Origin of the sequence: Superficieibacter sp. HKU1 (genome assembly GCF_029319185.1) — a bacterium.
In the GTDB taxonomy this organism is placed as follows: Bacteria; Pseudomonadota; Gammaproteobacteria; order Enterobacterales; family Enterobacteriaceae; genus Superficieibacter.
Map to the genome: position 1 here is coordinate 4,373,854 of NZ_CP119754.1, position 115,343 is coordinate 4,489,196.

At 53.2% G+C, this 115,343-nt stretch carries 103 protein-coding genes and 2 pseudogenes (2 of these 105 only partly in view); 45 read left to right on the top strand and 60 right to left on the bottom strand.

All coding sequences use genetic code 11. The annotated features are described in order from the left end of the window. Window positions 1–241, top strand: partial view of a tryptophan synthase subunit beta gene (locus tag P0H77_RS20860; protein WP_276159081.1) — the 3' portion only. 101 nt of this gene lie to the left of the window's left edge; the window shows 241 of its 342 coding nt (coding positions 102–342); its start codon lies beyond the left edge, outside the window; it ends in the stop codon at window positions 239–241. Between the two features lie 369 nt (window positions 242–610). Here the strand turns inward: P0H77_RS20860 and P0H77_RS20865 are convergent, their stop codons facing one another. Continuing rightward, complete coding sequence (locus tag P0H77_RS20865; protein ID WP_276159082.1) at window positions 611–910, bottom strand: hypothetical protein; 300 nt, start codon at window positions 908–910, stop codon at window positions 611–613. Window positions 911–1,022: 112 nt separating this feature from the next. Here P0H77_RS20865 and P0H77_RS20870 point away from each other — a divergent pair, with 112 nt between their 5' ends. The 5 genes from P0H77_RS20870 to P0H77_RS20890 all read left to right on the top strand — a co-directional run bounded on the left by P0H77_RS20870 (window position 1,023) and on the right by P0H77_RS20890 (window position 10,913). Then, window positions 1,023–4,301: a hypothetical protein gene (locus tag P0H77_RS20870; protein ID WP_276159083.1), complete on the top strand. Its 3,279-nt coding sequence runs from the start codon at window positions 1,023–1,025 to the stop codon at window positions 4,299–4,301. 38 nt (window positions 4,302–4,339) lie between these two features. Next, window positions 4,340–5,746, top strand: a complete 1,407-nt coding sequence (locus P0H77_RS20875; protein ID WP_276159084.1) for a hypothetical protein — start codon at window positions 4,340–4,342, stop codon at window positions 5,744–5,746. Window positions 5,747–5,923: 177 nt separating this feature from the next. Beyond that, a complete protein-coding gene (locus tag P0H77_RS20880) occupies window positions 5,924–7,276 on the top strand; it encodes a TolC family outer membrane protein (protein WP_276159085.1) in 1,353 nt (450 codons plus the stop codon). 108 nt (window positions 7,277–7,384) lie between these two features. Next, window positions 7,385–9,571, top strand: coding sequence for a type I secretion system permease/ATPase (locus P0H77_RS20885; RefSeq protein WP_276159086.1), 2,187 nt, complete (start codon window positions 7,385–7,387; stop codon window positions 9,569–9,571). Then, the gene (locus tag P0H77_RS20890) at window positions 9,558–10,913 is read left to right on the top strand and encodes an HlyD family type I secretion periplasmic adaptor subunit (RefSeq protein WP_276159087.1); all 1,356 of its coding nucleotides are present in this window, start codon (window positions 9,558–9,560) and stop codon (window positions 10,911–10,913) included. Before P0H77_RS20885 ends, P0H77_RS20890 begins: the two co-directional genes overlap by 14 nt. A 296-nt stretch (window positions 10,914–11,209) precedes the next feature. Here the strand turns inward: P0H77_RS20890 and P0H77_RS20895 are convergent, their stop codons facing one another. The 9 genes and pseudogenes from P0H77_RS20895 to crfC form a co-directional block, all read right to left on the bottom strand. Further along, entirely contained in the window at window positions 11,210–11,500 is a 291-nt protein-coding gene (locus tag P0H77_RS20895; RefSeq protein ID WP_276159088.1) for a bacteriocin immunity protein, read from the bottom strand. Between the two features lie 4 nt (window positions 11,501–11,504). Then, window positions 11,505–11,888 (bottom strand): annotated as a pseudogene (locus tag P0H77_RS20900) (HNH endonuclease); the annotation flags it as partial. 140 nt (window positions 11,889–12,028) lie between these two features. After that, window positions 12,029–12,319 carry a bacteriocin immunity protein gene (locus tag P0H77_RS20905; protein ID WP_276159089.1) on the bottom strand — a complete coding sequence of 97 codons (291 nt, stop codon included), beginning with the start codon at window positions 12,317–12,319 and terminating at the stop codon, window positions 12,029–12,031. Window positions 12,320–12,321: 2 nt separating this feature from the next. Next, window positions 12,322–12,666, bottom strand: coding sequence for an HNH endonuclease signature motif containing protein (locus P0H77_RS20910; protein ID WP_276159090.1), 345 nt, complete (start codon window positions 12,664–12,666; stop codon window positions 12,322–12,324). A 178-nt stretch (window positions 12,667–12,844) separates the two neighbouring features. Further along, window positions 12,845–13,135, bottom strand: coding sequence for a bacteriocin immunity protein (locus tag P0H77_RS20915; RefSeq protein ID WP_276159091.1), 291 nt, complete (start codon window positions 13,133–13,135; stop codon window positions 12,845–12,847). Between the two features lie 4 nt (window positions 13,136–13,139). Beyond that, window positions 13,140–14,906: a type VI secretion system tube protein TssD gene (gene tssD / locus P0H77_RS20920; protein WP_276159092.1), complete on the bottom strand. Its 1,767-nt coding sequence runs from the start codon at window positions 14,904–14,906 to the stop codon at window positions 13,140–13,142. 334 nt (window positions 14,907–15,240) lie between these two features. Beyond that, on the bottom strand, window positions 15,241–16,743 hold the full coding sequence (gene proP, locus P0H77_RS20925) for a glycine betaine/L-proline transporter ProP (RefSeq protein WP_276159093.1): 1,503 nt from the start codon (window positions 16,741–16,743) through the stop codon (window positions 15,241–15,243). A gap of 278 nt (window positions 16,744–17,021) precedes the next feature. Next, the gene (locus tag P0H77_RS20930; protein WP_276159094.1) at window positions 17,022–17,909 is read right to left on the bottom strand and encodes a diguanylate cyclase regulator RdcB family protein; all 888 of its coding nucleotides are present in this window, start codon (window positions 17,907–17,909) and stop codon (window positions 17,022–17,024) included. Further along, a complete protein-coding gene (gene crfC / locus P0H77_RS20935; protein WP_276159095.1) occupies window positions 17,906–20,248 on the bottom strand; it encodes a clamp-binding protein CrfC in 2,343 nt (780 codons plus the stop codon). The genes P0H77_RS20930 and crfC overlap by 4 nt, the downstream gene beginning before the upstream one ends. 539 nt (window positions 20,249–20,787) lie before the next feature. Between crfC and P0H77_RS20940 the strand changes: the two genes are divergently transcribed. Together P0H77_RS20940 and P0H77_RS20945 are read left to right on the top strand one after the other, a co-directional pair. Next, window positions 20,788–21,123, top strand: a complete 336-nt coding sequence (locus P0H77_RS20940; RefSeq protein WP_176918794.1) for a zinc ribbon domain-containing protein YjdM — start codon at window positions 20,788–20,790, stop codon at window positions 21,121–21,123. 198 nt (window positions 21,124–21,321) lie between these two features. Further along, complete coding sequence (locus P0H77_RS20945) at window positions 21,322–21,783, top strand: phosphonate C-P lyase system protein PhnH (protein ID WP_276159096.1); 462 nt, start codon at window positions 21,322–21,324, stop codon at window positions 21,781–21,783. A gap of 8 nt (window positions 21,784–21,791) precedes the next feature. Here the strand turns inward: P0H77_RS20945 and rpiB are convergent, their stop codons facing one another. Further along, window positions 21,792–22,241, bottom strand: a complete 450-nt coding sequence (gene rpiB, locus P0H77_RS20950; RefSeq protein ID WP_276159097.1) for a bifunctional allose-6-phosphate isomerase/ribose-5-phosphate isomerase RpiB — start codon at window positions 22,239–22,241, stop codon at window positions 21,792–21,794. A 362-nt stretch (window positions 22,242–22,603) separates the two neighbouring features. On the opposite strand from rpiB, the gene alsR reads away from it, so the two are divergent. The 9 genes from alsR to P0H77_RS20995 all read left to right on the top strand — a co-directional run bounded on the left by alsR (window position 22,604) and on the right by P0H77_RS20995 (window position 32,076). After that, on the top strand, window positions 22,604–23,494 hold the full coding sequence (alsR, locus tag P0H77_RS20955) for a D-allose utilization transcriptional regulator AlsR (RefSeq protein WP_276159098.1): 891 nt from the start codon (window positions 22,604–22,606) through the stop codon (window positions 23,492–23,494). Window positions 23,495–23,550: 56 nt separating this feature from the next. After that, window positions 23,551–24,486: a D-allose transporter substrate-binding protein gene (alsB, locus tag P0H77_RS20960; protein ID WP_276159099.1), complete on the top strand. Its 936-nt coding sequence runs from the start codon at window positions 23,551–23,553 to the stop codon at window positions 24,484–24,486. A gap of 72 nt (window positions 24,487–24,558) precedes the next feature. Then, window positions 24,559–26,091, top strand: coding sequence for a D-allose ABC transporter ATP-binding protein AlsA (gene alsA, locus P0H77_RS20965; RefSeq protein WP_276159100.1), 1,533 nt, complete (start codon window positions 24,559–24,561; stop codon window positions 26,089–26,091). Continuing rightward, on the top strand, window positions 26,070–27,050 hold the full coding sequence (alsC, locus tag P0H77_RS20970) for a D-allose ABC transporter permease (protein WP_276159101.1): 981 nt from the start codon (window positions 26,070–26,072) through the stop codon (window positions 27,048–27,050). The genes alsA and alsC overlap by 22 nt, the downstream gene beginning before the upstream one ends. Window positions 27,051–27,074: 24 nt before the next feature. Then, complete coding sequence (gene alsE / locus P0H77_RS20975; RefSeq protein ID WP_276165190.1) at window positions 27,075–27,770, top strand: D-allulose 6-phosphate 3-epimerase; 696 nt, start codon at window positions 27,075–27,077, stop codon at window positions 27,768–27,770. Then, a complete protein-coding gene (gene alsK, locus P0H77_RS20980) occupies window positions 27,754–28,683 on the top strand; it encodes an allose kinase (protein WP_276159102.1) in 930 nt (309 codons plus the stop codon). The genes alsE and alsK overlap by 17 nt, the downstream gene beginning before the upstream one ends. A gap of 256 nt (window positions 28,684–28,939) precedes the next feature. Further along, complete coding sequence (gene fdhF / locus P0H77_RS20985; RefSeq protein ID WP_276159103.1) at window positions 28,940–31,087, top strand: formate dehydrogenase subunit alpha; 2,148 nt, start codon at window positions 28,940–28,942, stop codon at window positions 31,085–31,087. 324 nt (window positions 31,088–31,411) lie between these two features. Next, window positions 31,412–31,564, top strand: coding sequence for a Hok/Gef family protein (locus P0H77_RS20990; RefSeq protein WP_276159104.1), 153 nt, complete (start codon window positions 31,412–31,414; stop codon window positions 31,562–31,564). A gap of 359 nt (window positions 31,565–31,923) precedes the next feature. Then, entirely contained in the window at window positions 31,924–32,076 is a 153-nt protein-coding gene (locus P0H77_RS20995) for a Hok/Gef family protein (protein ID WP_276159105.1), read from the top strand. A 63-nt stretch (window positions 32,077–32,139) separates the two neighbouring features. On the opposite strand, the gene gltP is transcribed toward P0H77_RS20995, so the two are convergent. After that, window positions 32,140–33,453, bottom strand: coding sequence for a glutamate/aspartate:proton symporter GltP (gltP, locus tag P0H77_RS21000; protein ID WP_276159106.1), 1,314 nt, complete (start codon window positions 33,451–33,453; stop codon window positions 32,140–32,142). Between the two features lie 415 nt (window positions 33,454–33,868). On the opposite strand from gltP, the gene acs reads away from it, so the two are divergent. The 3 genes from acs (at window position 33,869) to actP (ending at window position 37,862) form a co-directional block, all read left to right on the top strand. Continuing rightward, the gene (gene acs / locus P0H77_RS21005) at window positions 33,869–35,827 is read left to right on the top strand and encodes an acetate--CoA ligase (protein ID WP_276159107.1); all 1,959 of its coding nucleotides are present in this window, start codon (window positions 33,869–33,871) and stop codon (window positions 35,825–35,827) included. A gap of 74 nt (window positions 35,828–35,901) precedes the next feature. Next, window positions 35,902–36,216, top strand: a complete 315-nt coding sequence (locus tag P0H77_RS21010) for a DUF485 domain-containing protein (RefSeq protein ID WP_276159108.1) — start codon at window positions 35,902–35,904, stop codon at window positions 36,214–36,216. After that, window positions 36,213–37,862 carry a cation/acetate symporter ActP gene (actP, locus tag P0H77_RS21015; RefSeq protein ID WP_276159109.1) on the top strand — a complete coding sequence of 550 codons (1,650 nt, stop codon included), beginning with the start codon at window positions 36,213–36,215 and terminating at the stop codon, window positions 37,860–37,862. The genes P0H77_RS21010 and actP overlap by 4 nt, the downstream gene beginning before the upstream one ends. A 152-nt stretch (window positions 37,863–38,014) precedes the next feature. On the opposite strand, the gene P0H77_RS21020 is transcribed toward actP, so the two are convergent. Then, the gene (locus P0H77_RS21020; protein ID WP_276165191.1) at window positions 38,015–38,704 is read right to left on the bottom strand and encodes an LrgB family protein; all 690 of its coding nucleotides are present in this window, start codon (window positions 38,702–38,704) and stop codon (window positions 38,015–38,017) included. Continuing rightward, window positions 38,697–39,107 (bottom strand): CidA/LrgA family protein, encoded by a 411-nt coding sequence (locus P0H77_RS21025; RefSeq protein WP_176920874.1) that lies wholly within the window; start codon window positions 39,105–39,107, stop codon window positions 38,697–38,699. The genes P0H77_RS21020 and P0H77_RS21025 overlap by 8 nt, the downstream gene beginning before the upstream one ends. 104 nt (window positions 39,108–39,211) lie before the next feature. Here P0H77_RS21025 and P0H77_RS21030 point away from each other — a divergent pair, with 104 nt between their 5' ends. Further along, window positions 39,212–40,099 carry a LysR family transcriptional regulator gene (locus tag P0H77_RS21030; protein ID WP_276159110.1) on the top strand — a complete coding sequence of 296 codons (888 nt, stop codon included), beginning with the start codon at window positions 39,212–39,214 and terminating at the stop codon, window positions 40,097–40,099. A 160-nt stretch (window positions 40,100–40,259) separates the two neighbouring features. Here P0H77_RS21030 and P0H77_RS21035 read toward each other — a convergent pair whose 3' ends face one another. From P0H77_RS21035 to soxR, 4 genes are all read right to left on the bottom strand, one after another. Further along, complete coding sequence (locus P0H77_RS21035; RefSeq protein WP_276159111.1) at window positions 40,260–41,906, bottom strand: Na+/H+ antiporter; 1,647 nt, start codon at window positions 41,904–41,906, stop codon at window positions 40,260–40,262. A 150-nt stretch (window positions 41,907–42,056) separates the two neighbouring features. Beyond that, window positions 42,057–43,406 (bottom strand): NCS2 family permease, encoded by a 1,350-nt coding sequence (locus P0H77_RS21040; RefSeq protein WP_276159112.1) that lies wholly within the window; start codon window positions 43,404–43,406, stop codon window positions 42,057–42,059. Window positions 43,407–43,797: 391 nt separating this feature from the next. Next, the gene (locus tag P0H77_RS21045; RefSeq protein WP_276159113.1) at window positions 43,798–44,466 is read right to left on the bottom strand and encodes a glutathione S-transferase; all 669 of its coding nucleotides are present in this window, start codon (window positions 44,464–44,466) and stop codon (window positions 43,798–43,800) included. Between the two features lie 47 nt (window positions 44,467–44,513). Then, window positions 44,514–44,972, bottom strand: coding sequence for a redox-sensitive transcriptional activator SoxR (gene soxR, locus P0H77_RS21050; RefSeq protein ID WP_276159114.1), 459 nt, complete (start codon window positions 44,970–44,972; stop codon window positions 44,514–44,516). A gap of 85 nt (window positions 44,973–45,057) precedes the next feature. Here soxR and soxS point away from each other — a divergent pair, with 85 nt between their 5' ends. Next, window positions 45,058–45,387: a superoxide response transcriptional regulator SoxS gene (soxS, locus tag P0H77_RS21055; protein ID WP_276159115.1), complete on the top strand. Its 330-nt coding sequence runs from the start codon at window positions 45,058–45,060 to the stop codon at window positions 45,385–45,387. Here soxS and P0H77_RS21060 read toward each other — a convergent pair. After that, a complete protein-coding gene (locus P0H77_RS21060; RefSeq protein ID WP_276159116.1) occupies window positions 45,372–46,961 on the bottom strand; it encodes an EAL domain-containing protein in 1,590 nt (529 codons plus the stop codon). The two genes, soxS and P0H77_RS21060, sit on opposite strands and share 16 nt — an antisense overlap. Window positions 46,962–47,776: 815 nt before the next feature. Between P0H77_RS21060 and P0H77_RS21065 the strand changes: the two genes are divergently transcribed. Next, window positions 47,777–48,058, top strand: coding sequence for a YjcB family protein (locus P0H77_RS21065; RefSeq protein WP_276159117.1), 282 nt, complete (start codon window positions 47,777–47,779; stop codon window positions 48,056–48,058). 66 nt (window positions 48,059–48,124) lie between these two features. Here the strand turns inward: P0H77_RS21065 and ssb1 are convergent, their stop codons facing one another. Beyond that, the gene (gene ssb1 / locus P0H77_RS21070; RefSeq protein ID WP_276159118.1) at window positions 48,125–48,667 is read right to left on the bottom strand and encodes a single-stranded DNA-binding protein SSB1; all 543 of its coding nucleotides are present in this window, start codon (window positions 48,665–48,667) and stop codon (window positions 48,125–48,127) included. A gap of 246 nt (window positions 48,668–48,913) precedes the next feature. On the opposite strand from ssb1, the gene uvrA reads away from it, so the two are divergent. The 3 genes from uvrA (at window position 48,914) to P0H77_RS21085 (ending at window position 52,653) form a co-directional block, all read left to right on the top strand. Continuing rightward, window positions 48,914–51,736 (top strand): excinuclease ABC subunit UvrA, encoded by a 2,823-nt coding sequence (gene uvrA / locus P0H77_RS21075; protein ID WP_276159119.1) that lies wholly within the window; start codon window positions 48,914–48,916, stop codon window positions 51,734–51,736. 143 nt (window positions 51,737–51,879) lie between these two features. Then, the gene (locus P0H77_RS21080) at window positions 51,880–52,320 is read left to right on the top strand and encodes a hypothetical protein (protein ID WP_276159120.1); all 441 of its coding nucleotides are present in this window, start codon (window positions 51,880–51,882) and stop codon (window positions 52,318–52,320) included. A 3-nt stretch (window positions 52,321–52,323) separates the two neighbouring features. Continuing rightward, window positions 52,324–52,653 carry a hypothetical protein gene (locus P0H77_RS21085; RefSeq protein ID WP_276165192.1) on the top strand — a complete coding sequence of 110 codons (330 nt, stop codon included), beginning with the start codon at window positions 52,324–52,326 and terminating at the stop codon, window positions 52,651–52,653. Between the two features lies 1 nt (window position 52,654). Here P0H77_RS21085 and P0H77_RS21090 read toward each other — a convergent pair whose 3' ends face one another. The 8 genes from P0H77_RS21090 to dnaB all read right to left on the bottom strand — a co-directional run bounded on the left by P0H77_RS21090 (window position 52,655) and on the right by dnaB (window position 59,821). Then, window positions 52,655–53,008 (bottom strand): MmcQ/YjbR family DNA-binding protein, encoded by a 354-nt coding sequence (locus P0H77_RS21090; protein ID WP_276159121.1) that lies wholly within the window; start codon window positions 53,006–53,008, stop codon window positions 52,655–52,657. 2 nt (window positions 53,009–53,010) lie between these two features. After that, on the bottom strand, window positions 53,011–53,427 hold the full coding sequence (locus P0H77_RS21095) for a secondary thiamine-phosphate synthase enzyme YjbQ (protein WP_276159122.1): 417 nt from the start codon (window positions 53,425–53,427) through the stop codon (window positions 53,011–53,013). 109 nt (window positions 53,428–53,536) lie between these two features. Continuing rightward, window positions 53,537–54,250 (bottom strand): acid phosphatase AphA, encoded by a 714-nt coding sequence (aphA, locus tag P0H77_RS21100; RefSeq protein WP_276159123.1) that lies wholly within the window; start codon window positions 54,248–54,250, stop codon window positions 53,537–53,539. Window positions 54,251–54,445: 195 nt separating this feature from the next. Further along, on the bottom strand, window positions 54,446–55,639 hold the full coding sequence (gene tyrB, locus P0H77_RS21105; RefSeq protein ID WP_276159124.1) for an aromatic amino acid transaminase: 1,194 nt from the start codon (window positions 55,637–55,639) through the stop codon (window positions 54,446–54,448). A gap of 69 nt (window positions 55,640–55,708) precedes the next feature. Next, a complete protein-coding gene (locus tag P0H77_RS21110; protein WP_276165193.1) occupies window positions 55,709–56,719 on the bottom strand; it encodes an AAA family ATPase in 1,011 nt (336 codons plus the stop codon). Continuing rightward, entirely contained in the window at window positions 56,716–57,273 is a 558-nt protein-coding gene (gene pnuC, locus P0H77_RS21115) for a nicotinamide riboside transporter PnuC (RefSeq protein ID WP_276159125.1), read from the bottom strand. Before pnuC ends, P0H77_RS21110 begins: the two co-directional genes overlap by 4 nt. Before the next feature lie 23 nt (window positions 57,274–57,296). Then, window positions 57,297–58,376 carry an alanine racemase gene (alr, locus tag P0H77_RS21120; protein WP_276159126.1) on the bottom strand — a complete coding sequence of 360 codons (1,080 nt, stop codon included), beginning with the start codon at window positions 58,374–58,376 and terminating at the stop codon, window positions 57,297–57,299. 38 nt (window positions 58,377–58,414) lie between these two features. Then, a complete protein-coding gene (gene dnaB / locus P0H77_RS21125) occupies window positions 58,415–59,821 on the bottom strand; it encodes a replicative DNA helicase (protein ID WP_176920893.1) in 1,407 nt (468 codons plus the stop codon). A gap of 63 nt (window positions 59,822–59,884) precedes the next feature. On the opposite strand from dnaB, the gene P0H77_RS21130 reads away from it, so the two are divergent. Beyond that, the gene (locus P0H77_RS21130) at window positions 59,885–60,868 is read left to right on the top strand and encodes a quinone oxidoreductase (RefSeq protein WP_276159127.1); all 984 of its coding nucleotides are present in this window, start codon (window positions 59,885–59,887) and stop codon (window positions 60,866–60,868) included. A gap of 164 nt (window positions 60,869–61,032) precedes the next feature. Here the strand turns inward: P0H77_RS21130 and pspG are convergent, their stop codons facing one another. From pspG to P0H77_RS21150, 4 genes are all read right to left on the bottom strand, one after another. Then, window positions 61,033–61,275 (bottom strand): envelope stress response protein PspG, encoded by a 243-nt coding sequence (gene pspG, locus P0H77_RS21135; protein WP_276159128.1) that lies wholly within the window; start codon window positions 61,273–61,275, stop codon window positions 61,033–61,035. Between the two features lie 135 nt (window positions 61,276–61,410). After that, complete coding sequence (dusA, locus tag P0H77_RS21140) at window positions 61,411–62,421, bottom strand: tRNA dihydrouridine(20/20a) synthase DusA (protein ID WP_276159129.1); 1,011 nt, start codon at window positions 62,419–62,421, stop codon at window positions 61,411–61,413. A gap of 135 nt (window positions 62,422–62,556) precedes the next feature. Further along, on the bottom strand, window positions 62,557–62,853 hold the full coding sequence (gene nadS, locus P0H77_RS21145; protein ID WP_276159130.1) for a NadS family protein: 297 nt from the start codon (window positions 62,851–62,853) through the stop codon (window positions 62,557–62,559). Between the two features lie 69 nt (window positions 62,854–62,922). Next, window positions 62,923–63,240, bottom strand: coding sequence for a type II toxin-antitoxin system RelE/ParE family toxin (locus tag P0H77_RS21150; RefSeq protein WP_276159131.1), 318 nt, complete (start codon window positions 63,238–63,240; stop codon window positions 62,923–62,925). 231 nt (window positions 63,241–63,471) lie between these two features. On the opposite strand from P0H77_RS21150, the gene zur reads away from it, so the two are divergent. After that, entirely contained in the window at window positions 63,472–63,984 is a 513-nt protein-coding gene (gene zur / locus P0H77_RS21155) for a zinc uptake transcriptional repressor Zur (RefSeq protein WP_276159132.1), read from the top strand. 79 nt (window positions 63,985–64,063) lie between these two features. Here zur and P0H77_RS21160 read toward each other — a convergent pair whose 3' ends face one another. From P0H77_RS21160 to P0H77_RS21170, 3 genes are all read right to left on the bottom strand, one after another. Further along, the gene (locus tag P0H77_RS21160) at window positions 64,064–64,273 is read right to left on the bottom strand and encodes a CsbD family protein (protein WP_176920900.1); all 210 of its coding nucleotides are present in this window, start codon (window positions 64,271–64,273) and stop codon (window positions 64,064–64,066) included. A gap of 215 nt (window positions 64,274–64,488) precedes the next feature. Beyond that, window positions 64,489–65,097 carry a transcriptional repressor LexA gene (gene lexA / locus P0H77_RS21165; RefSeq protein WP_276159133.1) on the bottom strand — a complete coding sequence of 203 codons (609 nt, stop codon included), beginning with the start codon at window positions 65,095–65,097 and terminating at the stop codon, window positions 64,489–64,491. A 109-nt stretch (window positions 65,098–65,206) separates the two neighbouring features. Then, window positions 65,207–65,575, bottom strand: coding sequence for a diacylglycerol kinase (locus P0H77_RS21170; protein WP_276159134.1), 369 nt, complete (start codon window positions 65,573–65,575; stop codon window positions 65,207–65,209). 129 nt (window positions 65,576–65,704) lie between these two features. On the opposite strand from P0H77_RS21170, the gene plsB reads away from it, so the two are divergent. Beyond that, window positions 65,705–68,125, top strand: a complete 2,421-nt coding sequence (gene plsB, locus P0H77_RS21175; RefSeq protein ID WP_276159135.1) for a glycerol-3-phosphate 1-O-acyltransferase PlsB — start codon at window positions 65,705–65,707, stop codon at window positions 68,123–68,125. 115 nt (window positions 68,126–68,240) lie between these two features. Here the strand turns inward: plsB and ubiA are convergent, their stop codons facing one another. From ubiA to malK, 5 genes are all read right to left on the bottom strand, one after another. After that, window positions 68,241–69,116 carry a 4-hydroxybenzoate octaprenyltransferase gene (ubiA, locus tag P0H77_RS21180; protein WP_276159136.1) on the bottom strand — a complete coding sequence of 292 codons (876 nt, stop codon included), beginning with the start codon at window positions 69,114–69,116 and terminating at the stop codon, window positions 68,241–68,243. Beyond that, the gene (ubiC, locus tag P0H77_RS21185; protein ID WP_276159137.1) at window positions 69,091–69,627 is read right to left on the bottom strand and encodes a chorismate lyase; all 537 of its coding nucleotides are present in this window, start codon (window positions 69,625–69,627) and stop codon (window positions 69,091–69,093) included. The genes ubiA and ubiC overlap by 26 nt, the downstream gene beginning before the upstream one ends. 173 nt (window positions 69,628–69,800) lie before the next feature. Next, the gene (gene malM / locus P0H77_RS21190; RefSeq protein WP_276159138.1) at window positions 69,801–70,733 is read right to left on the bottom strand and encodes a maltose operon protein MalM; all 933 of its coding nucleotides are present in this window, start codon (window positions 70,731–70,733) and stop codon (window positions 69,801–69,803) included. A gap of 107 nt (window positions 70,734–70,840) precedes the next feature. Continuing rightward, a complete protein-coding gene (locus P0H77_RS21195; protein ID WP_276165194.1) occupies window positions 70,841–72,178 on the bottom strand; it encodes a maltoporin in 1,338 nt (445 codons plus the stop codon). 75 nt (window positions 72,179–72,253) lie between these two features. Next, window positions 72,254–73,363 (bottom strand): maltose/maltodextrin ABC transporter ATP-binding protein MalK, encoded by a 1,110-nt coding sequence (malK, locus tag P0H77_RS21200; protein ID WP_176920907.1) that lies wholly within the window; start codon window positions 73,361–73,363, stop codon window positions 72,254–72,256. Between the two features lie 369 nt (window positions 73,364–73,732). Here malK and malE point away from each other — a divergent pair, with 369 nt between their 5' ends. From malE to malG, 3 genes are all read left to right on the top strand, one after another. Further along, window positions 73,733–74,923 (top strand): maltose/maltodextrin ABC transporter substrate-binding protein MalE, encoded by a 1,191-nt coding sequence (gene malE / locus P0H77_RS21205; protein ID WP_276159139.1) that lies wholly within the window; start codon window positions 73,733–73,735, stop codon window positions 74,921–74,923. Between the two features lie 90 nt (window positions 74,924–75,013). Beyond that, on the top strand, window positions 75,014–76,558 hold the full coding sequence (malF, locus tag P0H77_RS21210; RefSeq protein ID WP_276159140.1) for a maltose ABC transporter permease MalF: 1,545 nt from the start codon (window positions 75,014–75,016) through the stop codon (window positions 76,556–76,558). Between the two features lie 14 nt (window positions 76,559–76,572). Continuing rightward, the gene (malG, locus tag P0H77_RS21215; RefSeq protein WP_176920910.1) at window positions 76,573–77,463 is read left to right on the top strand and encodes a maltose ABC transporter permease MalG; all 891 of its coding nucleotides are present in this window, start codon (window positions 76,573–76,575) and stop codon (window positions 77,461–77,463) included. A 129-nt stretch (window positions 77,464–77,592) separates the two neighbouring features. On the opposite strand, the gene P0H77_RS21220 is transcribed toward malG, so the two are convergent. The 3 genes from P0H77_RS21220 to P0H77_RS21230 all read right to left on the bottom strand — a co-directional run bounded on the left by P0H77_RS21220 (window position 77,593) and on the right by P0H77_RS21230 (window position 78,430). Continuing rightward, a complete protein-coding gene (locus P0H77_RS21220) occupies window positions 77,593–77,775 on the bottom strand; it encodes a hypothetical protein (protein ID WP_276159141.1) in 183 nt (60 codons plus the stop codon). A gap of 110 nt (window positions 77,776–77,885) precedes the next feature. Further along, window positions 77,886–78,263 carry a hypothetical protein gene (locus P0H77_RS21225; protein WP_276159142.1) on the bottom strand — a complete coding sequence of 126 codons (378 nt, stop codon included), beginning with the start codon at window positions 78,261–78,263 and terminating at the stop codon, window positions 77,886–77,888. Next, the gene (locus tag P0H77_RS21230) at window positions 78,260–78,430 is read right to left on the bottom strand and encodes a hypothetical protein (protein WP_276159143.1); all 171 of its coding nucleotides are present in this window, start codon (window positions 78,428–78,430) and stop codon (window positions 78,260–78,262) included. Before P0H77_RS21230 ends, P0H77_RS21225 begins: the two co-directional genes overlap by 4 nt. 410 nt (window positions 78,431–78,840) lie before the next feature. Between P0H77_RS21230 and P0H77_RS21235 the strand changes: the two genes are divergently transcribed. Then, on the top strand, window positions 78,841–79,110 hold the full coding sequence (locus tag P0H77_RS21235) for a SymE family type I addiction module toxin (RefSeq protein WP_276165195.1): 270 nt from the start codon (window positions 78,841–78,843) through the stop codon (window positions 79,108–79,110). Window positions 79,111–79,173: 63 nt separating this feature from the next. On the opposite strand, the gene P0H77_RS21240 is transcribed toward P0H77_RS21235, so the two are convergent. From P0H77_RS21240 to pgi, 9 genes are all read right to left on the bottom strand, one after another. Continuing rightward, complete coding sequence (locus P0H77_RS21240) at window positions 79,174–79,455, bottom strand: hypothetical protein (protein WP_276159144.1); 282 nt, start codon at window positions 79,453–79,455, stop codon at window positions 79,174–79,176. Between the two features lie 571 nt (window positions 79,456–80,026). Continuing rightward, complete coding sequence (locus tag P0H77_RS21245) at window positions 80,027–84,394, bottom strand: PAAR-like domain-containing protein (protein ID WP_276159145.1); 4,368 nt, start codon at window positions 84,392–84,394, stop codon at window positions 80,027–80,029. Further along, entirely contained in the window at window positions 84,394–85,572 is a 1,179-nt protein-coding gene (locus P0H77_RS21250) for a DUF2169 domain-containing protein (protein ID WP_276159146.1), read from the bottom strand. Before P0H77_RS21250 ends, P0H77_RS21245 begins: the two co-directional genes overlap by 1 nt. A 594-nt stretch (window positions 85,573–86,166) precedes the next feature. Continuing rightward, window positions 86,167–86,577, bottom strand: a complete 411-nt coding sequence (psiE, locus tag P0H77_RS21255; RefSeq protein WP_103677341.1) for a phosphate-starvation-inducible protein PsiE — start codon at window positions 86,575–86,577, stop codon at window positions 86,167–86,169. 323 nt (window positions 86,578–86,900) lie between these two features. Beyond that, on the bottom strand, window positions 86,901–88,997 hold the full coding sequence (locus P0H77_RS21260; protein ID WP_276159147.1) for a YjbH domain-containing protein: 2,097 nt from the start codon (window positions 88,995–88,997) through the stop codon (window positions 86,901–86,903). Further along, window positions 88,997–89,734: a capsule biosynthesis GfcC D2 domain-containing protein gene (locus P0H77_RS21265; protein ID WP_276159148.1), complete on the bottom strand. Its 738-nt coding sequence runs from the start codon at window positions 89,732–89,734 to the stop codon at window positions 88,997–88,999. Before P0H77_RS21265 ends, P0H77_RS21260 begins: the two co-directional genes overlap by 1 nt. Beyond that, window positions 89,731–90,369, bottom strand: a complete 639-nt coding sequence (locus P0H77_RS21270) for a YjbF family lipoprotein (protein WP_276159149.1) — start codon at window positions 90,367–90,369, stop codon at window positions 89,731–89,733. The genes P0H77_RS21265 and P0H77_RS21270 overlap by 4 nt, the downstream gene beginning before the upstream one ends. A 65-nt stretch (window positions 90,370–90,434) precedes the next feature. Further along, complete coding sequence (yjbE, locus tag P0H77_RS21275; RefSeq protein ID WP_103677337.1) at window positions 90,435–90,677, bottom strand: exopolysaccharide production protein YjbE; 243 nt, start codon at window positions 90,675–90,677, stop codon at window positions 90,435–90,437. Window positions 90,678–91,012: 335 nt separating this feature from the next. Continuing rightward, window positions 91,013–92,662: a glucose-6-phosphate isomerase gene (gene pgi, locus P0H77_RS21280; protein ID WP_276159150.1), complete on the bottom strand. Its 1,650-nt coding sequence runs from the start codon at window positions 92,660–92,662 to the stop codon at window positions 91,013–91,015. Between the two features lie 304 nt (window positions 92,663–92,966). Here pgi and lysC point away from each other — a divergent pair, with 304 nt between their 5' ends. After that, a complete protein-coding gene (gene lysC / locus P0H77_RS21285) occupies window positions 92,967–94,328 on the top strand; it encodes a lysine-sensitive aspartokinase 3 (RefSeq protein WP_276159151.1) in 1,362 nt (453 codons plus the stop codon). A gap of 50 nt (window positions 94,329–94,378) precedes the next feature. On the opposite strand, the gene P0H77_RS21290 is transcribed toward lysC, so the two are convergent. Then, on the bottom strand, window positions 94,379–95,161 hold the full coding sequence (locus tag P0H77_RS21290; RefSeq protein ID WP_276159152.1) for a nucleotidyltransferase domain-containing protein: 783 nt from the start codon (window positions 95,159–95,161) through the stop codon (window positions 94,379–94,381). Beyond that, complete coding sequence (locus P0H77_RS21295) at window positions 95,161–96,297, bottom strand: slipin family protein (protein WP_276159153.1); 1,137 nt, start codon at window positions 96,295–96,297, stop codon at window positions 95,161–95,163. Before P0H77_RS21295 ends, P0H77_RS21290 begins: the two co-directional genes overlap by 1 nt. A 484-nt stretch (window positions 96,298–96,781) precedes the next feature. Between P0H77_RS21295 and rtcR the strand changes: the two genes are divergently transcribed. Beyond that, window positions 96,782–98,362, top strand: a complete 1,581-nt coding sequence (gene rtcR, locus P0H77_RS21300; RefSeq protein ID WP_276159154.1) for an RNA repair transcriptional activator RtcR — start codon at window positions 96,782–96,784, stop codon at window positions 98,360–98,362. A gap of 60 nt (window positions 98,363–98,422) precedes the next feature. On the opposite strand, the gene P0H77_RS21305 is transcribed toward rtcR, so the two are convergent. Further along, on the bottom strand, window positions 98,423–98,983 hold the full coding sequence (locus P0H77_RS21305; protein ID WP_276159155.1) for a serine acetyltransferase: 561 nt from the start codon (window positions 98,981–98,983) through the stop codon (window positions 98,423–98,425). Window positions 98,984–99,212: 229 nt separating this feature from the next. Here P0H77_RS21305 and panS point away from each other — a divergent pair, with 229 nt between their 5' ends. The 6 genes from panS to P0H77_RS21335 all read left to right on the top strand — a co-directional run bounded on the left by panS (window position 99,213) and on the right by P0H77_RS21335 (window position 104,821). Then, window positions 99,213–100,151: a ketopantoate/pantoate/pantothenate transporter PanS gene (panS, locus tag P0H77_RS21310; RefSeq protein WP_276159156.1), complete on the top strand. Its 939-nt coding sequence runs from the start codon at window positions 99,213–99,215 to the stop codon at window positions 100,149–100,151. A gap of 248 nt (window positions 100,152–100,399) precedes the next feature. Next, on the top strand, window positions 100,400–101,986 hold the full coding sequence (locus tag P0H77_RS21315; RefSeq protein WP_276159157.1) for a PTS sugar transporter: 1,587 nt from the start codon (window positions 100,400–100,402) through the stop codon (window positions 101,984–101,986). 28 nt (window positions 101,987–102,014) lie between these two features. After that, window positions 102,015–102,854: a histidine biosynthesis protein gene (locus P0H77_RS21320; RefSeq protein ID WP_276159158.1), complete on the top strand. Its 840-nt coding sequence runs from the start codon at window positions 102,015–102,017 to the stop codon at window positions 102,852–102,854. A 23-nt stretch (window positions 102,855–102,877) separates the two neighbouring features. Beyond that, a complete protein-coding gene (locus P0H77_RS21325; RefSeq protein ID WP_276159159.1) occupies window positions 102,878–103,678 on the top strand; it encodes a Cof-type HAD-IIB family hydrolase in 801 nt (266 codons plus the stop codon). 49 nt (window positions 103,679–103,727) lie between these two features. Next, window positions 103,728–104,486: a DeoR/GlpR family DNA-binding transcription regulator gene (locus P0H77_RS21330; RefSeq protein ID WP_276159160.1), complete on the top strand. Its 759-nt coding sequence runs from the start codon at window positions 103,728–103,730 to the stop codon at window positions 104,484–104,486. A gap of 62 nt (window positions 104,487–104,548) precedes the next feature. After that, window positions 104,549–104,821, top strand: a complete 273-nt coding sequence (locus tag P0H77_RS21335; RefSeq protein WP_276159161.1) for a DUF3811 domain-containing protein — start codon at window positions 104,549–104,551, stop codon at window positions 104,819–104,821. Here P0H77_RS21335 and rluF read toward each other — a convergent pair. Further along, on the bottom strand, window positions 104,818–105,693 hold the full coding sequence (gene rluF, locus P0H77_RS21340; protein WP_276159162.1) for a 23S rRNA pseudouridine(2604) synthase RluF: 876 nt from the start codon (window positions 105,691–105,693) through the stop codon (window positions 104,818–104,820). The genes P0H77_RS21335 and rluF overlap by 4 nt on opposite strands. A 394-nt stretch (window positions 105,694–106,087) precedes the next feature. Here rluF and P0H77_RS21345 point away from each other — a divergent pair, with 394 nt between their 5' ends. Beyond that, a complete protein-coding gene (locus tag P0H77_RS21345) occupies window positions 106,088–107,056 on the top strand; it encodes a hypothetical protein (RefSeq protein ID WP_346429453.1) in 969 nt (322 codons plus the stop codon). Between the two features lie 247 nt (window positions 107,057–107,303). Here P0H77_RS21345 and P0H77_RS21350 read toward each other — a convergent pair whose 3' ends face one another. After that, a complete protein-coding gene (locus P0H77_RS21350) occupies window positions 107,304–108,236 on the bottom strand; it encodes a LysR family transcriptional regulator (RefSeq protein ID WP_276159164.1) in 933 nt (310 codons plus the stop codon). Between the two features lie 92 nt (window positions 108,237–108,328). Between P0H77_RS21350 and P0H77_RS21355 the strand changes: the two genes are divergently transcribed. Beyond that, window positions 108,329–108,814 (top strand): GNAT family N-acetyltransferase, encoded by a 486-nt coding sequence (locus P0H77_RS21355; RefSeq protein WP_276159165.1) that lies wholly within the window; start codon window positions 108,329–108,331, stop codon window positions 108,812–108,814. Window positions 108,815–108,879: 65 nt separating this feature from the next. Beyond that, window positions 108,880–108,969: pseudogene (locus P0H77_RS21360) on the top strand (dipeptidase PepE); the annotation flags it as partial. 181 nt (window positions 108,970–109,150) lie between these two features. On the opposite strand, the gene P0H77_RS21365 reads toward P0H77_RS21360, so the two are convergent. The 3 genes from P0H77_RS21365 to metH form a co-directional block, all read right to left on the bottom strand. After that, on the bottom strand, window positions 109,151–110,782 hold the full coding sequence (locus P0H77_RS21365) for a Na/Pi cotransporter family protein (protein ID WP_276159166.1): 1,632 nt from the start codon (window positions 110,780–110,782) through the stop codon (window positions 109,151–109,153). 153 nt (window positions 110,783–110,935) lie between these two features. Continuing rightward, window positions 110,936–111,391, bottom strand: coding sequence for a hypothetical protein (locus P0H77_RS21370; RefSeq protein WP_276159167.1), 456 nt, complete (start codon window positions 111,389–111,391; stop codon window positions 110,936–110,938). A 36-nt stretch (window positions 111,392–111,427) separates the two neighbouring features. After that, window positions 111,428–115,111: a methionine synthase gene (gene metH / locus P0H77_RS21375; RefSeq protein WP_276159168.1), complete on the bottom strand. Its 3,684-nt coding sequence runs from the start codon at window positions 115,109–115,111 to the stop codon at window positions 111,428–111,430. A gap of 182 nt (window positions 115,112–115,293) precedes the next feature. On the opposite strand from metH, the gene iclR reads away from it, so the two are divergent. Then, window positions 115,294–115,343, top strand: partial view of a glyoxylate bypass operon transcriptional repressor IclR gene (gene iclR, locus P0H77_RS21380; protein ID WP_276159169.1) — the 5' portion only. The gene runs 778 nt beyond the window's last position; the window shows 50 of its 828 coding nt (coding positions 1–50); its start codon is at window positions 115,294–115,296; the stop codon falls past the right edge of the window.

A 115,343-nucleotide genomic window follows, 5' to 3' on the forward strand; every position in this document is an offset into this window, starting at 1 on the left:
CGGTCAGTGGTACAAAAAGCAGGAAGCCAGAGCGGCAACGTTATTACAGTTGCAGCAAAGCGATCTTGAGATGGTCCGTGTACTGGAAGACCTGATCGAAGTGCTGATGAGTAAAGGCATCATCAGCATTACCGACCTGCCGCCAGCCGCACAAGTAAAACTCGTTAACCGGGCGCAGGCGCGTCGAACATTAAGCGGTCTGGAAGGCTTGATCGCCGATGAAGATGAAGGGTTAATTTAGCACTACTACATTCTCATTATCGTAAACAGGTTAAAAAAGCTTATGCTGCATAAGCTTTTCCTTAGCCTGCTAACAGAAATTTACAATACCTTCAATCAATCCCTCTTATTTTTCCCCACCCGGTTAACAACTTAAGCAAAACTTTACTTGAATCAAAAAAAATCAGTTATAGAAGTGTTACTTTTTTTGAATAACGTAAGATATTAGCCATGCTTAATTAGTGACCTTTTGGTATTGTATGCTCAAAAACCAAACGGAATGATTGGTGAACGGCAAGTTATAGGGGAAAGTGAGATGAGTAGCGTGGCGGGGATCATCAAATCCGTAATCGGACAAGTATTCGCGATCGCTCCTGACGGGAGCAAACGTTTACTGGTCGAAGGCGATCGCCTTGTTGAGGGTGAACAGGTACAGACAGGCGTATCTGGAGCCGTCAGCATTACTCTGGACGGAGGTAAAACCCTCGATCTCGGCCGCGACACCACCTGGAATGGTCAAGCCGTTTCCACCCACTCTGTCACCGATCAGCAAACAGACATTGCGGCTCTCCAGCAAGCCATTGCCGACGGTCAGGACCCGACACAAACGCTCGAAGCCCCTGCCGCAGGTCCACAAACAGATAACAATACCCCCATCACCGGCGGAAGCGGCGGCGGTTCCCATACGCATGTTGTCCTCGATCTCACTGCTGAGATCGTCGATCCCACTGCCGGTTACCCCACCGTCGGCCTTGATTTTCCTGATGGTACGCCGCCAGAAGAGCTAACGCTGCTGGATACGGATGATGGAGATGCGGATGCGGATGCTGATGCCGATGCCGATGCAGACTCTGATTCTGACGCAGATGCAGATGCCGACTCTGATGCTGATGCCGACTCTGATGCAGATGCCGACTCTGATGCCGATGCCGATGCCGACTCTGATGCAGACGCCGACGCCGATGCCGATGCAGACTCAGATGCGGACGCTGATGCTGATGCCGACGCTGATGCCGATGCAGACTCAGATGCGGATGCGGACGCGGATGCCGACTCAGACGCCGACTCTGATGCAGACGCCGACTCTGATGCTGATGCCGACGCAGATGCAGATGCAGATGCAGATGCAGATGCAGACTCTGATTCTGACGCAGATGCGGATGCGGACGCCGATGCCGACTCTGATGCAGACGCCGACGCCGATGCCGATGCCGACTCTGATGCAGACGCCGATGCCGATGCCGACTCAGATGCGGACGCTGATGCCGACGCAGACGCCGATGCGGACGCTGATGCGGATGCTGATGCCGATGCCGATGCCGACGCAGACGCTGATGCCGATGCTGATGCGGACGCGGATGCGGATGCCGACGCAGACGCCGATGCGGACGCTGATGCGGATGCGGATGCCGACGCTGATGCCGATGCAGACTCAGATGCGGACGCTGATGCCGACGCAGATGCAGACTCTGATGCCGATTCAGATGCAGACGCAGACGCAGACGCTGATGCCGATGCGGACGCGGATGCGGACGCTGATGCGGATGCCGACGCAGACGCCGATGCAGACTCAGATGCGGATGCGGATGCGGATGCGGATGCAGACTCTGATTCTGACGCAGATGCCGATGCTGATGCGGACGCGGATGCCGATGCTGACGCTGATGCCGATTCAGATGCAGACGCAGACGCAGATGCCGATTCAGACGCTGATGCCGATGCCGATGCCGACGCAGACGCTGATGCCGATGCGGATGCTGATGCCGACGCAGACTCTGACGCTGATTCCGATGCGGATGCGGATGCGGATGCCGACTCTGATGCCGACGCCGATGCAGACGCAGACGCCGACGCTGATGCGGATGCAGATGCAGATGCAGATGCAGATGCAGATGCAGACTCCGATTCTGACGCAGATGCAGATGCAGATGCGGACGCCGATGCTGACGCTGATGCCGATGCAGACTCAGATGCGGATGCGGATGCTGATGCCGATGCAGACTCAGATGCGGATGCGGATGCTGATGCCGATGCAGATGCAGACTCTGATGCGGACGCTGATGCCGACGCAGACGCTGATGCGGATGCCGACGCTGATGCCGATGCAGACTCAGATGCGGATGCGGATGCGGACGCTGATGCTGATGCCGATGCGGACGCCGACGCCGACGCCGACGCCGATGCTGACGCTGATGCCGATGCTGACTCAGATGCGGACGCGGATGCCGATGCAGACGCTGATGCGGATGCAGATGCAGACTCCGATTCTGACGCAGATGCAGACGCCGACTCTGATGCTGATGCCGATGCAGACGCTGATACGGATGCAGATGCGGATGCGGATGCGGACTCAGATGCAGACGCTGATGCAGATGCAGACTCAGATGCTGATGCCGACGCAGACGCCGACTCAGATGCCGATGCAGACTCAGATGCGGATGCGGACGCGGATGCAGACGCCGACTCTGATGCTGATGCCGACGCAGACGCCGATGCGGACGCTGATGCTGATGCCGACGCCGACTCTGATGCTGATGCGGACGCAGATGCAGACTCTGATTCTGACGCAGATGCAGATGCAGACTCTGATTCTGACGCAGATGCGGACGCTGATGCTGATGCCGATGCAGACTCAGATGCGGATGCGGACGCGGATGCCGACTCTGATGCAGACGCCGACTCTGATGCTGATGCCGACGCAGATGCGGACGCGGATGCCGATGCCGATGCTGACGCCGATTCAGATGCAGACGCCGACGCAGACGCCGATGCGGACGCAGATGCGGACGCGGATGCCGATGCCGATGCTGACGCCGATGCTGATGCTGATGCTGATGCAGACTCGGATGCGGATGCCGATGCCGACGCCGACTCAGATGCCGACGCCGACTCAGATGCAGACGCCGACGCAGACGCGGATGCAGACGCCGACTCTGATGCAGACGCCGACTCTGATGCAGATGCTGACGCTGATGCAGATGCAGATGCAGACTCTGATTCTGACGCAGATGCAGACGCTGATGCGGATGCGGATGCCGACGCCGACGCCGACTCAGATGCAGACGCCGACGCAGACGCAGACGCAGACGCTGATGCCGACGCAGACGCTGATGCCGACGCAGACGCTGATGCCGACGCAGACGCCGACGCAGACGCCGATGCTGACGCTGATGCAGATGCAGATGCAGACTCTGATTCTGACGCAGATGCAGACGCTGATGCCGACGCAGACGCGGATGCTGATGCCGACGCAGACGCTGATGCGGATGCCGACGCCGACTCAGATGCAGACGCCGACGCAGACGCAGACGCTGACGCTGATGCCGACGCAGACGCTGATGCCGACGCAGACGCCGACGCAGACGCCGACGCCGACGCAGACGCCGATGCTGACGCTGATGCAGATGCAGACTCAGATGCTGATGCCGACGCAGACGCCGATGCAGACTCAGACGCTGATGCCGACGCCGACTCTGACGCTGATTCCGATGCTGATGCTGATGCGGATGCCGACGCAGACGCTGATGCCGACGCAGACGCTGATGCCGACGCAGATGCAGATGCTGATTCCGATGCGGATGCAGACGCTGATGCGGATGCCGACGCAGACGCAGACGCAGACGCTGATGCAGACGCCGACTCTGATGCAGATGCAGATGCAGACTCTGACGCTGATGCCGACGCAGACGCTGATGCCGACGCAGACGCGGATGCCGATGCCGATGCCGATGCCGATGCCGATGCCGACGCAGATGCAGACGCCGACGCTGATGCCGACGCAGACGCAGACGCTGATGCCGACGCAGACGCCGACTCTGACGCTGATTCCGATACGGATGCCGACGCAGACGCCGATGCCGACGCAGACGCTGATGCCGATGCCGATGCCGACGCAGACGCAGACGCCGACGCAGACGCCGACTCCCACACCGATCTCGACGTCAAAGTCGACGTTGCCCAAAATACGGTACAAACGGGTAGTGAAGTCATCCATATCAATGGTGGCAGCAAGGATCCCAACGGGTTCGATATTCAGGATGGCAAGATTGTTGCCATCGGCTCAAACGTTCGGGTATGGCTAACTCCGACCAGTCCGGATGGCAAAATCGCGGGCGATAGCGTGCCAGCGCACGATAATGCTTCGCAGATTAAATATTACGATCAGTCCAGTAATGCGAACACGGATGACGCTGCCAAAGGCTATAGCGATATTTTCGTCGTCAGCGGTCATACTGGCGGCTATTACCAGCAGGGTGACTGGCAGCCGGGCCAGGCGCAGTTCCGGGATCTGAAGGGCATTACCGGTAATGGCGGCGTTGCGCAGGGCGATGCCGGAAAAGACTATATTTTTGTGTCGGGAAATAGCGAGAATTACAACGTTAGCTATAGCTCGAATAATAATGCCAGTTCGCAGAATAATACTTATGACGGCCTGAAAATTACCGATAAAACGACCGGTAAAGGGCTGTATGAAAACGCCAACCATATTGAAGGCGTGATTTTTGGCAACGGTACAACCTCGTCGTCGGGGACCACGACGACGACGGTGACCACCACCACGGTTCAGCATATTACCGTGGATATTCATCTGGCGTTGGCCAGCGATATTACGGATGCCCATCTCACCCAGATTACCCTCACAGGTATTCCGGAAGGCGCAACATTTACCGGTAATCATAGTGCGGTGAGCTGGGATCAGGGCGTCTATACCCTGACGCTGAACGGTTCGACGTTTGATGGTCAGTTGACGGTGGATTTGCCGGAGGGCCAGAGCAAGCTGGGCGATATCACGCTGGGCGTTGACTCTACCGTAGCCGATCATCATCAAACTGAATTCACCATAAATGGTGAAAACGGCACCCATTATGATAACAGCGATTCGGCAGTGACCGCCGATGAGCATCATAGTGATGCGACCGCCCATACGTTGATAATGTCGCATGAAGACAGTGCTGATACGTCACACGATCATACTGATGCCCACGAGCAAACGGACGATCACAGCCGCCAGGCGGACACGCAAAGTGACAGTCACGAAGTCACGCAACACGAGACAGTAACGCCTGATGAAGATCACCAGACCGCCGGACTTATTGATGATAGCGAACTGCATCTGAGTCAGGAGCCGGGCAGCGCCACGGTCACTGAAGCGGATACTCGTCCTGCGACGCCAGAGGATACCTCGCTCAGCAATCTACTGGATGACAGTCAGGACGATCGCGCCACTACACCAGAGCATGCTCAGACGGCGACAGTCGATCACGCTGAAGCCGATCACGGTGTCGCCTCGATCCTGACAACGGACGGTCCGATCCAGCTCAGCGATGTCGTCAGCGATGCGGATGACGGCAAAGATCTCACCAGCCTGATCCCGACGATCGAGCCGGGGCCAGCGACAGATCACAGTGCGGGTGTGGAAGCCAATACGCCAGCGGTGCCTGATGCTACCCCCGCCGAAAGCTATCATGCTGTCGACGAGTCGCTGGTCGAAAACCTGATCGCGAAACCGGAAGAACTGCACGGTTAAACGTATCCGTCGTTATCCCACCGGCCCGGAGAGGATAACGGCATTCATGCAGGAGCCTGGGCATAAATCCTCCCTGTTTTATCAGAACGGGGAATGAAAAGTTAATTATCTGAAGACATCATCTCTGACGGACAAAAGCCTCTGCTCAGGGAAATGATCGTTAGCAAAGGACGACCTATGAAATATCGCAGCCAATTATTATCAGGGCTATCCCTTTCGCTGCTGACGCTGAGCGCGGCACATGCCACGACGCTCGAAAAAGCAATTAAAGATACGCTGGCCTGGCACCCGGAAGTCAGTTCATCGTCCAATAGCCGTTACTCAGCGGATCAGGATCTGCGTTCGGCGAAGGGTGGTTATCTGCCGTCGCTGGATGTACAGGCTGGCACCGGCTGGGAGCAGACGGATAACGCCACCACGCGCGCGTCAGGCGATCATCAGCGCGATCTGAACCGCAGTGAATCCAGCATTACGCTGACCCAGAACCTGTTTAACGGTTTTGCCACCACCAGCGAGGTTGCCCGCCAGAAAGCGACGGTAAACTCACGTGCCTGGACGGTGCTGAATACCAGCGAAACTACCGCGCTGACCGCCGTGCAAACGTATATTGGCGTGCTGATGCGGCAGAAAATGGTCGCTCTGGCAGAAGAGAACCTGAAAAATCATGAACGCGTGTTCGATCAGATCCGGCTGCGTACCGAGCAGGGCGTTGGCCGTCAGGCCGATTATGAGCAGGCAGAGGCCCGTCTGGCGCAGGCGCGAAACAACCTGTTGACCGAGCAGACCAATCTGGAAGATGCAAAGGCCAATTATCAAAGCGTTACCGGAAATGAACCCGACAATCTGACCATGCCGATGAAGTTCCCGGTGCCCGCGTCGCTGGAAGAAGCAAAACGCGACATGCTGGAAAACAGCCCGCTGTTAAAACAGGCAGCAGCAGACGTCGAGGCGACCCATCAGCAGTATGAAGCCCAGAAATCACGCTTTTATCCTGATGTGAACATGGAAGTCGGCAGGACAATGAATGACAACATCGACGGCACGCGCGGCCATGACCAGGAGTGGCAGGCGATGGTGCGGATGCGCTACAACCTGTATAACGGCGGCAGCGATAAGGCCACCCTCACCTCCTACGCCTATAAAATGAAAGAGGCAGAGGATGTCCGCAATAACGCCCTGCGCCAGTTGAATGAAGAGCTGCGTCTGTCGTGGAACGCCCTGCAAAACGCCGAGAAACAGGTGCCGATCGCCAAAGAGTATGCGGATCGCAGTATGACCGTGCGTACGGCTTATCAGGAACAGTTTAGCCTCGGCGATCGTACCCTGCTGGATATGCTGGACAGTGAAAACGAAGTTTTTACCGCCCAGCGGCGCTACGTTGAGCTACAGTTTACCGAGATGTTTAATACCTACCGTATTAGCGCCCGGACGGGTTTATTGTTGAAAACGCTGAATATCCAGCCGCCGTCCGCCGCACAGCCGCTCGATGATATGCAGACGTCAAAAAACGAGTTACCGGAACTTAAATAAATCTTATATTAAAAAGATCTGATGGGTTATTTCACGTACTGGCTGCGGAAATAACCCGTTTTTACTTATGCCTGCGTTGGATCCACCAACGGTAATAAAGGTCAGGTTATGGCTGCTTACCCCGATATCCAGGATCTCTCAGAATCTCCTGTCGATAACGCGTTTAAAAATGACCCGCGACAGCATCATGATGATCCGCTGTTAGATTGTTTAATGGTGATGTGTAAACTGCACGGTATTATCGCAACACGCACCATGCTCAGCGCCGGGCTGCCGCTGTCGGCGCACTCGCTGACGCTCAGCACCTTTCCCCGCGCGGCGCAGCGCGCCGGGCTGAAAGCCAGAGCGATCCAGCGTTCGCTCGATAAGATAACCGCGCTTTCGCTACCGGCCATTGTGCTGTTAACTCACGAGCGCGCCGCCGTACTGCTCGGGTGGGATGAGGAGGGACAGGCGCGTCTGCTGCCGAGTGAAACCGAAGGCGGCGAAATCCGCGTGCCGCGCGAAACGCTTGAGGAGTACTATGCAGGCAAGGTGATTTTCATTCAGCCGGAGCATGAATATGATACCCAGCCGACCGCGACGATCCCGCGCACCAGGAACTGGTTCCGGGATACGTTATCGCTCTCCCGCTTTCTGTATGTGGATGCGGTCGTCGCCAGCTTTATTATTAATATTATCGCCCTGTCGACGCCGCTGTTCGTAATGAATGTCTACGATCGCGTGGTGCCCAATCAGGCCACGGCTACGCTGTGGGTGCTGGCAATCGGTATCACGATTGCGTTTGTGTTTGATTTTATTCTCAAGATCTTACGCAGTATCTGCCTCGATCTGGCAGGCAAAAAGACCGATTTGATTGTTTCCGCCGCGCTGTTTGAACGTCTTCTGGGAATGAAAATAAAGACGCGCCCCAAACGCGTCGGCAGCTTCGCGCAGAATTTTCAGGAATTCCAGTCGCTGCGTGATTTTCTCTCATCGCTGACGCTGACCGCGCTGATTGACCTGCCTTTTACCCTGCTGATCCTGCTGGTAATTGGTCTCATTGGCGGCCCGCTGGTATTTATTCCGCTGCTGGCGTATCCCGTCGCGCTGCTGGTGAACTGGGCTATTCAGCGTCCGCTGCTTTCCACTATCGAAAAAACCTATAAGCTCGCCAATGAGCGCCAGGCGATGCTGATTGAAACGCTGGGCGGTCTGGATGCCATTAAGATCAATAACGCCCAGAGTGACCGCCAGTACCAGTGGGAGCAGATTATCGGCCAGCTCAGCAAGCTGGAGATGCGGGTGAAGTCCCTCTCTTATGTGGCGGTGAATTTTACCACCTGGCTGCAGCAGATCTGCGGCGTGTCAATCGTGGTGGCCGGGGTCTATATCATTATCAGTGGCAATCTGAGCATGGGCGGGCTGATTGCCTGCTATTTGTTGACCCGCCGCGCGATGATCCCGGTCAGCCACCTTTGCAGCCTGGTGACACGCTACCAGCGCGCCAGTATGACTAAAACAACCATTGACCGCATGATGTCCCTGGAACAGGAAAGCGAGCAGGTTGAGGTGCCGTTAAAACGTGAAACGCTCTCCGGCGCGATTGAACTGCGCGACGTCACGTTCAGCTATCCCGATAACCAGAATGCCGCGCTGGTCAATGTGTCACTGAGTATCGCGCCCGGTGAAAAAGTGGGGATTATCGGGCGCAGCGGATCGGGAAAAAGCTCGCTGGCAAAGCTGCTGCTCGGTTTTTACCAGCCGGAGGCGGGCAGCGTGCTGATTGACGGCATTGATGCCCGGCAAATTGACGTGCACGATCTGCGAAACAACATCGGCTATGCGCCGCAGGATGTACATCTGTTCAGCGGCACGTTGCGCGATAATCTGTTATTCGGTGCGAGCTATGTCGATGAAGAAACCATGCTGCGCGCGGCGCAAATCAGCGGCGTCCACGAGTTCGCCCGCCGTCACCCGTCTGGTTACAGTATGCAGGTGGGCGAGCGCGGGATGACTCTTTCCGGCGGTCAGCGCCAGGCGGTAACCCTTGCGCGCTCGCTGCTGCTCGATCCCCCCGTGCTGTTGATGGATGAACCGACCAGTTCAATGGACAACACCAGCGAAGATCTGATTAAGAAAGCGCTTACGACGGCAATCGGCCAAAAAACGCTGCTGCTGGTCACGCATCGCGCCTCCCTGCTGTCGCTGGTCGATCGGCTGATTATTCTCGATAACGGTAAAATTATTGCCGACGGACCGAAAGAGAGCGTAATGAGCGCGCTGAAAAAAGGACAGATCCATGCGAACCGCTAACCGTCTGCTGAACTGGCTCTCCGGCGCTAAAAAAGCGAATCAGTTCTCCACCAGCGAGGTGAATAAGGCGCTGCTGGATGACTCGCCTCGCGTGGTGCGTATTACGCTATGGGCAATTTTTGCCTTTTTTCTGGCGCTGATTATCTGGGCCTCGCTTGCCAGTATTGATGAAGTCACGCGCGGCGAAGGACGCGCGATCCCCTCCTCCCGGCTGCAAAAGGTGCAAAACCTGGAAGGTGGAATTGTGGCGCAGGTGTTTGTCCACGAAGGGGAGGTGGTGCAGGCAGGCGCGCCGCTGCTGCGCCTGGACGATACCCGATTCAAATCCAACGCCGGAGAAACGGAAGCTGACCGGCTGTCGTTGCAGGCACGTATTCAGCGTCTTAACGCACAGTTAAACGGCCAGCAAACGCTGACGCTTAATCCGGAGATCGTCAAACAAGCACCGGACATCGCTCAGGGGGAAATCGACCTCTTTAACAGCGTTAATAAACGCATTCAGGACGAAATTGCCGGGCTAAACGAGCAACTGGTACAGAAAAAGCAGGATTTGCTCGACTATCAGGCGAAACAGGCGCAGTTCCGCAGCAGCCTGCGCCTGCTCCAGCAGGAAATCTCCATGTCCGTACCGCTGGTGGCGAAAGGTGCGATTTCCAAAGTAGAAGTGTTGAGGCTCCAGCGCTCTGAAGTGGACACGCGCGGCCAGCTGGATTCCGTCACCCTCTCCATCCCCGGCGCAGAAGCGGCGATTAAGGAAATACAGAGCAAAATTGCCGAAACCCAGGGGCGCTATCGCAGCGATGCCCTTTCACAACTGAATGAAGCGCGTACCGATCTGAGTAAGACAGAAGCATCGGGCAAAGCGATTGAAGATCGGGTTAACCGTACGCTGGTCACCTCGCCTGTAAGAGGTATCGTGCAGCAGCTGTTAGTGAATACTATCGGCGGCGTCATCCAGCCGGGCAACGACCTGGTGGAGATTGTGCCGCTGGATGACACGCTGCTGATTGAAACCAAAATCCGCCCGCAGGATATTGCCTTTCTGCATCCGGGTCAGCGGGCGATCGTCAAATTTACCGCTTACGACTACACCATTTATGGCGGTCTGGAAGGCAAACTTGAGCAGATCAGCCCGGATACGGTGACCGACAAAGACGGTAAAAGTTACTATGTGATCCGGCTGCGCACCGATAAAAACCATCTCGGCAGCGACAGCAAACCGCTGTTAATTATCCCCGGCATGGTCGCCTCGGTGGATATCATCACCGGCAAGAAAACCATCCTTGCTTACCTGATGAAACCAATCCTGCGCGCCAGAGCAGAAGCGTTTCGCGAGCGTTAAGGAGATGCCCGGCGCGCCGGGCATCAGCGGTTAATGACAGACATGGTGTAGCTATTGTGCACTGTTTTGCCAGGCGGGGGCTTCGCCTTACCCGGACTGGGAAACGGATCAATATCAACATATCATTCGCCATCCGCGATCAAAACGTTATTACTCATCCGTAGGCCTGTGCAAGCGAAGCGCCGCCAGGCATTGTTCTGCGGTATAACGTTTGCCAGCGACCTTGAGCCTAAGCATGATAAAAAAACAATCCGTTAATATTACCTATTTTTACTGGCAACAAGGCGCTTTGGAGATCACTTTGAATCTTTAAATAAAGGTAATCCCTGAGAGCGTCGCCATTCTTTGACGATTTTCAGGATATTTTCAGGTTCATCATCACCCCGTTTTTCTGGATAAAAAATTAGATCTCCCTTTGCTGGATGCTCGGTTATTTTGATAAAATAATCCACCATATCATCAACATACCTTTCTAATTCTTTTCCTTTTAACGTTTTATCTTTACTCGTTACATTTATTATTTGCTCGAGAAGCTCAAAAAATTCCTCCTCTGTAATATCCTCAATATTTTTTTTAAAGCTAATCATATAGTTATCTCCTGTAGTGGATTTCATCGTGTAGTCGTGGTGTAACAACCCTCAAATTATCAATATCATACACTTCCCCTCCTTGCCCTATCTTGACCAAATGATGTATCTGGAATTTTTTTACTATCTCATTAGGACCGTGATAATAACCTTCTTCGGGAACATATGGGGTGTACCCTTTACTGATAATATTTTGATTACTTTTTATAAACTGCTCCCTAAGCTCAGGATCCTGACTCACCTCCAGCCACAGCGCCTCCCGGAATTTATCAAAATTTTTAAACTCCCGTCCGCGTAATTTATCAGCAATATGCGCCGGGATGGGCGCGCCGTCGCCGTTATTGGTCACCGACATATCCAGCCAGCCAGTGTGCGGTGAAAGCGGGACATTGACAAAATGATGTAATTAGATTTCAGTATTTTTTGACCTTTTTCTTTAAGACCCACCGCAGTATTATTTCATGTTGTTAACATCATCGCGTTAGCCAGCCACACACGATGATGTTAACAAATTATTTATTGCCTTTTTTATTTAGAATCCTTAAACAAGGGGAGGCCCTGTGAGCGTCGCCACTCTTTAACGATTTTCAGGATGTTTTCAGGCTCACGCGCTTCTGGTGATTCAGGATAGAAGATAAGATCGCTACCAGCAGGGTGTGCAGTGATCGCCATAAAATGATCGGTCAGACGGTCAATATAATCTTCTACTTCATCATCATTTAATGATTTATCTTGTCTCGTAGAATTTCTAAACTCGCCCAGTAACTCAAGAAAATCCTCCTCTGTATAATCCTCAATTTTCTCTCTAAAGCTAATCATAGTTATCTCCTGTAGTGAATTTCATCATGTAGCAGAGGTGTTACAATCCTCAAGTTATCAATAACATAAACACTACCACCATGCTCAATTGCAGTAGCATGGTGTATCTGAAATCTTTTAACTATTTCTTTGGGTCCAATATAGTGCCCACTTTTAAAAGAAAAAGGAGCACGGCCCCGACTTAGTTTGTCCTGATTATCCTCATTAAACTGCGCCATCAACTCCGGATCCTTGCTTATCTCCAGCCACAGCGCTTCCCGGAAATCATCAAAGGTCTTAAACTCCCGTCCGCGTAATTTATCAGCAATATGCGCCGGGATAGGTGCGCCGTCGCCGTTATTGGTCACTGACATATCCAGCCAGCGAGTGTGCGGTGAAAGCGGGACATTGATAAAATGATGTAATTAGATTTCAGTATTTTTTGAACCTTTTTCTTTAAGACCCACCGCAGTATTATTTCATGTTGTTAACATCATCGCGTTAGCCAGACACGATGATGTTCCATATATGATTTTATTACCTGCTTCACTTAGAGCCTTTAAACAAAGGCAGCCCCTGCGAACGCCGCCATTCCTTGACGATTCTTACAACATTTTCAGATGAGTCATCGCCCGGTTTTTCTGGATAAAATAGCAGGTCTCCTTCTGCCGGATGCTCTGTGATTTTAATAAAATGTTCTACAATAGCATCAACATAGTCCTCTAGTTGCTTTCCTTTTAAGGATTTATTTTTTCTTGTTGAACTCATCAACTCTCCAAGAAGCTCCATAAATTCTTCTTCAGTATAATCTTCAAATTTTTCTTTGAAAGAAAACATGCTTTTATCTCCTGTAGTGAATCTCGTCATGTAGTCGAGGCGTAACGATTCTCAAATTATCAATATTGTAAACTTCTCCGCCATTCTCAATCGCAATCCGGTGGTGTATCTGAAATTTATTAATTATTCTTTTTGGACCATAATAATAGCCTTCCTTAGAAGTATAAGGTGCATGAGTTTGATTGAGAGCATCTTTATTTCTTTCTTTAAACTGCGCCATCAACTCCGGATCCTTGCTTATCTCCAGCCACAGCGCCTCCCGGAATTTATCAAAATTTTTAAACTCCCGCCCGCGTAATTTATCAGCGATATGCGCCGGGATGGGTGCGCCGTCGCCGTTATTGGTCACTGACATATCCAGCCAGTATTTCCCTGGTGAAAGCGGGACGCCATTTCCTGTCACAACGCCGGGCAGCTTTCGCGGATCTTCTTTCAGGTAAACATAGATCGGCTTAATGCCGGAGCCCGCCGGAAAGACCAGAATATAATCGTTAAAATCTTTTACGTCGGGAACCGGGAATGGCGGCGTGGTCCAGGTATCTGTGCCGTCCGGGATCGGCGTCACCAGAATGGTGGGCTGATCCAGCGGGGGTGTGTCGTTACCGGTATGGCCGGGAACATTGCCATGTTCCGGGTTTTCCGGCGTCCAGGTGATTAGGGGTCCGTCGACATCATGGGCGGGGGTGAATTCGTAACGCTGCGTGTCCTCGTTCCACAGCATGTTCGCCACGCGGACGTTTTCATACGGCGTACCTTCCCCCGTGTGCACGCCATACACCTGCGGCCTGCCGTGAATATCGGTTCCCCAGAAAAAACGCACCCGGGTGGTGGCAGTACTGCCTGCCAGCGCTTTCTGGCGCAGCTCTTCCTCATACCAGAACTCATCACGTCCGGGGACGCGGGCGCTGCCCTCGCCTGCAGAGGGAATATACAGGGCAGATGCCAGCGCGCCGATATACGGTACGTATCTTGCCACCCCTAATACGCCACTAAGCGACCATTCGCCCCAGCCCCGGGTAGCAAGAGGCCCGCCTGATACCAGAGGAAAAGACGCGTTTTCTGCGTCATGTGGATGACGATATCCGCAGCAATCATCAACCACCGGCTGGGCAAAAATGGCCACCTGCCCGAAGTTTTCAGCGGGTTCTTCTGCCGTTCCGGCGTCCGTGCACCCTTTCTCCTTCAGACAGGATTTGGCGTAGACCGGGGTAACCTGTGGCGCAGGGGGTGGCAGGTTAACAACCGGTAGCGGTTCAGGTTTACGATTGCTGGCGGGTGGGCTTTGAGGGGGAATGAACAGGCTATTGTAGCCAGCAGGAAAAGCCAGCCAGTCAAATTCCGTACTGGCTATCAGATGTTTACATAATATGTAGTCATAGTCGACGGTGATATATTCGGTATCAAGGTTATTATGAGAAATGCTTACATGAACAGCGGTTAATGAAGCATTCCTGAGCTGAATATAATAATAGCGTTCCCGGTGTCCGGTTTTATTTATCCGATAAAAATAAATTTCAATGAATAACCGCTCATTCTGGTTTATGGCGTTGCAGAGCAGCGGAGAGCTTTTATCGATGAGCTTGCAAAACGTAAGCCCCTGGAGATTAACACCTTTACCGGTACTGGTAAGTCTATTGCTTAATGCAAAAACAAAAATTTCATCTTCATGGCCGACCTGCCAGCGGTTGCCAACCGATTCATATGTCCCACACCCTGAAGAAATATCACCCTGCTTCTCGCCGACTATTCTCAGATAAACAAGAACGCTCATTCCCTGTCATTTCTGCTGTTCCATGATGATTTTATTAAACGCCCGACATAGCCACAATTCAATCAGAAGTGCTTTACAATGAAGATTATTTTATTAGATTAACATCATCTTTCAGGACGCAAAGATTTATTTAAACAGCTGCATTACAAATTAGATAGATCACCAACATTTATTTAATTAGCGGCCACATTTTTTTCTGCGCAAGGAGCGAAATAAATTGCCAACCTTCTTAATTTCGCCCATTCCGGCTGGTGATTTGCGCTGTCTGAAGACAGTTCAAATCACTCAACCGGAATGGGTTTCCTTCTGGCAAACAACGACTGTACGAATCAGCTTAGTCGTTAATCACCGGATGCTGCTGCACCAGACGCGAACGTTTTTCCTGAAGATCGGCAATCTCTTTGTCAATATCTTCGATTTTCTGCTCGATATTGTCGTGATGCTCCTGAAGAATTTCCTTCGCTTCCTGGAGGTCAGATGCCGCAGGGGTGGCGCCTTTCAGCGGCAGATTCGCGGTTTCCTTCATCGTCAGGCCGGTAATCAAACCAATCGCCGCAACGACCATCAGATAATACGCCGGCATCATCAGGTTCTGCGTGCTTTCCACCAGCCAGGCGGCCAGCGTCGGCGTCAGACCGGCAATCAGGATCGAGATGTTAAACGAGCTGGCAAGCGCACTGTAACGCAGGTGCGTCGGGAACATCGCCGGCAGCGTGGAGGCCATCACCCCGGTGAAGCAGTTCAGCACTACCGCCAGGATCAGCAGACCGGCAAAGATCAAGCCGAGGACATCACTGTTGATCAGGATGAACGCCGGGATTGCCAGGGCAAACAGCGCGATACTCCCCAACAGCACGAAAGGACGACGGCCAAAACGGTCACTCAGCAGTCCCATAATGGGCTGAACAAACAGCATGCCGATCATGATAGCGATGATAATCAGCACCCCATGATCTTCCGAATAGTGCAGGTTATGCGACAGGTAGCTCGGCATGTAGGTAAGCAGCATGTAATAGGTCACGTTGGTCGCGATGACCAGACCAATACAGGTCAGCAGGCTGCGCCAGTGTTTGGTAGCGATTTCCTTAAAGGATACTTTCGGACCTTCCTGGAGTCCCTGACGATCGCCCTGCTCAAGCTTATCGACATGTTGCTGGAATGCCGGTGTCTCTTCCAGCGCATGACGCAGATAGAGACCAATCAGGCCCAGCGGCAGTGCCAGGAAGAACGGAATACGCCAGCCCCAGTCAAGGAAGTTGACTTCACCGACAATTGCCGACAGCAGGACAACGACCCCTGCCCCGAGCACAAATCCGGCAATGGAACCGAAGTCCAGCCAGCTTCCCATAAACCCACGTTTACGGTCGGGAGAGTATTCGGCCACAAAGATGGATGCACCGGTGTATTCACCACCGACCGAGAATCCCTGCGCCATCTTACACAGCAACAGTAAGATCGGAGCCCAGATGCCAATCGATTCATAGGAAGGGATCAGGCCGATACAGAAGGTACTGACCGACATGATAATAATGGTGATAGACAGTATCTTCTGCCGACCGTATTTATCGCCAAGCATCCCGAAGAACAGGCCGCCTAACGGGCGAATCAGGAACGGAACGGAGAAGGTCCCGAGCGCAGCGATCATCTGCACGCTGGGGTTGGCATCAGGGAAAAAGACTTTACCCAACGCATAAGCGACAAAACCATAAACACCAAAATCAAACCACTCCATCGCGTTACCGAGCGATGCCGCGGTAATCGCTTTACGCAGTTTGGCATCATCAATGATGGTGACATCGCGCAGGGTGATTGGCTTTACTTTTTTCCTTTTAAGCATAGTTATCCTCGTTAACTTTCGCCCTGAATGACCAACGCAAACGCATCGTCAACCTTTGACGACGGCGGTTGTTCGCGAGCGGAACTTCATGATCGTCAATCCACACTTCAAGCGTAGCAGGTTTACTTATGCTGGCTGGCTAAAGCCTGCACAACTAAAACATTCATGCCATGAATAATGCATTACCCTACCAGCGTTTAAAAACGTGATCAACTTCACGAAATTCAGCCAGGTACGTTAACGGGGTTTATCGTGCTGCAAAAAAAGAAGAAGCGGCCTTACGCCAGGGTGAACGTATTCTCCTCCTGAAAAATTTCATCGACCATCGCTTCGGCCAGGCGCATGGCTGAACATAACCGTGGCATGCCCAGCGCGATGGTCTGCCAGGTCTGCGTCACCGACCAGCTCACCGGTTGGCGCTCGCTGTCGCACGCGCTGCCAAGCCAGCACAACATCTCTTTATGATCCATCGGTGCGGGAGCCATCGGCGTGCTCAGCCATTGATGATAAAAATGACGGGTGGCTGGCGCAGCGTTAATGCTTTGCGCCAGATACTCAGTGGCCGTCGCGCGTAAGTTATCCATCAGCAGCGCCTTTGCTTCCCCGGTTGCCAGGCGACAGGCATCGCCGAACGCTCCCCAGCGCAGTTCTTCCAGCGCGATGAAACAGCGGCCCGCCAGCGACCAGCCGCTGTAGCTTCCGGCATGCCAGCGGGTAAAAACCTGCTCGCTATGTTCGCCAGCCTGCACCATCAGACCGCGCCGGGATAAGGCACGTTGTTTATGTTCGGCACGGCGGAGAAATCGCTCTCCCGTAGTGGCATAGAGTTGCAGCACGCCGGGCGTCTCATTGCCCTTCTGTTGCAGGATATGCAGATGGTGGCCCATTTTGGTTAACGCCAGATAGCCAGGATCCAGCGTGCTGGCCAGTTTATCCGCCAGCCCCACCCGCATCGCCGGATGTTCACTGAGCGCATCTACCATTGACCAGGATCGGAGCTGTGCCTGCGCCATGATGTCATTCATCAAACGTTCGCGAAAACGTAGCTGCTGAGGGGTAATTGCCGTCTGCCGGGGGTTATTGATCCCCAACACCAGTTCGACGATAAACTTTGCGTGAACAGATTCAAGCGGGCGCGCAGGCCCATCCAGCAAGGGCGTATTCATGAGTTTTCAGCCGCAAAAAGAGTTTGAATATCATCGCGCAGTAAACGCGCGTCCTCCTGGATCCAGCGCACGGTGGTCAAACTGTGTTGCAGTTGCTGCCGCAATGCTTTGACCGTCGATTCACGCTGCTGACGTAAAGCTAGGCTGTCCTGCAAACTTTTTTGTAATCCACTCAGCGTTTGTGAAAACTCATTGAAAAAAGCATTCATTCCCGACGAGACTGAAAACTCAACCTGCGCGGCAACGGTGGTGATGAGCTGCGTATAAAAATCATCAACGTGGCAAATAATTTTTTCCTCCAGCGCGGTCAGGTCAATGACATAGCGCGTGGTGGAGATCACATAATCATCCCAGCCCCAGTTGGGATTATTTAACCAGCGTGATACCGCTTCGCGCATGCCAGACGTCCGCGTCGGCGCATCAGCGTCGTCCTTTTCGGCCACAATGATGTCATTAAATAATTGTGGCGCATGAAAACTCACACTATTCGTCTGAAATGCAGGCAGACCGATTCGCACGCCAAAACCGGACTGGCTGAGCTCTTGTTTTACCCGTTGTTCGATGGGCCGCAGCGTATCATTGAGCGTGCGCGTCAGGGTGGATTCTAACTGGCTAAAACGTGAGGTTAACTCGCGTGACGCCGTTTCCTGGGCCGCCGTCAGCGTGGTTTCACAGGCCATCCGAACTTTACTCAGCATAATCTGCGCCTGCCCTTCGTTACTCAGCACCAGTTGCTTGTGTCCGGTCTCATTATCCTGACGGAAATCGCCATGACTGGGCCCCATCAGGCTAAGCAAACGCATAGGCCGGAAACCGTCTTCTATTTCACGCCGGGTCTCACGCTGCTGCCTGCCAGCAAAATCGGCCACCATGGCGAGCAACTGCTCAACTTCATGATCGATTTCATCCCGCACGCTTTCCTGCTGGATCCGCAGTTGCGCCATGTCTTCTTCAAGCAGGGCAATGCTCCGCTGCAACTCTTCAAAGGTGACGGTCAGTCCCTGATGACGGAATTCAAGATATTCTCGCGCGCTTTGTGCGTAGTTCAGTAACTTGTGCGAGGCTGAGCGTAGGGCATAGAGAGAGGCGTTGGCGTGCGCGGCATGCAGCAGTTTGACGATCGGCAGCTCGAAAAGCGAGTCTTCCCAGAGTAGATCGGCGGCATGGCGGATGTGCTCAATATCATCCAGATCGGCAGTACGCCAGCGGCGCCCGAGCGCCGCCTCGGCAAAATCCTGTACCCAGGGTTGCTCTTCTGGATTAGGCAGTTGACCAAATGTCGCCAGTTGATAACGCGCGCGGTTGGCCAGGTAGCCCCACATGGAAGACACCGGGAAAATCTGCTCCGGTGAAATAAGACCTTTCATCAGCGTACCGGAGATTAACGCGCGCACCTGCTCAGCGTCATCGCTATTACGGTCTTTCTGATCGAACTTATTCACCAGCGCGTAGAGCGGCACCGTCTTGCCAACGGCGGAGATAGCCTGACGCACTTCATGATCGGAGATGGATTTGAGTTGCGTATAATCCATGACCGCCAGCACTGCCGAAGCGCGCGCCAGCTGTTCGTTAAGCATGTTTTGCAGATGCGGCTGCCCCGCTTCATTTGGCCCCGGCGTATCCAGTAAGGTCAGCTGACCCGGATGGGTATCCATACCAGATAAGTGAATAAATTCGACTTCGATGACCGGAATGTGTTCAATTACCGCATAATCCGGGAAGGGAAAATCGACATTCAGCGCCCGTGACAACCGGACCAGATCGTTGAGGCTTTTCAGGCAGCGAAAAATAGGTTCGGCACCCAGATAATGCTTTTCAAAAGCCACCCCATTCACAATGCTTTCCAGCAATAGCTCCATATCTTTATCGATTTCAAGATGTTGCGCCAGCGTCTCTCGATCGACCATCATGAGGCTGTTTTGCAGGACATGCATGAGTTTTTCAATAGGCGCAACATGGGAAAAATGCAGAATAGGCTCTTTCTGACCCGATGTATGGCGAATAAGCGTGGGTAACGCCGTCATGGGACGATTACGATTGGGTAAAACCTCTGTACCGACAATGGCATTGATCGTAGTGGATTTACCTGCTTTCATTGTACCAACAATAGCCAATACCATTTCCAGACGGGTAATTTTACGTAATTCATTATTTAATGTGGCTTGCTGAGTTTCGACCCCTCGCGCACTAAAATGGTGCTGATGTTGACTACCATTAATAGTAGGCGCGCCATCCAGATTCTCGGGAAGCGGTATTTTTATGGCCTGTAAATGATGCTGCGCAAGCTGCAACAGGCGTTCAGCTTCCTGACTTAATTCATAGATTGTCTGTGTGTACATGGTTAAAGTCTTCCCTTAACGCAAATTTTATTGGTTTTATTTTCCAGACTTTTTATTACCAATTTTTGTTATCTTTAATTTCTTATGGCAAATAGTTTTAAAGCCATATTACTCGCTGGCCTGAATTAATATATTTTTTTGATACTAAACGAGCAATACATAGCATACTCCCAGGAAAGCAGGAAAATGTTCAGCGTAGCTCATTTTTAATAATCACCCAGACATATCTTCGTATATCTGACCACAATGTGGAGGGCTGCCCACATGCAAATGCAGTGGTGGTTGGCAAGAAATCGCACTCTTATTAAGGGGAAATGCGTAGCTTCACCATATCCGAAATAGTGGAGGGTAGCAATTTCCCGCTATAAAAATTCTTTGCAGCGCCAGAGACGCGTACTCCCGGAAGTGCTTCGGACAAAGATCCAACAATAGCAGCAACAAAAGTATGGAATTTAGGGTATAATCGCCGCCTTTTCCAGCGAAATGCCGGGTTTTTCTGGCTAACTGCCAGTTTTGCAAGCACTTATGAGGATCACAACATGCAACTTCCCCATTGCCCACAATGTAATTCCGAATACACCTATGAAGATAACGGTATGTTCATCTGCCCGGAATGCGCCCATGAATGGAACGACGCCGAGCCTGCACAGGATCACGACCAGCTGATCGTCAAAGACGCCAATGGCAATCTGCTGGCGGACGGTGATAGCGTGACGGTGGTAAAAGATCTGAAAGTGAAAGGCAGCTCTTCCATGCTGAAAATCGGCACCAAAGTTAAAAATATCCGCCTGGTTGAAGGCGATCACAACATTGATTGTAAAATCGACGGTTTTGGCCCGATGAAGCTGAAATCCGAGTTTGTGAAAAAGAACTGATCTTCAGGGCGGGCATCACCTGTCCGCCGGTCCCCCCACGCTTCACCTCCTGTTCATGCCGCCGTAACGAAACTGTCATCTTAAACCGTCACGATGAATGCGCCTCTTCACAGGCGACATTTAATTGCTTTCGTCACCGTGCCGTAAAATCGCCAGCCAGCCGGAATGACTTTTGACTCTGGCTGGCGGAGATAATGTATGACCCTACAGACCGCGTTTACCCTACCCGCGCAGTTCACCCCGCCGGGCTCCCGTCGCTTAATGAAAGCCCTGAGCGAGCCGGGCGTGATTATTTCTCTGGACCATCCGCTCGATCTGGCCACGGTAAATCGACTGATGGCGCTTGCCGGTAGCGATACTCCCGTCTGGCTACCCGCCACTGCCAGCCATCACGCCATACAGCAGAATTTGCGCTTTGGCGGCAATGCTATGCTGATTTTAGATGTTGCCAGCCTCAGCGGTGGACATATGCTGCGTCTGACCGGAAGTGGAATTGCGGAGGAGCGAATGGTCGCGCCAAAACTGCCGACGTGCTTACTGCATGAGTTGATGGATCGCCCTTCGTCAGTGCCGCTGGGCATCGATCTGATCCTCACGAGCGGCGGCCGACTGATGGCGCTCCCTCGTACCACCTGTATTGAAACGGGTGGCACGAAGTAGTGGCGGTGCTATTCGCGTCGCTGTTCGATCTCTGAAATCGCCTGCACCCGCGCCTGATGTCGGCCCCCTTCAAATTCCGCCGCCAGCCAGGCATCAACAATCATCTTCGCCAGTTCCAGCCCCACCACCCGTGAGCCAAACGCCAGCACGTTAGTATCATTATGCTGGCGGGAAAGCTGCGCGGAATACGGTTCGCTACACACCACCGCCCGAATACCGGGATACTTATTCGCGGTAATCGATATCCCCACGCCCGTACCGCAAATGAGCACCCCACCGTCTGCCTCGCCCTGTATAACCGCTTCCGCCACGGCGCTGGCATAGCGCGGATAATCGGTGCGCTCCGCAGACCATGTGCCTTTGTCAATAACCTCAATGCCTTTGCTGTGAAGATGCGCCAGCAAATCCTGTTTAAGGATAAACCCGACATGATCGCAACCTAACGCCACTTTTTTCATCTTTGCCTCGCTTTACGCCAAACTTTACTGGCCCGGTGTAGTTTGTGATTTAAGACCGGTACATTGTTGAAAAAATCCCCAAAAACACCGGGACCAGCGCCTGTTCTACACGGCATAATTTCACAAATCAAGCGCTGACTATGAGATACACAGGGAATGAAGGCGCATCCAGTTAAATCTTGATTATAAATAAATATATGAATTATAAACAATTAAAATAAAAATAAAGCTTACAGCCCTCACCGAAAACTTCACAATTAATAAAACTTTATGAATTTACTATTTTTGTGAAGTCACCGACATATTTATTGTTTCTGCTGTGGTGATATAGTGATGTCTTCATTTCAAGGACACACAGAGCAATGAGTCAGACAGAATTTGATCAAGGGTTTCCCAATGGCATCGGCCTCGCCCCTTATCTGCGAATGAAGCAGGAAGGCATGACCGGAAATGAAAGCCGGATTGTGGACTGGTTGCTGTCGCCGGGTAACCTGAGCGATGCGCCAGCGATAAAAGACGTGGCAGAAGCGCTGATGGTCTCGGAAGCGATGATCGTAAAAGTCTCAAAACTGCTGGGTTTTAGCGGCTTTCGTAATCTGCGCAGCGCGCTGGTGGACTATTTCTCTCAGTCTGAGCAGGTCCTGCCCGCTGAACTTGCCTTTGATGAAGCCCCGCTGGATGTGGTCAATAAAGTCTTTAACATTACCCTGCGCACGATTATGGAAGGGCAGTCGATCGTCAATGTGGACGAGATCCACCGGGCGGCGCGTTTTTTCTATCAGGCAAAACAGCGCGATCTGTATGGCGTGGGTGGCTCGAACGCCATCTGCGCCGATATTCAGCATAAATTCTTACGCATCGGCGTGCGCTGCCAGTCTTATCAGGATGCCCACATTATGATGATGTCGGCCTCGCTGCTGAAGGAAGGTGACGTGGTACTGGTGGTGTCCCACTCCGGGCGGACCAGCGATTTAAAATCGGCCACTGAGCTGGCGAAGAAGAATGGCGCGAAAATCATTTGTATCACCCACAGCTATCACTCGCCGATTGCAAAACTGGCAGATTTTATTATTTGCTCGCCTGCGCCAGAGACGCCGTTATTAGGGCGTAACGCTTCGGCGAGGATATTACAGTTAACCTTATTAGATGCATTCTTTGTTTCTGTAGCGCAACAAAACATTGAACAGGCAACGTTAAATATGAAAAAAACCGGCGCAATTGTTGATTACTTTTCACCAGGCGCGCTGAAATAAAATAGAGTCCATCTGCAGGATGGACTCCTGTTTACCCTACCATTGAGATCATTGTTATGAATAAATATCTGAAATTATTCAGCGGTGCTGCTGTGGGCCTGATGTTATCCACCAGTGCGTTTGCGGCTGCCGAATACGCTGTGGTATTAAAAACATTATCTAATCCATTCTGGGTAGATATGAAAAAGGGAATTGAAGATGAAGCTAAAACGCTTGGGGTTAGCGTTGATATTTTTGCCTCACCATCGGAAGGTGATTTCCAGTCTCAATTACAGTTATTTGAAGATCTGAGCAACAAGAATTATAAGGGCATTGCGTTTGCTCCTCTCTCTTCTGTTAACCTGGTGATGCCGGTAGCCCGCGCGTGGAAAAAAGGGATCTACCTGGTGAATCTCGACGAAAAAATCGATATGGATAACCTGAAAAAAGCAGGTGGGAATGTCGAAGGATTTGTTACCACCGATAACGTTGCGGTAGGTGCAAAGGGCGCAGAATTTATTATCAGTAAACTGGGCGCTGAAGGCGGTGAAGTAGCGATTATTGAAGGCAAAGCCGGAAACGCCTCCGGAGAAGCCCGCCGTAACGGCGCAACAGACACGTTTAAAAAAGCCAGCCAGATCAAACTGGTCGCCAGCCAGCCTGCTGACTGGGACCGCATCAAAGCACTTGACGTCGCTACCAACGTTTTGCAGCGGAATCCAAATCTGAAAGCGTTTTACTGCGCAAATGACACGATGGCAATGGGCGTGGCGCAGGCCGTTGCCAACGCAGGCAAGGCCGGTAAGGTACTGGTGGTTGGCACCGATGGTATCCCGGAAGCCCGTAAGATGGTCGATGGTGGCCAGATGACCGCGACAGTCGCACAGAATCCGGCGGACATCGGTGCTACCGGCCTGAAGCTGATGGTTGATGCGGCCAAAACCGGCAAAGTGATCCCGCTGGATAAATCACCGGAAATGAAGACTGTCGATTCTATTCTGGTCACAAAGTAGGTCCGTAGCCGGGCCGGAAGGTGATATTTCTCTGGCCCGGGGATTTTTGCAAATATTGTGTAGAGGCGACTTATGGTCACGCCATATATTTCCATGGCGGGGATCGGCAAATCTTTTGGTCCGGTTCACGCCTTAAAATCGGTTGATTTAACGATCTATACGCATGAGATCCATGCCCTGTTAGGTGAAAATGGCGCGGGTAAATCGACGTTAATGAAAGTTCTGTCGGGAATACACGACCCGACCAAAGGTGTCATTACGGTTAATAACGTTAATTACGACAAACTCGATCATAAACTGGCGGCCCAGCTTGGCATCGGTATCATTTATCAGGAACTCAGCGTTATTGATGAATTAACGGTGCTGGAGAATCTTTATATTGGTCGCCATCTGACGAAGAAAATCTGCGGCATTAATGTTATTGACTGGAAAGAGATGCGTTTGCGCGCGGCAATGATGTTACTGCGCATTGGTCTGAAAGTGGATCTTGATGAAAAAGTGGCAAATTTATCTATCAGCCATAAGCAAATGCTGGAAATTGCCAAGACGTTAATGCTGGACGCAAAAGTCATCATTATGGACGAACCCACGTCATCGCTGACTAATAAGGAAGTGGATTACCTCTTTTTAATCATGAATCAGCTGCGTAAAGAAGGCACGGCGATTGTTTATATCTCACATAAGTTGGCGGAAATCCGCCGTATCTGCGATCGCTACACGGTAATGAAGGACGGCAGCAGCGTATGCAGCGGCAGAGTCAGCGACGTTACCAATGACGATATCGTGCGTCTGATGGTCGGTCGCGAACTGCAAAACCGTTTTAACGTGATGAAAGAAAATACCGGCAACGTCAAGCGCGATACCGTTTTTGAAGTAAAAAACGTTACCAGCCGGGATAAGAAAAAGGTGCGCGATATCTCCTTTAGCGTCAACCGCGGCGAGATCCTCGGTTTTGCCGGGCTGGTCGGCTCCGGACGCACTGAACTGATGGACTGCTTATTCGGCGTGGATAAACGCAGCAGCGGTGAAATTCGCCTGAACGGGCAAACCATTTCCCCCCGCTCCCCGCTCGACGCGTTGAAAAAGGGGATGGGCTATATCACCGAAAGCCGTCGTGATAACGGCTTTTTCCCCAACTTCTCTATTGCGCAGAACATGGCGATAAGTCGCAGCCTGAAGAACGGCGGTTATAAAGGCGCGATGGGCCTGTTTCGCGAGGCGGATGAGTATAAAACCGCCGAGACGCAGCGCAATCTGCTGGCGCTGAAATGCCATTCCGTCGATCAGAACATCACCGAACTTTCCGGCGGCAATCAGCAAAAAGTGCTGATTTCTAAATGGTTAAGCTGCAATCCGGAAGTCCTTATTTTTGATGAGCCGACGCGCGGTATCGACGTCGGTGCCAAAGCGGAAATTTATAAAGTGATGCGCCAGCTGGCTGACGAGGGAAAAGTCATCCTGATGGTGTCATCTGAACTTCCGGAAATCATCGCCGTTTGCGACCGCATCGCGGTGTTCTGCGAAGGGCGACTGACGCAAATCCTGACCAATCGCGATGATATGAGCGAAGAGGAGATTATGGCATGGGCATTACCACACGAGTAAAAGGCGACGTGGACGGCAAAAAGCCGTTTAACTTCGCGCTGTTCTGGGACAAGTACGGCACCTTTTTCATCCTCGCGATTATCGTGGCGATTTTCGGCACGCTGTCGTCGGAATACTTCCTGACCGCAAATAACATTACGCAAATTTTCGTGCAAAGCTCGGTGACGGTGCTGATTGGCATGGGCGAGTTTTTCGCCATTCTGGTCGCCGGTATCGACCTCTCGGTTGGCGCGATTCTGGCGCTTTCCGGCATGGTGACGGCCAAACTGATGCTCGCTGGCGTTGATCCCTTCCTCGCGGCGCTGATTGGCGGCGTGCTGGTCGGTGGCGCGCTGGGGGCGATTAACGGTTGTCTGGTGAACTGGACCGGCCTGCACCCGTTTATTATCACCCTCGGCACGAACGCCATTTTCCGCGGCGTGACGCTGGTGATCTCCGATGCCAACTCGGTTTATGGCTTCTCGTTTGATTTCGTTAACTTCTTTGCCGCAAGCGTAGTGGGGATACCGGTGCCGGTGATTTTCTCGCTGATTATCGCGCTCATTTTATGGTTCCTCACCACGCGTATGCGGCTGGGACGCAATATTTACGCTCTCGGCGGCAATAAAAACTCAGCGTTCTACTCCGGTATTGATGTGAAGTTTCACATTCTGGTGGTGTTTATTATCTCCGGTATCTGCGCGGGTCTCGCGGGCGTGGTCTCCACCGCGCGACTGGGCGCCGCAGAGCCGCTGGCCGGGATGGGTTTTGAAACTTACGCCATCGCCAGCGCCATTATTGGCGGCACCAGCTTCTTTGGCGGTAAGGGCCGTATCTTCTCGGTGGTCATTGGTGGGCTGATCATTGGCACCATCAATAACGGGCTGAATATTCTACAAGTACAAACGTATTACCAGTTGGTCGTGATGGGCGGGCTGATCATTGCCGCCGTGGCGCTTGACAGACTGATTAGCAAATAAACGCGTCGTATCCAGGAGTTAATGATGAAAATTTCCCCCTCTTTAATGTGTATGGATCTGCTGAAGTTTCAGGAGCAGATTGAATTTATCGACCAGCACGCAGACTACTTCCATATCGATATTATGGATGGTCACTTCGTCCCCAACCTGACGCTGTCGCCGTTTTTCGTCAGCCAGGTGAAAAAGCTCGCCAGCAAACCGCTGGATTGTCACCTGATGGTGACCCGTCCGCAGGATTATATCGGCCAGCTGGCGCGTGCCGGCGCGGATTTTATTACCCTGCATCCGGAGACCATCAATGGTCAGGCTTTCCGTTTGATCGAGGAGATCCGCCGCCACAATATGAAAGTTGGCCTGATCCTCAACCCGGAAACGCCGGTAGAAGCCATGAAGTATTACATCCATAAGGCCGACAAGATCACCGTGATGACGGTCGATCCCGGTTTTGCCGGTCAGCCGTTTATCCCGGAAATGCTGGCGAAAATCAGCGAGCTGAAAGCCTGGCGCGAGCGTGAAGGTCTGCATTATGAGATTGAAGTCGACGGCTCCTGTAACCAGGGCACATATCAGCAGCTAATGGCGGCAGGTGCCGATGTCTTTATTGTCGGTACGTCAGGGCTGTTTAATCACGCTGAGCAAATTAATGATGCCTGGGCAGTAATGGCCGAACATATTCTGGCGGCGAAAAACGAGGTTCTCCCTCATGCGAGAAGAGCATAACGTTGTCGCAGGCGTCGACATGGGAGCAACCCATATCCGGTTTTGCCTGCAAAATGAGGATGGTACGGTACTGCACTGCGAGAAACGCCGCACGGCGGAAGTGATTGCCGCTGGCGTTCAGGCAGGGATCGTCTCGCTGATTCAGGCGCAGCTACAGACCTTTTCTGCTCGCTGTCATGGCCTGGTGATGGGGTTTCCTGCGCTGGTCGGTAAAGACGAGCGCACGATTATCTCCACGCCCAATCTGCCGCTGAAGATGGACGAGCTGCATCTTCTTGCCGATCGGCTGGAGCAGGATCTGGGCAATCCGGTGACGTTTGCCCGCGATGTGAATCTTCAGTTGTCATTCGACGTGCAGGAGAATGACCTCCGGGATCGGCAGGTACTGGCCGCTTATTTAGGGACCGGGATGGGATTTGCCATCTGGCTGAATGGCGCGCCCTGGACCGGGGCGCACGGCGTTGCGGGGGAACTGGGACATATTCCACAGGGTGATATGTCCCTGCGCTGCGGCTGTGGTAATCCGGGCTGTCTGGAAACGGTCTGCTCCGGGGTAGCGCTTCAGCGCTGGTATGCGCAGCAACCGCGTGGCTACGAACTCGGCGAGTTGTTTTTCCACGCCGCTGAAGAGCCGTTTGTTCAGCACTTCCTTCAGCATGCCGCCCGCGCTATTGCCACCAGCATCAACCTGTTCGATCCGGATGCGGTGATCCTCGGCGGCGGCGTCATGGATATGTCTGCTTTTCCGCGTGAAACGCTGATCGCGCTAATTAGCACCCATCTTCGTCGACCGCTACCCTACCAGGCGGTACGCTTCATTACGGCTTCATCTTCCTCCTTCAATGGCGCGCAGGGAGCCGCAACGCTGGCCCGTAGTCGCTATTTAGCACAACCCGCCGCTGCGTTCGGGTAACGGGCTGACACCTTCTCCGGCGCATATTTATAGCAGGCTGGCGTAGTGTCAGTCTGCGCAGCGATTTTGGTATATCTCCCGTCACACAGTCAGCTTTTCGACACGTCAAATATGACGACATCCTGTTTTTCGTCAGCATTTTGAACAAATTCCAGGCGTAATATCGGTGAATACCCCCAGTAAAAATATGGCATAAAAGATGCATAATGGGGGTGACAAGCGCGTTAGCGCGATTTGATTAACTGGAGCAAGACCGATGAAAAAAGTCGTCACGGTTTGCCCGTATTGTGCATCAGGTTGCAAAATCAATCTGGTGGTCGATAACGGCAAAATCGTCCGGGCAGAGGCGGCACAGGGGAAAACCAACCAAGGAACTCTGTGTCTGAAAGGCTACTATGGATGGGATTTTATTAACGATACCCAGATCCTGACCCCGCGCCTGAAAACCCCTATGATCCGTCGCCAGCGTGGCGGCAAGCTGGAATCCGTCTCCTGGGATGAAGCGCTGAATTACGTGGCTGACCGTCTGAGCGCCATCAAGGCGAAATACGGCCCGGATGCCATTCAGACCACCGGCTCCTCACGCGGAACAGGTAATGAAACCAACTATGTAATGCAAAAATTTGCGCGCGCGGCGATTGGTACTAACAACGTCGACTGCTGCGCTCGCGTCTGACACGGCCCATCGGTTGCAGGTCTGCACCAGTCGGTCGGTAACGGCGCAATGAGTAATGCCATCAATGAAATTGATAATACGGACTTAGTGTTCGTCTTTGGGTACAACCCGGCAGACTCCCACCCCATCGTGGCGAATCATGTGATTAACGCCAAACGCAATGGGGCAAAAATTATCGTCTGCGATCCGCGCAAAATTGAAACCGCGCGCATTGCTGACATGCATCTCGCATTGAAAAACGGCTCCAATATCGCTCTGTTGAATGCGATTGGTCATGTCATTATTGAAGAGAACCTGTACGACCAGGCGTTTGTCACCCATCGTACCGAAGGTTTTGCAGAGTACCGCAAGATTGTTGAAGGCTATACGCCGGAGTCCGTTGAGGACATCACCGGCATCAGCGCTGATGACATTCGCAAATGCGCTCGTCTGTACGCCGGCGCGAAATCCGCCGCTATCCTTTGGGGTATGGGCGTGACCCAGTTCTATCAGGGCGTGGAAACCGTGCGTTCGCTGACCAGTCTCGCGATGCTGACCGGTAACCTCGGCAAGCCAAGCGCGGGGGTCAACCCGGTTCGCGGCCAGAACAACGTGCAGGGCGCATGTGATATGGGCGCGCTGCCGGATACCTATCCGGGCTATCAGTACGTGAAGTTCCCGGAAAACCGCGAGAAATTCGCCAAAGCCTGGGGCGTGGAAAGCCTGCCGGCACATACCGGCTATCGCATCAGCGAACTGCCTCACCGTGCAGCGCATGGTGAAGTGCGCGCCGCGTACATCATGGGTGAAGATCCGCTCCAGACCGATGCGGAACTCTCCGCCGTGCGTAAGGGCTTTGAAGATCTGGAACTGGTCATTGTGCAGGATATCTTCATGACCAAAACCGCCGCTGCCGCAGACGTTATTTTACCGTCTACGTCATGGGGCGAGCATGAAGGCGTCTTCTCTGCCGCTGACCGTGGCTTCCAGCGTTTCTTTAAAGCCGTTGAGCCGAAGTGGGATCTGAAAACCGACTGGCAGATTATCAGTGAAATCGCCACCCGGATGGGCTATCCGATGCACTACAACAACACCCAGGAAATCTGGGATGAGTTGCGCAGCTTGTGTCCGGATTTTTACGGAGCGACGTACGAGAAGATGGGTGAACTGGGTTATATCCAGTGGCCGTGCCGTGACACGTCGGATGCCGACCAGGGAACGTCTTACCTCTTCAAAGAGAAGTTCGACACCCCGAATGGCCTGGCACAATTCTTCACCTGCGACTGGGTCGCGCCGATCGACAAACTCACCGACGAGTATCCGATGGTGCTTTCCACCGTGCGTGAAGTGGGCCACTACTCCTGTCGTTCAATGACTGGCAACTGTGCGGCACTGGCCGCGCTGGCTGACGAGCCGGGCTATGCACAAATCAACACTGCCGACGCAGCGCGCCTGGGCATTGAGGATGAAGCGCTGGTATGGGTTAACTCACGTAAGGGCCGAATTATCACCCGCGCTCAGGTTAGCGATCGTCCTAATAAAGGTGCGATTTATATGACCTACCAGTGGTGGATTGGCGCCTGTAACGAGCTGGTGACCGAGAATCTCAGTCCGATTACCAAAACGCCGGAGTATAAGTACTGCGCGGTTAACGTGGAGCGCATTGCCGATCAGCGCGCCGCCGAGCAGTATGTGATTGATGAGTACAATAAACTGAAAGCCAGTTTGCGCGAGAGTGCAATGGGCTAATGCTTTAGCTAACAGGTATTAATAAAAAAGCGGCGATAATATTCGCCGCTTTTTTATTTGTGATATTTATTAGTAAATAGATTATGCGAAGCTTATTCCAGATAAATGCAATCATTCAAAAGAAATTACATTGCACTTTTTCTTTAATTCCTGATTAAAAAGAATATGATATTTCGCGGGTGCTTAAGGCTTTCTGTCTTAAGCATGATTGAGGAACAGAAAGCAGAAAGCCCCGGGCAATGTTTCCATTAACCCGAGGCTATCCCTCAACCACGACAAGTTGAGATTAGCCTCTTACCCTTAGGTTTGCAAGGAGTAAAAGGCATGACGCCATTGAAATATGTGTTAGCCATTTTAGTTGTGGTGTGTCTGACCATAGTGATCTTTACCTTTATTAATCGCGGCAGGCTTTGCGAGTTTACAATAAAGAGCGAGCATCAGGAGGTGGCGGCGAAACTGGCCTGTACGGCTGGTTAAACTCAACAGGCGGGGAAACCCGCCTGTTCTTGTCTGGAGCAGAGGTCTTAATGCACCCCTTCTATTTGTATTTTTACTAAATTCCGCCAAAGCCATTCATCACATAAATAATATATATGTGAACCTGCTTCAGAAATTAATGTAATTTCCTGCGTAAAATTACATTACGCTTTTTCTTTAATTCCTGATTAAAAAGAATATGATACTCCACGGGTGCTTAAGGCTTTCTGTCTTAAGCATGATTGAGGGACAGAAAGCAGAAAGCCCCGGGCAATGTTTCCATTAACCCGAGGCTATCCCTCAACTCCAAGCAAGTTGAGATTAGCCTCTTACCCTTAGGTTTGCAAGGAGTAAAAGGCATGACGCCATTTAAATATGTGTTAGCCATTTTAGTTGTGGTGTGTCTGACCATAGTGATCTTTACCTTTATTAATCGCGGCAGGCTTTGCGAGTTAACAATAAAGAATGAGCATCGGGAGGTGGCGGCGAAACTGGCCTGTACGGCTGGTTAAACTCAACAGGCGGGGAAACCCGCCTGTTCTTGTCTGGAGCAGAGGTCTTAATGCACCCCTATCTTATTGATCGGCAGTCTTATCAAATTTGCCCAGCATGTCGCGCTCGTAGGCCAACGCTTTTTTACGGTCAAATTGATGTTCCCACTTGGCGATAACCAGCACCGCCAGCGCGTTACCTACCACGTTAAGCGCGGTACGGGCCATATCAAGAATACGGTCAACGCCTGCAATAAAGGCAAGACCTTCCAGCGGAATACCGACGCTGCCAAGCGTGGCTAACAGCACCACAAAAGAAACGCCCGGCACGCCAGCAATACCTTTCGACGTGACCATCAGCGTCAGCACAAGGATAATTTCCTGGCCGAGGGAGAGATCGATACCGTAAAGCTGCGCAATAAAGATGGCAGCGATACTCTGATAGAGGGTTGAACCGTCGAGGTTAAAGGAATAGCCGGTCGGCACTACGAAACTGGTAATAGACGCTGGCGCACCGTACGCTTCCATCTTCTCAATAATGCGCGGCAGAACGCTCTCAGAACTGGCGGTTGAATACGCCAGAATCAGTTCATCTTTCAGGATACGGATCAGCGTCCAGATACTGAGTTTACACACCCGGGCGACTGCGCCGAGAACCACCAGCGCAAAAAAGATGATGGCAAAATGCACCAGAATCACCAGCTTCGCCAGCGGCCACAGCGAGGCGAAACCAAAGTTAGCCACCGTCACCGAAATGAGCGCGAATACCCCGACCGGCGCATAACGCATCACCATATGGGTTACTTTAAACATGGTTTCTGAAATCGAACGAAATACGGTAACCAGCGGTTCACGGTGTGTGGCAGGCAGTGAAGAAAGCCCCAGGCCAAACAGCACAGAGAAGAAGATAATCGCCAGCATGTCGCCCTTCGCCATTGAGGCGATAATGTTGGTCGGCACCAGCGACAGGATCGTCCCCATCAAACCATGCGCATGACTTTGTACTTCCGCCGTCGTGCTCTGATATTTTGAAATATCTACCGTGGCCAGTTGCGCCATATCAATACCCGCGCCCGGCTGAAACACGTTCGCCAGCGTAATACCAATAACAATGGCGATAGTGGTGATTACTTCGAAATAGAGAATCGTCTTTGCGCCGATACGGCCAAGCTGTTTTGCATCACCCACACCTGCAATTCCCACAATTAAAGTGGAAATAACAATAGGGACGACTATCATTTTGATGAGGTGAATAAAGATATCACCCGCTGGAGAAAGAAGGTTGGCGATGAGCCATTCGCGGCTGTCGCTATGGTAATGCAGATAACTTCCCAGCAGGATGCCCAGCACAAGGGCCAGCAAAATCTGCCATGCCAGGCTGAGTTTAAAAATTTTCATAATAACGAACTTCCTTAACGAGCCGTCCCATTCAAAATGTGAATGAAAAACGGGTGAACGGTATGAAATTGTGTCGCGTCCTTTTTTAGGATTTTTAGCGCGTATCATCAGTACCACTTGCAGCCTGTGCTGTGCAACCCTTTCCCTGCGGCCCGGTTGGGACAGAATACAGATGTTAAGTCAGTTTATGGAGTATTAAGTTCTATAACCTTTTGTTATAAATAAATAATTTACTACTGCATTTTTAATAATTCCCTATATAAACTATTAACCTTCAAAGATCCGTTTGCTGTTTTTTCAAACACTACATTTAATGCGTGATCTGCCGCCCAAAAAATAAACAAAGCTTATTCCCCCTCCTGTAATTAACGTTTATGTGACATATCATTAACATCTTACAAGGAGAAAAAAAGCCATGAGCCAAATCCATAAACACGCCATTCCCGCAAATATTGCGGAAAACTGCCTGATAAACCCGGAGCAGTACAACGAGAAATACCAGCAATCTATCACCGATCCTGATACTTTCTGGGGTGAGCAAGGCAAAATCCTCGACTGGATCACCCCTTATCAAAAGGTAAAGAATACCTCGTTTGCGCCCGGCAATATTTCGATTAAATGGTACGAGGACGGCACGCTAAATCTGGCGGCCAACTGCCTGGATCGTCATTTACACACGCGCGGCGATCAAACTGCAATCATCTGGGAAGGCGATGATGCCAGCCAGAGCAAGCACATTACTTATCGCGAACTGCATGCTGACGTTTGCCGCTTTGCCAATACTCTGGTCGATTTGGGAATAAAAAAAGGCGATGTCGTAGCGATTTATATGCCGATGGTGCCGGAAGCGGCTGTTGCCATGCTGGCCTGCGCACGTATTGGTGCAGTGCACTCCGTTATTTTTGGTGGTTTTTCACCCGAAGCCGTTGCCGGACGCATTATCGACTCCAGTTCGCGTCTGGTCATTACTGCCGATGAAGGCGTGCGCGCCGGACGCAGCATTCCGCTGAAGAAAAACGTCGATGACGCGCTGAAAAACCCGAATGTAAAAAGCGTTGAGCACGTCATTGTGCTTAAACGTACCGGCGGCAAAATCGACTGGCAGGAAGGGCGCGATCTGTGGTGGAGTGATGTGGTTGAAAACGTCAGCGCAGAACATCAGCCGGAGGAGATGAATGCAGAAGATCCGCTGTTTATCCTTTATACCTCCGGCTCCACAGGTAAACCGAAGGGGGTGCTGCACACCACCGGGGGCTATCTGGTTTATGCTGCTACCACCTTTAAATACGTTTTTGACTACCACCCTGGTGAGGTTTACTGGTGCACCGCCGATGTGGGCTGGGTCACCGGCCACAGCTATTTGCTGTACGGCCCGCTGGCCTGCGGCGCGACCACGCTGATGTTTGAAGGGGTCCCGAACTGGCCGACTCCGGCGCGCATGTCGCAGGTCGTTGACAAGCATCAGGTCAATATCCTTTATACCGCGCCCACCGCCATCCGTGCCTTAATGGCTGAAGGGGATAAAGCGATTGAAGGCACCGATCGCGCTTCGCTGCGTATTCTCGGGTCCGTCGGCGAGCCGATTAACCCGGAAGCCTGGGAGTGGTACTGGAAAAAGATCGGTAATGAAAAATGCCCGGTGATGGATACCTGGTGGCAGACCGAAACGGGTGGTTTCATGATCACGCCGCTGCCGGGCGCAATTGAACTAAAAGCCGGTTCCGCCACCCGACCATTCTTTGGCGTCCAGCCCGCGCTGGTCGACAACGAAGGCAACCTGCAGGAAGGGGCAACCGAAGGTAACCTGGTGATCACAGACTCCTGGCCTGGTCAGGCGCGCACGCTGTTTGGCGATCACGAACGTTTCGAACAAACCTACTTCTCGACCTTTAAAAACTGTTATTTCAGCGGTGACGGCGCGCGTCGCGATGAAGACGGTTATTTCTGGATCACCGGACGCGTGGATGATGTGCTGAACGTTTCGGGTCATCGCCTGGGCACGGCAGAAATCGAATCCGCGCTGGTCTCGCATCCGAAAATCGCTGAAGCGGCGGTGGTCGGCATCCCTCACAATATTAAAGGCCAGGCGATCTACGCCTACGTCACGCTCAATCACGGCGAGGAACCCTCGGCGGAGTTGTACACCGAGGTGCGCAACTGGGTGCGTAAGGAGATCGGCCCGCTGGCGACGCCGGACGTGCTGCACTGGACCGACTCGCTTCCCAAAACGCGCTCCGGCAAAATCATGCGTCGTATTTTGCGCAAAATCGCCGCCGGCGATACCAGCAATCTGGGTGATACCTCGACGCTGGCCGATCCTGGCGTAGTGGAAAAACTGCTCGAAGAGAAGCAGAACCTGGCGATGCCATCGTAATCTCGCCCCTCCCCTCTCCCGCTACGGGAGAGGGTTATTAAAACAAAACCTACCCTACCTCTGGAGACTCTGTGATGAATGACACCATTTATCAGCGGATAGAAAGCAGTGCGCATTTCAGGGAGCTGATCGAAAAACGGCAGCGTTTCGCCATGATTCTCTCGCTGATTATGCTGGTTATTTACGTCGGCTTTATTTTGCTGATCGCCTTCGCGCCCGGCTGGCTGGGAACGCCGTTGCATGCTGGCACCAGCGTGACGCGCGGTATTCCCATCGGGATCGGCGTCATTGTCATTTCATTCGTGCTGACCGGCGTCTACGTCTGGCGCGCCAACAGTGAATTCGATCGTTTGAATAATGCCGTCATCCGCGAGGTAAACGTATCATGAAGAGGATCCTGACCGCGCTCGCCGCCACGCTTCCTTTTGCCGCTAATGCTGCCGACGCAATTACCGGTGCGGTAGAGCGCCAGCCAACGAACTGGCAGGCGATAATCATGTTCCTGATTTTTGTCGCCTTTACGCTTTATATTACGTACTGGGCCTCAAAACGGGTGCGCTCGCGCAACGACTACTACACCGCGGGCGGTAATATCACCGGCTTTCAGAACGGGCTGGCGATTGCCGGCGACTTTATGTCAGCGGCCTCATTTCTCGGCATCTCCGCACTGGTTTACACTTCCGGTTATGACGGCCTGATCTACTCGCTCGGCTTCCTGGTCGGCTGGCCGATTATTCTGTTCCTGATTGCCGAACGGTTGCGTAATCTCGGGCGTTTTACCTTCGCAGACGTCGCCTCGTATCGCCTGAAGCAGGGTCCTATCCGTATTCTTTCCGCCTGCGGTTCGCTGGTAGTCGTGGCGCTTTATCTGATCGCGCAGATGGTTGGCGCAGGTAAATTAATTGAGCTGTTATTCGGCCTTAACTACCATATTGCGGTGGTACTGGTCGGCGTGCTGATGGTGATGTACGTGCTGTTCGGCGGCATGCTGGCAACCACCTGGGTGCAAATCATTAAAGCGGTGCTGCTGCTGTTTGGGGCCAGCTTTATGGCCTTTATGGTAATGAAACACGTCGGCTTCAGCTTCAGTAATCTGTTCTCTGAAGCGATGGCGGTACACCCGAAAGGCGCGGCCATTATGAGTCCGGGCGGGCTGGTAAAAGATCCGATATCCGCGCTGTCGCTGGGGCTGGGGCTGATGTTCGGCACCGCGGGTCTGCCGCATATCCTGATGCGTTTCTTTACGGTGAGCGATGCCAAAGAAGCGCGGAAAAGCGTATTTTACGCCACCGGGTTTATGGGGTACTTCTACATTCTGACCTTTATTATCGGTTTCGGCGCGATCATGCTGGTGGGCGCCAATCCGGCCTTTAAAGATGCGGCGGGTACGCTGATTGGCGGCAATAACATGGCGGCGGTACATCTGGCGAATGCGGTGGGGGGCAATCTGTTCCTCGGCTTCATCTCGGCAGTGGCCTTCGCCACTATTCTGGCAGTGGTTGCCGGCCTGACGCTGGCGGGTGCATCGGCGGTATCACACGATCTGTATGCCAATGTGTTCCGCAAAGGTGCATCAGAACGCGATGAACTCAGAGTATCGAAAATTACCGTGCTGGTACTGGGCGTGGTGGCGATCCTGCTGGGCATTCTGTTCGAAAACCAGAATATTGCCTTCATGGTAGGACTGGCGTTCTCCATCGCCGCCAGCTGTAACTTCCCGATCATTTTGCTCTCAATGTACTGGTCGAAACTGACCACCCGCGGGGCCATGATCGGCGGCTGGCTGGGTTTATTGACCGCCGTGATCCTGATGATCCTCGGTCCGACCATCTGGGTACAGATCCTCGGTCACGCGACGGCCATCTTCCCGTATGAATATCCGGCGCTGTTCTCTATCGCCGTGGCCTTTATCGGCATCTGGATCTTCTCAGCGACGGATAACACGGCGGCCGGTAAACTGGAGCGCGACCAGTTCCGCGCGCAGTTTATTCGTTCTCAGACCGGCATTGGTATTGAGCAGGGTAAAGCGCATTAATGAAGTTGAAGACAAACCGTTTGTGGAACACGGGGCGACCACCGGGTTGGGCGTCCCTCCGGGAACCCAATCCCGGTGTTTCCCCTGACAATCCACCTTGTCAGCGGTCTGATTCATCACGCCCATCGCCCCGGCTATCTGGCCGGGGTATTTCAGAACATCATCCAGGCGACCAGCGGCGCAATCAGCACCATCAGTATCCCTGAAAGCATCATCACCAGGCTGGCGATAACCCCTTCCTGCGGACCTAACTCCCACGACCGCGCCGTACCCGCTCCGTGCGAAGCAGCCCCAAACCCCGCGCCTTTTGCCATTCCAGCCTGAATAGAGAGACGCAGAAAAAGCATGTCTCCGACCGCCATGCCAAACACGCCTGTTACCACCACAAAGAGCGCCACCAGATCCGGCTGCCCGCCCAGCGGTCTTGCCGCTGCCAGCGCAAACGGCGTAGTGACGGAACGTACCGCCAGGCTGCGCTGGATCTCATCGGGGAGCATAAACAGTCGCGCCAGCCAGACTGAGCTGGTTACCGCGACGACCGTTGCGGTGATCACCCCCGCCGACAGCGACATCCAGTGGCGACGAATAATCGACAGGTTATCGTAAACCGGCACGGCAAAGGCGATGGTTGCCGGGCCCAGCAGCCACAGCAGCCAGTGCGACTCGCCCATGTAGTTTTGATACGAGATATGCCCCACTACCAGCATCAACACCAGCAGAACGGGGGTTAATACCAGCGGCATCAGCGGGAGCTTATGAAAACGGCGATACAGCCGTTTGTTGGCGTAATACAGTCCCAGCGTCATTGCCAGGCAAATCAGGCTCAGCAGAAGATTATTCATCATTCAGCCTGCGCATTTCGTAATGATACACCCGGTCCACCACCCAGGCCGTCGCCCCGAGGACCATTAGCGTGCTCAGGGCTATCACCGCAAAAATACGCCAGCCGTCGACCATCAGAAGCTGGACATAATTCACCACCGCTACCACCGCCGGAACAAAAAAGAGCAGCATTTCCGCCAGTAACCAGCGTGAGCCCGCGCGGATCCATGCCAGCGGGATCACCCGGCAGGCAATCAGCACTAACAGCATCAGCATGCCCACCAGATTGGCGGGCAAAGGTAAATGCAGCCATGCGACGAGATACTCAGCAATCACGAAAAATCCGGCGTACAGTAGAACCTGCACCGGAGTCTGCAGGTGTTGAAAAACAGCAGGCACAACGCGCCCGGAGGCCACAGCCATGAAGAGCATTCCTGGGAATATAATCAGAGCCAGCATTATAGTGAGCGGCTGGCGATGAAAAAAATGAATTAAAATCATCGCGCCCATAGTTTTAAGGAATAACCATGGATCTGAGAACGCTACGCTATTTTGTCGAAGTGGTACGCCAGCAGAGCTTTACCCGCGCGGCGGAGCGGCTTTTTGTCACCCAGCCCACGATCAGTAAGATGCTGAAGAATCTGGAAGATGAGCTTAACTGCACGCTACTGATCCGCGACGGGCGCAGGCTGCTGCTGACCGACACCGGACGCGTGGTGTTTGAGCGAGGGCTGGCGATCCTCGATGAATTTAATCAGTTAGAGGCCGAACTCAGCGACATCAATCATCTCAATAAAGGTTTATTGAGGCTTGGCATTCCGCCGATGGTCGGCGTGCTGATGGCGGGGCCCATCAGTCTGTTTCGCCAGCGCTATCCTGGCGTTGAATTGAAAATTTCTGAATTTGGCGGACTGACGGTGCAGCAGGCGGTCATGAACGGCGAGCTTGATGTCGCCATGACCGCGTTGCCGGTAGAGGAAGAGAGCGGGCTCACGACGTTACCGCTCTTTAGCCATCCGCTCTGCGTACTGGTTCCCCGCTCGGGCGAGTGGCTGAACTGTCAGTCGATTTCTCCCCACCAGCTCGCGGCGCATCCCCTGCTGATTTACAACGAGGATTTTGCCCTCAGCCGCCAGTTGATGCATCTTTTCGATCGGCATGAGGCGAAGCCAAAAATTGCCGTACGCAGCGGGCAGTGGGATTTCCTGGCCGCCATGGTACAGGCAGGCGTGGGACTGGCGATTTTACCCGAGCCGATTTGTGAGCGGCTGAACAAAGATACCCTGCGCTGGATCCCATTACAAAGCGAGCTGAGCTGGCAACTGGGCATGATCTGGCGTGAAGGGGTCTATTTGTCGCACAGTGCGAGAGCGTGGCTGGCCTGTTGTGAAGGGTTCTGGCTACCTGAGAAATAATCAGACTGCTGACAAACGTTATCCCGTGGAATTTTGCCCGGTGGCGCTACGCTTACCGGGCCTACGTTTGTGGTGTAACCTGCTGAGATTGTAGGTTTTCGTAGGCCGGGTAAGGCGAAGCCGCCACCCGGCAAAACAGCGTGCACCATAGCCAAACAGGTTATTTACTTTCCACCAGCAGCGCTTCCAGCAGATCCAGATCGTGCAATAACTTTTGCAGCGTCTCATTACTGATCTGCCGCGTTGCTCGCAGATGATAAAGCTCAGCCCGCTCAGAGCGCAGCGCAGCCAGGCGGAAACGGCGCTCCAGATTCTCCTCCTGGAATGAGTGCTCCACATCATTACGTCCGTCGGCGCGGCGACGCAGATTACCAATCACCCGCGAACTCACCTCGCGTAAAAGCTGATCGTCAATATTCTCTTCCATATTGGCCGCCAGACGCTCTTCCATTTTCTCAATGGCGACAATCGCCACGTCCGCCGTCGCGGCACGGGCCAGCCTTTCTTCTTTCTGCTGCTGCGCATGGTCGCGAACTTCAATTCGCTGGAGCAGCATCGGCAGGACAATCACGCCGACAAACAGCGAAAAGAGGATCACGCCTGCCGCGAGGAACACCAGCTCATAACGTGCCGGGAAACCGCTGCCGTCCGGCAGTAATAGTGGAATGGAGAGCACACCCGCCAGGGTAATGGCGCCGCGCACGCCAGCGACCGAGGCTATCAGCAGCTCGCGGGTGCTCCACGAGCCAAACTCCATCGGCTTGTTCTTCAGGAAACGGAGGCTGAATTTTTTCATTGTCCACAGCCAGCCAAAACGTACGAACATCAGTGCAGCGTAAATCAGCACAATATCGGTGAACAGCATCCAGGTTTCAACGTTCGGGTCGATCTCTGCGGCGGCCAGCGAAGATTCCAGAATACCCGGCAGTTGCAAACCCAATAGCAGGAATACCATGCCGTTAAACACAAATTCGAGCATCGCCCAGGTACTGTTGGCACGCAGGCGCATAGCCAGTGGCGCAGAACGCATCACCCCGGAACGCGTAATCGTCATCCCTGCCGCCACCGCCGCCAGAATGCCCGATACGCCCACGTGTTCTGCAATGAGATAGGACGCAAACGGCAGCAGGAACAGCAGCACGATTTGGGTGGCTGGTTCATCACCACCCCAGCGGCTAAGGAAGCGTAACGACCGTCCGTACAGCCAGCTGACAATAAAACCAGCCAGCAGGCCGCCAATCGCCACCTTCAGAAATTCAACGGAAGCACCGCCTACGGTAAAGACCATGGTGCCCATCGCCACCGCGACGGCAAATTTCAGCGATACCAGGCCGGAAGCATCGTTCATCAGCGCTTCGCCCTGAAGAATGCCCATGATTTTTTTCGGAATACGCCCTTCACCAACGATACCGGAAAGCGCCACGGCATCGGTAGGTGACAGAACGGCCGCCAGCGCGAAGGCCGGGATCAGCGGAATACCCGGCACCATCCAGTAAATGAGGAAACCAATCCCCGCCACGGTGACCAGAACCAGCGCCAGCGCGAGGCCGAAGATCTCTCGTCCATGTTCAAGAAATTCGCGGGTCGGGGTTTTCCAGCCGTCAGCAAACAGAAGCGGCGGAATAAATAATACGAGGAAAAGCTCCGGGTCAAATTCGACGTGCAGGCCTATCGTCGGCCAGGCCAGCAGTGCCCCAATGGCAATCTGCATCAGCGGGAGCGGGATTTGAAAAGGAAGAACGCGGGTCACCACTCCGGAGAGCGAGACTACAAGCGTCATAATCAGTATTGTGAAGAATATTTCCATGCTGTCCCTGTTTGCTTTGTGTGGAATCAAGCGCACTGCGCATTTTAATAGTAAAACATTGTGGTCAACGGAAGGGAAACAGGATGTGCCTTAAAAAAATAAAAACGGGCGGCCTGAGCCACCCGTTTGGACAGGAAAAGGGTTATCGGCTTAAATAGCCCAGCCGCCTGCATAAAAAGCCACCAGTGCAATCGCGATGATCACGGTGCCAAGGTTCAGCTTACGCCATTCGCCCGACACGATACGGCCAATCACCAGCGCCGCAAAACCGATCATGATGCCGGTCACAATGTTACAGGTCAGAACGATAAACACGGCGGTGATCAGACCGCACATGGCATCAACAAAGTCGGCAAAGTCGATTCGTGCCACATTGCTTAACATCAGCAGGCCGACATACATCAGTGCCGGTGCGGTTGCATAGGCCGGAACAAGATAAGACAGCGGAGAAAGGAACAGGATCAGCAGGAACAGAATGCCGACCACAATTGCCGTCAGACCGGTTTTACCGCCTGCCGCCGTCCCTGCCGCAGATTCGATATAGACCGCTGCCGGAGCTGCACCGACCAGGCCGGAGAAGACGCTGCTCAGGGAGTCGGTGGTCAGCGCTTTGCCACCGTTGATAATCTGCCCGTCTTTATCCAGCAAATTTGCCTGTCCGGCCACCGCGCGAATGGTGCCGGTGGCATCGAAGACGGCGGTCATGACCAGCGCCAGCACGCTTGGCAGCACCACAGGATTCAGCGCGCCCACAATATCCAGGCTGCCAATCAGCGAGTTACCGTGCTCATCGCTCAGCGATGGCATAGCAAAAATCCCCGAGAAATGGACGTTCGGATCAAACAGCAGACCGACGATAGAAATGCCGATAATGGTCAGCAAAATGCCGCCCGGTACTTTCAGTTTTTCGAGGCCGATAATCATCGCCAGACCAATCAGCGACATAATCACCGGGAAGCTGGCGAAATGGCCCAGCGTAACCGGCAGCCCGTCCAGCGGGTTCTTGATGACCAGACCCACACCGTTGGCGGCAATCAGCAGCAGGAACAGACCGATACCAATTCCGGTACCGTGTGCAATACCCTGCGGCAGGTTACGTAGGATCCAGCTACGAATACCGGTCGCCGAAATAATGGTAAACAGCACACCCATCAGGAAGACGGCACCCAGCGCCACCGGAATGCTGATATGTTGACCCAGCACCAGGCTGAACGCGGTAAAGGCGGTCAGAGAGATAGCGCAGCCGATTGCCAGCGGCAGATTGGCCCACAGGCCCATTAATAAAGAACCAACGCCCGCCACCAGACAGGTCGCCACAAAGACGGCGGCAGGCGGAAAGCCAGCTTTCCCGAGCATTCCCGGTACCACGATGACGGAATACACCATCGCCAGGAAAGTGGTTAACCCCGCCAGAACCTCCTGACGAACGGAGCTGCCACGAGCAGAAATTTTAAACCAGGCGTCGAGTGAACCGCCGGTACGCGCTGAAGGCGTAGACATAGAAAACATCCCCTGAAAATTTTTTATCTTTCGTTGGTTAGCGTGGTGGACAATCCACTGCCAGATAAACGTCATCTCCCTGTGCTGCGTTACGGTAAAGAAGCACCGTAAAAAGCAAACGTTTAACTCCGCGCAAACAAAACGGCTTAACAAATGTTATTTAGTGGGTAAACGAAGACGATCGTCCATCCACTCAATAAAAGGCAAACGATTATCCAGCGTTTAACCCGCCTTTTTCAACTGAACTTTGCAGCATTTTGCTAAGATTCGCTTATGGCGGTGAAGAAATCGCCAGTCGATGCGCAAACGTTATCGTTTATGCGCAAACTGGCAACATTTTTTATTGCGGATTATTTCAATTTGAGAAGCGGCTTTTTGCCATCAGGAAAAGTTATTCGCCTGGCAAGGTGAACGGCCCGCCTTTTTCAATAGCGTGTTTCCATGCCGGACGCATTTCCACCCGCTTTTTCCAGGCGTTCAGATTTGGTAAATTATCGATGCCGCCGCGCGATAGCAGCGCAAATACCGGAAAGCTCATCTGCACGTCCGCCATACTCAGGTTGTCACCTGCAAACCACGGCTTATGTGCCAGTTCAGATTCGATAAAACGCGCGTGGGTCTCAATCTGCTTATTCAGGTACGCCTTCTGCACGCCCTGACCCAACGCGTTGCCGAGCGTACGAAGTCCAAACGGTACCGGCGGTTTGCCCAGCCGGCCAAAGACCAGCTTCATTAATAGCAGGGGCATCAGCGATCCTTCGGCATAATGCAGCCAGAAACGATACTGTAATTTCTGCGCCTTATCCTGCGGCTGAAGCTGGTGGGCAGGATCGTAATACTCTTCGAGATACTCAAGGATGGCCCCGGATTCGGCAATAATCAGCCCGTCATCTTCAAGCACCGGCGATTTACCCAGCGGATGCACCTTTTTAAGGGATTCCGGAGCGAGCATGGTTTTTTTGCGCTCGTAACGCACGATCTCATAGGGCTGATTTAATTCTTCAAGCGCCCAGAGCACGCGTTGTGAGCGTGACTGATTCAGATGGTGCACCTTCAGCATAATTTTCTCCTGTCGTTAAGCTGTTAACTATAGGAGAGGTTTGGGCTTTATTCTTCTTCCAGCAGGCGTGCACCGGTCCCTTCTTCTCCCAGTTTATCGCCGGGGTTACGCAGCGGGCAGTCGCGACGGGAAAGACAGCCGCAGCCGATACAGCCATCCAGCTGATCGCGCAATGCCACCAGAGTGTGTATGCGTCGATCCAGTTCTTCCCGCCACTGTGATGAAAGGTGCTGCCACTCTTTGGCGCTCAGATTATGCCCTTCCGGCAAAACGCCAAACGATTCGCCAATCGTGGAGAGCGGAATGCCAATGCGCTGTGCAATCTTGATGATTGCCACATAGCGCAGCACATCACGGGAATAACGCCGCTGATTGCCGCTATTGCGCACGCTTTTAATCAGCCCTTTGCTTTCATAGAAATGCAGGGCCGAGACGGCAACGCCGCTACGCCTGGCAACTTCGCCGGGCGTCAGCATCGCTTTAATCCGGGGTGATCTCTTTTCCATAAACCGCTTTACCTCAAGTTAACTTGAGGAATTATACTCGCCCGCAGAGAAAACGACGAATCTGATGATGAGAAGAGGACGCTGTATGTCGCATCGTGAAATTATTCAAACGCTGATTGAATGGATTGATGAGCATATCGATCAACCACTTAACATCGATATGGTTGCCAGAAAATCAGGCTATTCGAAGTGGTATTTGCAACGGATGTTCCGGGCGGTGATGCATCAGACGCTGGGTGGTTACATCCGCCAGCGGCGTTTATTGATGGCAGCAGAAGCGTTGCGCACTACGCAGCGGCCGATTTTTGATATCGCGATGGACTTAGGCTATGTCTCCCAGCAGACCTTTTCCCGCGTGTTCCGCCGCGAGTTTGATCGTACGCCGACGGATTATCGTCATCAGATTTCAGCGTGACGCTTACGCGGCTTCAGCAATCTTATCGGTTGCTGGAGCCAGAGAATAAACTCGTGGGGCGGCATCGCTTTCGCAAAGTGCCAGCCCTGACAATACTGAACGCCACGTTTCAATAACCAGGACACCTGCTCAGCCGTTTCCACACCCTCAGCAATGGTTTTCAGGCGTAAACTCTGTGCCATTTCAACAATATGCTCAGCAATCAAATTATTGGTGCTTAAGTTATCAATAAATGATTTATCAATTTTTAATATGTCCACATTGAGCGAATAGAGGTTGTGCAGATTAGAATAGCCGGTGCCGAAATCATCAATTGCCACTTCATAACCGGCCTGACGAAACGCCTGAATAACCGGTGTCGTTTTTGGCACGTCAATAAACCCACGTTCGGTCACTTCAATTTTGATTTGCTGGGCCAGGACCGAATATTTCTGTGCTTTATCAGAGATTAACGCGATTAAACGCGAGGAGTGGAAATCCGAGGCGGATAAGTTGATTGAGATATAAAGCTGCGGATGCGCGGCAAGAAACTCACCTAAATCGGTAAACACTTCTTCCACGACGTAATCCGTAACATGTTCAATCAGCCCTTCTTTTTCTGCCAGCGGAATAAACTCCGCCGGGCTCATTACCTGCCCTTCAAACCCCGGCCAGCGCAAAAGTGCTTCTGCGCCAACGCACTGGTTATTTTTGATATCGATAATAGGCTGGTAGTGCAAACGAAGCTGGCGTTTCTGAAGCGCACGCTGTAGCAGACGGCGCGGGGAGTTAAACTCCCGATGCGTTCGCGCCCAGACGAGCAGGATCAGCATACTGCAAATCAGTCCCAGAGGGAGCGTAAGCGTTGCCTGATGGTAGAAGTTATCATGAAAGCGGGATGATACTGTTGAAACAATAATAGCGATTGGCCGTCGTTCAGATCGCGCAATAGTATAAAAGCGTCCGTTATACTGAAAGGTGTAGTCTTTATTAAGCAACAGTTTTTTTAATATCGCAGGATCGGCCTGCTCACTTACCGAAAAAAACGCATTAGTGACCGTATCGTATACTCCGTACGCCAGCGACTGATCTTCCGAGATAACTTCACTGTAGGACAGAGGATTAATAACAGCAACATAATTCCCGCGCTGCATATAGTTCATTTTATAACCAGGATAAAACGGAGTATCCCGGTAGTAGTAAATAAAGGTATCAGGCTTGCGCCAGTAATTCTGTCGCGGCATCTGATATGGCTGTGCTGGATGAAGAGAAGTCGAGCATAAAAAACGATCGCCTTCAGCGTAGATTAAATCATCAACGTATAGTCGGCCATGAACTATATTCAACATTTGTTGCTGATGCCGGACGCTGCAAATGTCACCGTGGAATTGCCCGGCGGCATCGCGTGCAAGATCGGCCTGACGAATTACTTTTTCCGTTTTATTGAGCGCAAGTCGGGCAAATGAGCGCAGCTGATCGCGTGTTTCTGAAACGGCTCTTAAATGAGCAAACCATAGCGCAAGCATCACCGGCAGTAAAACCACCATGATGATCCCGAGGACTCTCAGCACCTTGCGTTGCACGCTATGGTTCATTTCAGCCTAATATCCCTGCATTTTATGTGCCCGAGCTCCAAAATGGATACTTTGATAAAAGAAGTGATTACGTTGCATGAATCATACGACATTAGCAACCGACTTTTTATCGCAAAAACCTAATATTTAGTGATGACGATAATATTTTCCCGTAAGGCAAACTTAAAGTGGAGGTCACGTTTTTATTAAGGAGAGGCGAAAATGTACATTGCGTTGTTTAAAACAGGAGAAGCCAGGCTAAGGACTAAAGCCTGGTGTATAGTTCTGCATCAACTGGTTGATGAGTGCCCTTTTAAGCAGCATAAATGCTGAATTAAAGATACAACTTTTGGAGAATATTCTCTGACGTTAAGCTGCGTAATAATTAAGTATTAGTTAAATTATGAAAAAAATATACGCATCGTTGCACAGCATAAAAAATCGGGCAAAAAAATTCCCACACAATTAAAAAGCCTATGGTTAAAGGCGCGCAAAAAAGTTTACCTGACGCACAGCAATCCGTCTTGCGGGATTTTATAAAACAGTGAAAGAGCGGGACATGTTATTGACGCTTAATTCTTCACCATAACTGAATTGAGAAAACCCGATATCACTATAGCGGAGTTTCATCGCGACGTATGACATTTTTCTTGCTCCTCAGCACGCAAGAAGGCGGTTCTTTCTCTGGCGAATAAAACAGCAAATGTGATATAGTTCACAAATCCTGTGATACAGGAACGCCGTTTCATAAAAGTTTACCTGCCTGATGACAGTCTGCGCCTCCTGGCGGGGCTGCTGGCCGAAGGCATGTCTTTTTTCACTGAGGATAAGATTTCATGGCCACCATTACTACCAGCGTGGTGTTGCTGCGCTGGCCTCTGGTAAGCGCCGGGCTGATGTTTTTAGCCAGCACATTGAACATTCAGTTCCGCAAAGCGGACTATATTGGTTTGGCCGTCATCAGCACGCTGCTGGGTATGATTGCCGCCTGCTGGTTTGCGACCAACCTGCTGGGGATCACAATGGCAGATGTCTCTCTGATTTGGGGCAATGTAAAAAATGTGATGGTCGAAACGATGGGGCAAATGCCGCCGGAATGGCCAGTGGTCATGACCTGATGAGGGAACGTTCAACGCCATGAACGGACCAGCCCCGGTAAAGGAGCTGGTCAGGATATCGCGCGCTTAGAACGGAATATCGTCGTCAAAGTCCATCGGCGGTTCGTTAGACTGTGCCGGGGCGGACTGCTGCTGTTGCGGACGAGACTGTGCGCCGCCGCTGAACTGGTTGCCGCCCTGCGACTGCTGCTGTGGCTGTTGAGGCTGACCCCAACCGCCCTGCTGACCGCCGCCTGCCGGCGCGCCGCCACCCTGCGGACGTCCGCCCAGCATCTGCATTACGCCGCCAATCTGCGGGACGTTAATCTCGGTGGTATAGCGTTCCTGACCACTCTGATCGGTCCATTTGCGGGTACGTAGCTGCCCTTCAATATACACCTGAGAACCTTTACGCAGATATTCCCCGGCCACTTCCGCCAGTTTGCCGAACATCACCACGCGGTGCCATTCTGTCTGCTCTTTCGTCTCACCGGTCTGCTTATCACGCCAGGATTCGGAAGTAGCCAGCGTGAAGTTGGCAACTGCGCCACCACTCGGCAAGTAGCGTACTTCCGGGTCCTGCCCCAGATTACCGACGAGAATCACCTTATTTACGCCTCTACTGGCCATAATTGTGTCTCCTGAAAACGTTCTTAATGAGTGTAAACGCGCGATTGTAACATTACCAGACCACGCTTTGATACCTTGTGAAGTCGATTCCGATAAACAACTTCCTGATGACATTTTTGCACATCCGCATAGAAGTTGCATTCCAATACTGTATATTCATTCAGGTTAATTTGTGTCATAATTAGCCGTTTCAGTTGCAAAAACGCCGTTTGTCCTTCAAACAAATCAGGCTACCGGGAAAGGTGAATGGATAAGATAGAAGTTCGGGGCGCACGTACCCACAATCTAAAAAACATCAACCTCGTCATCCCTCGCGACAAACTGATTGTCGTCACCGGGCTTTCGGGTTCAGGCAAATCCTCTCTGGCTTTTGACACGTTATACGCTGAAGGGCAACGTCGCTACGTCGAGTCCCTCTCCGCCTATGCGCGTCAGTTCCTGTCACTGATGGAAAAGCCGGATGTCGATCATATTGAAGGATTATCGCCAGCGATTTCTATTGAACAGAAATCAACGTCGCATAACCCGCGTTCTACCGTGGGGACGATTACCGAGATCCACGATTACCTGCGTCTGCTATTTGCCCGCGTGGGCGAGCCGCGCTGTCCGGATCACGACGTGCCGCTGGCCGCGCAAACCGTCAGCCAGATGGTCGATAACGTGCTGTCACAGCCTGAGGAAAAGCGGCTGATGCTGCTCGCGCCCATCATTAAAGAGCGTAAGGGCGAGCATACTAAGACCCTGGAAAATCTTGCGAGCCAGGGATATATCCGCGCCAGGATTGACGGCGAGGTCTGCGATCTCTCCGATCCCCCTTCGCTGGAGCTGCAAAAAAAACACACCATTGAAGTCGTGATCGACCGCTTTAAGGTACGTGAAGATCTTGCGCAGCGTCTGGCTGAGTCTTTTGAGACCGCGCTGGAACTCTCCGGCGGGACGGCGATCGTTGCCGATATGGACGATCCAAAAGCGGAAGAACTGCTCTTCTCCGCCAACTTTGCCTGCCCGATTTGCGGCTACAGCATGCGCGAGCTTGAACCGCGCCTGTTCTCGTTTAATAACCCGGCAGGCGCGTGTCCAACCTGTGACGGGCTGGGCGTGCAGCAGTATTTCGATCCCGATCGCGTGCTGCAAAACCCGGAGCTGTCGCTGGCGGGCGGGGCGATCCGCGGCTGGGATCGCCGTAACTTTTACTATTTCCAGATGCTGCGCTCGCTGGCGGAGCATTACAAATTCGACGTCGATGCACCGTGGGGCAGCCTGAGCGCCAGCGTGCATAAGGTCATTCTCTTTGGTTCCGGTAAAGAATCAATTGAATTCAAATACATGAACGATCGCGGCGATACCTCCGTGCGTCGTCATCCGTTTGAAGGCGTGCTGCATAATATGGAGCGTCGCTATAAAGAGACCGAATCCAGCGCGGTGCGCGAGGAGCTGGCAAAGTACATCAGCAACCGTCCGTGCGCCACCTGTGAAGGAACGCGTCTGCGTCGCGAAGCGCGTCACGTGTTTGTTGAAAACACCGCGCTACCGACCATCTCTGATATGAGCATCGGTCATGCCATGGACTTCTTCACTAATCTGAAGCTGTCCGGCCAGCGGGCAAAAATCGCTGAGAAAGTGCTCAAAGAGATTGGCGATCGTCTGAAATTCCTGGTGAACGTCGGCCTGAACTACCTGACGCTTTCACGCTCGGCAGAAACGCTTTCCGGCGGTGAGGCGCAGCGTATTCGTCTGGCAAGCCAGATTGGCGCGGGCCTGGTGGGCGTGATGTACGTGCTGGATGAGCCCTCTATCGGCCTGCACCAGCGCGATAACGAACGTCTGCTGGGGACGCTGGTGCATTTGCGCGATCTTGGCAATACCGTGATTGTGGTCGAGCATGATGAAGACGCAATTCGGGCCGCGGATCACGTGATTGATATCGGCCCCGGCGCGGGGGTTCACGGTGGTCAGGTGGTGGCTGAAGGGCCGCTGGACGCTATCATGGCGGTACCGGAATCGTTAACCGGCCAGTTTATGAGCGGCAAGCGCAAAATCGAGGTGCCGAAGGAGCGGGTAAAAGCCGATCCGGAGAAAGTGCTGCGGTTGACCGGCGCACGCGGCAATAACCTGAAAGACGTTACCCTGACGCTGCCGGTGGGGCTGTTTACCTGCGTGACCGGTGTTTCCGGCTCCGGTAAATCGACCTTAATCAACGATACCCTGTTCCCGATTGCTCAGCGTCAGCTGAACGGTGCCACCATCATCGAACCAGCGCCGTACCGTGATGTACAGGGTCTGGAGCATTTCGATAAAGTTATCGACATCGACCAGAGTCCTATCGGTCGTACGCCGCGCTCTAACCCGGCGACCTACACCGGCGTCTTTACGCCAGTGCGCGAACTGTTTGCCGGCGTGCCGGAATCCCGTTCGCGTGGTTATACGCCAGGACGTTTCAGCTTTAACGTGCGTGGTGGGCGCTGTGAAGCCTGTCAGGGCGATGGTGTCATCAAGGTTGAGATGCACTTCCTGCCGGACATTTATGTGCCGTGCGACCAGTGTAAAGGCAAGCGCTATAACCGTGAAACGCTTGAGGTGAAGTACAAAGGCAAGAGCATTCACGAAGTGCTGGATATGACCATCGAAGAAGCGCGTGAGTTCTTTGATGCCGTACCAGCGCTGGCGCGTAAGCTCCAGACGTTGATTGACGTGGGCCTGTCGTACATTCGTCTCGGTCAGGCGGCAACAACGCTTTCCGGCGGTGAGGCCCAGCGCGTGAAGCTGGCGCGTGAGCTGTCGAAGCGCGGCACCGGGCAGACGCTGTATATCCTTGATGAGCCAACCACCGGTCTGCACTTTGCCGATATTCAGCAACTGCTGGAAGTGCTGCACCAGTTACGTGATCAGGGCAATACCATTGTGGTCATTGAGCACAACCTTGATGTGATCAAGACCGCCGACTGGATTGTCGACCTTGGTCCGGAAGGCGGCAGCGGCGGCGGTGAAATCCTCGTCTCCGGCACGCCGGAAACGGTGGCGGAGTGCGAAGCTTCGCACACCGCGCGCTTCCTCAAACCAATGCTGTAATCGGTTCTCTGCCGCTTCCTGTTACGGGAAGCGGCATCATTTTTCCTCATCTGCCCTCATTTCTCCTCCGTGAGTTTTTATGATTTGCCCCGTCACCCCGGCTGGTATGAGATTGCCGCACCTGTTCACCGCCGGAAACGATCATGCTTTGCTATCACTGGATCACCCGATACGCAGCCGTATGCTGCGCCCTTTTGCTGTCGGCCTGCTCGCTAACCGATAACTATAACGCTCAGGCCCATCAGCAACTGGAAGGGCTGGAAACGTCGTATCTGCACTTTATTGCCGACGCGGCTACCGCACCGCTGGATACAAACCTGATTACCCAGGACGATAGCGAGCTCCGCCAGGGCTTTGATGATGCGCTAATGCTGGCGGCAACGCTCAACGATCCGCTACGGATTGAGAATCTGACCCTGCTGGAAGACAGTTACTTTCGCCTGCATGCGCGGGTAATCCAACAAAACAGCGCGCTGACAGAGGTTCAGGCGAGGCTGTTCACACAGCAGGCCCGGCTGGCATGGCAGCTGGCTATTGAGGGCGAGTGCCTGCGTCCAGGTTCCGCCTGCCATCAGGAGAAATAAATGATGCCATCGCTTAATACGCTTTTAACCACCGCCAAAGAACAGCCTGCGCGCTCAGGCGCAGCGGCCACAGAATTTATCACCCTGCTTAATCTTGCCGCCCACGATGAAGATGCCGGAATACGCGATGCCGGAACGCTGATCGCCCAGGCACTGCGCGAAAAAGCCCGCGGCTGGCTTACCCAGGAGGATCTGATCGTTTTACTGGAGGGTCAGCGCGACATCGCCCGCCTGCGCGCGAATAATGCGGAAATCGCTCTCCGCAGTCGCCTTCAGTCAATTGTCATTCGCCTGCTTGATATCACGCTGGCATCGCTGATTGCCGCTCTCTGAGTCAGCGCGCCAGCAGTTTACGTTTATCTTCCGGTAGCGTTGCGATGGCCTGCTGATAAGAAGCATCGACCAGATAATAAATCTGCGATGCCGGGAGCGTGCCGTCGAGATACACCGTGCTCCAGTGGGCTTTATTAAGGTGCTTGCTGGGCCGCACGTCTTTATGTTCATTACGTAATAGCTCTGCCAGCTCGGGGCTGGTTTTCAGAGAAATCGCCGGGCGGTCTTCCACTATTTTGACCATCGCAAAAAGGACATCTGCGACTTTAATCTGCGTGGCTTTCCAGTCGCTGTGTACGCTCTGTTCCGCGCCGGGTTTTGCCATACAGTATTGTAAGAGTTCCGAATCGGTCATGATTATTCTCCTTGCAGGGTCGCGATAATATGACGCGAACCGCCGTGAATACGATGTTCTCCCAGCCAAATCCCCTGCCAGGTGCCGAGTTGCACGCGCCCATTTTTCACCGGCAGTAGCAGGGAAACGCCCAGCGTTGACGATTTGATATGCGAGGGCATATCGTCTGCCCCTTCATAATCATGTTCATACGCGGCGTTATCGGGGATATTTTTGAGAAAATGCCGTTCCATATCGCGTCGAACGCTCGGATCGCAGTTCTCATTGAGGGTCAGGGAGGCTGAAGTGTGTTGAAGCAGCAGATGCAGCAAGCCGATGTTAACGCGTGACAGTTCTGGAATTTGCCCCAGCACTTCATCCGTTACCAGGTGAAATCCACGCGGCTGCGCGCGTAACGTCAGGGTTTGCTGATACCACATAAGCTGCTCCAGTCAGAAAGATGAACCTCTCTAAGTGTGCAACAAGACGCCAAAAGGTAAACCCCCAGGCGTCTTTTTGTTTAAAAGATCAGCTATTCACATGCACACATTAGTATTCGGAGTTAGCAATCACTTCCTCGCCAAACATGCCAGCCTGTGGCAGCGGTTTATAGGTCGAGTTGGAGGCGCGTAACACCCGGATCGCCCGCGCCCCTGTCTCCTGCGCGGCAGTGATGTCGTTATCAGAATCGCCGTAGAACACGTTGATTTGCTTATCCTGCAACCACTGGGTTTTGGTATTCTGGCCTGCTTTATCGCCTGCGAAAATGACCGGATTCATGTTTGCCGCCGGAATAGAAAAATCGTCCTGCAGCGTTTTTGATACCGTTTCGGTCTGGGTCTGGCTGCGTCCGGTGATGAAATAAATACGGTCGCCGCGTTTAACATGCATAGCAATCAGCCCACGCGCTACCTCTTTTGGAATACTGAACGCATCCCAGCCGTTATTCATTTTTTCCCAGAAAGCCGGATTGTGCAGATAATCGTCGCTGTCTGGCGAGTACGTTTCTTTACCGCGCCAGAAGCCAGGGCTTGAGAACAACACGGTGTCGTCGATATCAAAACCCACGGCCATCGGCGGGCGTCCCGTCAGGCTATTTTCGATTTGCGCCACGGAAACCCAGTGAACAGGGGCTTGTTCAGCGAGTCTGGCAACGTTGGTGCCTGTGTACAGCGGAGAAGGCGTGGAGGCGCGGGCGACGACAGTACCATTGAGTGCCAGCGCCAGGCAGGCGGCACTCAGCGCCGTAAAAATTTTGCGCATGCGTTTCCCTTAAGTATTTATTTTCATTCTATTAACGTGCGCAGTTATTGCGCGCTTTTTCAGACCTTAACCTCAGCGGCAGGCGAAAGAAAGGTTTTTATTGGCATTGGTTGTGCGGGATCAACAGGGAGAGAATGCGCGAAGTCCGGCACGATCTTGCCAGACTTCGCACTCTTACGGGAGGTTAGTAAGTGCTTACATTACTGCAGCGAAGGCCTGTGCCACACGCTGAACGTTGCCTGTATTCAGTCCGGCGACGCACATCCGTCCGCTGGCGATCAGGTAAATACCAAATTCGTCGCGCAAGCGATCAACCTGGGCCGCGCTCAGTCCGGTGTAGCTGAACATGCCGCGCTGTTGCAGCAGGTAATCAAAATTACGTCCCGGCACGGCCTCTTTTAGCACCGTGACCAGCGTCTGACGCATGGCCAGAATTCGCAGGCGCATCTCTTCAACCTCTGCCAGCCAGCGGGCTTTTAACCCGGCGTCACCCAGCACCGTCGCAACCACCTGCGCACCGAAATTCGGCGGGCTGGAGTAGTTGCGGCGCACGGTCGCTTTTAACTGGCCCAGCACGCGAGATGCCGACTCGGCATCGTCACAGACCACCGATAACCCACCGACTCGCTCGCCGTACAGCGAGAAAATCTTGGAAAACGAATTGCTGACCAGCGTGGGCAGTCCGGCGCTGGCAATGGCGCGGATCGCATACGCATCGTCTTCCATACCCGCGCCAAAGCCCTGATAGGCAATATCGAGGAACGGGATCAGTTCGCGGACCTTCAGCACCTCCACTACCGCATCCCACTGATCGTTGGTGAGATCGGACCCGGTGGGGTTATGACAGCACGGATGCAGCAGAACAATGCTCTGCGCAGGCAGCGTATTCAGCGTTTCAATAAGCGCGTCAACGCGAACGCCTTTGGTGGTATCGTCAAACCAGGGATAGGTTTTTACGCTGAATCCGGCACCTTCAAAAATGGCCACGTGATTATCCCAGGTCGGATCGCTGACCCAGACGCCAGAATCCGGAAAGTAGCGTTTCAGGAAATCTGCCCCGACTTTCAGCGCGCCAGAACCGCCGAGCGTCTGAATGGTCGCCACGCGATGCTGCGCCAGTACCGGATGATCGGCACCGAACAGCAGTGGAGCGATGGTGTGACGATAACTATTCAGACCTTCCATCGGCAGATAAAGCGACGCGCCGTGCGGCTGCGCATTGAGTCGCGCCTCGGCTTCCGCCACCGCCTGTAGCTGTGGAATAATGCCATCTTCGTTGTAATAAAGGCCGATGCTGAGATTGACTTTATCGCTGCGGGGATCGTCTTTGAAGCGTTCCATCAGGGAGAGAATCGGGTCGCCAGCGTAGGCGTCAACTTTCTGAAACACGTGGTGGTCTCCAGGTTTACGGTCTGAGTAAATGACACAATAAACCAGCCAGCAAAGAGATAACAGCGTTTAATGCAGCGTCGCCAGATGCGCCAGAATGTGTGCAACCCGCTCAGAAACCGGACCACGAACGCGAATGAACGGCAGCGTTCTGCGCGTCAGTTCCCGCTCATACCACGCCTGCTGCAAACGGCGAAAATCCTCGCCCTGCCGCGTGCCGTCCTGCACAAAATCAAAATCGGCCTCGCACAAAACAATCAATGCGTAATCCCGTTCAGCAAGACGGTGAAGTTCTGGCGGCGCATGGCCAAACTGATGAAGCGTATAAAACAAGGTCGTCAGCGGGGACGTGTCACAGACCAGATACGGCATCGGCGGCGCGGCTTCTTCGCGCTGCACCTGGGTACGGGCGATATGCAGGAGGTCGTGATAGCCTAACTCACCCTGCTTCTGCTCCCAGTATTCACGGCCAAACTCGGCGACAAAAGGAGTATTCAGCGCCTCTGCCAGCGCTTTTGAGAGCGTACTTTTACCGGTGGACTCTCCGCCCAGCAGGCAAATGCGGAAAACAAAATCACGGTAGACGTCATCTGCCAGCATCGCCCGGTAACGATTAACGTCGGCGCGGATCAGCGTCCCGGACGGCGCGTCAGGCTCCGCACCGCGCTGTAACCTGACGTGCGTAACCGGCTGGTTAAAACGTTCGCTGAGCACCGCCGCAAAGCCGTCGCCATAATCTTCGCCGCTGAATACCGCCTGCGGGCGCTGCTGAAAAACCTGCTCGCACACCGTGGCAACATAGTGTCGATGGCTGTCCGCACTATCCTCGTTATGAGGGAGCGCAGGAAGATGCCACGCCTTCGCCCGTTCAGGCGTCAGCACAATTGACCGACACTGAGGAAACCGCTGTTGCAGCCAGCGCTGCCGCTTTTCCGGCTCACAGCCCGGCAGTTCAGGCACTGAATAACTGAGTAGTAGTACCGTGTCGCACTGCGCCAGCGCGGCGTTAATCAACCGCTCATGACCGCAGTGCAGCGGCGCAAACTTGCCGACAATAAGACCAGTGGCAAAGCGCTTCATTGCTTTCTCAACTCTTTGCGCCATTTCCACAAGCCGTGCCAGGCGTTAAACCAGAAAATCAGATACAGCCCCGCCGTCAGGGACAATCCACGATATGCATACAACGGGACTGCCAGCGTGTTCACGGCAAGCCAGACGTACCAGTTTTCCAGACGCCGGCCCATCAGCATAAACTGCGCCAGCACGCTAAACGTCAGGATTAAGGAATCCAGCCACGGCGACCAGGCGTTAGTGAAGGTATGCAGCAAAAGACCGTATCCTGTGGCGACGAGAACAGCACCGCAGAACAGCAGGAAAAGATGGCCGATATGTGTCTTCCTGATGGGAAGCACCTTGCCGTGCTGGCCTTTAAGCCAGTGTAGCCAGCCGGTAAAACTGGTGACGATGAAAAAGACCTGTAGCGTGACATCGGCATAGAGTTGCACCGACCAGAATACCCAGCCATAAAGCATGCTACCGATAATGCCGGTCCACCAGGTATGAACGCTATTACGCGCCGCCAGCCAGACTGAAATGGCATAGCTGAGGCAGGCGGCGATTTCCGGTATGGACATTTTCCCTCCCTGGAAAGCCAGGATTAATCGATGTACTGCATTGCCACCCGCGACGTCAGCCGCGTAATAAGTTCGTAAGCACTTACTTTCGTAATCTCAGCAATTCGCTCAACGGGTAGTCCTTCGCCCCACATAATGACGGGATCTCCCGCCCGATCGGCGGCGTCCGGCCCCAAATCAACGCAGATCATGTCCATCGCCACGCGCCCGACAATCGGCACTTCACGACCGTTGACCAGCACCGGCGTGCCGGATGGGGCGGCGCGTGGATACCCGTCGCCGTATCCCATCGCCACCACGCCCAGACGAGTATCGCGCTCGCTTACCCAGGTGCCGCCGTAGCCCACCGGCTCACCGGCATTATGCTCACGCACGGCGATCAGACTGGAGGTGAGTGACATGACCGGCTGGAAGCCAAAATCCGGGCCCCAGGGTTTTTGCTCCAGCGGCGAAACGCCGTAGAGGATAATGCCCGGCCGCACCCAGTCAAAATGCGACTGCGGCCACAGCAGAATGCCGCCCGAAGCGGCGATAGAGCGCTGTCCTGGTTTGCCTTCGCAGAACGTATTAAAGATATCGAGCTGCCGCTCTGTGGCCCCACACTCAGGCTCATCGGCACGGGCAAAATGACTGACGATATTCACCGGCTGGCGCACATTTTTGCACTGCGTCAGACGCTGATAAAACGCCTCCGCCTCTTCCGGACGCACGCCGAGGCGGTGCATACCAGTATCCAGCTTCATCCATACGGTAACCGGTTCGCTCAGATCGGCGCTTTCCAGCGCCTCAAGCTGTTCGGGATTATGTACGGCAGTGTGAAGATGCTGTGCGGCGATGGTCGGCAGATCGGCGGCATTGAAAAAGCCTTCAAGCAACAGGATGGGCTGAGTAATACCACCCTCGCGCAGTCGTAAAGCTTCTTCAAGTCGGGCGACGCCGAAAGCGTCAGCGTCGGGGAGCGTTCGCGCGGTCTCCAGGAGACCGTGTCCGTAGGCGTTCGCTTTCACCACCGCAACAAGCTTGCTGGCGGGAGCCAGTTCGCGCAGGCGTTGCAGGTTGTGTCGCAGAGCGCGGCGGTTAATAACTACAGTTGCCGCTTGCATGTGTGTTCCTTGATAAGTGTTTGCTTTTACTGGCTGAATTATTCGTCGTCGTACTGTGGTCCGGCGTAGTTATCAAAACGCGACCACTGGCCGTTGAAGGTCAGACGCACTGTACCGATGGGGCCGTTACGCTGTTTACCGATAATGATTTCGGCGATGCCTTTAAGATCGCTGTTCTCGTGATACACCTCGTCACGATAGATAAACATGATTAAGTCGGCGTCCTGCTCGATTGAGCCGGATTCACGAAGATCGGAGTTCACCGGGCGTTTATCGGCGCGCTGCTCCAGCGAGCGGTTAAGCTGCGACAGCGCCACTACCGGCACCTGCAACTCTTTCGCCAGCGCCTTCAGCGAGCGGGAGATTTCGGCGATCTCCAGCGTACGGTTATCGGACAGCGACGGCACGCGCATCAACTGGAGGTAGTCGATCATGATCAGGCTCAGCCCGTCATGCTCGCGGAAAATACGCCGCGCGCGGGAGCGGACTTCCGTTGGCGTCAGGCCGGAGGAGTCGTCGATGTACATATTGCGTTTTTCCAGCAGGATGCCCATCGTGCCGGAGATCCGCGCCCAGTCTTCATCGTCAAGCTGGCCGGTACGAATACGGGTCTGATCGACGCGGGAGAGCGACGCCAGCATACGCATCATGATCTGCTCGCCGGGCATCTCCAGACTGAAGATCAGCACCGGTTTATCCTGTAACATCGCTGCGTTTTCGCAGAGGTTCATCGCAAAGGTGGTTTTCCCCATCGACGGACGCGCTGCCACGATGATCAAATCCGAGCGTTGCAGACCGGCGGTTTTCTTATTCAGATCCTGATAACCGGTATCCACTCCGGTAACGCCGTCGTGCGGCTGCTGGAACAGGGTCTCAATACGCGCCACGGTGGCGTCGAGGATCTGATCGATACTCTTCGGGCCTTCGTCTTTATTCGCGCGGTTCTCGGCGATCTGGAAAACGCGGGATTCGGCGAGATCCAGCAGTTCATCGCTGCTGCGGCCCTGCGGATCGTAACCCGCATCGGCAATCTCATTGGCTACCGAAATCATATCGCGGACGACGGCGCGTTCGCGCACGATATCGGCATAAGCACTAATGTTCGCCGCACTTGGCGTATTTTTTGATAGTTCCGCCAGGTAGGCAAAGCCGCCAACGCTGTCCAGTTGTCCCTGTTGTTCAAGCGATTCTGCGAGGGTGATCAGGTCGATGGGTTTGCCCATCTCCTGCAAACGCCCCATTTCGGTAAAAATATGCCGGTGCGGCCGGGTATAAAAGTCGTCAGACACTACACGTTCGGCGACATCGTCCCAGCGTTCGTTATCCAGCATTAAACCGCCCAACACCGACTGTTCCGCTTCAATCGAGTGCGGTGGCATTTTCAGCCCGGCGACCTGCGGGTCGCGAGGTTCAGTCTGTTTGTTGAAGGGTTTATTTCCTGCCATAGTGAATGGAGTTACCGAGATGATGAATGGGTCGAAAGATTATCACATTGTTCAGGAGGAAGCATGGCAACACGTATCGAATTTAACAAGCATGGCGGGCCGGAAGTGTTGCAGGCGGTGGAATTCACGCCCACCGATCCGGCCGAAAATGAGATTCAGGTAGAGAATAAAGCGATTGGCATCAACTACATCGATACTTATATTCGCAGCGGGCTGTATCCGCCCCCGTCATTGCCCAGCGGATTAGGTACCGAGGCGGCAGGCGTAGTAAGCAAAGTCGGCAGCGGCGTAACCGATATCAAGCCCGGCGACCGGGTGGTGTATGCGCAGTCCGCACTCGGCGCTTACAGCTCAGTACACAACGTACCGGCTGATAAAGCGGCAATTTTGCCGGATGCCATCTCCTTTGAACAGGCGGCCGCCTCGTTCCTTAAAGGGCTGACGGTGTTCTATTTACTGCGTAAAACTTATGAAATTAAACCGGATGAGGTGTTTTTGTTCCACGCTGCTGCCGGGGGCGTCGGGCTAATTGCCTGTCAGTGGGCGAAAGCGCTGGGTGCGAAGCTTATCGGCACGGTCGGTTCTGCAGAAAAAGCGCAGCGTGCGAAACAGGCGGGCGCGTGGCAGGTGATTAACTACCGCGAAGAGAATCTGGTGGAGCGGGTAAAAGAGATCACCGGCGGTAAAAAAGTGCGTGTGGTATACGATTCGGTAGGTAAAGATACCTGGGAATCCTCGCTGGATTGCCTGCAACGCCACGGACTGATGGTAAGTTTTGGTAACTCTTCAGGCCCGGTCACCGGCGTTAATCTTGGCATTCTGAATCAGAAAGGTTCATTGTTCGCGACGCGCCCTTCCCTTCAGGGCTACATCACTAATCGCGAGGAACTGACCGAAGCCAGCAACGAACTGTTTTCGCTTATCGCCAGCGGCGTGATTAAAGTGGACGTGGCTGAAGCGCAAAAATTTGCGCTGAACGAGGCGCAAAAAGCGCATGAAACGCTGGAAAGCCGGGCAACGCAGGGATCAAGCCTGCTGATCCCCTAGAAAAGTTTAGGGCTTCCACCCGGGAAGCCCTTACTTTTTTAGTTCGGCCGTATGTAGGGTACAGCGCGATGAATTCGTTAGACGGAGAATAGTGACAGATTTGCTAAGCAAAGCCTATGTGATTCTAAGCAAAAGTGCCGGGGTTGTGATCCTCTGCACATTCCTCAGTAACGTGAGCGTTTATTGCACTGATATTGCGGTACTTTTGGCGCTTTTATCACCCGAATAACCCATACCACCGCGACCGCCAGCAACAGCCATGGCAATAACTTGATGACCAGCGCAAACAGGCCGCCAACAAACATTAGCGCCGTCGCCACAAACAGCGCGGCGATGATGCCCAGCAGTGATACGCCTGTCATCAGCAGCACAACAAAAAATCCGATAACAAAAAGTAGTTCCAGCATGACGATTTCTCCGAAATATGCCTGATGCAGAAACACTTACAAAAATCGTGCCAAAATTAACTTATTGATTCGCAATAAAAAATTCCCCGCTTACGATAGCGAGGCGTGGTGAAATTGACCAGATTGTAGTGAAGATTAGCGTTTATCCGCCACCAGCTTCAGTGCCTGCTCGAGCACTTCAATATCGGCTCCCGCCTTGTGCGCATTTTCACTCAGATAGCGACGCCACTGACGCGCGCCGGGGATGCCCTGAAACAGACCCAGCATATGCCGTGAGATATGCCCAAGGTAGGTTCCCTGACTCAGCTCGCGTTCGATGTACGGGTACATGGCGCGGACTATCGCCACCGGATCGGCATCAGCCCCCGTGGCGTTAAAGATTTCCCGATCCACCGACGCCAGAATTCCCGGGTTCTGATACGCCTCGCGCCCGACCATCACGCCATCCATATGCTGAAGGTGCGCTTTGGCTTCTTCCAGCGATTTAATACCGCCATTGATCGCCATAGTTAAATGCGGGAAGTCGCGCTTAAGTTGATAAACGCGCGGGTAATCCAGCGGTGGGATTTCGCGGTTTTCTTTCGGGCTCAGACCAGAGAGCCAGGCTTTACGCGCGTGGATGATAAACATCTCGCATTCGCCCTTGCCGGAAACGGTATCAATAAACTGGCACAGGAATTCATAACTGTCCCGATCGTCGATGCCAATGCGCGTTTTCACCGTCACCGGAATGGAAACCACATCGCGCATCGCCTTAATACAATCCGCGACCAGCGCAGCGTTGCCCATCAGGCAGGCACCAAACATGCCGTTTTGCACGCGGTCTGAAGGGCAACCCACGTTGAGGTTGATTTCATCATAGCCACGCGCTTCTGCCAGTTTAGCGCACTGCGCCAGCGCCGCCGGATCGCTGCCGCCAAGCTGGAGCGCGACCGGGTGCTCTTCTTCGCTATAGGCCAGATAATCGCCTTTGCCGTGAATAATCGCCCCTGTCGTGACCATTTCCGTATACAGCAGCGTATGGCGGGAAAGCAGACGCAGGAAATAGCGGCAGTGCCTGTCCGTCCAGTCGAGCATCGGCGCGATGGAGAAGCGGTGGGCGGGGAAAGAAGCGTTGGCAATGCCAGGATTTGGATTCAGGTGCATTTTTGACGTCATTGGCAGAATTAGATAACCCTGAGCAGAGAAAAACCTCTCTGTGTTACAGGTCGAGCCGTCTACTATAACATAGAGAAAAGGTATCGCGCTGACAGCATTGCGCGCTGCAGGTTCAACATGGAATTAAATAGTTTTAAGCTGGTTAATAATAAAAGGATTCATTTCCAGCAAAAGCAGAAGCTTTCTCGGCGCGCCTGTTGGCTGACGACGCTTAGTTTCCCAGCTTTTTACCAAATCGTAACTTACGCCAACCGCCATCGCAAAATCCTGCTGCTTTAAACCCGTTGCTTCACGTATCGCTTTGACATCAATAGCACTAAAGGTATGAACGTGTTCCGGTGCTGGCGTTTGTTCACCTTTTTCAATTCTTACCATCTCTTCTGCACTCGCCAGCAGCTCGGCAAATAATTCGTCTTTCATCTGTTCCTCATCGCCCTGTTGACGCATCACCGGCCCTATTGCCCTATGAGAAGTTACAGAACCTCAGCATTATACGAGCATGTCGGATAATTGCTTCAGCGCTCTTTTTTGATCTTCTGATAAATCATCTTGCTCATTTTTGGGATATATCAGGGCCAGATAAATCCGCCCTTTGCGCGTCACAGTATAATAAATTACCCGTACTCCGCCGCGTTTACCCATTCCGGGGCGACTCCAGCGGATTTTGCGAAAACCGCCCGTCCCGGCAATGACATCTCCGGTTTCAGGATCTTCAATCAGTAGCTCCTGAAACACACGGAACTCATCATCCGGTAAAAAAGCTTGCCGCCGCTTACTGAACCCGTGAAGCTCAATAAAAGTAAACATCCCTGTTCCTGCACTATTATAACTTTAACGCTATTTTACATGTACCCCGTACATACATCAAACGTTTTAGTGTACTGGGTACATAAATTATGTTTTCACTTTACAGCATGCTGCTCGTACAAGACTATCATGACCCGCCCTTAAGAGTGAGACAGCCACATAAAACGCCTTCATTTCTGACTTTCAGCAGAACATGATAAAATAGGCTTTTGCCCCCTACCCGAGGACGCTATGGACAAGACCACTTCGCAGGAGATGTTAGCGCAAGCTGAAAAGCTGTGCGTGCAACGCAATGTGCGCCTGACTCCGCAGCGCCTTGAAGTGTTGCGATTAATGAGCCTGCAACAAGGTGCAATCAGCGCCTACGATTTGCTCGACTTGCTGCGCGACAAAGAACCGCAGGCCAAGCCGCCGACGGTATACCGTGCGCTGGAATTTCTGCTCGAGCAGGGTTTTGTCCACAAGGTAGAATCAACCAACAGCTACGTGCTGTGCCACCTCTTCGACCACAACCATACGTCGGCGATGTTTATCTGCGACCGCTGCGGCGTCGTGAAAGAGGAAGGTGCCGATGGCGTGGAAGATATTATGCATGCCCTGGCAGCACGGATGGGATTTGCTTTACGCCACAACGTGATTGAAGCGCACGGGTTATGTGCAGACTGTGCAGAGGTTGAAGCCTGCCGTCATCCTGGCGACTGCCACCACGATCACAGTATTCAGAGTAAGAAAAAGCCGCGCTAGTGTCAGCACGGCTCTTTGTGGGGTGGTACCTCCATGTACCTTCGGGTAGGATCTTCTCAGCCGTTAGCTGAGGTTACAACTACCAGCGGTAATCGTGACGGGTTTCCCAGTCTTTCACTTCGGTTTCCGCCTGATCTTTCTGGTAACCGTAACGCTCCTGGATTTTACCTACCAGCTGGTCACGTTTACCTTCGATGACGGTCATATCGTCATCGGTCAGTTTGCCCCATTGTTCTTTCGCTTTACCTTTGAACTGTTTCCAGTTACCGCCGACTTCGTCTTTATTCATAATTATGTCCTCATTGTTGGGGTACAAATCATTTGAATTCTGTCGTCCAGATTGCATGTCTTTTCTGCTGAACGTAAGAATAAGTGTAGATGAGGATGCTGCACCCTGCGGAGAATTAAGAATATTTAACCCTGAGAAGCGCTACCACTAAGAGAGGGTCTGGCAAAAGGAAGGAACTCTGCGGCACCGACAGCACCGCAGAAATCAGAACAAATTTACAGCCACTCGCCGTTGCGGATCACGCCAACAGCCAGTCCTTCAATAGAGAAGTTTTGCTTACGCAAGTCAACCACGATAGGTGAAAACTCATTATTCTCAGGCAGCAGTTCAACAACATTGCCCTGTTTCTTCAGACGCTTAACAGTCACTTCTTCGTCAATACGCGCGACGACAACCTGGCCGTTACGTACATCCTGCGTTTTATGCACTGCCAGCAAATCGCCGTCCATAATACCGATGTCTTTCATCGACATACCGCTAACGCGCAGCAGAAAATCGGCGTTGGGTTTAAACAGCGACGGGTCGACCTGATAGTGACTTTCAATATGCTGCTGTGCCAGAAGCGGCTCGCCAGCGGCAACGCGGCCAATAAGAGGAATGCCTTCTTCTTCCTGCATTAGCAGGCGAATACCACGCGATGCGCCGGTGACAATCTCAATCACCCCTTTACGCGCCAGCGCTTTAAGATGTTCTTCAGCCGCATTTGGGGAACGGAACCCCAAACGTTGCGCAATTTCCGCACGCGTCGGTGGCATGCCTGTCTGGCTGATGTGATCCCGAATGAGATCGAACACCTCTTGCTGCCTGGCCGTTAACGCTTTCATTCCGCCCCCTGGGTGTATATACAGTTATGCTGTGAGTATATACAGTTAACGGCGATTTTGGAACCACCAATGGCACGAAAAATAAGAGACTTTTTTACTTTTGCGACCTTTAGCGGAAATGCGACCACAATAAGGTCACCCAGGTGATAAGCGCAACGACAATTGCCAGCAGTACTGCCGCCGATCCCATATCTTTGGCACGGCCTGAAAGTTCGTGTCTTTCCGTGCCGATACGGTCCACGACGGCTTCAATTGCACTGTTTAAAATTTCTACGATCATTACCAGCAGCACCGAGCCAATCAGCAGCACGCGGGTGATGGGATCGACATCCAGCCAGCAGGCGATAATGATAGCCACAAGGGCAGCCACGCCTTCCTGACGAAAAGCGGCTTCGTTGATCCATGCCGCACGAAATCCTTTCCAGGAATAACCCGCTGCGTTGATAATCCGGGTTAATCCGGTGGTATTATTGGCCATCAAAAGAACCTTTTAACATTATTAGCGTCAATGATATAACGCGCTTCCTGCGTAAGCTCAGAAAATCTGTTCACTTTCTGATATCCTTGCAGCGCATTTGCATGATTAACCAGAGGCTTCACATCGTTTATGTCCGGCTGGCCACGAATTTACTACAAATTACTGAATTTACCATTAAGTGTCCTGGTAAAGAGCAAGTCTATTCCGGCGGAACCTGCGCAGGAGTTGGGCCTGGATACCTCCCGCCCAATTATGTACGTATTGCCTTACAATTCAAAAGCGGATTTGCTGACGCTGCGCACGCAGTGCCTGGCGCACGATCTTCCCGATCCCATGGAGCCGCTGGAGATCGACGGCACCCTGCTGCCGCGCTACGTCTTTATACATGGCGGCCCGCGTGTATTCACGTATTACACGCCGAAAGAAGAGTCTATCAAACTCTTCCACGACTATCTGGACTTGCACCGCAGCAATCCGGGGCTGGACGTACAGATGGTGCCGGTATCGGTGATGTTTGGACGTTCGCCAGGGCGTGAGAAAGGCGAGGTTAACCCGCCGCTGCGCATGCTCAACGGCATACAAAAGTTTTTTGCCGTTTCCTGGCTGGGGCGCGACAGCTTTGTTCGTTTCTCCCCCTCGGTCTCTCTGCGCCGGATGGCCGACGAGCACGGAACGGATAAGATCATTGCGCAAAAGCTCGCGCGCGTTGCGCGTATGCACTTTGCCCGTCAGCGTCTGGCGGCCGTAGGGCCACGTCTGCCCGCTCGTCAGGATCTGTTTAATAAGCTTCTGGCGTCTAAAGCGATTGCCCGGGCAGTAGAAGACGAAGCGCGCAGCAAAAAAATCTCTCATGAAAAAGCGCAGCAGAATGCCATTGCGCTGATGGAAGAGATTGCCGCTAACTTCTCTTACGAGATGATCCGCCTGACTGACCGTATTCTGGGCTTCACCTGGAACCGTCTGTATCAGGGGATTAACGTGCATAACGCCGAGCGCGTGCGGCAGCTGGCGCATGATGGTCATGAGATTGTCTACGTGCCCTGCCACCGCAGCCATATGGACTATATGCTGCTCTCCTACGTGCTCTATCATCAGGGTCTGGTGCCACCGCATATTGCCGCGGGCATCAACCTGAACTTCTGGCCTGCCGGGCCCATTTTCCGCCGCCTGGGCGCGTTCTTTATTCGCCGTACCTTTAAGGGTAACAAGCTCTATTCGACGGTGTTCCGTGAATATCTCGGTGAACTGTTCAGCCGCGGCTATTCCGTTGAGTATTTTGTCGAAGGTGGCCGCTCACGTACTGGCCGTCTGCTGGATCCAAAAACCGGCACCCTGTCGATGACCATTCAGGCGATGCTGCGCGGCGGGACACGCCCCATCACTCTGGTGCCGATTTATATCGGCTATGAGCACGTGATGGAAGTGGGTACTTACGCCAAAGAACTGCGTGGCGCGACGAAAGAGAAGGAAAACCTGCTGCAGATGATGCGTGGTTTGAGCAAGCTGCGTAATCTCGGTCAGGGCTACGTCAATTTTGGCGAGCCAATGCCGCTGATGACCTACCTGAATCACCATGTGCCCGAGTGGCGTGAATCCATCGATCCAATTGAGGCAGTGCGCCCGGCCTGGCTAACGCCAACCGTTAACCGCATCGCCGCCGATCTGATGGTGCGCATTAACAATGCAGGCGCGGCGAACGCCATGAACCTGTGCTGTACCGCGCTGTTGGCTTCCCGTCAGCGCTCTCTGACCCGTGAGCAACTGACGCAGCAGCTGGATTGCTATCTCGATTTGTTACGTAATGTGCCGTATGCGCCGGATTCTACTGCGCCTGTGGCCACGGCGAACGAACTTATCGAGCATGCACTGCAGATGAATAAGTTCCAGGTCGAGAAAGATACCATCGGCGATATCATCGTTCTGCCGCGAGAGCAGGCGGTCCTGATGACGTATTACCGCAATAACATCACGCATATGCTGATGCTGCCCTCGCTGATTGCCGCCATTGTGACTCAGCATCGGCAGATTTCACGTGACGCCCTGCTGCACCATGTGGAACTACTTTACCCGATGCTGAAAGCCGAACTGTTCCTGCGCTGGGATACCAGTGAAGTGGCGGGGGTGATTGACGCATTGACGGCAGAAATGGCGCGCCAGGGGCTGATTACCTGTGAGGACGCGGAGTTCCGTATCAACCCGGCCCGTGCCCGAACGCTACAACTGCTGGCGGCAGGCGCGCGTGAAACGCTACAGCGCTATGCCATTACCTTCTGGCTGCTCAGTGCTAATCCGTCGATCAACCGTGGCACGCTGGAGAAAGAGAGCCGTACCGTGGCGCAACGTCTGTCCGTGCTGCACGGCATCAACGCGCCGGAGTTCTTCGATAAAGCGGTCTTTAGCTCTCTGGTGCTGACGCTGCGTGATGAAGGCTATATCAGCGATACCGGGGATGCGGAACCGGCAGAAACGATGAAGGTTTATCAGATGCTGGCGGAGTTAATTACCTCGGATGTGCGGTTAACGATTGAGAGCGCGGCACAGGGCGAGTGATAAAAATGCCGGATAGCGGTGATACCACCATCCGGCAAATCCAGGCCAAACGTCATAACCCATTGTAATTTTATCTTTCGTAGGCCGGGTAAGGCGAAGCCGCCACCCGGCAGGTTTATGCGAACGACCAGTAACTTACCGCCAGCCCGACAAACAGCGCCAGTCCGACATAGTTATTATTCATAAATGCCTTAAAACAGGCATCACGTTCACGCTGCATAATCAGCTTCTGCTGATACACAAACAGCGCGCCCGCTACGGCCACCGCCGCGTAGAATGCGCTGCCCAGCCCGTTCAGCCAGCCAATAGCGATCATCAGCGCCAGCACTGCCACCTGTAAAAGTCCAATGATCAACCGATCGTACTGCCCGAAAAGGATCGCCGTTGATTTCACGCCGATCTTCAGATCGTCATCGCGATCGACCATCGCATACTGCGTATCGTAGGCCACCGCCCAGAGAATATTACACAGGAACATCAGCCAGCAGCTCAGCGGCAGCGTTTCGCTGACGGCGGCGAACGCCATCGGGATCGACCAGCCGAAGGCCGCCCCCAGTACTACCTGCGGCAAATGGGTGTAGCGTTTCATAAATGGATACACCCATGCCAGCAGCAGCGCAGCAACGGAAAGCAGGATGGTCATCCGGTTCAGCGTCAATACCAGCAGGAAAGAGCACAGCACCAGCACGACAAACAATATGCGCGCCTCTTTGCCGCTGACGGCCCCGCTGGGTAACGGCCGGTTTGCCGTGCGCTTCACATGGCCATCAATTTTGCGATCGGCATAATCGTTTATCACACAGCCCGCCGCGCGCATCAGCCAGACGCCAGCGACAAAAACGGCCAGGATCCACAGCGGCGGCAGGCCCGGCGTCGCCACCCATAGCGCCCATAGCGTCGGCCACAGCAGCAGCAGCGCGCCAATAGGTTTGTCGGTACGCATCAGGCGATGATATGCCAACAGCTTATTCTGCGTCAGACTCCACTCCATTTCTCTCTTCCTTCTGGTAAATCGGTGATGCCGGTAAAAATAATTCGGTCAATAACAAGGGCTTTCCATTAAGCCGCAGCCGCGAGCGCCGTCCCCACAGATCGTCGCTCATCCCGATCTCGATAAAATCACGGGTCAGGGTTGAGGAAGTAAACAGATAGCGGCCCAGCGGCGTTTTACCCAGTTTTTGCAGCGCCAGCTCAGGACCGTTTAACGTTGATTCCGGCACAACGGTGCGCCCCACCAGCCACGGAACCTCGTCCGCACAAAGCACAATTTCCCGCAGCCAGTAGCGCGTTTCGTACGGCAATAGCGCCTGCTCTTCGGTAATCTCTTCCCGGCCAACAAACGCTTCGCGAAGTAAAGTAATGCTGACCGTCTTCCCCTGCTGTTCAAACCGTTTGGTCATCGAATCTTCCAGCAATAACCACTCTCGCAGTGCGGATTTTAGCGGGGGGATATGATCAAGATAGCGCAGCGCACGCAATTGCGTTAGCGCAGGATGTGACATGCCAGTTTCTCCGGTACATAGCCTGAAAACATTGTAACGCAGAAAAGTGGGATGGGGGGCGGGTTAGATGCAAAAGCGCAACAGATATGTAACACCGGATAGCCGGAAAAAAAGTGCGCCCCGAAGGACGCACCGAAAGGCTAAGCCTAAACATCAGCATTGTGGGGCAACCATCACCCCTTGCCTTTTACACTGCTGATAAAGGTGGAACGCGCTGAAGTTGACCCCAGACGCTCTGCTTCGTTAAGTAATTTCAATGCCTTATCGACATCGCCTTTATCAACAGCCTGTTTAATAGCCTGATTAAAGTAGGCTTCAGTATCATTCAGAACCGGCTCGTTTTTGGCGGCAGGCGCGGCGACCGGTGCGGCGGCTGTTGCGCTATAGGCAGGTGCTGCCGTATTACCGACGGTCACCGAGCCCTGATTTGAGGAACCAAACAGCGGGCCGACCAGTACGCTGGAGCTGCTATTGGTTTTCACTTTCAGTTTCACGACGCCATCGGTGGTGTGACGGGCGACAGGATCGGGAATATCCGGTACCGCATTGCCGATGCCTTTGGCGTAGGCTTTGGCTGGATCCAGCAGCGTGGTGGTTTGCTGGAGATCTTTTTCAGTGGTAAAGACCAGCACGTAAATTTTCTGTTGCCCCAGCGCAGGCGTCAGGCGCATCACCCCTTCAAGACGATCGGCGCTCATCACGCCCGGCTCCTGATAGGTAAAATAGCTGCTGGGGAAAAACGCCGACGGCGTCAGGTTCTGATCGAGGATCAGCACGTTCGGCGCATAGACGCTGCTTTGTTTGTTGACTTCACTGGTCAGCGTTAAGGTCAGCTCGCCGATATTCGCTGGCACGCTATAGGCGACAACCGGACCGGTAATGCCTGCAACGTCAAGGCGTTGCCCAACGGAAGCAATGGTCGAGGTTTGCTGTTTAGACTGATCGACCGGTGTCCACGTGAGCTGCTGCAGGGCAATGGCAGGAATAGCCGGGGCGGCAGCGGTGTTTTGCGGTACGTAGTTGACCTCAGCCAGGCTAACCGCCGGGGCTGCTGCCAGTAACCCCGCCGTCAGGCAGAGTGCAACGAGACTTTTGTTCATTTTCATTGTTATCACCTCAAAGTACCCGGGTGTAGCGGTGGCCAGGCAATAGCGCGCCAACCCTTAAGACGTTGAGGGGCTTGCGCCCCTCTTTATGTCAGATTAATGCGGTATTACCACCAGATTTCCATCTGTGCGCCGAAGGTGAATTCATCATCGTCGCCACGGCTGCTGGAGAACTGGCCGTTACCGGTAGAGTCGCTGATCGCTGAGCGGCCGATATTGCCGTTAGCATCTTTAGCGTAACCCCAGTTTTCATCCCATTTCGCATAGGTTGCGAAGACACGCAGTGCCGGGCGAGACCAGATGCTGTCGCCAGCCTGCCATTGTTGCGCGAGGGTGATTTTGTACTGGCTGTTACGATCGCTGGTTTGCTGTGATTTCACGTTGTCGTAGCCCACTTCCAGCAGGGTGCTCATGATCGGCGTCCATTTGTACATCGGGCGCACGCCGACGGTGTACCAGTCGGTACCACGATCGTCGTCACGATCAATTTTCTGGTACATACCGACGTACATCAGGTCCCATTTGTCAGCAAGCGTAATCGCACCGTGGTCAATCACGCGCCACAGAGAGCCATCGTTATTGACGTTGCGATCGGCTGCAATATCTTCATCGGTCCAGGAGCCCTGCGGAATACCTTTACCCTGTGCGGTCATGGCATCAGTAGCATATTGCAGAACAAATTTGTTAAAGCCTTTCATCATGCTCTGGGTATGTTCAGCAGTGAACATCCAGCCATCTTTTGATGCACCGTCTGCCAGACGATAATCATCAGTGGTGTTAGCACGACCGTAATCCACACCAAATTCCAGCATGCCGTCCGGGTTAGTTTCCAGACCGGCTAAACGCACGTCATACACGTCGTTGGCGGTATCTTTGGTCGCGTCATAAATATGGTTGCTGCTGAAGGAGGTAGAACCACCGGATTCCTGTGAACGCGTGGCGGCAAAGGAGAGTTTACCGATACCATTCAGATCGATGTTTTCGATACCGGCACCAGGACCTGAAATATCCCAGTAGTAGAAGTCGATCATGTGAACGTCATGACGCTGATAGAAACGCTTACCGGCCCAGATAGTAGAACCTGGCAGCGCATCGATCAGGTTTTTACCCTGCACGTTGGCTTCGCGGAAGGCCGGATCGGTGGCTTCCCAGTCATTCTGTTGTGCAACGGAGTAGGCGACGTTGGTGTCGAAATAGAAGCTCTTATCGCCTTCTTTCCACACTTCCTGACCCAGTTTCAGTTCCGCATAGGTTTCACATTCGTTACCGAGACGGTATTTACTTTGTGCACCGGTTGCCTGGAAACACTGTTGTTCGCCGCCGCTGCCGGTCCAGCCGATGCCGGAACGAGCATAACCTTTAAAATCGACGGCACCAGCGTGGGCAGAGAGAATGCCCGCGGTAATGGCGATCGCCAGTGGAAGTTTGCGCAGAGTAGTCATTATTCTATCTCCTGAGATCATTGCTTTTCTTTTATTACGCATCGTTCTTTACAGACTTTGCGTATTTAATGGGAATGCTTAAACGCCCGGCTCTTGATGCAACCGACGACATGCAGTGCCATCCTCACGGAACAGATGGCAGCGCTCTGGCGGCAGGCCGATAGCGAATGTGGCACCCTCTTCTACCAACACCACGTCATTCTGGCGGTACACCAGGTTCTGACGGATGGCGGGGATTTGGATATGGATCTGTGTTTCGTGGCCTAACTGTTCGACGACCTGAACCACGCCTTCCAGCGTGACATCAGCGATATCGCTGGGCAGCAGATGCTCAGGGCGAATACCGAGCGACATATTTGCGCCCACCTGAACGTTGGCGCTATCGACCGGTAGCCAGACGTGCTGACGGTTAGGCAGCTCAACCTGCACCTGATCGATCGCGGTTGCCGTGACCTTCACCGGCAGGAAATTCATTTTCGGCGAGCCAATAAACCCCGCGACGAAACGATCTGCCGGGTAGTGATACAGCTCCAGCGGCTTGCCTACCTGCGCCACCCGACCGGCGTCCAGCACCACAATTTTGTCGGCCAGCGTCATCGCTTCGACCTGATCGTGAGTGACGTAGATCATCGTTCGGCCCAGGCGTTTGTGCAGGCGGGAAATCTCAATGCGCATTTGCACGCGCAGCGCGGCGTCAAGGTTCGAGAGCGGTTCATCAAGCAGGAACACGCGCGGTTCCGCCACCAGCGTGCGGCCAATCGCCACGCGCTGACGCTGTCCGCCAGAAAGCGCTTTCGGCTTACGCTCCAGCAGATGTGCAAGCTGGAGCACTTCCGCCACCTGATTAACGCTCTGCTTCATGACCTCTTTTTTGGCACCCGCCAGCTTGAGACCAAACGACATATTTTCGGCAACGGAGAGATGGGGATAGAGCGCATAGGACTGAAACACCATACCCACACCACGTTCGGCCGGCGGGACATCGTTCATTCGGGTTTCACCGATGAACAAATCGCCACTGGTGATGGTTTCCAGACCGGCAATCATGCGCAACAGGGTCGATTTCCCACAGCCTGACGGTCCAACAAAAACCACGAACTCACCTTCATGGATCTCGAGGTTGATATCTTTTGATACCACCACGTCGCCCCAGGCTTTCGTTACATTCCGTAGCTGTACGCTCGCCATGCCCTCTCCCTTCGTTACAACCTGTCATCAACAGAAACATTCAAGATGGGCTGACTATGGGCCAAACATTGATGTGGTAAATCCTCCACCCCCTCTCTTTTTTATGGGGGAGGAGTTGGGAGGATGAGGCGCATGCTTCTGAGACCAGAAGCGGCGGGCCGCAGCTATTTTCGTGATGCGTCCGACAAAAATCGGCGTGTTTTTATGTGCGCTGGGACGCATAACTCAAATTTATGCAATGGAGATCACAGAACGAAGCGGTGGGGCGTAGAGGTGGGGAGGATGGAAAGGGCTTGCCAAACCCGGAGACTGAGCATCGTCAAGCCACCTGAGCGTCTCCACGAGTAATGACCATAAGGACGGGATAATATGAATATCAAAACTGGCGCACGCATCTTCGCACTCTCTGCTCTGACAACGATGATGCTTTCCGCCTCAGCTTTCGCCAAAATCGAAGAAGGCAAACTGGTTATCTGGATCAACGGCGATAAAGGCTACAACGGCCTCGCTGAAGTGGGTAAGAAGTTTGAAAAAGACACCGGCATTAAAGTGACCGTTGAACACCCGGATAAGCTGGAAGAGAAATATCCGCAGGTTGCCGCGACTGGCGACGGCCCGGACATCATCTTCTGGGCGCACGACCGCTTCGGGGGCTACGCTCAGTCCGGTCTGCTGGCAGAGGTTACGCCAGACAAAGCCTTCCAGGACAAACTGTATCCTTTCACCTGGGACGCCGTGCGCTATAACGGCAAGCTGATCGCTTATCCGATTGCGGTAGAAGCGCTGTCGCTGATTTATAACAAAGACCTCGTACCGAATCCGCCAAAAACCTGGGAAGAAATTCCGGCGCTGGATAAGTCGCTGAAAGCGAAAGGTAAGAGCGCGCTGATGTTTAACCTTCAGGAACCGTACTTCACCTGGCCGCTTATCGCTGCCGACGGCGGCTATGCGTTCAAATTTGCTGACGGCAAATACAACGTGAAAGACGTCGGCGTGGACAGTGCGGGCGCGAAAGCGGGCCTGAACTTCCTGGTCGATCTGATTAAAAACAAACACATGAACGCCGATACGGATTACTCCATCGCCGAAGCCGCCTTTAATAAAGGCGAAACGGCGATGACCATCAACGGTCCGTGGGCATGGTCCAACATCGATAAGAGCAAAGTGAACTACGGCGTCGCGCTGCTGCCGACCTTCAAAGGCAAGCCGTCTAAACCGTTCGTTGGCGTGCTGAGTGCGGGTATCAACGCCGCCAGCCCGAACAAAGAGCTGGCAAAAGAGTTCCTCGAAAACTACCTGCTGACCGATCAGGGTCTGGCTGAAGTGAACAAGGACAAACCGCTGGGTGCCGTGGCGCTGAAATCCTTCCAGGATCAGTTAGCGAAAGATCCGCGCATTGCCGCTACCATGGATAACGCCCAGAAAGGCGAGATCATGCCGAACGTTCCGCAAATGGCTGCCTTCTGGTATGCAGTTCGCACCGCAGTCATCAACGCTGCCAGCGGTCGTCAGACGGTGGATGCGGCGCTGAAAGATGCTCAGGGTCGTATTACGAAGTAAGGCTATCGTGTCTTTATCAGGTCTGCCTCTATTGCAGGCCTGATAAGGCATTTATGCCAGGACGAATTATTGTTGTAGAGGACGATCCCCATGGATGTCGTTAAAAAGAAACACTGGTGGCAAAGCGAGACGCTGAAATGGTCAGTGATTGGATTGCTGGCGCTGCTGGTGGGTTACCTTGTTGTTTTAATGTACGCCCAGGGGGAGTACCTGTTCGCCATCATGACGCTGATTTTAAGCGCGGCTGGCCTGTATATTTTCGCTAATCGTAAAACCTACGCGTGGCGCTATGTTTATCCTGGCATGGCCGGGATGGGGCTATTTGTCCTGTTCCCGCTGGTGTGTACCATCGCCATCGCCTTTACCAATTACAGCAGCACCAACCAGCTTACCCAGGAGCGCGCGCAGCAGGTGCTGATGGACCGCTCTTATCAGGCGGGTAAAACCTATAACTTCGGACTGTATCCGGCGGAGACTGAATGGCAACTTGCGCTGACCGACGGCGAAACCGGAAAAAATTATCTCTCCGACGCCTTCACTTTTGGCGGCGAGCAGAAAATCGCCCTGAAGGAAGTGGACGCCCTGCCAACGGCTGAGCGGGCTAACCTACGGGTGATCACCCAGAATCGCCAGGCGCTGACCCAGCTTACCGCCGTGCTGCCTGATGAAACTAACGTCATCATGAGCTCACTGCGCCAGTTCTCCGGCACGCGTCCTCTGTATACCGAGGCCAGCGACGGGACGCTGACTAACAATCAGAGCGGGGTTAAATACCGTCCGAACAATGAGATCGGCTACTATCAGTCGCTTAACGCCGACGGTAACTGGGGCGATGAGAAATTAAGCCCCGGCTACACCGTGACTATCGGCTGGGATAACTTTATGCGCGTCTTTACCGACGAAGGCATTCAGAAACCGTTCTTCGCCATTTTCGTCTGGACGGTGGTCTTCTCGGTGCTCACGGTGATACTGACCGTCGCGGTGGGCATGGTGCTGGCCTGCCTGGTACAGTGGGAATCGCTGAAAGGAAAAGCGGTCTACCGCCTGCTGCTGATCCTGCCCTACGCGGTACCGTCGTTTATCTCGATTCTGATTTTCAAGGGGCTGTTTAACCAGAGCTTCGGCGAAATCAACATGATGCTCAGCGCGCTGTTCGGCATTAAACCGGCCTGGTTCAGCGACCCGACAACCGCCCGCGCGATGATCGTCATCGTCAATACCTGGCTGGGTTATCCCTACATGATGATCCTGTGCATGGGCCTGTTAAAAGCCATCCCGGACGATTTATACGAAGCGTCGGCAATGGACGGCGCAGGGCCGTTCCAGAACTTCTTTAAAATCACGCTGCCGCTGCTGATCAAACCGCTGACGCCGCTGATGATCGCCAGCTTCGCGTTTAACTTTAATAACTTCGTGCTGATCCAGCTGTTGACCAACGGCGGCCCGGATCGCCTCGGCACCACGACGCCAGCGGGCTATACCGATTTGCTGGTGAGCTATACCTACCGCATCGCCTTTGAAGGCGGCGGTGGTCAGGACTTCGGCCTGGCGGCCGCTATCGCCACGCTGATCTTCCTGCTGGTCGGGGCGCTGGCGATTGTGAATCTGAAAGCCACGCGCATGAAGTTTGATTAAGGGAGATAACGATAATGGCCATGGTCCAACCCAAATCGCAAAAATTACGTTTATTCGTGACGCACCTACTGCTGCTGGTATTTATCGCAGCGATCATGTTTCCGCTGCTGATGGTCATCGCCATCTCGCTGCGTGAAGGTAACTTCGCTACCGGCAGTCTGATCCCGGAGAGCATCTCCTGGGAGCACTGGCGGCTGGCGCTGGGTTTCAGCGTGGAACATGCGGATGGCCGCGTGACGCCACCACCGTTCCCGGTGCTGTTGTGGCTGTGGAACTCAATAAAAATCGCGGGTATTACGGCAATTGGCATCGTGGCGCTGTCCACCACCTGCGCCTATGCATTCGCCCGTATGCGTTTTCCGGGCAAAGCAACACTGCTGAAAGGGATGCTGATTTTCCAGATGTTCCCGGCGGTGCTGTCGCTGGTGGCCCTGTACGCATTGTTTGACCGTCTGGGGCAGTACATTCCGTTTATCGGCCTGAACACGCATGGCGGGGTGATCTTCGCCTATCTTGGCGGTATCGCGCTGCATGTATGGACAATCAAGGGCTATTTTGAAACCATCGATAGCTCGCTGGAAGAAGCGGCGTCGCTGGATGGCGCAACACCGTGGCAGGCGTTCCGTCTGGTTCTGCTGCCGCTGTCGGTGCCGATTCTGGCGGTGGTGTTTATTCTGTCGTTTATCGCCGCCATCACCGAAGTGCCGGTGGCCTCGCTGCTGCTGCGTGATGTGAACAGCTATACGCTGGCGGTCGGAATGCAACAGTATCTCAACCCGCAAAACTATCTGTGGGGCGACTTTGCTGCCGCAGCAGTACTCTCCGCCATTCCGATTACCGCCGTGTTCCTGCTGGCCCAGCGCTGGCTGGTCAACGGCCTGACGGCAGGCGGTGTGAAAGGTTAAGTTTCATCGTTCGAAGCCACTGCAAAACCCTCAACTTTTCAATGATCTTTACTTGTGACCTTTGTTGGCGCTCTTCGGAGCGCCGTTTTTTTATGTCATACGCACGGTTATGCTTCAATGAGCTGACCACTATCCAGTGAAATCCGTCCCGGTGTTGTTCAGTTTATTGCAGCGTTTGCTGATACGTCTGCCGAACAGGTCATACTTATATTCCCAGCGCTCATCCTCAGGCGTCTCCAGCCCGGTTAAATAGGCTCCAGGCATCCCGGCGATAGCGCTACTGAAGCATGACGAGGTGTAGAAGCTGCGCAAGCAACTTTATCAGGATAAACAGGGGATTAAGAATATACTCATTTAGTGGAATGAACGAGAATTAAATAATAAAAAGTCGGGAAGTTTTGAGGGTTTTCTCAGATTTTTATTTAAAATTCAACAGGATGCAGAAATACATTATTTATGGATGTAGAAAAAGAAACATATTTACTTGTACCCGGAGAAGAGTTTACATCTAAAAATATGACTTCGCCACCTAATGAGATAGTTAAAATCCCATCGTCTTCATAAGATAAAACTTGTGCAATAAATGAAAATTTATTATCGATTATTTTGATGACAGGAGTCTTTTCATTTGTACTCTCTATATTCCTTCCCCATTCAAATGTGTCATCCACATCTAATTCAACATGATAGCGGCCATCTGTTTGTGGTGGTTCCCCACACCATACAGCTACTCCTTTACCTAAAGAAGATGTGAATTCAACTTTATCCTCATGAAACTTTAATATTGTTACATTCGTCATTTTAATATTGGTACCCGTACAACAACATTATCGACATTCATTACATTATTTATAGGATCTAATGTCCATATTTCTTCATAATAATGATGTTTAGTGGGTTTACTGTTCATTTCATGATTACCATAACGAATACTTTTTTTACCATCAGCCAAAACTATTCTGTCCATGTCTGGTAATTCCGTCCTGGGATGAGTGTTTGTATGAGGGCCGGGGCCAAGGAAATCATTCCATCGACTAAGAGCATCTTCTGGTTAACTACTTTAGGTGCATAAGTTTCATTGTAATATCCCTACCCGGGAGGGGTTGTCTTTGCATCAGTTTTACATACCCCAACCGAGCTATCCATGACAGTGGATTCGGCGCATAACTGTAGAGATTGATGCCCTTATCCATCCCTATCGGGTCAAGTTGCGTAATCCAGCCAAAGTCCAGTTCGTACCGTCAGTTTTGGTCGTACTGTCCTGAAATTACCAAGTCATAATACATACGCTACCGCCATACCCTGATCAGTTAAGTTATCTGCACAAGCATTATTTTACTCTTAAATCAGTGGGTTAAACACAAAAATTCATCCAAAATACATTGCCGTTTTAAAATCGGCTATATCGGAGTTTCTCGTACCAACCGTAAAACCAAAATCCTCACCGGATATTCGCAAACCCCCAGCCTGCATCTTAAGGGCAACTGGCTGGAAGAGGCGGGACTTGAGACCAGGCGCGGCGTGACAGTAAAGATCTCGAAGGGGTGCCTAACCATCATCGCTGACAATAACAAGATGCAGGAACTGCACGAGCAGCTTTATCAGACTAAACAGGTGGTTAAGGAGATTAAGGATGTGCTAGTTTAGTGGACTGAACTGGAATTAAATAATAAAAGAACCGGGAAGATTTAATACCTCCCCGGCTATATGTTATTTTTTCATTTCGTTATATCTGGCAAAAAAAGTATTTAAAGCATCATTCTCATCCTGAGAGAACAATAATATTATCTTATCCCAAGAATGGCCTTTAACTTCATAATAATCCTCAATATAATACTGGAATTTTGCGAAAACCTCCATATTAGTAACACCTGTCGGATCTCTCATTTGCCAGCCATCTAAAAAAGCTTTTAGGGATGATATAGTATGTCTGCTTAAATATAAAGCAGGCTTTTTTTCTATCATATTAATCAATTTAACAATATCATTCATAATCAAGCCCTTGTAGAAACAGCTGTATATTCACCCGGAGAATATAGGTCATTCAGCCAGTCTTGATATTTTATACAGCCCTACCGGATCTGCACAGATATACTGCCCTGCCTCACAATCATAGTACCGGAATCGGTTATAGTACAGCCCCGCCCCCTCATCCTCATCCTCATCCTCATCCTCATCCTCATCCTCATCCTCATCCTCATCCTCATCCTCGTACTGCCCGAAAAACTGACCTATGGTTTTACTTAATATTTATTTTGCAATAAAAACCCTTCATATTCTCATCAGCTGTAATTAACTCATACACTATTTTTTTGCTCTCAATGTTTCTCTTATAACAAGTTAAATATGGATATTGGATAAAAGCAATAAATGAATGGAGTAGTTTTTTCGCATTTGATACATCGAAATCACTCATTGTAAAATCTATATTATACTTTAAATTGCTTACTGTTATATTTATATCAAAAATACCACTCTGAGAGGAAAAAAAATCTTTCATCTCAAAGTATATCCCTGTGTCTGTTATCAACTTAATATTGTTAACACTCTGAATAAACATACATTACCTCTGCTTTGGAATATAGACACCATTATTTGCGTTCTTAGGATGAGAATATACAGTTACAATTTTTTCCGTATATTCATCAGTAATAACTGTATTGCCTCTTTTATCTTGGTAACGCCATACAGGTTTTCCTGTTTCAGGATCAATTTCTTTTACTCTATTTTTCTTGTTATTATTAATTATATTATCAATTACCTCGGATGTAAAATTACGCTCATTCGCTCTTTTAGCTCCATGATCTGTAAATACACGACCATAAGGCGTTTTGTCACCTGGTTGAATACATACACGAACCAATCCTAGCGGATCGATCCAGTTTAACGGATTAGGTGCATACTGATATAAGTTTAAACCACCAAGTAGTCCTATCGGGTCTGGTGCAATATACTGCCCTGCCTCACAATCATAGTACCGGAACCGGTTATAGTGCAACCCCGATTCCGCATCCTCATACTGCCCCGGAAACCGCAGGCGGCACGTCGGGGCATTTTCTCTGTGCCGGCTTTCTTCCCGGCCCCAGAGTTGTTGCTTTCCACGCCAGACAATGGTGCCGTCTTCGGTCAGCAACTCCTGAATGCGACCAGCCGTATCTGTGATGGTATAGTGCAGCACGCCTTTCTCATAACGCGCCAGCGGTATGAAGCTTCCCGGTTCATATACCCAGCGAATGGCATTTTCGTATTCCGGTATGCCATCAGCCCCGACCGGAATTTCCTCCGTCAGCTGGTCGCCGTTCCAGTGGAAGTCCATGCCGGGTTTGTCCCGGTTGGTACAGCGCTTGCTGATATGCCTGCCGAACGGGTCGTATTTATATTCCCAGCGTTCGCCCTCCGGCGTTTCCAGCCCGGTAAGCTGACTTCTCGCATCCCAGCGGTAGCGCCACTGAAGCGGGCGCCAGCCGCCTTTATCAACCCGTTTTTCCACCAGACGACCGTTAACATCGTATTTCCAGGTGGTCTGTTCATCGCGGATGACCTTAACAAATTTACCCTCTTCCGGCATTCCGCTGTCCGGGTTAATGCGATGTGTCGAGTGTCGCCACGCTTTCTCTTCCCGCGACATCACCCGGCCATGCTGCTGGCGCTGGTGGGACTCACTTTCCATCACCTCATTTATCCAGGTCTGGCGGCGGGAGATATTGAGATTTTTGTCGTAAGTGAAACGCTCTTCCCGCATCGGGATGTCGCTGCTGCCGGTCCAGGTGGCATGGCTTATCTGGTCGTTTGCCGTGATACTGTTGACCATCGTTCCCCGCAGGGAGTCGGCAATCATCGTCAGATTGTAAGCTTTGTCATACAGGTACTGGCGACGGAGAGTATTATTGCGCCGGTAATGCGGGTTCAGCTCTGTCAGGTCACCGGCCTGCTGCTCAGTCAGCATCCCGGTGGGGGTGTAGCGCTGGCGGAGGCTGAACCCGGCTTCGTTCTGCCGGGATATCTCGTGGCCGCACAGGTCGCGCTCCAGGCTCAGCGGCGCGTGGTCCGCAATCCGCCACTGCGTGAGTTCCCTCATCAGCCCATGGGTAAAGTGTTCCGTTATACCCGCAGTGGTGCGCTGCGAGACCGTATCCTGTTGTGCATCGTAGCGGTACTCTGTTCGCCTGCCGTTAAGGGTTTCGGCGGTGATCCGGCTTGCGCCATCATATTCATACGTGACGGTGGCATCATTGTTTCGGGCTTCTGTCAGGCGGCACAGCGCGTCGTAAATGAACGTCGTACGACTGAGAATCTGGTCGCTGTCGCCCTGCGTCACTTCCTCATTTGTCATCAGGTTGGTGACGCTGTACCGACGATTAAGGTGTGTGCCGTCCGGGAAGGTAGTGCGGATACAGCGGCCTGCGGCATCATATTTGTAGGTTAACGTGCGCCCGGTAAAATCAGTTTCTGCAATAAGCTGCCCGGCTTTGTCATATTCCAGTCGGTAGCTTTCACCTTCTGCGTTGGTGATTTCAGTCAGGCGAGTGAGTTTATCGTAGCGGCACTCCAGCCGCTCACCATCCGGGCGGACGACAGCGGTTAGCAGGTCAAACGCGCCATATTCGTAGCGGGTGGTTTTGCCTTCGCCATCGGTGAGACTTTCCGGCAGCTTTTCGCTGTTCTGGCGCATCAGTTCCCGCACGCCGTCCGGGCGGTTAATCTCCTCCATGCTGCCTTCTGGCCCGGCATGATTTTTACTGTGGCGGAACTGTGTGGTGAAGCCCAGTGGGTCCCGCACGCTCAGCAGGCGACCCAGAATATCCTGCTCTGCCTGCGTCACGCCACCATCCGGTGCGGTGGTTTCCCGCACCTGGTGCAGGGCATCGTAATTCCACTGCCAGGTGCCACCGCCCGGCATAATCTGCCGGAGTAAATCACCCTGCTCACTGTAGCTGAACTGCTGCTGACGCCCCTGTGGGTCGGTCAGGCAGACCATACTGCCTTTATCGTCGTAAGCCCACTGCCATTCCTGATTACCCGGCAGCGTCAGCCGGGTTAACTGCCCGGAATTGTCATAGTCGTAATACAGGCTGTAGCCGCCCGGCAGGGCAACCTGGCGGATATCACCGTCATCGTTATAGTGATATTCCGTGGTTCGCCCGAGCGCATCAGTCCGGGACTGAAGCTGTGTGTTCTCCCAGACCGTGATTTCTTCCCGACCCAGCGGGTCAGTGCTGCGGGTGATGAGGCCGTCTTCATTGTACCAGTACCGGCTTTCGCCTCCTTCGGCATCAAGATAAGTGGTACAACGCTCATCAACGTGATAGATAAACCGGTCGTCGTAATAGCCTTCCGGTGTGGAGACATGGGTGACTCGTCCTGCTTCATCATAGCGATAATTAACCTGTGTTTTATCCGTATCCCGCCAGCGGATCATCAAACCCTCAGGGGTATATTCATGCCACAGTTGCGTGAACTGGAAAGTGTCGCACTCCGCCAGAAAGCCATTATCGTCGTATTTACAGGTCACCAGCCGCTGGCGCTGCGGCGTGACCAGGTCAATGTTCACCAGTTGCTGCTGGTGCCAGTCAAGCGCGAGCGTATAGCCGTCGCTATGGCGGATTTCCGTCAGCAGGCCATCAGTGCGGAGAAAATCAATCCGGTTACCATATCTGTCGTGAATGGCAGACAGTAAGTAAATAGCGGTTCCTGCCGGGGAAAATACTCGTGTCTGCTGTAAGCGGCGGTCAAAGAGAGTGAGTTCACTGCACATGGTGCCGGACAGCCGGTAACTCGTCTGACGGGAATTTACGGCCCCGTGAAAAACACCGTCCTGTGGAATGGGGTAACGGAGCACTACCCCTTCATGGTCGGTAAAACACAGATTATCATTTTGTAAAGTCAGCGACTGGGACCAGTCATCTGACCACATGCCACCAAAAAGACCCTTTTTCTTTGCACGTGAGCGGTAAAATCGTGACAGTTTGAGCGGGACCGACCCCGGAATGTGCAGGACATTCAGTTGCTGGAGCAGACTGCCGCTCACTACATCAACCGGATCGCTGCGGCACGTCAGGAAGTCACTATCAAACTCTTCTCCCTGCCCGGCCTTTCCTTTTCCCCTTCCTTTAATGATGGCACCATCCATGTCTGCGCCACCGGCAGTTCTCAGTGAAAAAGCCATGAACAGGCTTTGTGCGGCCGTCATCAGCCCCTGATTTTCAGGCGTATTCATGGCATTAAAGGTGTCCAGCGCTTCCCCGCCAATCTGCTCTGCCATATTTTGCGCGGCTTCCGGCGTTGTGTTGTAACGGGCAGATGCATTGAGCATTGCGCCGATAGCCTGGCTGTTCATTACGCCATCGGCAGTATGATCGGTAAAAAAATCAGTGACTGATTCCTTTATTGCCTGCGCCGTTTCAGCCATGGCCTGCCCCTCCAGCCGCCGTGACTCCGCTTCGCGTTCATAAGCACGGGACAGCATGTCCATAAACGTCTGTTCTTGCGCAGTTTCAGGCCTGATTTCCGGATCGGCCTCTTTTGCCATAACACTGGCGGCGGGTGGCTGGCCGATAATGATGCCAGTGGTATTTCTGGCGTTCATCCAGAACTTATCGAAGTGGCGCAGAACGGGCTTGCCACCGGCTCTGAAGGTGGTGCTGTGCTCCAGCGGTTCGCAAATATCCCCCACCGTACCGCTTTTCACTCCCTTAGCCACACCCGGCTCATCGCCTTTTGTCAAGGGAACGAAACTTTGATCCAGTACCAGCACCGGGTGTCCGTTCGCTTTGACTGACGGTACAACCAGTACAGCATCACCCAGACTGGCGGTAACAGGGTAAGGGACGGGCGGCGTGGAGGGACCTATCGGGGTTTTACAGACATCCGGTGTCAGGCTGATGGCCGTCCACAGTCCGTCCTGACGGGCGATATAATTCTTCGCCATCATTATTCTCCTGTAGCGTAATAACGGGCTTCCATCACCCGTACTGACGAATTAACGGGCAACAGATAACGCCATGTCTGTTCGACAGTCAGTGCATCCGTGTCAATGAGCAGCGTGTCGGTCCACATCATCTGCGGAATACATTCACCAGAGTCCATCCGCAGCAGGATACCGGCCTGACTGGCGGGCAATGCAAAAGTGATATCACCATCAGGATGAAAGCCACTCAGGATGAAGTCTGCACCGGGCAGAGGGAAAGGAATTTGCTGGTCATGGGGGGCCGCGTTCCAGTAACGGAAATCAAAATCTTCCGGCAGGCTCGGGTGGCGGTTTTCCAGCCATTCCTGATTGTAAGTCCCGGCCAGCGGCAGTCGGGGTAGCCAGGTGCGGCCAATGACACCAAAACCTGCGGGTTGACATTCCGGGGCCGACCAGTCGGCTTTATCGTCGGAAACGTCGATAAAATGCTGAAGGGTGAACGGAGCGTCCATGGCGATAATCCGGGGAGCTTCGACCCGCTGTACTTTACTGGCCCGCAGATACCAGGACGGCGCATAACCCAGCCCCAGCGGATTTACCGGGCAGGCCGTATGCGCCAGCGGCGGGTTATATGACTCAGGGTGCTCGCACCGTTGTTCGTCCGTCAGACGATATTCTGCCGGGATGAGGTCAGCATATTCGCTGTCAGGTTCGATGCGACATTCGCCGCCAAAGGCGTAACGATAATCCAGCGGTAAGGAGGTGAACGGCTCAGGCTCTGTTTCGTACCACTGCCCGGTCAGGAAATGGCGCTGATAAAAGCGCGGGCCAGTTATCCGTAGTTTCTTATCCAGCAATACGCTGCCTGATGCTGACCGCATCAGCACGCCTGCTGATATCTCCGGCACGGCAACACCGCCTGGTGTGCTGGCCGTTCCGTTAATGATAATGTCGCAGGCGGGTTTCAGAGGCACGAGATCGCTTTCGTGCACCACCGGAGAGGCATTCATTTCTCCGGAGAATTTATCTTCCACACTTAAGGGTAATGCCGGATACTCCATCAGCATTGTCTGCCATTGACCATCAGCGCTCTGCATAAGACGAAAACCGGTTTTCATGGTAACGACGTGATACCGTTCGTCATGCTTATCATCCATCGCATATTCCATCACTGAGAACGGCGTCAGATTACGAAATTCCATATATTATGTTCCTGACCAATAATATAAGCTGTGTTTATTTATATCTCTTATTTATTTGATGAATGAATATAATCACTATGCTTACAAAGGGGCGTTAATTAGAAAGTATTTTGAATACAGATTTTGTGAGGCGTGTCTGTATTATAAGATTATTTTAATTATTCTCTCCTGAATTATTTGTTTTTTATATGCCAAATTGGCATTTTATATTGCGGGAAATATTATTGACTATATTTTTTAGTTCTATTGTTATTCCTTGAAAAACATCTAAGGAAAATATATCTCTGTATACAGAGATACTGTCTAAATCAACGAATAAAGTTACAGACTGAAGTTCAGTTTTTCATTTCTTTAACCTCTTTCCGGGGATAATTTCCCTCATGCATTGTGTTGTCTGCGAACGACGCCCTTTGCTTCATGCCCTAAAAGAAGCACCTGAATCATTCAAGATGACCATTCCCTTTACCGGCGCAAACCTCGTAACACACCGAACCATAGAGACTGTGGCAACATTTATCCTTTCTCTTCGGATTCACTGTACCGGACCTGGCAACCTGACGGCTGCCTTGCCGTCAGGTTGCACGAGATATTTTTTTATTCGCGTTTTAGCCGCTTGGTGTTACATAACCACAGCGTGATCACCAGCAGCAGGATCGCACCGGAGTAGACCAGCACATCAAGGGGCGAGGTATGATCAACGATGATCAGACGGACAATCGCCGTGATCCCAATGTAAACAAAATAGCGCAGCGGGAAGTGAAAGCCGGACTGAAAATACTTCACGATCAGCGCGATAAATTCGAAGTAGAGGAAATAAACCACCAGCCCCTCGACCAGCTCATATTTGCTGGTTTGCTCTGGCGCGAAGAGTACTTCCGCCAGATGCACCGTCTCTTTACCGAGAAAGACGACCAGAATAAGGCCGAGACTTAACAGCCCCAGATTGAGGACGGTCTGAAGGATAGTGGAGATAAACTCCACCGCCGGGCGGGGTAGCGATGACATAGCAGCACCTTTTGCTAAAAATATCAGGCTCAGATATAGCGCAAAAGTGTGATCCAGATCTACATTTTTTATCCTGGTTTTAGTCAGTCAACGTAAAGGCGTGGCGGGAGAACAACGTTATTGCGGTGGGTGACCCTGCCCGGTGGCGCTACGCTTACCGGGCCTACGGTTGGGGAAATGCTCTGACGCTGGCTGTGTACCTTGCTGCCCGGTGGCGCTGCGCTTACCGGGCCTACGATTGGGGAAGTACCTTCACGTAGGCCCGGTAAGGCGCAGCCGCCACCGGGCATTGCAACACCGCGGCCAGATTATCCGCAACAGACTCAGCGGAAATTCACGCTCTTGTCGCTGGTCATGCCGTACAGATCAAACTTGCGCCCCAGCATCTGCCCACCGTCGCGCGTGAGCGGCGTCCAGCCAATCGCTGCACGGCTGCGGGTTGGGCCGGATGAGAACAGATCCAGCGGCACCGAAACATACACGCCTTTGGTGAAATCTCCTTCCCCGTACTCATCCGCTGAAACGTTGGTGATGGTGGCATAACCGCCGACCACCACGCCGCTGTCGAAGCGTTTGGCGATATCCAGCGTGCCGCCTTTATCACCCGCAAGGTATTGACCAACACTGGCTTTGACCAGCACATCCTGGGCAAACGGCGGCGTCCAGTAGGCGGTCAGATGGCCGGTTTTAACGCTGTAATCGGTGAATTTCATCATATCCTGCGCGCTGCGCCAGTCACGCTGCTTAACGTAGTTGGCATCCAGACCGACCGCCCAGTTGCTGTCTACCGGACGATACAGCACCTCGCCCCCCGCGCCGCCGTACATGGTCTCAAGGTAGCCACCGTATACCTGACCATAGAAATTATTCCCCAGGTACTGGAAGTAGTTGGCCTGTAGGTTATTCACATACACGTCATTCTCAACGTATTCACGCACGTGAGTACGCACGCGCGGCAGCTTTGAATCGCTCGGTGGATTGGTGTAGTTAAACTTGTCGTAATTATTTGCCACGTTGGCAAACAGGCTGCCGGTGGTTAACAGATGATCGGTGAGCCACAGATCGGCGGTGCCCATCACCCCGAGCTGATACATGTAAAAACTCTCCGGACCGCCAAAGGACTGGTTAAGCACCGGATCGAGATGGAAGTCAAAACGCGATTTATCGAAGTACCAGCCCTGCTCGGTATTCTCCGGCACGATCGGCGTAACGCGCTGTTGCGCCAGCGGCGTCTCGTGTCCCAGAGGCTCACCTTCCAGATGACGCTTCAGGCTGGCAACGTCGGTTTGCGTTGTCACCTGCGGCATATTCAGGCGATTTTCAGTCACCCGGATGGTACGAATGCCGTCCGGCAGATCGTTGATGATGATCCGGTTTGCGCGTTCAATGCCTTCCTGCGAATCGCGATATTTCACCTGTTCGCCGGTGACATACAGCGTATCGCCTTTCACCTGAATTTGCGGATCGGTCAGACCGGCATTGTATTTCAGCAGGGTAAGCTGATTCGACACTACCGAGTGTTGCAGGATGGCATCCTGCGGCTCTGGCTGATACTGCGGACGGGCGTTGTCGTTGTACTTCGGTCGCAAATCGTTGAAGTTAGTACGCAGGGTCACGCCGAACATCAACGTATTGCCGCGTTCGTAGCTGACGTTAACGTCAGCCCAGTCGGTCGCGCGGTAGATCGCCCCGACGTTAAACTTACTTTTCTGTTCCAGCCGACCGGCAAAGTCCTGCTGGTAGTTATTGCCTTCGTATTCCAGCTTCAGACGCAGCGGTTGCCACGGCGTCTGGTACTCTACGCCGCCAAACAGGGAGGCCGGACCGCGAAACATTTCGCCGGTATCCATCGATCCCGCCTGCTTGTAGCTGTTGTCTCGATGGCAGTATTTGTCGCTCACCGAGCAAAACGGGTTGCTGACATTGCCGCTGGTACCGAGGTAGCCCCAGCCGAGCCCCAGCGAGAAGTCAAACGGCCCCCAGGCTTTATTGGCGACCAGATATTCCGCGTCAAACAGTCCGGTCCCGCCGATGTCACGCGCGCCAGCGGAGACCTGCGGTAGCCAGTAGCTCTCTTCCCACAGGCGCAGTTTGACGTCGAAGGCTTTGTCTTTATAGGTCTGATCGCCGGAGAAGGACTCAACGGTGCTGTAGGGCTTTGTACGCACGTCGGTATAACGCAGGGTGGTTTCCAGCCACGGGAACAGCTGAACTGAGGCGGAGTAGTAGCGATACTGATCGTTATCACGGTAGTTAAGGCTCAGCTCCCCTTCCCGCGCCATGCGGGCGGTCGGCGTTTGTAACAGCCCTACGCCGCCAAAGTCGGATTGCGAGGGGCCAATGGGAGCCGGATAGGTTTCTGCCTGGCAGGCCGCGCTGACACCCAGCGCCAGTAAACTGTAGAGATACGTTTTTTTCATTATTCAGGTACCCGCTGCGTCAGGGAGCGAACAATATCTGCATTGAGTTCATCCGGGGTCTGACTCCATAACGAGTCGGCAAAACCGACAAAGATCGTGCTGCCCGGCATCAGCTCTACGTGGCGATGATTCCAGTACGCCACCGGCACTTTTTGCGTGCGCCCGTCAGGATAAATAACCCACGCGTAGCTGCGGTCTGCGCCACTCAGCACATTAATGCCATCAAGGTAACTGGCCACATCACGACCAGGCGTAAACGGTTTTTTCCCCGGCTGGCTTACCAGCCCAAAAAGTGTTACCGACGTGGGACGCGGCCCCGCCCACAGGCTGTACTCGCCTTCCAGCCGCGGATTACCGCTGTTGCTGACCCGAACGGTATCCGGGTCAAGGTTAATCCGCTGTCTGCCGGTCACGTTTACTGCCTTTAGCTGCTGGCGCAGCGCGTTAATGGCGGCTCTGTCGTCACCGCTCTCTTCGCTCGCCACCGTTGCCAGACGCGCCAGTAATGTCTGATGCTGCCGTTGTGCAACGACGGTGGCCTGGCGCTCGCCGATCACCGCGCCCGGCCACCAGCTATCCGCCAGCTGCGGTTGCCCGACAAGATCGATAAGATGTTCTGCGCCAGTCAGCGTTTTCGGTTGCGCACCCGGCGGGGAATAAACCTGTACCGTTCCTGCCGCCATCGCCAGGGAGGACATAAGGCTCATCATCAGCGACGCAATGACATGTTTTTTCATGGTTTCGCCGCCTTGATTAATGTGGTTTTGACCGGGAAGAAATCCGCACCCAGGTACTGTACCGACTGCCGGATTTGTCCTTCACTGTCGACCCAATACTGGTTGTGCCAGCGGGCCTGATCGGTTTCCACCTCTTCGTCGAGAACGCGCACAGATGTACTTTCACCGCCAACCACAACGCTGTCCGTTCCCTGCCAGTGAAAGACGGAGCGGGCGGTGGCGTAGCGCACCTGTTGGTATTCAGTCCAGCCCATCGTTCGGGTCCAGCTGGCTCCGTCAACGATCTGGTTCGGCTTCGCCAGCGGGTCGGCGGCCAGATTGTTCACTTCCAGCAGGTTATCGCCGCCGAGCAGGGTTTTGACGAGACGCCCGTGCCGGGTCACCAGCGTGGCCTGATCCTGCGTCACCCATTTCTGCTGCCCGTTTTCGGCGAAAGCGAGCACCACAAACAGCTGCGGGCCATTGTTAAGCTGCACATACTGGCTGGCGTACGGCATGTTTTGAATATCATCGTCCGTGAGATGGACCCCAGGTGTACCAAACAGGCTGTTCCACAATGAGTCTCCTAACCCTTTTGTGGTTGATGAACAGGCCTGGAGTAGCAGGCAAATCATAACGAGTGCTGGTCGCTTCACGACTCTTCTCTCCGGAGGGGCAAAATAACCACACCGAAGTGTGGTTATGGTTAATGTACCCGGTGTTAGCGGGTACTGGTGGTCGTGGTGGTTGTAGTCCCGGTATTGGAACCATCACCACCACCCGTTGCCGCCAGAGCGACACCCACGGCCGAGCTTACGGGGCTGACGCTGCTTGTGGTGGAACTCCCCACAGAGACAGACGTCGCCGCCGAACCTGCGGCCTCACCGACCTGAACCGGTGCTGCATACGCGGTCGCAGCCGCGCAGGCGGTTATGGCAAAAATGCCATACAGGATTTTACGCATATCAATTTCCCTTCATTGAATGAATGGAGGTGCCTGAAATATCCAGGCGGGTTCGAGTATACACAACCCGAATTGAGGAGATATCGTGAAGAAATAGGCGCTGGATTTAAGTAAAATCAGATAAAATAATATTATACGAATATAAAAACATTAAAAATCAAAGACATTTAAAATAACAAATATACGGATAATCCTAAAAGAACAGAGTGTGATGCCGGATACATAAATACTTTTCAGATTATGCTCACAAATAAGGAAGCGGTAAATTAGCCTACAAGAAGAATTATCCGATAAAAAAATACCGGCAATTTGCCGGTATTTTTTGTTGGTATTTATTAACCGCGCCAGGCTTTATAGCGGTTAATTAATCCATTCGTCGAGCTGTCATGGCTATCGACTTCTTTGTCTTCTTTCAGCTCCGGCAGAATGCGGTTTGCCAGCTGTTTACCCAGCTCCACGCCCCACTGGTCGAAGGTGAAAATGTTCAGGATCACGCCCTGCGTGAAGATTTTGTGCTCGTACAACGCAATCAGCGCTCCCAGGCTGAACGGGGTGATCTCGCGCAGCAGGATCGAGTTGGTCGGACGGTTGCCTTCGAACACCTTGAACGGTACCACGTGTTCCAGCGTTTTCGGATCTTTACCCTGGTCGGCATATTCCTGCTCGACAACTTCGCGGGACTTACCAAACGCCAGCGCTTCAGTCTGGGCGAAGAAGTTAGACAGCAGCTTCGGATGGTGATCGGACAGCGGGTTGTGGGTGATGGCCGGAGCAATGAAATCGCACGGAACCATTTTGGTGCCCTGGTGGATCAGCTGGTAAAACGCATGCTGACCGTTGGTGCCAGGCTCACCCCAGATGATCGGGCCGGTCTGGTAATCGACGGCATTGCCGTTACGGTCAACGTACTTACCGTTGGATTCCATGTTGCCCTGCTGGAAGTAGGCGGCGAAACGGTGCATGTACTGGTCATACGGCAGGATCGCTTCGGTTTCTGCGCCAAAGAAATTGTTATACCAGATGCCGATCAGCGCCAGCAGTACCGGCAGGTTCTGCTCAGGGGCAGTCGTGGAGAAATGTTTGTCCATCGCATGCGCGCCAGACAGCAGCTCAACAAAGTTGTCGTAGCCTACGGAAAGAATGATCGACAGGCCAATCGCCGACCACAGGGAGTAGCGACCGCCAACCCAGTCCCAGAACTCGAACATATTGGCGGTATCAATACCAAACTCGCCGACGGCTTTTGCGTTGGTAGACAGCGCAGCAAAGTGTTTCGCCACGTGTTTTTCATCACCTGCGGTTTTCAGGAACCAGTCACGCGCGCTGTGAGCGTTAGTCATGGTTTCCTGAGTGGTGAAGGTCTTGGACGCGACCAGGAACAGAGTGCTTTCCGGGTTCACTTTTTTCAGCACTTCGGCGATGTGAGTCCCATCGACGTTAGAGACAAAGTGCATATTCAGATGATTTTTGTACGGACGTAGCGCTTCGGTCACCATGAACGGACCGAGGTCGGAGCCGCCGATACCGATGTTCACCACGTCAGTAATTGGCTTGCCGGTATAACCTTTCCACTGACCAGAAATGATGGCCTCTGAGAAGGTTTTCATCTTCTCCAGCACCGCATTCACTTCCGGCATGACATCTTTGCCGTCAACGATAATCGGCGTGTTGCTGCGGTTACGCAGCGCGACGTGCAGCACGGCGCGGTCTTCGGTGCGGTTGATTTTCTCGCCGGCGAACATGGATTTAATAGCACCAGCCAGGTCGGTCTCTTTCGCCAGATCCTGAAGCTTCGCCAGCGTCTCTTCGGTGATGCGGTTTTTGGAGAAGTCCACCAGCATCGCATCATTGAACGTGGCGGAGAATTTGCTGAAACGATCGGCATCTTTCGCGAACAGATCCGCGATCGTCACGTCTTTCATTTCATCGTAGTGTTTCTGTAATGCCTGCCAGGCAGAAGTCTGCGTCGGATTAATGTTTTTCATGAGCAATACTCTTCAGATATGAGAATTGTAACTGCGGTCGATTGTAGCGCCAGTGGCGGAAAATTGTGATGGTTTTTATGCCATTGCCCAGGCTCAGGGGCAAGAACGGTTAAAAAGACAGGGAAAGTATAGCCTTTATAAGCGATTTTTCTGATGCATCGTCCTGCATGAAAAATCCGCATAACCCCGGCGTTGACATCATCCGGCGCAGCTTTTATTTATGAATAAGGTATTTGCACATGGACCGGTGATCGTTCTGCCCTTGTGCCAAGGTCGCTTTTTCATTCCCTGACGCGAGGTTGTTATGACTACTGCTGTTTCCCCGCTCGTTGTCGCCAAATTTGGCGGCACCAGCGTGGCTAATTTTGACGCCATGAACCATAGTGCGGATGTGGTACTTGCCGATCCCAGCGTTCGTCTGGTCGTGCTTTCCGCCTCTGCGGGCGTGACCAATCTGCTGGTGTCTCTGGCAGAAGGGCTGGAGGCCGGGGAACGCTTCGTTAAACTTGATGCCCTGCGCAAAATTCAGTTTGATATCCTTGAACGTCTGACGCACCCGAACATTATTCGCGAAGAGATCGAGCGCCTGCTGGAGAATATTACCATTCTGGCGGAGGCGGCATCGCTGGCGACCTCACCGGCGCTCACTGACGAACTGGTCAGTCACGGCGAACTGATGTCCACCCTGTTGTTTGTTGAAATCCTTCGCGAGCGCCGCGTTCAGGCGCAGTGGTTTGATGTGCGTAAAGTGATGCGCACTGACGATCGTTTCGGTCGTGCCGAGCCGGACGTCGTAACGCTGGCTGAGCTAACCGCGCAGCTGCTGGTTCCACGTCTCGGGGAAGGGTTAACCATCACCCAGGGATTTATCGGCAGCGAAACCAAAGGCCGCACTACCACCCTTGGCCGCGGCGGCAGCGACTATACCGCCGCCCTGCTGGGTGAAGCGCTGCATGCGACGCGCGTCGATATCTGGACCGACGTGCCGGGCATCTACACCACCGATCCACGCGTGGTCCCCGCCGCGAGACGTATTGATGAGATTGCCTTTGAAGAAGCGGCTGAAATGGCGACTTTCGGCGCAAAAGTGTTGCATCCGGCGACGCTGCTACCCGCCGTACGCAGCGACATTCCGGTCTTTGTTGGCTCCAGCAAAGATCCCAAAGCCGGCGGCACGCTGGTCTGCAATCAGACGCAAAACCCGCCGCTGTTCCGCGCCCTGGCGCTGAGACGTAAACAGACGCTGTTAACGCTGCACAGCCTGAATATGCTGCATTCACACGGTTTCCTCGCCGAGCTGTTTGGCATCCTGGCGCGGCATAATATTTCGGTGGATTTGATCACCACCTCAGAAGTCAGCGTCGCGCTAACCCTGGATACTACCGGCTCCACCTCGACTGGCGATACGCTGCTGACCCAGGCGTTGCTGACGGAACTCTCGTCACTGTGCCGTGTGGAAGTAGAAGAAAACCTCGCGCTGGTGGCACTGATTGGCAACGATCTGTCTAAAGCCTGCGGCGTCGGTAAAGAGGTATTTGGCGTGCTGGAACCGTTCAACATCCGTATGATTTGCTACGGCGCATCCAGCCACAACCTGTGCTTCCTGGTGCCAGGCGCGGAAGCCGAACAGGTGGTGCAGAAGCTGCATTACAATTTGTTTGAGTAAGCCTGATAGCCCGGTCAACTTGCGTGGACCGGGCTATATTCTTTGCCGGATCACCTCTGCATTACCGTCTGATACAACAATCGGTCCAGCTCTCCGACATCGCCTTCCTGGCTATCCGGTAGCACAGGCGGGATCTCTCCCCGAACCAGTTCCGCGTGAATGAACGCATGCAGTCGCGGGCGGCGCGGGCCATATTCGGCTTCTCCGGCGCGCTGTTTACGCTCCACCAGTTCATCAATCTCCTGACGTAATGCAGCGTCCAGATCGCTTCCCGCCAGCAGTTCAGCAAAACGCATTGGCGGCACGCCCTTCCCTGCTTCCACCCAGCGAACCGCCAGCAGCGGACGCAGCACGTAGAAGTATTTTTTTAGCCGTACCTCATTCCCCTGCAAGTAGCCGCGGAAGTTTTTCCGCGCCATGGAGAAATAGTGCCAGCGCGCACGTAGCGGTGAGAACCATTGTGGGACCAGCGATTTGAGTACCGATACCGCCATCTCGTCCTGCTGATAAACGACAGGCGAGTCCAGCCACTCGATAAGCGTTGGGTTGGCATTTTTCAACAGGCCAAGCGCTTTACGCCATTCCCAGCCGCAGACGTCCAGTTCATCATCTATCGGCAGTTCGATTACATCGCGCGCAGCCTCCACGCGCAGATACCACTCGGGCGCATGCACATACAAAAATCGCACATCGTAGTCGCTGTCCGGGGAGGCGAATCCCCAGCCGCGGCTGCCCGATTCACAGGCATAAAGCACTTTTACCGCGTATTTTTGCTCAACTTCACTCAGCACCCGCCTTACGCGGGCTTGCATTGCCTCATTGACGCCGTTCATCAGGCTTCTCCTTTTATATTCACCAGGCCGTGCAGCACCTGATCGAGGCCGCCGAAGACCGAGATTTTATCGATGCGTTCTGCCACACGCTCCAGCGTTTCCAGCTCCTTCAGACGCAGCGCCACCGGGTTGCTTTCCATCACTTTAGCCGTGTTCAACAGCGAACGGGTCGCCGCCGTCTCTTCCCGTCGACGGATAACATTGGCCTGGGCCGATTTCTCCGCCTCAACCAGCTTCGTCAGAATGGTTTTCATGTCGCCCGGCAGCACAATATCTTTCACGCCCAGCGAGGCCACGGTCATCCCAAAGGACGCCATGCGCTCCGCCACCTGCGCGCTCACCACATCATCAATAATCTGCTTATTTTCCAGCAGCTCATCCAGCGTGCGGGTGCCTACCGCTTCGCGCAGCGCGAATTGTAATTCCCGGTAGAGATGATCCACCGGCTTCGTTAACTGGCTAAACGCCTGCAAAACATCGCTATAGTTCCAGTTCGCCGCCAGGTTGAGCCGCAAATTCACTTTATCCCGCGTTAAAATTTCCTGACCAGCGACTTCCAGTACCTGAAGACGCAAATCGACGATTTCCGCTTCTACCAGATGGTTCACCTTCCAGTACGCGGTCAGGCCCGGCGGCAGTAACGCCTGGGTTTCTCCGTCGATTTTTAATACGCCGGCATGCCACGCGGGCACGTTGACCGTCAGGATAATGTCGCGTCCTTTGACTGCTTTATCGCGAGCACGAGGCTGTAAAACCGCCTGCATAATTTCCGCCGGGACGTGAACGTCGCAAGTATCCATTCTGACCAGCCGCAGGTTCTCGCTATCCTGCCAGAACAGACGGCGGGAGGCGGGCGGGATGATCTCCAGCAGCACGCCGTGCGAATAGAGCGCGGCGGCTTCGTTCTCCGTGGTATCTGCGACCAGGCAATATTTGTCCACCCACTCCGGGTGGAAACGCCGCAGCGTGTCTGCTAAATCAGCCGGAACCTCGCTGCCATCACGCGCAATCAGCGTTACGTCCGGGGTAGTAAACCACGGCATGCGGTGCTCGCCCGCTTCCAGAATCTGATAGTAATCACCCTCTTTTGCCAGTAGCCCTAACTGACCGTTACGAATTTTCATTTTTTTATTCATTTTATACTCCCTGCGTTTATCAATGCTGAGGAGGGTGCAGCTGCGAAGCCGACGGGGGATCGCCATCCGTTACCTGACGATTTTGCCGACGACCCGGCATCATTACCGGCCTCAACCTGAGGCAATCCTGACTGCGGACTGCCGGGTACGACTTCTGTAAACAACCAGTGTTCACCTGATGAGGCGAATTCGGGAATCGAACCCGAGTTAACCGACTTTTCGCAAATGTCTTTTCGCTGGCGGAACGCTCCCTGGATAATGGCCCGTGCCGTTCCCGAAGCGCCGGCGGGGCGATAACCCCTGCGTATCCCGGCGTGCTGACAGAGAGACTTTTGCCAGAAGCGTGCCAGAATGCGATTTTGTTGAATAAAATTTTTAATATATTGATATTTATGTATTTTATTTTTTCAGGATTTAAGTAGCTGAATTCAGGTGCTATGCTTAATTTATCTTTTAAAAGTGCTATTTATCTTTAAGGATAAGAATGAAAAAGCGGCGGGTTGTAATCGGCGTCATTGGTACGGTGCTGGATAAACGCGGTAAACGGGCTAATCGCTGGGTGAAATGGCGGCCAACGGTGGGACTGTGCCAGCAGCCCGATCTGCCTGTCGATCGTCTGGAATTACTTTACCAGCCCAAAGACCGGGGAATGACGGAACAGCTCCGGGAAGATATCCAGAAAGTCTCCCCGCAAACTGAGGTGCGCACGCATACCGTCGCTATTGACGATCCGTGGGATTTTGAAGAGGTCTACGCAGCGTTCCTCGATTTTGCCAGCCATTACCCTTTTGATACCGAGAACGAAGAGTATCTGGTGCATATTACTACCGGCACGCACGTCGCGCAGATTTGCTGGTTCCTGCTGACGGAAGCGCGCTATCTTCCCGCCAGCCTGCTGCAAACCGGACCGCTTAAAAATCGCGAGGACGATAATCGCGCGGCAGGAACATATTCAATTATCGATCTCGATCTTAGTCGTTACGCCACCCTGACCAGCCGTTTTCAGCGCGAACAACAGCAATCTGTCTCGTTCCTGAAAAACGGGATTGAGACCCGCAATGTAACGTTCAACCGGATGATAGATCAGATTGAGCGGGTGGCCTTACGTTCTGATGCGCCGATATTGCTTACCGGGCCAACGGGTGCCGGTAAATCTTTCCTCGCTAAACGAATTTACCAGCTACGCCAGTCGCGCCATCTGGTCGCGGGCAAGCTGGTTGCCGTCAACTGTGCCACGCTGCGGGGCGATAACGCCATGTCGACGCTGTTTGGTCATGTAAAAGGCGCATTTACCGGCGCGCTCCAGCCGCGAACGGGCCTGCTGCGCGAAGCCGACGGCGGCGTGCTGTTTCTGGATGAGATTGCGGAGCTGGGCCTTGATGAACAAGCCATGCTGCTGAAAGCGATAGAGGAGAAAACCTTTTACCCGTTCGGCTCAGATAAAGAGGTTCATAGCGACTTCCAGCTTATCGCCGGGACCCATCGCGATTTGCAGGTGTGGGTGGCTGAGGGTCGCTTTCGGGAAGATCTTTATTCCCGTATTAATATGTGGACCTTTACCCTGCCCGGTCTGGCGGAGCGGCGGGAAGATATTGCGCCCAACGTTGAGTATGAACTGCAACGTTTCGCAGCTAACCGTCAGATGCAGGTCCGCTTTGATAAAGAGGCCCGCGAACATTATCTTGGTTTCGCCCGATCGCCGCAGGCCGCCTGGCGGGGGAATTTCCGCGAGCTGGGATCGTCCGTCGCCCGTATGGCGACGCTTGCCGAACAGGGGCGGATCACCCTGGACCTGGTTGAAGAAGAGATCCAACGTCTGAAACAACACTGGCAGCCTTCATCACAGATCTCCCTTCCGGCAATAAACGAAGAGATTGATCTGTTTGAGCAAAGCCAGCTGGAAACGGTGATCCGCGTTTGTCGGCAGTGCCATTCGCTCTCGGAGGCAGGACGGATGCTGTTCGCTGTCTCGCGGCAGAAGAAAAGCAATCCAAATGATGCCGATCGTCTGCGTAAGTATCTGGCGCGCTTTGGATTGAGCTGGGAAAGCGTACGGGAAGTGTGAATACGTTAGCACAGGTATAATTCTGCTTATAGCCGGTATATTGCCGGCTTATCTTACTTTTTAACGCCGGGTAACGATCTGCGGTTCTGTTTTACAGAAATAAGTAGATGCATCGGGTATATCAGATAATACCAGTGACATTGCACCGATATTCACATTATTACCAATATGCACATTCCCAAGAATACATGCACCCGCGCCAATATTCACATTATTGCCAATGGTTGCCGCCGCCGGATCGTCCTCTTTTCTCAAACCAATCGTTACGTTTTGATAGATAAGCGCATTATCGCCAATAATCGATTTCCCTGATATCACCACGCCAGTCAGATGAACAAACTTAGGATTAAGGCCGATAGTAGCTTTTAATGCCACGTCAGAGGCATACCGGCACTGTAGTGACCAGTTTATTTTTTTTGCCACGCGTCGCTGTTGTTTGTTGCCATGAAGATACATTTGGCTGGCAAGACGCCACCATAATAAAAAATGGCGATTCCGGTTTTTATGGGCAAGCCAGAGGCGAAAAAAACTGAGTTTATTTTTCGTAGTAATTTCTTCGCGCCAGAATTTTTTCAAGTCCGTACTTTTTTTCGATAATAAAAACATAATAATGTGGAGCATCGTCTTTTGACCTTTTCCCGTGGCGCGACGTTTAACTTATTGTGGATGATCTTAGCCTCAAGTGCAAAGCACGGACGGTAATCAGTGGACTGTACTCCATGGTCATGAAACCTCTTCATCATAATTTGTTTGAATAAAATCTCCCCACACGATAAACAATACCTATGGCCGGGCTCGATCCCGGCTTTTTTATAACAAAACACAATACAACGTCCCTGAGGAAAACAAAATGCTTTCTATACTGACCCGGCTGTTCCCGCTGTGGGCACTGCTGCTCTCCGTTGTCGCGTATTACACGCCCGCGACGTTCGTTCCCATCGGCCCATGGGTCAGTACGTTGCTGATGCTGATTATGTTTGGCATGGGTGTGCACCTGAACATCGCCGATTTTAAACGGGTGCTGTCACGCCCTGCGCCCGTCGCGGCGGGCATTTTTTTGCACTATCTGGTGATGCCGCTGGCCGCCTGGCTGCTGGCAATGCTGTTTAAGATGCCACCGGATCTGTCTGCCGGGATGGTGCTGGTGGGTAGCGTCGCCAGCGGTACAGCATCGAACGTGATGATTTATCTGGCAAAAGGTGACGTGGCGCTGTCCGTTACGATTTCCTCGGTGTCGACGCTGGTCGGCGTGGTGGCCACGCCGCTGCTGACCCGCCTGTATGTGGATGCGCATATTCAGGTCGATGTAATGGGCATGCTGGTCAGTATTCTGCAGATTGTGGTGATCCCTATCGCGCTCGGTCTGATTGTCCACCACCTGTTCCCGCGCGTGGTGCGGGCGGTAGAGCCCTATCTGCCTGCCTTCTCGATGGTCTGCATCCTGGCAATTATTAGCGCCGTGGTTGCCGGTAGCGCCAGCCATATTGCCTCGGTTGGGCTGGTCGTTATTGTCGCGGTGATCCTGCATAACGCTATTGGTCTGCTTGGCGGATACTGGGGCGGCAAGCTGTTCGGCTTCGATGAATCCACCTGCCGGACGCTGGCGATAGAGGTCGGGATGCAGAACTCCGGTCTTGCTGCCGCGCTCGGTAAAATCTATTTCTCGCCGCTGGCCGCCCTTCCTGGTGCGCTGTTCTCCGTCTGGCACAATCTTTCCGGTTCGCTGCTGGCTGGCTACTGGTCGGGGAAGACGATTAATGAAAAACATAAAACGGTAAGGCAACGCTAATCCTGCCACAACGGAGGGGCTTCCCCTCCCTTTTTTTGCCGTTTTTCTTTTGAACTTCGTCACAAAACCACAAAATACCACACAAAACAAATAATCAAAATAAACCTTTAAATACAATTAATTAAATTATTAAGCATTCTATGACATTCGTTTAAAGCATTTTATTAATGTTGATTTATTTTGTTTTAATTGGGATTATGATTTCACTACAACACAGATAAAACCCTTACCCTATCTTCGAGGCCGCTATGAAAAAAATTGCGATTATTGGAAGCAGTGGAGGCAACCTCTACAACCTGGGTGGCGCAGAGCCAGAAAAGCTGCTCCAGGAAATTTACCAGCAGTGTGAAGCTGCAGGCGTTAATGTCGCCGCCGTGCAGTTTATCGCGGCGGAAGCATCGATGGACGTCGCAAAACCCACGACGCCGGCGTCCGTTTTTGCATTAACCACAGAAAACCAACTAAAACCACAGCGTATCTTTCAGGGCAAGCTCTCGGAAGTGAACGCCTCGGTAATAGAAAGCGATCGGCGGATCGCTGACATGATCCGCAACGGCGAGATCGACGGGATCGTGGTGATGAGCGCCGATCCGGTGAGTGCCAACCAGGCGGTTTTTGCCGCCGCCGTTGCGATGAAAACGCCGATTGTCGGCACTGGCGGCACCTCCATGGCGCTGGTAGCAGCAAAAGGCGCGAATGTCGTTGCAACGTCAGGAACAACCGGCACCACCAGCCGTACCCGTGCGGTGTCTTTTGTCGCTTCCCTGTGTAAGCACTGGGGCATCAAATACAAACCGCAGTTGGGCAGCGCGTCTCCTTCACAGGGCGGTTCCGGTAAAAGCCTGCTAAAGCGCTTTAATATCCGCAGCATAATGATCCCTGCCCTGCCGGGCTTTATTGCCATGGCGATTGTGCTCGCTCTGAGCCACATTCCGGGGCTGGAAAAACTTAACGATATCTTTGAAATCCTGCTGAAAGGCCTGCCGGTTCTCGTCGCCGTGCTTGCGGCAAAACAGATTTCCGAGCTGGATGAAGTCTCGATTGTTTCCGGGGTCGTCGCCGGGGTGCTCTCCGTTGAAGGAGGTCTGATCGGCGGGATCGTCGGCGGTCTGCTGGCCGGTATTTTTGTCCGCTGGCTGTTTGAACTGTGCCTCAACTGGCGCTTCCCGATGACCACCGTCAACATCGTGGCAGGCGGGATCTCGGGCCTTGCCGCCGGGTTGATCATGCACTATCTGCTGAGTCCGCTGGCGCTGGGCGCGGGTAATTACATCAAACTGGCAATCGAAAGCACGCTGGCGTTCAGCCCGGTGCTGGCGGGATTGCTGGCAGGACTGGTTATCTGGCCCGCCATTCTCGGCGGTGTCTATCACGCGGTGATCCTGCCGCTGGTACTGCTGGAGATGGAAAAATCCGGCGTCAGCTTCCTCGGCGCGGTGGATATGGTCGGCCTGGTGATGGTCGCTGCCGGGATTAACCTTGCCAACGTCATTGCGCCGCGTGAAAAAAGCGAAGCGGCGGTCGCCACGCCCGGCCTGCTCATCAACCTCGGCTTCGGCACCTTTGTTGAATCCGCTTACCCGTTCATGTTCGCCAATAAAATCGTCTTCGGCTCCGCCATCGTCTGGGCGGGTCTCGGCGGCATGATGCTGGGTTTCTTTAACGTCAAAGGCGTGGCGTATGTTCCTGCGTTCGCCTCACCGTTCCTGTCCAGCAATGCGCTACAGATGGCGATTGTGATGTTCACCATCATGGTGCTGACCTGTATCACCACCATTATTGCCAACCGTTTTAAGGCTGTCGTACAGAACGAATCCGTTACGGCAACTCACTAAGTTCATGCACCAACACCAGAGGTACACCATGTTTAAAGGCGATATGAATAAAAAACGCGCCAAAGCGTTACAGAAAGTGAAAGATGCCATCGCGCTGCACGGCGGGCAAACCATCCTCAGTACGGGGATCACCGGCGACGATGCTCGCCTGGCGAAGGCGGTCTGCGAAGCAGGCGTTAAGCTGCTGGAGCCGAACCATCCGGCCCTGGCGCTGGCGCGCGGTCATAAAGGCGTCAGCAACATGCACGCGGCAGAACAAATCCGCCATGAAATTACCAACGGTCAGATGGCCGAAGCGGTACAGGGCGTGCGCAATGTAGTGCCCGACGATATCTTCATTACCGTCGGCATTGCAGGTGGTTTTACTGAAACCCTGCCCGTCCCGCTTAGCGAAATGGAGATCCTGGAAATTGCCCGTGCCGGAGCCGACGGATTACACACCCATAAATCCGACTGGGACGATTTGCAGGATATTGTGGATCTTGCCCACCAGTACGGTCTGACCGTTGATGCTTATATCGGTCATCCGGACGACCTGCACACCTTCGGTATTGCGGCACGCACGCCGGAAGAAGTGGCCAGCGTGGCGAAACGGATGGAAGACATTGGCGTCGATATGATCGGCCTGATGACCGGCATGAGCTATGAAGGCGTGGCGGCGGGTGATATTCCCCAGACCATTAAAGATCGCCTTAAGGCGCTGGTGGGCGCGGTAAGCGTGCCGACACTGGCGGAAGGGGGCATTAACGTCGCCAATGCCAAAGCGTTTAAAGATACCGGCGTCAATATTCTGGTGGTCGGCACGGCCATCGACAATATGGTTTGCAACGCCGCTAAACAGGCGATTACGCCGTTTATCACCCATTAATTCATCTTTCAGGGATGGAAAATATGTTGCTGGTCACCGATCTGGACGGAACCTTACTGACGTCGCAGAAGATAATTAGTCCGCGTACGCGTCAGGCGCTGGTGGAATTTCACCAGCGCGGCGGTCAGCTTGCCGCCTGTTCCGCCAGGCCGGTCTCTTCAATGGTGCGCCTGTTACAACAGCAAAAGGTTGACGCGCTGTTTAGCGGGTGCGCCGGATTCAACGGCGGGCAGATCCTGGAGATGGCGCAGCAACGTATTACGCATTCGGCCGCGCTCTCCCGCATGGATTTGCGGGATATCGACCGACATATTTCCCTTTCCCGCTATGCGCACCATTTCTTTAGCGCGGAAGCGATTTACCACCGCTACGATCGGCCCGTTGCGCCATGGACGACCTATGAGGCCGAATTATTTATGCTTCCACTGATCCCCGCTGCGTCTGGCATTATTTTTAATCGCCCGGATATTTATAAAATTACCGTTGTGGCGGAGCAGTCCAAAATAAAACGGCTCAACACTGATATTAATAACCATCTTCCGTCTGGTTTTAATGCCACCATCACCGGCGGAAATTATATTGATATTCAACGAGTGGAAATAAACAAAGGCTATGCGGTCAGCCAGCTTATCCGCCAACTGTCACTCCCTGCGCCGCAGGTTGTGGCGATTGGCGATCAGCAAAACGACGTCAGTATGTTTGCCGTAGCCGACATCGGCATCGCGATGGGCAACGCGCCAAATTCAGTCAAACAGCAGGCCAGCTACGTTACCAGCAGCAATGATGACGAGGGTATCGTCCGGGCGCTGGAGTGGTTGCGTTGACCTGCGCATCCAGTTACCATGCGGCAAAGCATGACGCTGGCGAACCCTAATGAACCCGATAAAAAGAAGAAAACATATTCTTGATGAAGTAAACAAATTCGGTGAAGTCACCGTTGTTAAATTATCGGAAACGCTAAACGTCACGTCAGAGACCATTCGCCGCGATCTTTCCCTGCTGGAGACCGAAGGCCAAATTACCAAAATCCACGGCGGCGCGGTTAAAAAGCAGGTCGTTCAGGAAGATGCTTTCAGCGCCCGCATTGATGCCCACCGTGAAGAAAAAATGGCGATTGCTCAATTAGCCGCCAGCATGGTCAGCGAGCGGGATACCCTGTTTATTGATTCCTGCACCACCAATCTTATTCTCGCTGAATACCTGCCGCCGATTGCTTTTTCAGTGATTACCAATTCCGCCTTAATCGCCGATAAAATAAAAGAACACAACCTTCAGGCTCGTGTTTATGTATTAGGCGGCGAATATGATTACCATTTTCGCGCTAACCTTGGCGTTTCGGTTTGCCAGCAAATAAACGCTATCCATGCCGATATTTGTTTCATCGGCGCTGGCGGCATTTCCCCCCAACATGGCGTACTGGTGAAAAGTTTTGACGAAGCGTACGTTGCTAAAGCGATGATCACCATGAGTAAAAAATCGGTGATCCTCGCCGACCATACCAAATTTGGCCAGGACGGGGTGATGTGCATCGCGACCTTAAAAGAGATTGATAACATCATCACGGATAAAGGCTTTAAAACAACGGGTTATACTCAGCAGGATTTTACCGGGAAGGTGCGACTGGCGGAGTAAATGCTATCCGCCCTTTCTGTATTGCCGTACACTGGACTCTCCAGCTGAATGAGGGCACCCCCATGGCACTCCCCCGCATTACCCAAAAAGAGATGACTGAGCGTGAACAGCGCGAACTGAAAACGCTGCTCGATCGCGCCCGTATTGCGCACGGTCGCCTGCTGACCAACGCAGAGACCAACAGCGTGAAGAAAGAGTACATCGATAAGTTAATGGTGCAGCGAGAAGCAGAAGCGAAAAAAGCCCGCCAGGCGAAGAAAAAGCAGGCTTATAAACCCGATACGGAAGCATCGTTTTCCTGGTCGGCAAATACGCCGACACGCGGCAGACGTTAACGCCCCTTCTTCTTGCGTCCCGGCCCGGTAAAGCGTTTACCGTTTGCCGCCGGGCGCGCTTTCTCTTTCTCAGCGGATTTTTCGATCTTCACCACCGGGCGCTTGATGCCCGCCGTTTTCGGCTTCGCTTTTGCCTTCGGTTTCGCTTCTGAAGATGAGTTCTCAATCAATTTGAACAGGGTGATCAACTCATCATCGGTCAGATCGCGCCATTCACCCAGCGGCAAGCCTGACAGGCCGACATTCATAATGCGCGTGCGCTCAAGCTTCGTCACTTCATAGCCAAAGTGTTCGCACATGCGGCGAATCTGGCGGTTCAGCCCCTGAATCAGCGTAATACGGAACACAAACGGCGCTTCTTTTTTTACCTTACACTTCTTCGTCACCGTGCCGAGGATCGGTACGCCCGCGCCCATTCCACGAATAAACTCGTCGGTAACCGGCTTATCTACCGTCACCAGATACTCTTTTTCGTGATCGTTACCGGCGCGCAGTATTTTGTTCACCAGATCGCCGTGGTTGGTGAGGAAAATCAGCCCCTGAGAGTCTTTATCCAGACGGCCAATCGGGAATACGCGTTTGCTGTGGTTAACGAAATCGACGATGTTATCGCGCTCGCTGTCTTCCGTCGTACTGACGATGCCCACTGGCTTGTTCAGGGCGATAAACACCAGGTCTTCAGCTTCGCGCGGTTCAATCAACTGGCCGTTAACCTTGACCACATCGCCAGGATTCACCTGATCGCCGATGGTGGCGCGCTTGCCGTTGATGAAGACATTGCCTTGTTCGATAAAGCGATCCGCCTCGCGGCGCGAGCAGATGCCGCTTTCACTAATGTATTTATTTAATCGGATGGATGAGTCGGGCAGCATAAATTCTCCTGTAAAAGCGAAATATACCGCACCTGAAGGAGAGGAAAAACCGTCGCGTGCAGGTTCCGTTCGTTAAATGCGGTTTGTGATGTTTTCGATGGCGGGGCAGGTACTATTCGATGCCATCTCGTAATCACTCTTACTCGTCCTCTTGAATGGTAACGGATTTTTAAAGTTCAAAATCCCTTTAGCAAAAATCATCTACTATTCTTGGTACATGGAATAAATTTCCATTGTGAGATTTGGTTTTACTTTTTTTACGTTTATAGCCCTCCTTTTTATGAATGGCATCATCCGGCTCATGAAGAGCCTTAGTGTTGAAGGTGACTATGTTTCCTGTTTCTTCAGTCAGTTCCTGGTTCCGAACGCAAAGATTAATCAAAGGACAACAGCTATGACTCACATTCACGAGCACGCCCCAATTAACACGTATCCCGACACTCGTCTGCCCCTGCCTGCCACGAGCAGCAGTGCGGTATCATGGGGGGCCATTTTTGCCGGCGCGGCAGCAGCGGCATCCCTCTCTTTAATTTTGCTGATGCTGGGCACCGGTTTGGGTCTTACGTCGGTTTCGCCCTGGGAAAGTCGCGGGCTTGACGCCGGTACGGTGGGTATCGCTGCCATCGCCTGGCTGACGTTTACCCAAATTGTTGCGTCGGGTATGGGAGGCTATTTATCCGGACGACTGCGCACGAAATGGGTCGATACACAGCGCGACGAAGTTTATTTCCGCGATACCGCGCATGGTTTTTTGACCTGGGCTGTGGCGGCGCTGATATCTGCTGCGCTATTAACGAGCACGGTGGGTTCCATCATTGGAGGGGGCGCTAAAGTCGTGGGTACCGTCGCCGGGGGAGCAGCGGCAACCACGGCGGCTGGTGCCGCGAATATGGCGGACGGATCGTCTGAAGCACAAGGTTCGTCGATGAATTATTTCGTTAACTCAATGTTCAGGGCGAACAATCCTGCCACACCGGCAAACAACGCTGCCGATCCCGCTGCGCCTGCAACGCCACCTCCAGTTCATCAACCCGTTTCCCCTGCCCAGTTAGGCGAAGTGACCGGTATATTTGCTAACAGCATTACCACCGGCGCCTTACCCCAGGAAGATCGTCAGTATGTCGCACAGTTGATTGCTCAAAATACGGGTATCAGTCAGCAAGAGGCTGAACAACGGGTACAGAGCACCTATGACAAAGCGCAGGCTAAATTAAAAGAAACGAAGGAGAAAGCGCAGCAAGCTGCCGATACCGCACGCAAAGCCACGAGCTATCTCATGCTCTGGACATTCATTTCCTTACTGGCAGGGGCCTTCGTAGCCAGCCTGTGTGCAACCTTCGGTGGCCGTCAACGTGATTTATAATCTTTAATTATACGAGAGGTTAAAAATGCGCTCATTATTACTGTTCTTTTTAGGCGTACCCATTCCAATCATTATTCTGATTGCACTGTTTTTCCATTAATGCCAGTGTAACGACATGACATTTTAATCAGTTATATCAGGATAGTTGCAGGCAAAACATAAATGCCCGAAAGGGCATTTATGCCCGCCCCCTTTTACTACCGCAAAGGTCAATGACCTCCTGTAAGTCTCCCGAACCCCGGCACACTCACCGTCCTGAATTCACCTCTTTCGCCAGCGTTTGTAGCTTCGCTTTCAGCCAGTTAGTCGCGCCTCGCTGACCACTGCGTTTATGGGAATAAATCTTCACTTCAAATGAACGTATTGCGAACGGTAATGGGAAAATCTTGATATTTATTGCCGGAATCAGCTTCTCAGCGGCAAAACGGGGGATCGCCATCAGCAGGTCGCTTTCCGCAACAATGAACGGCGCGCTGAGCATAGACGGTGTTTTGATCGCTATCTGTCGTGTATGTCCCATCTGCTCAAGCTGTAAATCTACAACGCCCCGCTTTTCATTCCAGGGCGTCACAACAAGATGCCTTTCGGCAAGATAATCCTCCAGCGTCAGCTGTGTTCGGTTGCTGTTGCTGATGACGACATACTCATCTTCGAACCAGCCGATCTCGTCCAGTTCCGGATGCCGGATATCATCCGACGTGCTGAATCCAAGCGCCAGATCCACTTCGCCCGCCAGCAGTTCCGTCAGTGCCGGGCTGTGAGGCAAATAGAGTAGCTCAAAGCGTAAACCGGGCGCCTCATGCTGCAGTTTGTGCATCAGGGCAGGGAAAATACAAAACGCGGTAAAATCCGTTATCGCAATCTGTAAACACTCCGTACTACCGGCGGCTTCAAACTCCGTTTGCGGCGTCAGTTCCTGATTGAGGAATTTCAGTGACGAAGCAATAGAAGGCGCAAGCTGTGTGGCATAGACGCTGGGGCACATACGGTGGCCTTCCCGGTAAAATAACGGGTCATTGAGAGTGATACGCAGCCTCGACAGCGCATGGCTCAGCGCCGAGGTGCTCATCGCCAGTTCATCCGCAGCCAGGCGAACGGAACGGTGACGATAAATCGCGTCAAAAACAGGCAGAAGGTTTAAATCAATCCGCCTCAGTGCTGGATGCATAATATTCATCATTTGGTGATTTCATTGCACTTAATTCTCCTGACAATAACCCTTATGCTTAGCGTCATCAATGTCGACACCATTCAGAAATGACAGGAAAACTAATGAGTATCACGATTCGCCAGGCCCGCCCGGAAGATGCAACGGCAATTTACGATATGATCTATGAGCTGGCTGTGTATGAAAAAGCCCCGGAAGAAGTGGTCACCACGCCGGACGAGATCCGGGAAACTCTCTTTGGTGCAGGCAGTAAAACCGAAGCGTTGATTTGTGAGATGGAAGGTAAAACCGTAGGCTATGCCGTTTTCTTCACCAGCTATTCCACATGGCTCGGGCGTAACGGTATTTATATGGAGGATTTGTACATTTCCCCTGATTATCGCGGTCAGGGCGCAGGAAGAGCGTTGTTGAAAAATATTGCGCAATGCGCAGTGAAACGGCAGTGCGGTCGCCTTGAATGGAGCGTACTGGACTGGAACCAGCCCGCCATTGATTTTTACCTGAGCATTGGTGCATTGCCGCAGACTGAATGGGTCCGCTATCGCCTTGATGGTGAAGCCCTGCTGAAATTTGCCGAAATTACTGAGTAACTCGACGCTGCCGGGCAAGAGCTGGATGGAGTATTCGTTGCCGGAGGGTCATAAAGGCGAGGGAGGGACAAGCGGTGCCCGGTGATCCAAACACCACTTATGTGTTCAGGGCCAGTGAGGTGGCAGTTGCGCTTGAAGCGGGTCACCGGTTTTGACCATCGGTGCGTTGAATGCCGGATGGCGCTGCGCTTATCCGGCCTACGGGGTGGCAATTTCCGGACTTTAGGTCGTAGCGTGTACATGCCCTACAAAATGAGCCAGGGCGGCAACCGTAGGCCCGTGCAAGCGAAGCGCCGCCGGGCGGGTAATCAAAAACGGTGCCGGATAAGCTCTTTATCAATACTCATCCCGTTCATCATCCTCGTCCGGCTGTTCCAGCACGCCGTAAGCCACCGAACAAAACAGCGAGTTCAGACGCTTCATATCGCCCAGCAGGCCCAGATGCAGCGAGCTGGTCTCAATGCTCTGCACGTTTTGCTGGTGCAGGCGGTCAACGTGTGCGTGCGAGTAGCGGCGGTTGAGAATGCGGAAACGGTGTTTGCTGCGGCGCAGGCGGCGGGCGCTGGTGACGTCGCCGGAGAAGAAGACGGTCATCGCCAGTTTGAGGTTATTGAGCAGCTGATCGTACAGCGCATCCAGCTCTTTTACGCCTTCCAGTGAAAACGCGCGCCGTGCGGCCAGTGATTTATCGGCGATTTCACTACCCATGCGTTCGATGATATCCGAGGCCTGTTCAAGGTTGAGCGACATCTCAATAATCTCTGCCCAGCGGCGGGACTCTTCTTCCGCCAGTTCATCTTTCGGCATCCGTGCCAGATAGAGTTTGATGGCGGTGTAAAGTACATTGATATCGTCGGCGAGTTTGCGCAGTTCTTTTTCCTGGCGTGGTTCGCCGTGCATCACCTTCTTCAGCCCCTCCAGCATCTGCTCCATCGCGTCGCCTATGCGCAGGGTTTCCCGCGCGGCGTTAGCCAGCGCCAGCGTTGGCGTATCCAGCGCGCTGGTATCCAGATGCTTCGGCTTCAGGCGCGCATCCAGTTCCGGTTCGTCGCGGATCACCCGCTCGCAAAAACGTGCCATCACACCAGCGAAAGGAACCATCGCCAGGCAGCGGATCAGGTTATAGAAGACGTGGAAGTAGATCACCATTTCGGCTTCCGGCAGCGGCAGATTGCCCATCGCATTCGCCAGTATATGCACGAAAGGCAGGATAATCAGACTGCCCACCAGCTTAAATAACAAGCTTCCCAGTGCGACACGGCGGGCAGCAGCATTGGCGGCGCTGTTGTTGAGCATCGCCAGCAGGCCCGAACCGAGGTTTGCGCCAATGACCAGGCACAGCGCCACCGGGAAGGAGATAATGCCTGCCGTGGTCAGGGTAGCCGTTAAAAGTACGGCTGCCAGGCTGGAGTAACTGATGATGGCAAAGACCGCACCAATCAGCGCATCCAGCATGATATCGCCGGTGAGCGAAGCAAAAATAACCTGCACGCCGTTGGCCTGGGTAATCGGCGTGACGGCCTGCACGATAAGCTCCAGCGCCTGTAAAATCAGGCCGAGACCGATCGCCACGCGCCCGAGTTGTCCGGCGCGCGACTGTTTACGTCCGAGGAAGAAAATCACGCCAACAAAAATAAGCAGCGGCGATAGCCAGGAGAGATCGAAGGTAAGAATACGCGCCATCAGCGCGGTGCCGACATCAGCGCCCAGCACAATCACCAGCGCTGGCGTCAGCGCTACCAGATCCTGCGCCACAAACGATGTGACCAGCATGGTGGTGGCATTACTGCTTTGCACCAGCGCAGTCACGCCAATACCCGCGCTGAAGGCGAGCGGTTTTTTCTCAACGCTGCGGCTGAGGACGGTACGCAGTCTCGCGCCAAAGACGCGCATCACACCGGTACGCACGATGTGGGTGCCCCAGACCAGCAGGGCGACAGCAGAAAGCAGGTGTAACAACGTTAACACGGAAGGTGTGCCTCCTTAATTGTTATTGGTTTCCCTGGGACAAAAACGCCGGACGCGGCCGCATTTACGCGGCCCGCCGTTTATTACAGTATAAGAGGTTAATTGTAATAAAGAGACAACAGACTCAAAGCGTCTTCGATGAGTTGTAAGACGCTATTTCCCCACGCAGGCGCCTGGCTGCGCTTTACACCACACGATAGAGGCGATTTTGAGAATTTCAGAGACGATGAAAAGGATAACGCTTACGGCAACGCTTCCGGCTCCTGCAAAATATACCAACAGTGTCAGGAGGGGAATGGAGCCTGTTAAGGTAATTACCCGCCCTGCCTCCTGGAAAATAAAAAACAGGGTGTTGATGTCTTTTTTACAGATAAACGACCATGCCGAGTAAAACAGCGTTATCTTCAGAACAAAGCCGATCGCAAATAATGTCAGCATCCAGATGACCAACCCGCCGCCAGCGCCGTAGCCGATCGCTGAATCGTGAAAATGAACGATATCAGTGATGAAAGGGATCCGGCCCATATGGATCGCCAGCGCGATATAACTCGCCAGCGCCAGCAGATCCATCATTCCCCAGAAAATATAAATGCCCTTTTTAAAACGCATCGTGTGCTTCCTTTCAGGCTGGTGATCCGTTAATGATTAATCCGCATCGTACCCCAGATTCGGTGCCAGCCAGCGTTCAACGTCGGCCACGCTCATGCCCTTACGTCGCGCATAGTCTTCAACCTGGTCACGCTGGATCTGCGCCACAGCATAATACTTGCTGTCAGGGTGGCTGAAATACCAGCCGGAGACCGAAGCGCCCGGCCACATGGCGAAAGACTCGGTGAGCTTCATGCCGGTGTGTTTTTCAACATCCAGCAATTGCCAGATGGTCCCTTTTTCCGTGTGCTCCGGACAGGCCGGGTAACCGGGCGCAGGGCGGATCCCCTGATAGTTCTCGCGGATCAGCTCCTCATTACTGAGGTTTTCGTGTGCCGCATAGCCCCAGTACACTTTACGCACCCGCTCGTGCAGATATTCAGCGAAGGCTTCCGCCAGACGATCGGCAATGGCTTTGACCATAATCTTGTTGTAATCGTCGTGTTGCGCGTCGTAAGCCTCGGCCAGAGCGTCCTCTTCCAGTCCACCGGTGACGGCGAAGGCTCCGATATAATCCGCCTTGCCGCTCAGTTTGGGTGCCACAAAATCGGCCAGGCAGTAGTTGGCAAAACCGACTTTTTCCGTCTGCTGGCGCAGATGATGGCTGACGGTCAGTACATGTGTACGCGTCTCGTCGCGGTAGATCTCGATATCATCGCCCACGCGGTTGGCCGGGAAGAGTCCCACCACGCCGCGCGGGTTGAGTGATTTCTCTGCGCTTAATTGATCGAGCATGGCGTTAGCATCGTTAAACAGGCGTTGCGCTTCCTCGCCCACCACCTCATCTTCAAGGATGCGCGGATATTTCCCTGCCAGCGACCAGGTCATAAAGAACGGCGTCCAGTCGATATAGTTGCGCAGGGTATCAATGCTGGCGGTGATGTCCTGCACGCCCAGGCGATGCGCGACCGGCGGCGTGTAGCTGGCCCAGTCAAATGCCAGATCGTTATCACGCGCCGCCGCCAGCGTCACCGGCGGCGTACGCGGTTTCTTGCGGCCGTGCTGGATGCGCACGGTGTCGTACTCTTTACGGGTGCGGGCGACGAACTCATCATGTTGGGTAGCAGACAGTAATGCCGCCACCACGCCGACAGTGCGCGAGGCGTTCTGTACATAGACCGTCGGACCGCTGTAGTTCTGCTCAATTTTCACTGCCGTGTGGGCCTTGGACGTGGTCGCACCGCCAATCAGCAGCGGAATGGTAAAGCCCTGACGCTCCATCTCTTTCGCCACGTTCACCATTTCATCCAGCGAGGGGGTAATCAGCCCGGAAAGGCCAATCAGGTCCGCATTGACCTCTTTCGCAGTTTTGAGGATCTTATCCGCCGGAACCATCACGCCAAGATCGATAATTTCGTAGTTATTACACTGCAACACCACGCCAACAATGTTTTTGCCGATGTCGTGCACGTCGCCCTTCACCGTCGCAATTACCATCTTACCGTTACTGGAGCCTTTCTCTTTGCTGGCTTCAATATAGGGTTCGAGATACGCTACCGCCTGTTTCATTACGCGGGCGGATTTCACCACCTGTGGCAGGAACATTTTCCCTTCGCCGAACAGATCGCCGACCACGTTCATACCGTCCATAAGCGGACCTTCGATGACTTCAATCGGCCGCGTTGCCTGCTGGCGGGCTTCTTCGGTGTCCTGCTCGATAAACTCGGTGATACCTTTGACCAGCGAGTATTCGAGACGCTTTTTCACGTTCCAGGAGCGCCATTCCGCCTGCTGAGCGTTAGCAGCCTCGTCGGTTTTACTGCCGCGATATTTTTCTGCCAGATCCAGCAGACGCTCGGTGCCATCGTCACGACGGTTGAGGATCACATCCTCTACCGCATCGCGCAGCTCGGCGGGCAGATCGTCATAAATCGCCAGTTGCCCGGCGTTAACGATGCCCATGTCCATGCCGTTGCGAATAGCGTAATAAAGGAAAACAGCGTGAATGGCTTCGCGCACCGGGTCGTTGCCACGAAACGAGAAGGAGACGTTGGAGACGCCACCGGAGATCAGGGAGTGCGGCAGTTCGCGTTTAATGTCTTCGCAGGCACCGATAAAATCCTGCGCGTAGTTGTTGTGCTCTTCAATGCCGGTGGCGACCGCAAAGATATTCGGGTCGAAGATAATGTCTTCCGGCGGAAAACCCACCTCTTCGGTCAGGATCTTATAAGCGCGGCGGCAAATCTCGATTTTACGCTCGCGGGTATCCGCCTGGCCGACTTCATCAAAGGCCATCACCACCACGGCGGCACCGTAGCGGCGCACCTTTTTGGCATGCTCAATAAACGGCTCAACGCCCTCTTTCATTGAGATGGAGTTAACGATGCCTTTGCCCTGAATGCACTTCAGCCCTTTTTCAATGACCTCCCATTTCGAGGAGTCGATCATGATGGGCACCCGGGCGATGTCTGGCTCACCGGCAATCAGGTTGAGAAAACGCACCATTGCCGCCTCGGCATCGAGCATCCCCTCGTCCATGTTGATATCGATAATCTGTGCGCCGCTTTCCACCTGCTGACGCGCCACATCCAGCGCCTCGCTGTATTTTTCTTCTTTAATCAGGCGTTTGAATTTGGCGGAACCGGTAACGTTAGTACGTTCACCGACGTTGACGAACAGGCTATCGTCGCCGATGTTCAGCGGTTCAAGGCCGGAAAGACGGCAGGCCACCGGGATATCCGGCAACCGGCGCGGCGGCAGACCTTCAACCGCCCGGCTCATGGCGGCGATATGCTCCGGCGTCGTGCCGCAGCAGCCGCCAACGATGTTCAGGAAGCCGGCTTCCGCCCATTCACGGATTTGCGTCGCCATGGTGTCGGCGTCAAGATCGTATTCACCAAAGGCGTTAGGTAGCCCGGCATTCGGGTGCGCGGTGACGTAGCATTCAGCAATGCGCGAGAGTTCCTGCACGTACTGACGCAGTTCGTCCGGTCCCAGCGCGCAGTTCAGGCCAAAGGTGAGCGCGTCGGCGTGGCGCAGGGCATTATAAAAGGCTTCGGTCGTCTGGCCGGAGAGCGTGCGGCCGGAGGCGTCGGTGATGGTGCCGGAGATCATGATCGGCAGATCCACACCCAACGCCTCAAATTCCTCTTTCACCGCGTAAATCGCGGCTTTGGCGTTAAGCGTATCGAAGATGGTTTCGATTAATATCAAATCCGCGCCGCCTTTCACCAGCGCGTTGGTGGATTCACGGTATGCCGCCACCAGCTGATCAAAGGTGATATTACGGTACGCCGGATCGTTGACGTCCGGTGAAATTGATGCCGTGCGGTTAGTCGGACCGAGAACGCCTGCAACGTAGCGCGGTTTTTCCGGCGTGCGGGCAGTCCATTCGTCGGCGCAGGCGCGGGCCAGTTTAGCTGCGGCGTAATTGATTTCCGCTGACAGGGATTCCATCTGGTAATCCGCCATCGCGATAGTCGTGGAGTTGAAGGTGTTGGTTTCAATGATATCCGCACCTGCCTCGAAGTAGGCACTGTGGATAGCGGCGATAGTCTCTGGCTGGCTCAATACCAGCAGGTCGTTATTGCCTTTCAGATCGCACGGCCAGTCGGCGAAGCGCTCGCCGCGGAAATCCTGCTCATCCAGACGATAGCCCTGGATCATGGTGCCCATGCCCCCATCCAGAACCAGAATTCGCTCATTTAACTGCGCACGCAGTTGTTCCACTTTGCTGCTCACACCGACTCCCGACACAACGCTCAACGTAACACGCCATACTGGCACAAAGCGTGCAGGTGGAAAAGAGAGCAGTCCCTAACATGAGACAAGTTCATTCACACTCATCCGATGAGCATGGTTGTTGTTGCATTATACTCAGATAAAACGAAAATGATTTCCACGATACAGAAAAGGAGTCGCTTATGGTTGCCCCCGTTCCCGCAAAACGCGGCAGAAAACCTGCCCCTGCCAC

What these genes read in the sequence shown, in the direction of transcription:
- zur (WP_276159132.1), top strand. Translation starts at nt 63,472, where the DNA reads ATGGACAAGACCACTTCGCAGGAGATGTTAGCGCAAGCTGAAAAGCTG.
- alsC (WP_276159101.1), top strand. Translation starts at nt 26,070, where the DNA reads ATGGGCATTACCACACGAGTAAAAGGCGACGTGGACGGCAAAAAGCCG.
- rluF (WP_276159162.1), bottom strand. Translation starts at nt 105,693, where the DNA reads ATGCTGCCCGACTCATCCATCCGATTAAATAAATACATTAGTGAAAGC.
- crfC (WP_276159095.1), bottom strand. Translation starts at nt 20,248, where the DNA reads ATGTACACACAGACAATCTATGAATTAAGTCAGGAAGCTGAACGCCTG.
- nadS (WP_276159130.1), bottom strand. Translation starts at nt 62,853, where the DNA reads ATGAAAGACGAATTATTTGCCGAGCTGCTGGCGAGTGCAGAAGAGATG.
- P0H77_RS20880 (WP_276159085.1), top strand. Translation starts at nt 5,924, where the DNA reads ATGAAATATCGCAGCCAATTATTATCAGGGCTATCCCTTTCGCTGCTG.
- P0H77_RS20945 (WP_276159096.1), top strand. Translation starts at nt 21,322, where the DNA reads ATGACCCTACAGACCGCGTTTACCCTACCCGCGCAGTTCACCCCGCCG.
- P0H77_RS21240 (WP_276159144.1), bottom strand. Translation starts at nt 79,455, where the DNA reads ATGAATGATATTGTTAAATTGATTAATATGATAGAAAAAAAGCCTGCT.
- P0H77_RS21065 (WP_276159117.1), top strand. Translation starts at nt 47,777, where the DNA reads ATGGCCACCATTACTACCAGCGTGGTGTTGCTGCGCTGGCCTCTGGTA.
- alsK (WP_276159102.1), top strand. Translation starts at nt 27,754, where the DNA reads ATGCGAGAAGAGCATAACGTTGTCGCAGGCGTCGACATGGGAGCAACC.
- actP (WP_276159109.1), top strand. Translation starts at nt 36,213, where the DNA reads ATGAAGAGGATCCTGACCGCGCTCGCCGCCACGCTTCCTTTTGCCGCT.
- P0H77_RS21095 (WP_276159122.1), bottom strand. Translation starts at nt 53,427, where the DNA reads ATGTGGTATCAGCAAACCCTGACGTTACGCGCGCAGCCGCGTGGATTT.
- P0H77_RS21305 (WP_276159155.1), bottom strand. Translation starts at nt 98,983, where the DNA reads ATGCTCCACATTATTATGTTTTTATTATCGAAAAAAAGTACGGACTTG.
- P0H77_RS21110 (WP_276165193.1), bottom strand. Translation starts at nt 56,719, where the DNA reads ATGAAGCGCTTTGCCACTGGTCTTATTGTCGGCAAGTTTGCGCCGCTG.
- P0H77_RS21290 (WP_276159152.1), bottom strand. Translation starts at nt 95,161, where the DNA reads ATGAACGGCGTCAATGAGGCAATGCAAGCCCGCGTAAGGCGGGTGCTG.
- malG (WP_176920910.1), top strand. Translation starts at nt 76,573, where the DNA reads ATGGCCATGGTCCAACCCAAATCGCAAAAATTACGTTTATTCGTGACG.
- alr (WP_276159126.1), bottom strand. Translation starts at nt 58,376, where the DNA reads ATGCAAGCGGCAACTGTAGTTATTAACCGCCGCGCTCTGCGACACAAC.
- dusA (WP_276159129.1), bottom strand. Translation starts at nt 62,421, where the DNA reads ATGCACCTGAATCCAAATCCTGGCATTGCCAACGCTTCTTTCCCCGCC.
- malE (WP_276159139.1), top strand. Translation starts at nt 73,733, where the DNA reads ATGAATATCAAAACTGGCGCACGCATCTTCGCACTCTCTGCTCTGACA.
- P0H77_RS20905 (WP_276159089.1), bottom strand. Translation starts at nt 12,319, where the DNA reads ATGATTAGCTTTAGAGAGAAAATTGAGGATTATACAGAGGAGGATTTT.
- malK (WP_176920907.1), bottom strand. Translation starts at nt 73,363, where the DNA reads ATGGCGAGCGTACAGCTACGGAATGTAACGAAAGCCTGGGGCGACGTG.
- P0H77_RS21295 (WP_276159153.1), bottom strand. Translation starts at nt 96,297, where the DNA reads ATGAATAAAAAAATGAAAATTCGTAACGGTCAGTTAGGGCTACTGGCA.
- P0H77_RS21325 (WP_276159159.1), top strand. Translation starts at nt 102,878, where the DNA reads ATGTTGCTGGTCACCGATCTGGACGGAACCTTACTGACGTCGCAGAAG.
- pnuC (WP_276159125.1), bottom strand. Translation starts at nt 57,273, where the DNA reads ATGTCCATACCGGAAATCGCCGCCTGCCTCAGCTATGCCATTTCAGTC.
- alsR (WP_276159098.1), top strand. Translation starts at nt 22,604, where the DNA reads ATGAGTCAGACAGAATTTGATCAAGGGTTTCCCAATGGCATCGGCCTC.
- pspG (WP_276159128.1), bottom strand. Translation starts at nt 61,275, where the DNA reads ATGCTGGAACTACTTTTTGTTATCGGATTTTTTGTTGTGCTGCTGATG.
- ubiC (WP_276159137.1), bottom strand. Translation starts at nt 69,627, where the DNA reads ATGTCACATCCTGCGCTAACGCAATTGCGTGCGCTGCGCTATCTTGAT.
- P0H77_RS20865 (WP_276159082.1), bottom strand. Translation starts at nt 910, where the DNA reads ATGCGTATGGGAACCGCCGCCGCTTCCGCCGGTGATGGGGGTATTGTT.
- P0H77_RS21080 (WP_276159120.1), top strand. Translation starts at nt 51,880, where the DNA reads ATGCTTTGCTATCACTGGATCACCCGATACGCAGCCGTATGCTGCGCC.
- soxR (WP_276159114.1), bottom strand. Translation starts at nt 44,972, where the DNA reads ATGGAAAAGAGATCACCCCGGATTAAAGCGATGCTGACGCCCGGCGAA.
- P0H77_RS21160 (WP_176920900.1), bottom strand. Translation starts at nt 64,273, where the DNA reads ATGAATAAAGACGAAGTCGGCGGTAACTGGAAACAGTTCAAAGGTAAA.
- P0H77_RS20940 (WP_176918794.1), top strand. Translation starts at nt 20,788, where the DNA reads ATGCAACTTCCCCATTGCCCACAATGTAATTCCGAATACACCTATGAA.
- gltP (WP_276159106.1), bottom strand. Translation starts at nt 33,453, where the DNA reads ATGAAAATTTTTAAACTCAGCCTGGCATGGCAGATTTTGCTGGCCCTT.
- P0H77_RS21170 (WP_276159134.1), bottom strand. Translation starts at nt 65,575, where the DNA reads ATGGCCAATAATACCACCGGATTAACCCGGATTATCAACGCAGCGGGT.
- plsB (WP_276159135.1), top strand. Translation starts at nt 65,705, where the DNA reads ATGTCCGGCTGGCCACGAATTTACTACAAATTACTGAATTTACCATTA.
- proP (WP_276159093.1), bottom strand. Translation starts at nt 16,743, where the DNA reads ATGCTTAAAAGGAAAAAAGTAAAGCCAATCACCCTGCGCGATGTCACC.
- lysC (WP_276159151.1), top strand. Translation starts at nt 92,967, where the DNA reads ATGACTACTGCTGTTTCCCCGCTCGTTGTCGCCAAATTTGGCGGCACC.
- rtcR (WP_276159154.1), top strand. Translation starts at nt 96,782, where the DNA reads ATGAAAAAGCGGCGGGTTGTAATCGGCGTCATTGGTACGGTGCTGGAT.
- P0H77_RS21320 (WP_276159158.1), top strand. Translation starts at nt 102,015, where the DNA reads ATGTTTAAAGGCGATATGAATAAAAAACGCGCCAAAGCGTTACAGAAA.
- P0H77_RS21020 (WP_276165191.1), bottom strand. Translation starts at nt 38,704, where the DNA reads ATGAATAATCTTCTGCTGAGCCTGATTTGCCTGGCAATGACGCTGGGA.
- P0H77_RS21225 (WP_276159142.1), bottom strand. Translation starts at nt 78,263, where the DNA reads ATGACGAATGTAACAATATTAAAGTTTCATGAGGATAAAGTTGAATTC.
- tssD (WP_276159092.1), bottom strand. Translation starts at nt 14,906, where the DNA reads ATGAGCGTTCTTGTTTATCTGAGAATAGTCGGCGAGAAGCAGGGTGAT.
- P0H77_RS21335 (WP_276159161.1), top strand. Translation starts at nt 104,549, where the DNA reads ATGGCACTCCCCCGCATTACCCAAAAAGAGATGACTGAGCGTGAACAG.
- ssb1 (WP_276159118.1), bottom strand. Translation starts at nt 48,667, where the DNA reads ATGGCCAGTAGAGGCGTAAATAAGGTGATTCTCGTCGGTAATCTGGGG.
- P0H77_RS21245 (WP_276159145.1), bottom strand. Translation starts at nt 84,394, where the DNA reads ATGATGGCGAAGAATTATATCGCCCGTCAGGACGGACTGTGGACGGCC.
- P0H77_RS21260 (WP_276159147.1), bottom strand. Translation starts at nt 88,997, where the DNA reads ATGAAAAAAACGTATCTCTACAGTTTACTGGCGCTGGGTGTCAGCGCG.
- P0H77_RS21085 (WP_276165192.1), top strand. Translation starts at nt 52,324, where the DNA reads ATGCCATCGCTTAATACGCTTTTAACCACCGCCAAAGAACAGCCTGCG.
- P0H77_RS21350 (WP_276159164.1), bottom strand. Translation starts at nt 108,236, where the DNA reads ATGATGAATATTATGCATCCAGCACTGAGGCGGATTGATTTAAACCTT.
- P0H77_RS20915 (WP_276159091.1), bottom strand. Translation starts at nt 13,135, where the DNA reads ATGTTTTCTTTCAAAGAAAAATTTGAAGATTATACTGAAGAAGAATTT.
- P0H77_RS21370 (WP_276159167.1), bottom strand. Translation starts at nt 111,391, where the DNA reads ATGCGTTTTAAAAAGGGCATTTATATTTTCTGGGGAATGATGGATCTG.
- alsA (WP_276159100.1), top strand. Translation starts at nt 24,559, where the DNA reads ATGGTCACGCCATATATTTCCATGGCGGGGATCGGCAAATCTTTTGGT.
- P0H77_RS20995 (WP_276159105.1), top strand. Translation starts at nt 31,924, where the DNA reads ATGACGCCATTTAAATATGTGTTAGCCATTTTAGTTGTGGTGTGTCTG.
- lexA (WP_276159133.1), bottom strand. Translation starts at nt 65,097, where the DNA reads ATGAAAGCGTTAACGGCCAGGCAGCAAGAGGTGTTCGATCTCATTCGG.
- pgi (WP_276159150.1), bottom strand. Translation starts at nt 92,662, where the DNA reads ATGAAAAACATTAATCCGACGCAGACTTCTGCCTGGCAGGCATTACAG.
- uvrA (WP_276159119.1), top strand. Translation starts at nt 48,914, where the DNA reads ATGGATAAGATAGAAGTTCGGGGCGCACGTACCCACAATCTAAAAAAC.
- P0H77_RS21315 (WP_276159157.1), top strand. Translation starts at nt 100,400, where the DNA reads ATGAAAAAAATTGCGATTATTGGAAGCAGTGGAGGCAACCTCTACAAC.
- P0H77_RS20930 (WP_276159094.1), bottom strand. Translation starts at nt 17,909, where the DNA reads ATGAATACGCCCTTGCTGGATGGGCCTGCGCGCCCGCTTGAATCTGTT.
- P0H77_RS21250 (WP_276159146.1), bottom strand. Translation starts at nt 85,572, where the DNA reads ATGGAATTTCGTAATCTGACGCCGTTCTCAGTGATGGAATATGCGATG.
- dnaB (WP_176920893.1), bottom strand. Translation starts at nt 59,821, where the DNA reads ATGGCAGGAAATAAACCCTTCAACAAACAGACTGAACCTCGCGACCCG.
- malF (WP_276159140.1), top strand. Translation starts at nt 75,014, where the DNA reads ATGGATGTCGTTAAAAAGAAACACTGGTGGCAAAGCGAGACGCTGAAA.
- P0H77_RS21265 (WP_276159148.1), bottom strand. Translation starts at nt 89,734, where the DNA reads ATGAAAAAACATGTCATTGCGTCGCTGATGATGAGCCTTATGTCCTCC.
- P0H77_RS21345 (WP_346429453.1), top strand. Translation starts at nt 106,088, where the DNA reads ATGACTCACATTCACGAGCACGCCCCAATTAACACGTATCCCGACACT.
- P0H77_RS21025 (WP_176920874.1), bottom strand. Translation starts at nt 39,107, where the DNA reads ATGGCTGTGGCCTCCGGGCGCGTTGTGCCTGCTGTTTTTCAACACCTG.
- alsE (WP_276165190.1), top strand. Translation starts at nt 27,075, where the DNA reads ATGAAAATTTCCCCCTCTTTAATGTGTATGGATCTGCTGAAGTTTCAG.
- P0H77_RS20870 (WP_276159083.1), top strand. Translation starts at nt 1,023, where the DNA reads ATGATGGAGATGCGGATGCGGATGCTGATGCCGATGCCGATGCAGACT.
- P0H77_RS21060 (WP_276159116.1), bottom strand. Translation starts at nt 46,961, where the DNA reads ATGAACCATAGCGTGCAACGCAAGGTGCTGAGAGTCCTCGGGATCATC.
- panS (WP_276159156.1), top strand. Translation starts at nt 99,213, where the DNA reads ATGCTTTCTATACTGACCCGGCTGTTCCCGCTGTGGGCACTGCTGCTC.
- P0H77_RS21040 (WP_276159112.1), bottom strand. Translation starts at nt 43,406, where the DNA reads ATGTCTACGCCTTCAGCGCGTACCGGCGGTTCACTCGACGCCTGGTTT.
- rpiB (WP_276159097.1), bottom strand. Translation starts at nt 22,241, where the DNA reads ATGAAAAAAGTGGCGTTAGGTTGCGATCATGTCGGGTTTATCCTTAAA.
- P0H77_RS21130 (WP_276159127.1), top strand. Translation starts at nt 59,885, where the DNA reads ATGGCAACACGTATCGAATTTAACAAGCATGGCGGGCCGGAAGTGTTG.
- P0H77_RS21090 (WP_276159121.1), bottom strand. Translation starts at nt 53,008, where the DNA reads ATGACCGATTCGGAACTCTTACAATACTGTATGGCAAAACCCGGCGCG.
- P0H77_RS21045 (WP_276159113.1), bottom strand. Translation starts at nt 44,466, where the DNA reads ATGCTGAAGGTGCACCATCTGAATCAGTCACGCTCACAACGCGTGCTC.
- P0H77_RS21230 (WP_276159143.1), bottom strand. Translation starts at nt 78,430, where the DNA reads ATGGACAGAATAGTTTTGGCTGATGGTAAAAAAAGTATTCGTTATGGT.
- yjbE (WP_103677337.1), bottom strand. Translation starts at nt 90,677, where the DNA reads ATGCGTAAAATCCTGTATGGCATTTTTGCCATAACCGCCTGCGCGGCT.
- soxS (WP_276159115.1), top strand. Translation starts at nt 45,058, where the DNA reads ATGTCGCATCGTGAAATTATTCAAACGCTGATTGAATGGATTGATGAG.
- P0H77_RS21150 (WP_276159131.1), bottom strand. Translation starts at nt 63,240, where the DNA reads ATGTTTACTTTTATTGAGCTTCACGGGTTCAGTAAGCGGCGGCAAGCT.
- acs (WP_276159107.1), top strand. Translation starts at nt 33,869, where the DNA reads ATGAGCCAAATCCATAAACACGCCATTCCCGCAAATATTGCGGAAAAC.
- P0H77_RS20885 (WP_276159086.1), top strand. Translation starts at nt 7,385, where the DNA reads ATGGCTGCTTACCCCGATATCCAGGATCTCTCAGAATCTCCTGTCGAT.
- malM (WP_276159138.1), bottom strand. Translation starts at nt 70,733, where the DNA reads ATGAAAATGAACAAAAGTCTCGTTGCACTCTGCCTGACGGCGGGGTTA.
- P0H77_RS21010 (WP_276159108.1), top strand. Translation starts at nt 35,902, where the DNA reads ATGAATGACACCATTTATCAGCGGATAGAAAGCAGTGCGCATTTCAGG.
- P0H77_RS20895 (WP_276159088.1), bottom strand. Translation starts at nt 11,500, where the DNA reads ATGATTAGCTTTAAAAAAAATATTGAGGATATTACAGAGGAGGAATTT.
- P0H77_RS20890 (WP_276159087.1), top strand. Translation starts at nt 9,558, where the DNA reads ATGCGAACCGCTAACCGTCTGCTGAACTGGCTCTCCGGCGCTAAAAAA.
- psiE (WP_103677341.1), bottom strand. Translation starts at nt 86,577, where the DNA reads ATGTCATCGCTACCCCGCCCGGCGGTGGAGTTTATCTCCACTATCCTT.
- P0H77_RS20990 (WP_276159104.1), top strand. Translation starts at nt 31,412, where the DNA reads ATGACGCCATTGAAATATGTGTTAGCCATTTTAGTTGTGGTGTGTCTG.
- P0H77_RS21330 (WP_276159160.1), top strand. Translation starts at nt 103,728, where the DNA reads ATGAACCCGATAAAAAGAAGAAAACATATTCTTGATGAAGTAAACAAA.
- P0H77_RS21355 (WP_276159165.1), top strand. Translation starts at nt 108,329, where the DNA reads ATGAGTATCACGATTCGCCAGGCCCGCCCGGAAGATGCAACGGCAATT.
- alsB (WP_276159099.1), top strand. Translation starts at nt 23,551, where the DNA reads ATGAATAAATATCTGAAATTATTCAGCGGTGCTGCTGTGGGCCTGATG.
- ubiA (WP_276159136.1), bottom strand. Translation starts at nt 69,116, where the DNA reads ATGGAGTGGAGTCTGACGCAGAATAAGCTGTTGGCATATCATCGCCTG.
- aphA (WP_276159123.1), bottom strand. Translation starts at nt 54,250, where the DNA reads ATGCGCAAAATTTTTACGGCGCTGAGTGCCGCCTGCCTGGCGCTGGCA.
- P0H77_RS21035 (WP_276159111.1), bottom strand. Translation starts at nt 41,906, where the DNA reads ATGGAAATATTCTTCACAATACTGATTATGACGCTTGTAGTCTCGCTC.
- P0H77_RS21030 (WP_276159110.1), top strand. Translation starts at nt 39,212, where the DNA reads ATGGATCTGAGAACGCTACGCTATTTTGTCGAAGTGGTACGCCAGCAG.